Genomic DNA, 112,970 nt, shown 5'->3' with positions numbered 1-112,970 from the left:
CATCGAGAGCCGGCCACTGGAGTGGCAGCACGACGTCGTCGCCCGGCTCGCCGAGCGGCGGCCCGGGCGCTGGTGGGGGGAGTACCCGCTGCTGGAGCACCTTGTGCGCACGACCGGGTGTCCGGTGCCGACCTCGGACGCGTTCGTCCTGAGCTGGGTGCACGAGCGGTCGGCCAAACACTACGGCCCACCCGCCCACCTGACCGGCAGGACGCCCGGCGACAACCTGTGGGACCGGCTGTCCGGTGACTCCTTCGTCCCGCTGCTGGTGCCTCGGCTGTTCGAGATCGCCGACATCGGGACCAGCCTCGACCGCTCCTGGTACGTGACCGAGCCCGGCGGCGGGTGGCCGGTCTGCCTGGCGCGGCTGACCGAGCAGGGCGTCCTGGAGCGCGCCGAGATGCTCGACGGCTGCCTGGCCCGCCTGGTGCGTGGAGGCAGGGTGGGCGATCAGCGGGTCTTCCTGAAGGTGCTTCAGGCACTCGCGCCGTCCACGGACGAGAACGCGGCCCGCGTCAGGAGCTATCTCGCGCTGCTCGACGCCGTGTCCACCGTCGCGGTCCATGCCCAACAGGTGCTCGGCGAGCTGGACGACGCCGGGCTGCTGGCGGCCGACCTGCTCGTCGAAGCGTCCGGGACGGTGCTGTTCCGGACCGAGAAGAAACTGGTCCGCACCCAGTTGGTCCGGCTGGACAAGGCCGCCTGCCGTGACCCGGCGTTGGCCGGACAGGTGGTGTTGGCGGCCTCGGACGCCTTCGGGCACCCCGATCCCGAGGTGCAGGAGCACACGCTCAAGCTGATTGCCCGTCATCTGGCGGCGGCGGGCGAGGGGGTGCTGCCACGGCTGCGGGAGGCGGCCGAAGCGCTCCACCCGGCACACACGGCGTCGGCCGGTGAGCTGCTCGGAGCCCAGCTGCCCAGCGGCACGTACGAGGAACTGCTGCCGCCCGTACCGCAACCCGCGCCGGTCCCCGGACCGCTGGTCAGCCCGGCCGAAGTGGCCGAGGAGCTCAGCGCGATCCTCCTGGGCGACCCGGACGTGGTCGCCTTCGAACGGGCCCTGGACGGGCTGGTACGGCAGGCCCACCTGAACCGGCCGGCGCTCACCCAGGCGCTGCTGCCGGTACTCGCGGCCCACAACCACGCCCGACGCGACTGGGAGGACTGCACCGCCCGCGACCTGCTCCTTGTCGCCAGGGCGGCGGCCTCCGGGTACGCGCCGACCGGTGCCTTGCGCAGTCGCGACCACACCTCGCCGTTCGGCCACCAGCTCGCGGGCCGCCTGGAGGAGGCGGCTCGGCTGATCATCGCCCGCCGGACCCCGTACCTGCTGGCCACGCCGACCTCGGGCACGGGCGCACTGGACGCGGCCGTCCTGGTGGAGCGGCTGGCCGGGTACGAGGCGGTGGATGCCGAGGCCGGGGATGCCGATCTCTCGCAGGCGCTGCTCCGTGTCGTGCCGACCGACGACCCCGACGTCCTGGCTGCCGCTGAGCGCCTCACCTCCGCCGCCGGGCAGCGGACGGCACGCTGGATCAAGGCCGGTGGCCTGCCGGCCCGACTGTCCGGGCCCGGGTATCTCGGGACGGCAGCGGAGGCCGGACTCGCGCCGTGGGAGGTGATCCGGCGGCTGGACGCTGTGTCGCAGCAGGTCGAACAGTTCCTGGCCGTTCCCGACGAGCCTCTCGCGGCCGACTGCCGGTGGCTGCTTCAGCCGCAGGCCTCTGCTGCTCGGACGTACACGAGCCGCTCGCCCGAGTCGGCCGCCTGGCTCTCGGTGTTCCCCAACCACCGGGAGCTGCTGGCCGCGAAGATGCTGACCTGGTCCGGTGGTGTCGCCAACCCGGAGGTCAAGGGGTGCACGCGGCTGCTGCCGCACCTCGCCGAGGCGGCCGGACCCGCCGGGCCGGCCGTGCATCTCGCGGTCGGGTACGGGCTGGGTGCCCGGCTTCCCGAGGACCGGCTGGCCGCCGTGGACGGCCTGCTGGTGCTCGCGGCCCGGGGCGATCTGGACGGCACGCTGCTCGGGGGAATGCTGGCCGACATGGCGTCATGCGGGTTGGCCGAGCCCGCCCGGCTCGCCAAGTCCTTCCGCGTGGCAGCCGACACCGGGGCGTACGGGACGGTGTGGTCGGTGTTGGCGGGGGCCTTGCCCGGCCTGCTCTCGCGCACCTCGGCGCGGGGGCTCGGCGAGCTGCTGGGGGTGGCAGTGGACTGCGCGCAGCGCAGCGGAGCGCGGGGCGCGATCGCGAAGGTCTCGGAGGCCGCCGGGCGTGGCGGGGCGAATCAGGTGGTGAAGCAGGCGAAGGCGCTGCGGGAGGTGCTCGCGACGGATGACTGAGAGCCTGTCGGGTGGCTGATCATGCGTGACGCGTGGCGGTCGGGGTCTGCCCTCCGGGCATGGTGACGGCCCCGGAATGATCACGTGGTGTGTGCCGGTGTGACAACTCCGCGGCCGTCAGCGGCCCACCGCTGGTTCACCAGGTGGCGATGATCCGCCTGATGCTCGTCCGGCTCGCCGGGCGAGCATCGCGGTGGAGCCATGAATCCCACCGCAGGACCGCCCGAGCCGACACCGTCGAGGACCTCGTCGCAGCGTGATCAACCGGCCACCCGACAGGCTCTCGGGCGGGCCGTGGGGGAGCGGGCCTCCTGAAGGACCCCTGGCCGGCGCGGCCGGTAGGGTGGCGGGTGATCACGCCCGGTCAAGGCGGCCGGCGCACGGCCGCGCTGCCGTCGACCTTCCCGGCGCCGGGCGCCGACCAGGGGGGATGGGACCGGCATGGCGTTCAGGCTTGACCTGCTGGGCCTTGACGCGGACTCGGCGCGCGTCTACGAGTACCTGCTCCGGGAGCCGGCCGCCGACGGCGCCGAGCTCGCCCGGCAGTTGGGCTGGGCCCCGGACCGGGTCCACGCGGCGCTGGGTGAGCTGGCGTCGGTGGAGCTGGTGCGGCCGTCCTGGCAGCAGCCGGGGGCGGTGCGCGCGATCGAGCCGGAGGTGGGCCTGGCGGCGCTGCTCGCCCGGCAGGAGGCGGAGCTGCGCCGGCGGCAGGAGGCCGTCGAAGCGGGTCGGATGATGGTGCGGCGCCTGGTCGAGGAGCACGCCGAGTACCGCCGGTCCCAGCAGGAGGCGCCGGTCGAGGTGCTGACCGGCATCGACGCGATCCGGCTGCGGATCCAGTCCCTGGTGGCCGACTGCACCAGCGAGCTGGTGGCGCTGGTCCCCGGCGGCGGCCAGCAGGCCGCGAACATGGCGGCGAGCCGGCACACCGACCAGTCGCTGATGGAGCGGGGGGTCGCGATGCGCTCGGTCTACCTGGAGAGCGTCTCCAACCACGCCCCGACGGTCGAGTACACCCGCTGGCTCACGAGCCTCGGGGCGCAGGTCCGCACCGCGGCGACGCTGCCGGCGCGGATGGCGATCTACGACCGCCGGGTCGCCCTGGTGCCGCTGGATCCGGAGTCCGCGGGGCAGGGCGCGATGGTGATCCGCAGCCCCGGTGCGGTGCGGATCCTCCGCACGCTCTTCGAGTACGTCTGGGCCGGGGCCGTGCCGTTCGGAGAGGCGTCCGAACCCGGCGAGCACGGCCTGACCGCCCAGGAGCGGGCCCTGCTGACCCTGCTCGCCCGGGGCCACGCCGATGAGGTGGTGGCCCGCAGGCTGGGCGTCTCGGTGCGCACCGCCCGTCGGATCACCGCGAACCTGATGGCCCGACTGGACGCGGGCAGCCGGTTCCAGGCGGGCGCCAAGGCGGTGCTTCGCGGGTGGCTCGACCCCGACGACCTCGTCTGAGCCCTTGCCAGGGCGGATCAGGCGGTGAGGACGGCCGCCGGTCGGCTCCCCGCCGAGCCGGCGGCTCCTGCCGCGAGAGGCTCTGCGCAGGGGTGCAGGCGGGCGTAGTAGGCGAAGGGCGGGCCGATCAGCTTGCCGACTCGCAGGTCGGAGTCGCTCGCGTGGCCGATCAGGCGGGCCGGCCGGATCTGGTGGCGGTCGAAGAACTCGCCGACCACCAGGCGCCCGGTCGGCTTCAGCACCCGGCGCAGCTCGCGCAGGGTGGCGCTCGGGTCCGGGATCTCGCCCAGGGCGGTGACCAGGTAGGCGGCGTCGAAGGAGGCGTCCTCGAAGGGCAGTTTGTGGGCATCGGCCAGGGTGGGGCGGATGTTGGCGATGCCCCGCTCGGCGGCCCGGCGCATCACGTGGTCGAGCATCGACTGCTGGATGTCGACGATGTCCAGCCGCCCGTGGTCGCCGAGTTGGGGAGCCACGTGCAGGGACTGCAGGCCGGTGCCGGGGCCGATCTCCAGGATCCGCTCCCCGGGGCGGGGGGTCAGCAGTCCGTCCAGCCGGCGCAGTGTCAGGAAGGGCAGCGGCAGGTCCAGCAGCCAGCGCTGGGCGTAGGGGTAGGGCGCGGTGTCGAGGGCCCACCAGGCGGTGACGGCCGCCGCTGCCGCCGTGCCGGCCACAGCCCGCCGGACGGACTTGCGGTGCAGCGCTGAGGCGGCGGACGAGAGAGCGGTCATGATGTCGTTTCTCCAGGGTGCGAGTGGACGGTAGGTCGGGTGGGCGGGCGGACGGGTGGTGCGGGAGGGCCGGGGGCGGCGCGGGCGGCGGCGAAGAGCAGGCAGAGGGCCGCGAGCGAGAGCCGGCCGCCGTCGGCCAGCAATGGGAGGCCCGGAGCGGGCCCGGCGGCTGCGGTGGAGCGGCCGAACCAGAGGCCGGCGGCCACCAGGGTGGCGTGGGTTATCGCGAGCGGCCGGGCCCGGTCGTCGCGCCGGCAGGCCAGGAGGCAGGCGGCGGCCAGGGTGGCCAGACCCGCCAAGTCCAGGCCGAGCCAGGCCGCTCGCCAGTGCGGGGCCGTGACGGTGCCGGGCAGACTGAGCCCGAGGTAGAGCAGCCAGGGGAGCATCGCGGCCGAGGCCAGGACGAGGACACGGGGCGCCCAGCGGACGGACAGCGCGGACACGGCGGACCGCGCGGACGGTGCGGTGGCCCGGAGCGTGGACCAGGACATCGGCAACTCCTCTCGCGATCGCGGTGATTGGCGCGTGATCAACGATGCCTCAGCGCTCGCCCGGAATCCTCAGCTCTGGTACCCCTCTTCAAGGTGGTGCTAGGTCTACCTCCGGTGGTACCTCTGTTACCCGCCCGCCGCCGGCGGCCCCGGCCTCGCCGTGCGGCGACGTGCGCGCCGACCCGTGCGCCGACCCGTGCGCCGACCCGTGTGCCGAGGTGTGCGCCGAGGGGTGCGCCGAAACGTGCCGGGCGGCGAGCAGCAGGCAGAGCAGGGCGCCGGAGAGCTCGAAGAAGGCGTCCAGCACGGCCTGTTGGAACTCCAGCCCGGTGGGGGAGGTGCAGAGGTCGAACCAGGCGTCGACCAGTAGCAGGGTGCCGGTGACCACACCGACCGGCATGGTCCGCCGGTCGTCGCGGCGGTGGTACCACCCGGTGGCCGCCAGCCCGGTCGCCAGCACGCAGTCGAAGCCGAGCCAGGTCCTGGTCCAGTGGTGCGCGGTGGCGGTGGCGGTCGTGGGCAGCGCGGCGCTCAGCCGCAGCGTCCACGGGAGCGCCGCCGCCACCGCCAGTACCAGCGCGGCGAGCACCGCCGCCACGGCGATCGCGCGGCGGCCACCTCGTACCGGCATGCGGCGTCGGGCGCGGATCGGTGCGAGTGCCACGCCCACCTCCGCGGGCTCGGCGGGCCGCTCCGGGGCCCGGGCAGGCTGCGGCCGGGGAGGACGGAGCGGACCGGCCCTGCAGCGGGCCGGTCCCGGCGCAGCGGGACACCACTCACCCTGGGCGGAGGCCCTCTATATCCTCTATACCGCCGTCCACAACCGGGCCGCCGGGCCGCCAAGTCGCCGCCCCGCCGTCACGACCGCGCGGGCCGCGCTCGACACCGCGTCAGTACCCGAGCGCGGCGCTCCCGTCGCCGATCTGGACGCTGATCAGCCCGGCCGCGCCCGGGTCGGCCAGGCCCGCGGGGACGCGCAGCGCCTGGGAGCCCGAGGCGCTGTCCGCCAGTTGGTAGCGGCTGCCCGGCGGGAGGGCGACGTCGAGCCGGCCGTCGCCGACCGAGGCCGACAGCCGGCTCGGCGGCGTGCTGAACGCGAGGGCGAGCAGGCCCGATCCGGTCCGCACGGTCACCGCGCCCGCCCCGAGCTCGGTGGCCCGCAGCCTGCCGGAGTCGGTGCTCGCCTCCAGGGCGCCGCCGCTGTCCGCCACCGTGATCGACCCGGAGCCGGTGCTCAGCCGCAGCGCGCCCGCCAGCCCGGCCAGGTCGATCGACCCCGAGGCGGTGGACGCCTGCACCGAGGCCCGCGCGGGCAGCTCGATCTCCAGGGTGACCCGGGAGGCCAGGCTGTCGAGGTCGGGCCCGGGTTGGCCGACCGTGACGGCCAGGGTGTCGCCGTCCCAGCCCGAGGTCACCGCGGGCTCGCGCAGCGACCACTGCCGGGTGGCGCGCAGGTGGACCTGGTCGTCCGGACCAGGCCGCAGCACCAGCTGGGCCCGGGGCGCGTCCAGCCGCAGCGCGTCGACACGGTGGTGCAGGGTGACGTCGTCGGTGCGGCTGCTCGCGGCCAGCCAGGACCAGCCGTAGAGGGCGCCCGGCGGCACCAGCAGCACGGCCGTCAGCGCGGCGGTGGCCACCCAGGCCCGGCGCGGCCAGGGCCGGTCCTGGGCGGCCGTCACGCCGGGACCCCCAGGAAGCGCAGCACGGCCAGGACCCGGCGATGGTCGCCGTCGGCGACCGAGAGGTCGAGCTTGCTGAAGATGTTGTTGATGTGCTTGGCGACCGCGCTCTCGCCCACCACCATGGCCTCGCCGATGCCCGCGTTGGAGCGGCCCTCGGCCATCAGCGCCAGCACCTGGCGCTCGCGCGGGGTCAGCTGCTCCATCGGGTCGCTCTGCCGCCTGACCAGCAGCTGGGCCACCACCTCGGGATCGAGCGCGGTGCCGCCGTTCGCCACCCGGTGCAGCGCCTCGATGAACTCGGCCACGTCCGCGACCCGGTCCTTCAGCAGGTAGCCCACCCCGCGGGTGTTGCCGGAGAGCAGCTTGGCGGCGTGCCGCTCCTCGACGTACTGCGAGAGCAGCAGCACCGCCGTGCCCGGGTGGTGCTGCCGGATGGCCAGGGCGGCGCGCATGCCCTCGTCGGTGTGCGAGGGCGGCATCCGCACGTCGGTGACCACCAGGTCGCAGGGCTCCGCGGCGACCAGCGCGAGCAACTGCTCGGCGTCGCCGACGTCGCCGACGACCTCGAAGCCGGCGGCCTGCAGCAGCTGGACCAGTCCGGCCCGCAGCAGGACCGAGTCCTCGGCGATCACAGCTCGCACGGCAACTCCACGGTGATGGTGGTCGGGCCCCCGACGGGGCTGCTGATGCTGAGGGTGCCGTCCACCGAGGCGACCCGCTGGGTCAGCCCGGTCAGGCCGGTGCCGCGGGCCGCGTCGGCGCCGCCGACGCCGTCGTCTATCACGGTCACCCGCAGGGTGTCCGCCTCCCGGGCCAGGTGGATGTCGGCCTGCGAGGCCCGGGCGTGCTTGGCGATGTTGGCCAGCGCCTCGGAGACCACGAAGTACGCGACCGCCTCGACCGCGGGCACCGCCCGGCCCTGGGCCGTGACGTGCAGCCGCACCGGGAACGGCGCGCGGGCGGCGATGCCGGAGAGCGCCGCGTCCAGGCCCTGCTCGTCCAGCACCGCCGGGTGCAGGCCGCGGACCAGGTCGCGCAGTTCGGTCAGCGCCTCCTTGGCCTCGGCGTGCACCTCGGTGAGCAGTTGCCGCACCTCGGGGGTCAGGTCGGAGCGGGTGGCGCGGGCGATGCCCAGCTTCATGGCGAGCGCGACCAGCCGCTGCTGGGCGCCGTCGTGCAGGTCGCGCTCGATCCGGCGGCGCTCCGTGTCGGCCGCCGCCAGCAGCGCGACGCGACTCACCGCGAGGTGGTCCACCCGGCGCTGCAACTCCTCGGTGCGGCCGGGGCCGAGCAGGGCGCGGGCGGCCGCGACGTCCGCCCGGGTGACGGCACCGGCCAGCGCCGGGGCCGCGAAGAGCAGCAGCGCGCCCAGCAACCAGGCGGCGGCGACCGCGATCGGCCGGGTGCTCGGGCTCAGCGGGCTGCTCGCCGGCAGCGCCCAGGCGACGCAGGGCAGCGCCAGCAGCAGCGCGCCGCCGGTCCAGGCGGCCAGTGTGAGCAGCGCGCCGGCCGCGAGGAACGGCCCGACCAGCACGTGGTAGGCCGCCTGCCGCCAGAGCACGTCGGAGCGCAGCGCCTCGGCCAGCGGACGGCGCGGCGGCGCGGGCAGCCGGATGTCCAGCAGCGCCGCCAGCCGACTGCTCTGCAGCCGGGTGAGCAGCAGGAAGCAGTTGGTGAGCAGCAGCGCGTAGAGGGCGCCGAAGACCACTGTCAGGATCAGCATCGCGGTCAGGCTGACCGCGAGCGGGACCAGCACCAGGCCCAGCAGCAGCGGCGCCAGGGGCGCGAAGGTGCCCGCCGCGTGCACCGGCAGGCCCGCGACGACGAAGACGGTGTGCCGCCGGGCGGCGGCCGACCAGGGCCGATCCCGCACGGCCCGGCGCACGCGCTGCGGTGCGGACAGGGCTGCGGACATGACGGACAGTCTAGGGGTTCACCCTGAAGGGTGTATCTGGCACCACCCTCAAGAGGGATGACGGGGCTACTGCTTCGGCGTCGCCGTCCCGGCAGGCTTGAACCGTGCCCGAACGACGGGCACGGTGAGGAGCCAGGTCCCATGTCCCACGTCGCGCTGAGCGGACGACAGATCACGTTCGACCCGGCCGACGCCGGCGTCGGATCCCGACCGGCCGAGGCCGCTGCCCCGGCCGCTGCCCTGGCCGCAGCCGCGTCGGCCGGCGCGTCGGCCGGCGCGGTGCGGCCCCTGGTGCCGCGCCGGGTGGCCACCGTCCTCACCGTGCTGGGGGTGGCGATGATCCCCTGGCTCTTCTTCCTGCACACCGGGCTGCCGGCCACCGACCAGGCCGCGCACTGGGCCTGGACCTGGACCGGCCTGGATTCGCTGGAGGCGGCCGGCCTGTTCGCCACCGGCCTGCTGCTGCGCCGGGGTGACCCGCGCGCCTGCCTGGCGGCCGCGGCCACCGCGACGCTGCTGCTGGTCGACGCCTGGTTCGACACCATGACGGCCGCGCCCGGCAGCGACCTGGCCTCCTCGATCCTGATGGCCGTCTTCGCCGAGCTGCCGCTGGCGGCACTCTGCGCGACGCTGGCGGTCCGCGGCTTCCCGCGCGCCGAGCGGAGGTGACGGAGCCACAAGCGCCGAGTGGAGCGACGGAACCACCCGCCGCAGCGGCTGCCCCGGCAGGGTGATGCCGCGGGTGGCGGGTGGCAGGAGGCGGGTGGCAGGTGGCAGGAGGCTGTCCGGGCAAGATCCTGTCAGCCGACGGCCGTGAATCGGAGCCCGCCGCTCGGCAGAATTATGATCACCGGGTCGGACGGCGGGCCGCCCGCCGCGAACCAGTCTCCGCTGCCCCCACCGCCCCCACCGCCTCCACCACGCGCACCGCCACGCCGTTCGTAGCGGTGCGCACGGCCAGAACACCCGCACCGGCGCGGCCCGGTGGCCGCGGCGCCCACCCGTGACAGGAGAAACCATGGAATTCCAGCTGCTCGGCCCGGTCCAGGTCCTGCGGGGCGACCAGCCCGTGCCGCTCTCCGGGACGAAGATCCGCACGGCGCTGGCCGTTCTGCTGCTGCGGCGCGGCACCCTGGTCTCCGACGAGCGGCTGAGCACCGCGCTCTGGGGCTGGGATCCACCGGCGACCAGGAGCGCGCAGCTCTACACCTACGTCTCCCGGCTGCGTCAGCGACTGGGCCCTGAGGTGGAGTTGGTGCGCCACGCCCAGGGGTACCTGCTACGCACCGGCGCCGCGCGCCTGGACCTGGAGGAGTTCGAGCGCGCGGCCGGTCTGGGCCGCGAAGCGCTGGAGCAGCACCGCTACTACGACGCCTCGGCGCACCTGCGGGCCGCCCTGGCGCTCTGGCGGGGGCCGGCGCTCGCCCAGGTGACCGACGTGCTCGCGGACGCCGAGCGGGCCGCGCTGGAGGAAGCCCGGATGGTGGTGACCGAGGACCGGATCGAGGCCGAGCTGGCCCTGGACCGGCACCGCGCGCTGGTGCCGGAGCTGACCGGCCTGCTCGCCGAACATCCGCTGCGGGAGCGGCTGCGGGCGCAGTTGATGACGGCGCTGCACCGCTGCGAGCGGCGGGCCGACGCGCTGGCCGTCTACCAGGTGGGGCGCCGGGTGCTCGCGGCGGACCTCGGGATCGACCCGGGGCCGGCGCTCGTCGGGGTCCACCAGTCCATCCTGCGCGGCACGTTGACCGGTACCTCGGCCAGCACCCCGGCAGACCCGTCGGCCGGGCGGCGCACCGCCTCGACGGTCACCAGGAGAGCCGGGGCGGCCGGGGCCGTCACGGCCCGCACGGCCGCCACGGGTTCTTCGGCCACTGCCGCTTCGGCAGCCCCCGCGCCGCGCGCCGCTCCGACGACCCCCGCCGCCCCGGCCCCCGCCGCCGCTTCGACGCTCCCCGCCGCGCGCGATGACGCAGCGCGCCCGGTGCCCGCGATGCTGCCGCCGGCGCCGGGTGGCTTCGCGGCCCGGCGCGCCGAGTCGGCCCTGGTCCGCCGACTGCTGCTGCCCGCTGCCCCCGGCGGGCGGCCCGGCGCGGTGCTGCTCACCGGGATGCCGGGGATCGGCAAGAGCGCGCTGGCCGTGCGGGTCGCGCACGCCTGCCGGGACGCCTTCCCGGACGGCCAGCTCTACGCCGACCTGCGCCGCGCCGACGGTTCGCCGAAGAGCCCGTGGGAGGTGCTGCGCCTCTTCCTGCGCGCCCTCGGCGTGCCGGTCGCCGCCGCCGAGGACTTGGACGAGCTGGTCGCCCGCTACCGCACCCACACCGCGGGCAAGCGCCTGCTGCTGGTGCTCGACCGGGTCGCCGACGACCGGCAGCTCGGTCCGCTGCTGCCGGGCGATCCGGGGGTCGGTGTGCTGATCACCACCCGCGCCCGGCTGGCCGGTGCGCCTTCCGGCCGGACCGTGCCGCTGCCGCTGCTCGGCGACGAGGAGGCCCTGGAGCTGCTGACGGCGACCGCCGGCGCCGAGCGGCTGGGGGAGGATCCGGCCGCGACCCGGGCGATCATCGCGGCCTGCGCCGGCCTGCCGCTGGCGCTGCGGATCGCCGGCCTGCGGCTGGCCACCAGGCCGCACTGGTCCAGTGGCCAGTTGGCCCGCCGGCTGGCCGCCCCCGGCGCCCGAGTGGCGGAGCTCGCCTTCGGCGAACTGGCCGTCGACCAGCGGCTGCTGAGCCCGCTGCGGGACCTGGGCCCGGGGGCCAGGGCGGCGCTGCCCCGGCTGGCGGCGATCAGCGCGCCGTGGTTCCCGGCCGAGGTGGCGGCTGCCGCGCTCGGCGCCGCCGAGGGGGCGACCGAGGACGTGCTGGACGAGCTGGTCGGGGCCCGGCTGCTGGAGGTGCACCGGTCCGGTCCGGCCGGCGGCGCCCGGTACGGCTTCCACGAGCTGGTCCGACTGCTGGCCCACGAGCTGCGGGATCCCGTCGGAGCGGCAGATTGGGTCGCGCGCGCGGCATGATGGCAGGTCAGATCCGTTAAGGGGCAGGCGAATCCCGGAAGTGTTGGGCCGGCGCCGCGGATCGGGGGACGGCCTGGAGGTACTTGCGTTCCTCTCTCATCATGAGAGAGAGTGTCACAATGGATCAGCCTGTCAGTGCCGGCGGCAAGGCGAGCACCAGCGCGCGTGGCAGCTCGGGCGGCGATGCGAGCCATGGCGTGAGCCACAGCGTGAGTCAGGGTGTGAGCCAGGGTGTGAGCCAGGGTGTGAGCGACGAGGTGAGCGGGCCGGATCTGCGCGCCCGGCGCCGGCGCCGGGCCCGGCTGGAGATCCAGCGTGCCGCGCTGCGCCTCTTCGCCGAGCGCGGCTACGAGGAGGTGACGGTCCCGCAGATCGCCGCGGCTGCGGAGATCTCGGCCAGCACCTTCTTCCGGCACTTCCCCAGCAAGGAGGACGTCGTCCTGCACAGCGAGGACGACGTCCTCGTGGTGCGCGGCATCGCGGCGCAGCCCGCGGAGCTGCCCGCGGTGGAGGCGATCCGCCGCGGCTACCGCGAGGCCTGCCTGCTGGTCGAGGACAGTGCCCTGCTCTACCAGCGCAGCCTGCTGATCCGCCGGGTGCCGGCGCTGCGGGCCAAGACCTGGGAGCGCTACCGGCGGATCATCGACGCGCTCACCCCGGTCGTGGCGCAGCGCCTGGGGGCCGCGGCCGGGGAGCTCGGCGTCTGCGCCCTGACGGCCGGCTGTGTGGCCGCCGCCGGGGCGGCCACCGACCGCTGGGTGGACACAGGCGGTGCCGAGCGGCTGGCCGACCTGGTCGACGAGGCCTTCGGCTTCGTCCAGTCCTCCTGGCGGAGCTGAGCGCTGAGTGCTCCCCGTCCCGATTCCTGTCCCGATTCCCGTCCTGACTCCCGTTCCTGTCCTGACTCCCGACCTGTTCCCCTGCCCCGTTTCCCTCGGGCCTCCCTGTTTCCCCGTTTCCCTGATCGAGAAGAAGGCGGTCGTACCGTGACACTGGCCCAGCGTGTTGAAATGGCAACGCCCTCCGGCATCGGCGGCCTGGGCGACCAGGTGTACAACCGCCTGCTCGCCGACCGGATCATCTTCCTCGGCGAGGCCGTGGACGACGACATCGCCAACCGGATCACCGCCCAGCTCCTGCTGCTCGCGGCCGAGCCGGCCAAGGACATCTACCTGTACATCAACTCCCCGGGCGGCTCGATCACGGCCGGCATGGCGATCTACGACACCATGCAGTACGTCAAGAACGACGTGGTCACCATCGCGATGGGCATGGCCGCCTCGATGGGCCAGTTCCTGCTCACCGCCGGGACCCCGGGCAAGCGCTTCGCCCTGCCCAACGCCGAGATCCTGATGCACCAGCCCTCGGCCGGACTCGGCGGCTCGGCCACCGACATCCGGATCCAGGCCGAGCAACTGCTGCGCACCAAGAAGCGGATGGCCGAGCTGATCGCGCAGCACAGCGGTCGGACGGTCGAGCAGATCACCGCGGACTCCGACCGCGACCGCTGGTTCACCGCCGAGCAGGCCAAGGAGTACGGCCTGATCGACGACATCATGCACAGCGCCGCGGACGTCCCGGGCGGTGGCGGCACCGGCGCCTGAGCGCCGTACCCCCGGGAAGTCCGGCCGCGGCCGGCCCTGCGAGCGGGGCCGCAGGACACGGCGTCGCCGCCACCACCCGTCCGTGGGTGGTGGCGGCGACGCCGTGTCGGGTGAACCGCCCCGGGGTTCCGGCCGCTCGCCGGCGGGCCCCTCAACCGCCGTACCTTCAGCTGCCGAACCTTCAGCTGTCGAACCCTCAGCCGCTGCGACGGGCCATCGGGAGGCGGGAGCGGGTGGTGACCGCCGCGAGCAGTCCGGCGACCAGCGGGAGCACCAGGACGAGCAGGGCCAGCTGGGCCCACGGGGTGACGATCGGCGAGTGCGCACCGCTCAGCGCCAGGTCCCGCGCCCGGCGCAGCGCGACGGCGGGCACGTAGCCGCAGAGTGTCCCGAGTCCGGCGCCGAGCGCGGCGATGATGCCGCACTGCAGGCCCGAGAGCACCCGGCGGGTGCGCGGCGGGGCGCCGACCGCGGCCAGGGTCGCCTGGTCGGGCCGGGAGTCGGCGGCGGCCAGCCCGGTGGCGATGCCGGCGGCGCCGAGCACCACCAGCGCGGCGAAGCCGCTGAGCGCGAGCGTGGTCAGGTCGCTCTTGGCCTGGTAGCCGCGCTCGACCTCCAGGTCGGCGAAGGAGTTGAACCGGGCGACGGCGGCCGCGGCCTGCTGCTGGAGCTTGGCGGACGGCGGGGCGGCGGGCAGCCAGACCGAGGCGCTGATGTCGCTGGCCAGACCTAGCTGCTGGGCGGTAGCGGGGCTGATGATGCCGATGCCGTAGTGGGCGGCGACCGGGTTGTCGATCAGCACGGCGGGCACGCTGACGTCCTTGTCACCGGGCTGGGACTGCTGCCCCGGTTGGACCGGGCCGCCGCCGCCGGCGCCCTGCGCGTGGAGGGTGGCCTTGCCGTCCTTGAGGTAGCCCGGGTCGAAGACCACCGCCTGGCCGGCCGCCAACGCCGCCTCGGTGGCCGGGTCGTGCAGGCCGAACATGTTGTGCAGCACGGTGGTGTCGCCGACCAGCACCGGCGCGGACCGCCCGTAGCCGTACGTCTGGACGAAGTTGACGGTGCTGCGGCAGTTGGCGCAGAAGTGGTAGGAGGCCACGTAGACGTCGGCCCGCGGGCCCAGGTCGGGCAGTGAGCCGGTGACCGCGCCCTGCAGCTGAGCCAGCGAGTCGGGGCCGGTGACCGTCAGGGTGACCGCGCCCGCGGGCGCCGCGGCGCGGTACTCGCTCCGCGCCTCGGCGTCGCTGCTGGCGGTGTAGACGCTGATCGCGACGACGCCGGCCACGGCGGCCATCACGGCGGCGATCGCGGGGGCGGTGCGCCCGCGCTGGCGGGCGGCGTCGCGCAGGGTCAGGCGCGGCGGGAGCGGCAGGTGGCGGGAGAGCCGGCCCAGCAGCCCGACCAGCAGCGGGGTGCAGGCGAGCAGGCCCAGCTCCGCGGTGATCGAGCCGCCGAGCACGGCGAGCGTCTGCGCGCTGTAGCCGCCGACCACGGGGGTGCTGGTCGGACCGCCGGTGCCCGCGCCGACCAGGGCGACCGTGGCGCCGGTGGCCGCCAGCACCACCCCCAGCGCGGCGAGCCGCTTGCTCGGTGCCTTCGCGGTGACCCGGCCGCGGAGCGCGGCGACCACGTCCTGGCGGCTCGCCTGGACGGCGGGCAGCACGGCGGCGAGCAGCGCGGTGAGGAGGCCGACGGCGGCGATGGCCAGCAGGTCGAGCGGGCGCACGCCGAAGTGCCCGAACCGGCTGCCCGCCGCCGACTCGATCCACGGGCGCAGCGCGGCGACCAGGCCGGTGCCGACCAGGACCCCGCCGAGCGCGCCGGTCAACCCGAGCACCAGGCCGCCGCCGAGCACCACCGCGCCCACCTGGGCACGGGCGCCGCCACCGGCGGCGAGCAGTCCGAGCTGGCGGCGCGAGCGGCGGGCGCCGACCGCGAAGGCGGGGCCGGCCAGCAGCACGGTCTCCAGCAGCGCCATCCCGGCGACGGTGGCCGCGATCACCGTGCCCGTGCCCGCGCCGGTGCCGGTCGCCAGTATCACCTTCTGCGTGCGGTAGTAGGGGACCAGCGAGCGCGCGGGCGGGTCCAGCGCCACCGAGCGGGCGGTGACGGTGTATCCGTAGCGGTTGAACTCCTGGACCTTGGCCCAGTCGAGTCGCGCTCCGGCGGGCAGCCGCACCAGCCAGCTCGGCGGATCGGTCGCCGCCGCGTCCGTGCCGGCGTTCGCGTCCGTGCCGGTGCTCGTGCCCGTGCCGGCGTTCGTGCCCGCGACCGGCTGCGGCCCGGCGTCCTGCACCGCCGTGAGCGGGGTGATCAGCTCGCCGGGGCGGCTGATCAGGGTCACCTTCGACAGGTCGCCCGGGTACTCCACGACGGCGGTCAGCGTGAAGGGGCGCCCCTCCAGGCCCTTGACCGTGGTGGTGTCGCCGAGGGCGAGCCCGGACTGGTCGAGGAACGCCCGGGTGACGGCCACCTGGTACGGGGCGTTCGGAGCGTGGCCGTCGACCACGTTGATCTTCCCCCGCCAGAGCGGGTCGCCCAGATCGGCCTCGGCGGTCGAGGTGAGCAGCAGGCCCGCCTTCGAACTCGCGCTCGCCACCGGGCCGGGCCGGGCCGAGGCCAGCAGGCTGCCGGGCGGCAGCAGGCCGGTGACCAGCGTGGTCGGGTCGGTGGCGGCGGCCTTGGCCTGCTCGGGGGTGGGTTGCTGCCCCGTGGGGGTGGGCAGGACGGTGGTGCCGTCGTCGGAGTTCGGCGCCTGCGCGACGGTACGGCCCGGCGAGAGCGCGCCGACCAGCGCGTCGGCGGTGCCCAGCGAGCGCTCGATCCGCTCCTGCGGGGTGAGTTGGGCACTGCGGTAGGCGACGTCGGCCCCGGCCACACCGAGCACGGGCAGTGCCACCATGGCCACGATCAGGGCGCTGCGGCCCTTGGCCCGCAGCGCGTCGCGGCGCGCGATCCGCAGCGCCACGCGCCAGGAGGAGAGCTTCACCGGGCCTCCCCGATACGGGAGTTGATGCCGGCGGCGATGGCCGCCAGTGCTTCGGCGCTGCGTCGCCCGGTCTCGTCGACCAGACGGCCGTCGCGCAGGAAGACCACGCGGTCGGCCCAGGCGGCGTGGCGGGCCTCGTGGGTGACCATCATGGCGGCCGCGCCCGCGTCGCACCGGGCCCGCAGCACCGCCAGCACCGCCTCGCCCGTGGTGGAGTCCAGTGCCCCGGTGGGCTCGTCGGCCAGCACCAGCCGGCGATCGCCGATCAGGGCCCGCGCTATCGCCACCCGCTGCTGCTGACCACCCGACATGCCGTCCGGGAACCGGTCCGCCAACTCCCCGACCCCCATCTCCTCCAGTGCCGCCAGCGCCTCGCGCCGCGCGGTGCGGGTCGACACCCCGTCCAACTCCCTTGGCAGCATGATGTTCTCCGCCGCGGTCAGGGCCGGGATCAGGTTGTAGTCCTGGAACACGTACCCGACCGCCCGCCGCCGCACCTGCGCCAACTGCCGCCGCGACAGCTCACCCAGCGAGCGCCCCTCCACCATCACCCGGCCATCGGTGGGGCTGTCCAGCCCGCCGGCCAGCGTGAGCAGCGTCGACTTGCCCGAGCCGGAGGGGCCCATCACCGCCACGAACTCCCCCGGATGGACCCGCAGATCCACCCCCTGCAGTGCCCGCACCTCGGCGGCGCCCTGGCCGTGCACCCGAGTGGCGCCGTCCAGGTGCAGCACGGCTTCCGTCACCTCGGCGGCGGTCGCGCCGGCCGGCCCGGTCAGTCCAGTCGGCCCGGTCAGTCCAGTCGGTCCGGTCGGTCCGGCTGAACCTGATGACCTGGTTGATCCGCTTGATTCGGAGTACGACAAAGTTCCCCCTCGCTCAGGGCGCGACGCCGCTTCAGGCATCTGCATACCTGGTATGTATACCCGGTATGCAGGCCCCGCTCAAGCGGCCGCCGACCGCCCTGGCGTCGGGCGGCGGTCGCTCGATGGCCGGGCCGCCGTCGCGAGGGGTGGTTCGAGGTGTTCCGAGATTGGCTGAAACTCGTCCCAACTGCCTTGGTCCGCCGCCTTGTTACGGGCGAGTAGCGAGCCCATCCTGAAGTCCGCTTGGCATGGCCGGTGCAACAGCACTCTCGGCGCTGCCCCCGCTCACCGCGCCCCCGTGCTCGCTGCGCCTCCCGCCATACGCCTCCCGTCCGGCTGCCCGCGCGACCACTGCGGCCGGCCCGCTCCCTTCGATGCCCCAGGAGAACCCTCATGAGAAACACGTCCGTGCTCTCGCGCGCCGCTGCCGCGCTCGTCGGCGGCCTGGCCGCCGTCGCCCTGCTCGCCCCCGCCGCCTCGGCGGCCGACACCCCGGTCGACTTCGCCTGCCAGGCGACGCCGCCGATCGGCTCCGCGCAGACCTTCGACCTGGCCGCCGGGGTCAACGCCACCGCGCCCGCGAACGTGGCGGCCGGCAGCCAGTTCACCATCACCCTCGCGCCGGACGCGCTCACCGTGCCCACCACGGTGAGCGGCAACACCATCCGCTCGATCAGCAACATCAAGCTCACCGTCCCGGTGCCCGCCGGCGCCACCCTGGTCGGCGAGTCGCTGGCCGGCGGGGCGGGCCTGCCCGCCGGCAGCACGAGCGTCGCGGTGAGCGGCGGCAACCTGGTGCTGACGGTCAACGGCTCGGTGGCCGGCGGCAAGTCCTTCACGCTGCCCGCGCTCACCCTGACCCTGAAGGCGGGCGCCGCCGGCACCACCGTCCAGACCTCGCTGGCCGGCACCGGCTACAGCAACCCCGGCCTGACCTTCACGGCCACCGTCCCGGTCGCCTTCTTCACCGTCAACGTGCCCACCGCCTGCTACCCGTCCACGGCGCAGGTGCTCAGCTCGACAACGGTGAGTTGAGCACGGCGGGCTGGGCGCGGCGGTTGAGTACGGCGGTTGAGTACGGCGGTTGAGCACGGCGGTTGAGCACGGCGGTTGAGTACGGCTACTCAGGTCCTCGTGCCCGGCGCACGGCAGGATGGCTGCCACCACACCGGCACCAGGCCCCAAGGACCGCCATGCTCAGCCGCCTCGCCACCACCCTCGTGCCGTTCTTCGGCCCCCTCACCATCAGCACGGTGCCGGGCGCCGGACCCGCCCCCGGCAGCATCATCGCGGCCAACCACACCTCCCTCGCCGACCCGGCCATCGTGCTGGCCGCCCTGCACCGCCTCGGCGCCCGCCCGGTGGTGCTGGCCACCGCGGGCCTGTGGCGGATACCCGGCCTCGGCGGCGCCCTCACCCGCGAGGGGCACATCCCCGTCCACCGCGGCACCGAGCGCGCCGCCGAGGCATTGGAGGGCGCCGCCGCCGCGCTCGCCGCCGGGCGCTGCGTGCTCATCTACGGCGAGGGGGGCCTGCCGCGCCGCCGCGACTCCGGCGAGACGGCCCCCGGCACCTTCCGCAGCGGGCTGGCCCGCCTCGCCCTCGCCACCGGCGCCCCCGTGGTCCCGCTCGGCCAGGCCGGCGCCCGCCGCCTCAGCTCGGGCGGCACGGCCAAGCAACTCGCCGGCGTGGTCACCGCCCCGCTGCGCCGCCCCGGCTACCACGTGCACCTGGGCGCCCCGGTGCGGCTGACCGGCTCGGTCCCCGACGGCGGGGCGGAGCTGCGCGCGGCGGTCACCGGCGCCTGGCGCGAGGCGGCGGAGCGGGCGGGCGCTGTCGCTGCCGCGGGGTGAGTTCGCTCCCTCGCGGGCCGGTCAGGTGGCCCTGCCGAAGAGGGGGCCGGATCCGTCCCCGTCTGGTGGTCCGCCCAACTCCTTGTGGGCGCGGCGGAGGTGGAGCAGGTGCGGGCCGTCCGGCAGGATGAACGTCAGGCTGACCGCGTTGTCGCGCTCCAGGCGCTCGGTCATGTACTCCAGGGATCGGGGTCTGGCGAGGTTCAGCTCGAACGCGCGGTAGTTGGCGTTGTCCAGGGGGAGCAGCCTCATGGCCGCCCAGGTGGCGGCGAGCGCGTCGCTCAGTCTTGCGAACCAGGCCGGCGGCGTCACCCCGGTCAGCTCCACCATGACGGGACCGATCGTGTTCTCGGGTGCCATGGTCACTTCACCGCCGGGTCGGGGGCGCACGCGCACCACACACGCTTGCCGATGCCCTCGCGCGGGCCCCAACCCCACTCCTGGGACAGCGTGTCGACCAGCCGGAGGCCGCGCCCCGACTCGCCCTCGGCCGTGACGCGCAGCTGGGGCGGGACGGTGGAGGCGTCCTCGACGGTGATCCAGAGCAGGTCCTCGTCCGCCTCGAAGCCGATCCAGATCAACTGGCCGCGCCGGGTGCCGTGGACGAGGGCGTTGGTGACCAGCTCGCTGAGCAGGAGTTCACCGGTCTCGGCGAACCGCTCACCGCCTCGCACGGTGGGCAGGAAGGCCCGCAGGAGGCGTCGGGCGCGAGCGGGGGCCTGCGGGCTGCGCATGAGCCAGCAGTGGTCCTGGTTGGTGGGGGATGGTCGGCCGAGCGTTTCAGGCATGGCAAAGCTCCGTTGCGGCATGGCTGATGGGGGTGCGGCGGACGCCGGTGGGTGCGTCCTGCCGGCGGCCGTCGCTGGGCATGGAGATGCCCGGATGACGAACCGTCAAGATCACGGTGTGTCGTATCTCTCACTACTGGCTGTAGCATGCTCCTGGACGCGAGCATTGTGCAACTGACTCTTTGGAACTTGATCCATGATCTTTTTCCGTTGGTAGCCTTGCTCAGCAACCCGATATGAGGGGAGGTTTGATGCCAGGGGCACATCCCACGGTTCGGCGCCGCCGTCTTGCCGCGATGCTGGTCAAGTTCCGCGAGGAGGCCGGCAAGTCCGAGGCGGAGGCGGCTGAACGCATCGGGTGTCATCGGACGAAGATCAATCGGATCGAGAACGCCCGACTCGGCATCTCGCTCGGTGAACTGCGCGATCTCCTGACGTTCTACGGTCAGGAGGACCCGGCCCAGGTCGACGAGATGGTGTCGTTGGCCCGCAGGGGCAGAGAGCCTGGCTGGGTGCGGCGGGCGAGCATCGCGAGGCCTTCGTACGCCGACTTCATCGACTATGAGGAGACGGCCAACTACATCCGGTCCTACGAGACATCGCTGGTCGCGGGGTTGCTCCAGACGCCCGACTATGCCCGGGAGGTGATCCAGGCAGCGCCGTCAACTCTGGGGCCGGACGCAGTAGAAGCGATGGTCACGGCTCGTATGGAGCGGCAAGAAGTACTGAAGCGGGCCGATCCTCCTCGCCTGTGCGTGATCGAGGGCGAAGCGGCCCTCCGGCTTCAGGTCGGTGGACCTTCCGTGATGCGCAGGCAGCTCGATCACCTGGAGATGATGGCCCATCACCCCAGTGTCGAGCTGCAAGTTGTCCCTGACCGGGCCGGTGCGCACGCTGGGCTTTTCGGGGCCTTCGTGATGTTTGCCTTCCCCAACCCTGCCTTCTCCGACGTCGTGTGTGTGGAGCATCGAACGGGGACTCTCTATATGGAGACCCCTGAAGAGACCGCGGAATATACGCTGATCTTCGATTCGCTCCGTACCATCGCGTTGAGTCCGGCGGACAGCCTGGACCTGATCGCGCGGATACGGCAAGAGCTGTAGTAGTCAGCGGGCAGAGAGAGGTGTCGACGGGATGTACGCCCCGGAACTTGAGAACGCGGCCTGGCGCAAGAGCAGTTACAGCGGGCAGGGTGGTAACTGCATCGAGGTCGCCGACGGATACCTCGGCAGCCTGCCGGTCCGGGACAGCAAGGACCCGCAGGGGCCCGCACTGGTCTTCGGGGCTGACGCGTGGCGGGCGTTCGTTGCCGGTCTGCGGGCGGGGACCCTTCCCTCTGGCTCCTGAACTCCCATGAACCTCGACAGCCCCCTTCGCTCAGATCGCGACGGGGGCTGTCGTGTCGGCCCTTGCCAAGTCAGGTGCGCAGGGCGGGCCTGATGCCCGGCCCGGGACCGGCCGCCAGGCCGCAAGCCCGGTCCGGCAGCACCCTCAGGATGTCGATGGTGCTGGAGGCGTCGCTGACCATCGACTTGGACGGCGATTCCTCGGCGTTCGTCTTCACCGCGCTTGACAGATGAGGCGCCGTCGGGCGGGGGTTCGGCGGTGGTTCGACCCGCCATCGGAGGCTCGCCGCACGCCGCTTCCGCTTCCGCAGGCCCGCCAACCAGCGGGTCCGGTTTCAGGCCTCGCTCGCCATCAGGCCGCTGCGGTAGGCGATGGCGACGGCCTGGGCGCGGTCGCGGGCGGCGGTCTTGGCCAGGACGCGCTTCATGTGGGTCTTCACGGTGGACTCGGCGACGATCAGCAGGGCGGCGATCTCCGCGTTCGAGCAGCCCTCGGCGGCCAGCACCAGCACCTCGCGTTCGCGTGCGGTCAGTTGGGCCAGGGGCGGGGCGGACGAGGTGGCCCGGCCGGCCGGCGGGCGGTGCGGGTCGCGGCCGATGACCTGGGCGACCAGGTCGCGGGTGACGGCCGGGTCGAGTACCGCTTCGCCGGCGGCCAGAGTCAGGACCGCGTCGATCAGGCGCTCGGGGGAGGCGCGTTTGAGCAGGAACCCGGCGGCCCCGGCGCGCAGTGCGCCCCAGACGTAGTCGTCGTGGTGGAAGGTGGTCAGCACCAGGACCTGCGCGGTCAGGCCGTCCGCCACGATCCGGCGGGTGGCCTCGACGCCGTCGATGCCCGGCATCCGGACGTCCATCAGGACCACGTCGGGCGCCAGTTCGCGGCAGAGCTGGACGGCGCGCAGGCCGTCGGCGGCCTGCCCGACGACCTCGATGCCCGGCTCGCTGCCCAGCACCAGGGACACCCCGGCGCGCAGCAGGGCGTCGTCGTCGGCGACCAGGACCCGGACCGTCACGGGACCGGGAGGACGGCGTGCAGCCGGAAGCCGCCCCCGCCTTCACCTCCCTGTTCACCTCCCTCGCGCTCCCGGGGCGGCAGAGCGCCGTGCGCGACGCTGCCGCCGAACATCGCGACCCGCTCCGCGATGCCCAGCAGCCCGCGTCCGGGCGCGTAGCCGTCGGGAGCACCTGAGCCGTCGTCGCGGACCTCGATGTCGAGCGCCTCGCCCGCCCGGCGGACGGTGACCTCGGCGGTGTCGGCGTGCCCGTGCTTCACGGTGTTGGTCAACGCCTCCTGGATGATCCGGTAGGCCGAGCGGTCGATGCTGCGCGGCAGTTGGAGGGCGGCGGGGTCGATCCGGGCGGTGACCCGGATCCCGGCCTGCGCCAGCCGTCCGGTCAGCCGTGCCAGGTCGGCGAGGCCGGGCTGCGGCGCCGGCTCGTCGTGCGGATCCGGCTCGTCCGGAGCCCCTGACCCGCTCGGAGTCCCTGACCCGCTCGGAGTCCCTGACCCGATCGGTGCCGCTGGGCCGCCCCGGCGGAGCAGGCCGAGCACCCGGTCCAGCTCGTCCAGCGCCTCCCGTCCGGTGTGCTCCAGGCCCGACAGCAGTTCCCGGCTCTGTGCCGGTTCGCGCTCCAGCAGGCGGCGGGCGGCCCCGGCCTGCACGAGCATCACGTTGAGGGTGTGGCCGACCAGGTCGTGCAGCTCCCGGGCGATCCGGGCCCGCTCCTCGGCGGCGACCCGCTGGTGCAGCAGGCGGCGCACGGCGGCCCGCTCCTGCTGGCGCCGCGCGGTGTCGTAGCCCAGCGCCCAGGCCAGCAGCCAGACGAAGAGCACCCCGGCGGGGACCACCGGGTAGGTGTGGGCGGCGCCGGCGAAGTACGCGGCCATGCCGGGCAGTACGATCACCGGCCCCCACCGGGCCCGCCCCCGGCTGCCGTGCAGCCCGAGCGAGTAGAGGCCGACCAGGTTGGCGTACGGCGACACCGGGCCGGGCAGGACGAACAGCGCCTCCACCGAGAGCGCGGCGGACCCGGCCAGGTAGCCGGCCAGCGGCGCGGCGCGGCGCAGCGCGAGCGAGCCGGCGATGACCGCGCTCAGCACCAGGGCCACCGGCAGCCGTGCGCCGAGCCGCTGGGCCGCGCCCACCCGCTCCAGCACCATGGCCAGCAGGAAGGTGGCGGCCAACGCCGCGTCGAAGAACGGGACCCGCCCCGCGACGGACCCGCCGCGGAGCTGGTCCCGATCCCGGAACGCGGCCAGGATCGGGGTGAGGATCGGGATCGGGGTCGGCAGCCTCATCGCAGCTCCGGGGGAGTCGATGCCACCATCGCGCGGCGCCCGCCTCGGAGCGTAGTGCGGCCGGGGCGCGCCGCACATCGCCCCACGGGGGTACGACAGCGCCGCTCCCGCGAGGGTATGGGGACGCGGCTGCCCCCGTGGGAGGAGACGCACCGACCCCGTGCGGTGGACGCGGCGTGCCGGGCCGGCTCCGTACCGTCCTGGCCATGAACTCGACTGCCGACAAGGCGATCTGGCGTCACGTCCACTCCGGGGCAGGCCGCTGATGGCGTCCTCCCGCCCGCGCCGGGCCGGCTGGGTCGCCGTGACCGTGCCGGCCACCCTGACCTCCCTGGTCGCCGCCCGCTACTTCAGCCTCGACCCCGCCACCTTCCTGGCCCAGCAGCGGGCCGTCTACGTCGCCCACCTCGTCCCGCTCCTCTTCCACGTGGGCGGCGGCATCCTGGCCCTGACCCTGGGTCCGTGGCAGTTCTCGCGCCGCCTGCGCGCCGGCCGCCCCGCCGTGCACCGCGTCCTCGGCCGCCTCTACCTGCTGGGCGCGGCCGCCGCCGGGATCGGCGGCCTGCTGATGGCACCCACCGCGCTGGCCGCACCGGCGGCCCCGCTCGGCTTCGCCGTGCTCGCCGTCCTGCTGCTGGCCACCTCCACGGCGGCGACCGTCACCATCCGGCGGCGCGAGATCGTCCGCCACCGGATCTGGATGACCAGGTCGTACGCCCTGATCTTCAGCGCCGTCACCTTCCGTCTGCTGCTCGTGCTGCTCCCGGCCCTGGGCATGTCCTTCAACACGGCCTACGGCAGCGGTGCGTGGGCGGCCTGGGTGATCGACCTGTTGGTGGCCGAGCGCCTGACGGCGGGCCTGCGGGGGAGGCGGGCCGGCGGGGGCCGGGGCCGCCGGGGCGGTGAGCGGCGCGGTCGGCGGGGCGATCAGCAGGACACCCGCGTTCCGCAGCAACTGGGCTGAGCGGGACCAGAAGCACGTTGCGCCACCCGGTCGGTGCCATCGACCGGGCGCGTTCGTGCAGTTCACGGGCGTCGCGGTTGTTCTGGTGGGGCCGGAGGCGGCCAGCATCGGCCGGATCCGGCCATCCGCCCGGCCGGACTGGACCTGCGGATGGTCGTCAGGCGCCCCCGCACGTCAAGCGCCTGGCCGCCGACGCGCTCGCCTGGGCCCGGCACCTCGTGTGAGCCGGCTGGCCGACTGAGGCGGGCCGCGTCGGGGTAGGGCTGCGGGCAGGTCGTCGGGTTACGGAGAGGGGTTCCGCGTGTCGCTGCCGCTGACGGGTGTCACCGTGGTCGCGTTGGAGCAGGCGGTGGCCGCGCCGCTGGCCACCCGGCACCTGGCGGACCTCGGGGCCAGGGTGGTCAAGGTCGAGCGGCCGGACGGCGGTGACTTCGCCCGGGAGTACGACCGCAGCGTGGGTGGGCTGGCCAGCCACTTCGTCTGGCTGAACCGGGGCAAGGAGTCCATCACGCTCGACCTGAAGACGCCCGGCGGACGGGCGGTGCTCGCCGACCTGGTGGCGAGTGCCGACGTCTTCGTGCAGAACCTGTCGCCCGGGGCCGCCGCCCGCCTGGGCTTCGGCGCGCGGGAGTTGCGCGAGCGGCAGCCGGGGCTGGTCACGGTGGACCTGTCCGGCTACGGCTCCGGCGGGCCCTACCAGGACAAGCGGGCCTACGACATGCTGATCCAGTGCGAGACCGGGCTCGCCTCGGTGACCGGGTCGCCGGAGCGGCCGGCCAAGACCGGGGTGCCCACCTCGGACATCGCGGCCGGGATGTACGCGCTGACGGGCACGCTGGCCGCACTCGTCGGCCGCGCGGCCACGGGCCTGGGCAGCGCGGTCGAGATCTCGATGTTCGAGGCGACCGCCGAGTGGCTGGGCCACCAGCTGCACCACACCCAGGGGACCGGGGTCCAGCCCGAGCGGGCCGGCCTCTCGCACCCGGGTATCGCACCCTACGACGCCTACCCGACCGCTGACGGGCACGAACTGCTGATCGGCATCCAGAACGACCGCGAGTGGGCCCGGTTCGCCGACGGGTTCCTGGGCCGGCCCGAGCTGGCGGACGACCCGCAGTGGGCGACCAACGTCGCCAGGGTGCGCCGCCGCCGGCTGGTGGACGCGCTGGTGGCCGGGCGGACCGCGACCATGACGGCGGCCGAGGCGGTCAAGCGGCTCGACGAACTGGCCATCGCCTCCGCCCGGTTGAACGATGTCACCGACCTGCTGCGCCACCCGCAGCTGGCCGCCCGGGACCGCTGGCGCCCGGTGGCCACGCCGGTCGGCGAAGTGCGCGGGCTGCTGCCGCCGTTCGGTTTCGCCGGGGTCGAGCTGCCGATGGGCCCGGTGCCGGCCCTCGGCGAGCAGACCGAGCCGGTGCTGCGCTCGCTGGGCTACCCGCCCGAGCGGATCGCCGCGCTGCGGGCGGCGGGTGCGCTGGGCGGGAGGGGCGCACCGGCTGCCTGAACCGGGGAGTCGGCCCGCTGCTCCGCCGGGGCAGCGGGCCGACAGCTGATGACGCGTCAGAACGTCGGTGTGGTACCGCCGGTCAGCTGTTGTTCAGGCGCTCCGCCTGGTACGGCGCGCAGGCCGAGGAGGACAGGCCGTTGGCCGAGATCCAGTAGCCCGCCGGGAGCGGGGAGTCGGCGCAGACGGTGATGCCGTTGTAGGGCAGGTTCAGCCGGCCGCCCAGGTACTGGCCGCAGGAGCCGCTCTGGAAGTTCGCGGTGATCACGTAGCCGGCCGGCACCACGGAGTTGCCGCAGAAGCTGATCCCGTCGGAGGCGACGTTGAGCCGGTCGCCCTGGTAGATCCCGCAGGAGGCGCTCGTGTAGTTGGCGGTGACCACGTAGTTGCCCGGGTAGGCCGAATTGCCGCAGGCCGCTATCCCGTTGTAGGCCGTGGTGATCGTCTCGCCGTACCACTGGCCGCAGTTGTTGTTGGGGCCCTCGGCGGTGATCACGTAGCTGCTGGGGATGGAGGGGTTGGAGTTGCCGCAGATGGTCAGGCCGTTGGTGACGGTGTTGATCCGCCCGCCCTGGTAGGAACCGCAGTTGTTGGTGGTGTAGTTCGAGGTGATCGCGTAGCCGGTCGGCACCGGCGAGTTGTCGCAGATCGCGAGCCCGTTGGACGGGAGCTGGATGGTCTCGGTCAGGTAGCCGCCGGTACAGCTGTTGGTGAGCGACTCCGAGGTGATCACGTAGCCGGACGGCACCGGCAGGTTGCCGCAGATGGTGGCGGCCTGGGCGGCGCCGGCGAAGAGGACGACGCCACCGGCCACCAGGGTGAGGGCCGAGAACAGGCGGACCAGCCAGTGCGCTACGGACTTCATGGGTCCCTCGCTTTCGATCGGGGGTGCAGGACCGACGAGAGACGCTAGTGGGAGCGCGCGGTGTGCCGCCGCCACCCGTTCAGGGGGCTTGAGCGCGGGTTTGAGGGCGGGTCAGCGGTCAGGTCCGTGCGTCAACCCGTGCCCCGGCTCGGCCCCGGCCCGTGCCCCCGTCCGTGCCCCCGTCCGTGCCCCGGCTCGTGCTCCAGCCCGTCCTCGCGGACCCGGTGGGCCAGGTCGGTCTTGGTGTAGGTGGGGCGGCCAGCTCGCTGGTACTTGGCCTTGACCCGGTCGAGGTAGTCCTTGGCGGTGTTCGGCGTGATGCCCGCGCGCCGGGCCGCGGACTTGAGGGTGAGCCCGGAGGCGTAGTCGAGCAGCACCTGCAGCTCGCGGGGCGAGAGCCGGGGGCGGTCGGGGCGGTCGTCGTGCGCGCAGGCGAAGGCCAGCTCGGGGGAGTGGGCGGCGCCCCGCAGCGCGATCCCCTCGATCGCGGCCACCAGGGTCGGCAGGTCGTTGTCCTTGGTCAGGTAGCCGTCGGCGCCGGCCGCGAGCGCGGCCAGGATCCGGGCGCGGTCCGGCACGGTGCTGATCACCAGCACCCGGCTGCCGGTCGCGCACAGCCGGTGGATGTTCGCGGCCGGGGTCGAGTCGTCCCTGAGCACCAGGTCGAGCAGCACCACGGCGGTCGGCCGGTCCCAGCGGGCGAGCAACTCGTCCACCGTCGCGGCGACGGCGGCCACCCGCAGCCCGGGCACGTCCCTGAGCCAGCTGCGCATGCCGTCCAGCAGCATCCGGTCGTCGTCCACCACCGCGACCGTGATCACCCCGGCCACCGCAGCTCGACCCGGACGCCCTCGCCGGGCGCGCTGTCCACCGCCGCCCGCCCGCCCACCTCGCGCAGCCGCGCGTGCACCGAGCCGCGCAGCCCCAGGCCCGGGACGACGCATGTGGGGTCGAAGCCGCTGCCCCGGTCCACCACGGTGACCAGGACCCCTTGGGCCTGCCCGCCGGCGGTCAGGTAGGCGTGCCCGGTGCCGGCGTGCCGGTGCACGTTGTTCAGCGCCTCGGTGACCGCGTCGGCCAGCGCCGCGGCGGCATCGGCGGGCAGGGCGGGTAAGTGGTGGTACTGGGTGGTGACCCGCAGGCCCAGGCTCTCGGCCGAGCCGACCGCCTCCTCCAGGGCCGCGCCGAGCAGGCGGGCCGACCGCGGCTCCTCGGTGCCGCGCTGGACCAGCCGCCGCAGGTAGGCGGCCTCCCGGGCGCAGCGCTCGCGCACCGGGGCGGCGTTGGCGTCCACCCCGCCGCGGGCGATCGCGGTGAGGGTGGCCAGCACGGTGTCGTGCAGCGCCCGGTGGTGGTCGAGCCGCTCGGCGTACCGGGCCCGCTCGGCCTCGGCGGCCAGCGCCCGCTCGTTGGCGTGGTCCAGCAGTCGGCCCTGGCGCCGCAGGTACCACGAGAGGACGGCGGCCAGCGCCGCCGAGCAGAGCAGCGCGTTGAGGTCGCCACCGAAGACCGCGGCCCCGGCCCCCGCGCTCTGCTGCCAGGCGAGGTGAGCGGCCGTCAGCAGCAGCACGGCGAACGGCACCCGCGGTCCCTCCAGGCCCACCGCCGCCGTCGCGGCGGCCGAACCGCCCAGCAGCAGCACCCAGGTGACCGCGCCCGGCTGCCCGGCGGCGCCCCACGCGGAGGCCGCGAACGGCAGCAGGCAGCCGCTGACCAGCAGGTCCGCCCAGACCAGCCGTCCGCTGTAGCACCCCTCGCGAACGGCCCGGCCGTGCAGCGCGAGGCTGCTCGCCAGCGCCACCCCGAGCACCGCCCAGGCCGCCAGGTCGCCCCGCTGGTGCTGGGCGAGCACCAGGAGGCCGCCCAGCAGGTGGCTGGCGCGGTAGAGCGTGGTCGCCAGGACCATGAACGACCTGGCCCGCTGGAGGCCCGATCCCAGGGGTGGGTCCGATCCCGGCGCCGGGTCCGGTACCAGGAGAGAAGGCCGTCGTTCCACGCCCCTACAGTACGGCCGCGGTAATTCGGTTGCGCCTGGTTCGGCAGCCGATACGATCGTCTGGTTCCTGCGGGGCCCCTCGGTGCCCGCGAGTGTGAGTCGTGCGTGTGAGCCGTGCGTGTGCGTGAGGAGGTGCGTTCTCGATGACTGCCGCTGTGAAGCGGCGCGCTCTCGTTGGCGCGCCCTACGCCTTCTCCCTCCCACTGCCCACCGGCTGACGATCCGTGCGCTGACGCACCCCTCCGGTGGGCCCACTCCGCAGGAGACCATCGCAGTGCGCGACCGCTACGCCGAAACCGAATCGTTCAGCCGGATCCGTGCCAAGGGTGCCAAGGGCACCGGCCGAAGCCGCCGTGACGAGGACGCCGTCGAGATCTACGACCCCTATTTCGAGGCCTACTTCAACCCTTCGCCCGGCCTCGACGCCGAGAGCTCCGAAACCCGCGACGGGGCCGTCCACGACGAAGCCGTCCACGACGCCGACGGGCTTGCCACCGACGGGCCTGCCACCGACGGGCCGCCCGAGGGCGACCGCTGGTCCACCTGGGACCGGTCGACCCCCACCGAGAAGGGCCCCGAGCCCCGCCCCGACTGGGTGGTGACCGAACTGGCCGCCGTCGACACCGAGTTCGGCATCGTCAAGACCGGCAAGGAGGCCGACGTCTTCCTGCTGGAGCGCGCCGTGCCGGGCACCGGCCGCCGCACCCTGATGGCGGCCAAGCGCTACCGCGACGGCCAGCACCGGATGTTCCACCGCGACTCCGGCTACCTGGAGGGCCGCGGCCACAAGGAGTCGCGGGTCAGCCGGGCGATGGCCAAACGCACCGACTTCGGCAAGCAGGCCATCGCCGGGCAGTGGGCGGCCGCCGAGTTCACCGCGCTCTGCCGGCTCTGGTCGGCGGGCGTGGCCGTGCCCTACCCCGTGCAGATCCTGGGCACCGAGATCCTGATGGAGTTCATCGGCGACGCCTCCGGCACGGCCGCCCCGCGCCTGGCCCAACTGCGCGCCGAGGAGAGCGACCTGGAGGACCTCTGGGCCCAACTCGGCGCCAGCCTCTCGGTGCTCGCGCGGGGCGGCTACGCGCACGGGGACCTGTCCGCCTACAACATCCTGGTGCACCAGGGCCGCTTGGTGGTCATCGACGTGCCGCAGATCGTCGACGTCATCGCCAACCCGCGCGGCCGCTCCTTCCTGGAGCGCGATGTCCGCAACGTCGGCGCCTGGTTCACCGCCCGGGGCCTGCCCGAGCAGCGGGTCGAGGAGCTGGCCCGGGAGCTGGCCTTCGAAGCCCGACTGGACTGACGCGAGGTCAGATCCATTGTCCGCGAACGGGGGTGGGAGCCTGGCTCCCACCCCCGCCGCGCGCCGGGCCGCCGGCTACCGCGCCTGCTCGCCGACGGTGCGCACCGTGCCCGCCGCGACGGTGCGGCCGCCCTCGCGGACGGCGAAGCCGAGGCCGGGCTCCAGCGGGACGGGCTGGCCGAGGGTGACCGTCACGTCGACGCTCTCGCCCGGCAGCGCGGGGCCGTGCCCGCCCAGGTCCAGGTCGCCCACGACGTCGCCGGTGCGCAGGTAGAACTGCGGGCGGTAGCCGCTGGTGATCGCGGTGCGGCGGCCGCCCTCGGCGGTGGCGAGCAGGTGGAGCCGGGCGGTGAAGCGGGTGTGGGTGGCCGCGCTGCCCGGGGCCGCGACCACCTGGCCACGGCGGACCTGGCCGCGCTGCACCCCGCGCAGCAGCAGCGCCACGTTGTCGCCCGCTTCGGCGGACTCCATGGTGCGGCCGAAGGTCTCCACGCCGGTGACCACCGCCTCCAGGTCGCCGTCGTAGCCGAGCACCGCCACCCGCTCGCCGAGACCGACCCGGCCGCGCTCGACCGCGCCGGTCACCACCGTGCCGCGCCCGGTGATGGTGAGCACGTTCTCGATCGGCAGCAGGAACGGCGCGTCGGTGTACCGCTCCGGGACGGGCACCGCGGCGTCGACGGCGTCGAGCAGCTCCAGGAGCGCGGCCGACCAGTGCGGGTCGCCCGCCAGCGCGCGCAGCCCGGAGACCCGCACCACAGGGAGCGCGGCGCCGTCGTAGCCGTGGGCGGTGAGCAGCTCGCGGACCTCCAGCTCGACCAGTTCGAGCAGCTCGGGGTCGCCGGCGTCGGCCTTGTTCAGCGCGACCACCACGTGCTCCACGCCGATCTGCCGCGCGAGCAGCACGTGCTCGGTGGTCTGCGGCATCACCCCGTCCAGCGCCGAGACCACCAGGATCGCGCCGTCCAGCTGGGCGGCGCCGGTGATCATGTTCTTCACGAAGTCGGCGTGCCCGGGCATGTCGACGTGCGCGTAGTGCCGGGTGGCCGTCTCGTACTCGACGTGGGCGATGTTGATGGTGATCCCGCGGGCGGCCTCCTCCGGCGCCCGGTCGATCCGGTCGAAGGGCACGAAGGTGCCGCCGTCGCGCTCGGCGAGGACCTTGGTGATGGCGGCGGTCAGGGTGGTCTTGCCGTGGTCGACGTGACCCATGGTGCCGATGTTCAGGTGCGGCTTGCTGCGCACGAAGGCCTGCTTGGCCATGACGGGATTCTCCTGGGAGTCGTCAGCGTGTGACGGGACCTCTGCGACGGGCCGACCTTCCCCGTCCGAGGTCCCGGGACTTCCCGGGGAAGGTCAGCTTCGGGCGCCGCCGAATGCGCTGGGGGCGCTGAACGCGCTCAGTGCGACGGATGCGCCGTCGAATGCGGCTGCGACTGCCAGGGCAGCAGCCATCGCGCCCGCGACTGCGGGGAGTTCGGCGATGGCGTACTGGGACATGCGGACCATCCTGCGCGCCCACCGCCACCGCCCGCCACCGGTTTTCCGGCGGCGGGCGGTGGCGGTGGGCGGCGGGAGACGGTCAGCGGGCGGTCAGGAGGTGGTCAGGAGGTGAGACTCCAGGACTGCCCCGGGGCGTTGCCGTTGGGGGCGTTGGTCACCACGGTGGCGCCGGCGGCGGTGCCCGAGGTGTCCAGGGCCAGGCCGGTGCCGACGTTGGTGATGCTCAGCGCGCCGGTCGCGGTGTTCTGCAGCACCCGCCACTCCTGCCAGGGGTTGCCGGGCGAGTAGTTGAGCAGGTAGGCGCTGCCACCGGCGGAGGTGCCGGCGGCGAGCACGGTGTGGTTCTGGGTGCCGGTGGCGCAGTTGTCGCTGATCTGCGTGGTGCCGTCGGGGTTGGTGGTGAAGGTCCACTGCTCGGAGGTGTGGGTGGACGACCAGGTGTTGATGTCCGCGTTGCCGCCGACGTTGGCGCTGCAGGTGCCGGCCACCTCCAGGACCTGACCGCCGGTGCCGCCGGCGCTGATCGCGTGGTACCTGCCGTCCCCGACGACGGCGGCCGGGATGGTGGTGGGCAGCGGGGTGAGCACGTAGAGCGCGGAGGCGTGCGGGGCCAGCGTGGTGCCCAGGGCGCCGGTGCCGGTGACGTTGCCGCCGGCACCGGTCCACACCTCCTTGGACGAGTAGCCGGGGCCGGTCAGGCCGAGGGCGCCGAGGGTGGTGGAGATGCTCTGGCTGTAGGTCGGGTCCTGGTTGACCAGCAGGACGGCGGTGCTGCCGTTGGCCAGCTGGCGCTTGAGCACGACGGGCGCGGTCGGGGAGTTCGGCGCGCTGCCGACCAGGGTGGCCGGCTTGGCCAGGCTGTCCTGGTCGATCGCGATCATGCCGGGGTTCTTCAGGATGGCCAGCGAGTTGGCGTTGATCCCGGTCGACCAGTTGACCCCGTTGTAGCTGTGCTGGGACTGGGCGGCCGTGCGCAGGTCGGCGCCGGAGATCAGCGGGGCGGCCATCATGGAGAGGATCGACATCTCGGTGCGCGACTCGTCGTCGGTGAACGACCTGGAGCCGATGTTGCTGTCGGTGACGCCGTAGACGCCGTAGGGGTCGTTCCAGCCGGTGAACAGCATGTCCATGTCGTTCCAGCTACCGGGCCGGACGTTGTTCGGGTACTGGAGCGCGGTCTGCAGCGCCCCGTTGTAGAGCACGCCGCTCAGCTCGCTGTCGCGGTCGCCGCCGATCCGGCAGAGGTTGGCCACCTGGCCGCACCAGACGGCGGTGGGGGCGTCGCCGGGCGAGTCGTACTGCGGGGTCCCGGCGGCCTGGATCACCGGGTCGGTGCGGGCCGGGTCGTTGGCGTTGAGCAGGTACGGGACGCCGGAGTGGACGGGCTGCGCGGAGACGCTGAGGGTGACCTTCGGGCGGCCCTGGGCGGCGGAGGCCGAGTCCAGGTCCTGCTGGAAGGTCTGCACCCGGGCGTACATGGACTCGGTGAGCTCCTTGCCCTCGCCCTGGGTCCAGTAGTTGTGGCCGTCCGGGCCGATGATCTGCGGGCCGTAGGGGCAGTCGTCGTACTTCACGTAGTCGACGCCCCAGGAGACGAAGTCGCTCGCGTCGGTGCTCTCGTGGCCCAGGCTGCCGGGGTGGCCCTGGCAGGTGGTGTAGGTGTCGGTGGCGTAGAGGCCGAACTTCATGCCCTTGCTGTGCGCGTACCAGGCCAGGTACTGGATGCCGTTCAGCGTCTGGCCGTTCACCACCTGGGACGGGAAGTTCTGCGGGTCGGGGACCAGGTGGCCGGAGGTCGGGTCGTTGCCCGTGCCGTCGGTGCCGAGGACCGGGTTGCCGTTGCCGTCGTAGAGCTGCAGCGCGCCGTAGGAGTTCTCGACCAGGTCGGTGCTCTGACCCGTGCGGTGCCGCAGCGACCAGCCGTCGTCGATGGTGACGGTGTTGTAGCCGGCGGCCACCAGGCCGTTGGCCGACATGTAGTCGATGGTCTGCTGCACCTCCTGCTCGTTGACGCTGGTGCTCAGGCTGTTCCAGGAGTTCCAGCCCATCGGCGGCGTGAGGGCGGTCCCGTTGCCGAGAGCGGCGGCCGGCGGCGCCGTGGTGACGGCGAGGGCCCCGAGGCCGGGGGTGGCGAGGGCCAGGGTGAGCAGCATGCTGGCGGTGCGGCCGGTGGTGCGTCTGGTGGTGCGGGGAAGTCTTGCGCGCATGGTGCGGCTCCGGTGGGGGAGTGGGGGCGACGAACAGAAAGCAACAGGGCGCGCGGTGGTGGCCGGGGTGTGACCCACCGCGACGGCAGCGGTACTGAGCTGGGGGTGGCAGCGCTGCCGTTGCGGTGGAGTGTAATTGCACATGCGACATGCCAACAGGGCTTGTGCGTGAGTTTGTTGATTGGTGATCGATTGTGTGCGGTGTGTTGCCGCCTGTCAGCAGGCGTCGCTGAGTCGGCGTCGCCCAGTCGGAGTCGCTCAGTCGGCGTCGCTGAGCAGGGGGAGCAGCAGGGCCGCCGACCAGCTGAAGTTGCGGGAGTTCAGACCCGCGCCGGTGAGTGGGTCGTAGTTCTCCCGGATCGGCTGGTCACCCGTCAGGCCCTGGGCGGTGCTCAGCAGGCGCTCCGTCAGGGCGCTCGCGTCGGCGCCGTACCCGTAGCGCCGCAGGCCGGTGAGCGCGAAGTAGGCCTGGTCCAGCCAGACCGAGCCGCGCCAGTAGCCGGTGGGGTCGAAGAACGGTGAACTCTTCGCCACGCTGGGGAAGGGCGTCGGGGTGCCGAAGCCGTTCGGGTCGGTCAGCGCCGCCCGCACCGCCGCCGCCTGCGCGGGGGAGGCGACGCCGGTCCACAGCGGGGTGATCCCCTCGGCGCCGCGGCCCCGGTCCACCAGGCGGGTGCCGCTGCCCAGCGCCGTGTCGTAGAACCAGCCGGTCGCCGGGTCGTACATCCGCTCCCGCACCCGCGCCGCCAGCGCGGCCGAGGAGGCGCTCCACCCGGCCGCGTCGGCCGGGTGGCCGAGCCGGGCCGCGATCAGCGCCAGGTAGTGGCGGTCGGCGGCCAGGTAGGAGTTGAGGTCCACCGACTCCTGGTTCAGGGAGTAGCCGGTCAGCGTCCCGGCGGCGTCGTGGTTCGCCACCGGGGCGGTGCCGAGCGCGGCGTCGAAGCGGGGCGCGTCGTCCATGCCGCTCTCCCAGGCGGCCGCCTGCCGGATGTCCTCGGTCGTCGCGTTGCCCGGGTCGACGGTGGCGCCGTACTCCGCCACCCCGTCGCCGTCGTGGTCCCGGTCGCGCGCCCACCACTGCTGGTAGGCCGTCAGCTCCGGGTAGAGCTCGGCCAGGAACGCGGTGTCGCCGGTGGCCTGGAAGACCTGCCAGACCGCCCAGGCGGCCAGCGGCGGCTTCGAGTTGCGCTGGTTCCAGTTGCCGCCGCCGTGCGCCGGGTCGGTGTAGAAGACGCAGTCCGGGATCATCCCGGCGTCGTTCGGGTAGGCCGGATCGCCCGGCCGCACCTGGTAGTCGAACATCGCGCGGATCTGCGACTCGGCCAGCCCCGGGTCGAAGACCACCGTGCCGACCGCCTGCTTCCAGGTGTCCCAGGCCCAGGCGCCGCCCGCGAACCACTTGTTGGAGATCGACGGGGTGATGGTGGCGTGCCGCAGCGCGCCCGCCGGGCTGCGCCAGTTGGTGGTCAGCGTCTCCACCGCCTTGACCGCCAGGCGGCGCCGGTCGGCGGGCACCCGCGCGGTGGCCGCCGCGAGGTAGCCGCGCCACCGTGCGTCGACGGCGTCGGCGGCCGCCGCGACGGTCGCGGGGCGCGCCAGCAGGTGCCGGGCGGCGGCCTGCTCCTGGGCCCGCTCGGCGAGCGTGAAGGTGTACGACTCGGTCCAGGAGAGCTGCTGCCGGGCGCCGGGCGCCAGGTCGAGCGGCGCGCTCTGCTCGGTGCGGTAGGAGTCGCCGCTGACCGTGGTGCTGACCGGGCGGTCGTGGGTGACCTCGAAGCGCTCGGTGCCGTCGCTCAGGTAGTCGTAGGTCTGCTGCACCCGGGCGAAGTCCACCGCGACCCCGGTGCCGGTGGCGACCAGTCCGGGCGCGTCGCGCATCGGCTCCTCGGCGGGGCGCAGCAGGGCGCCGGTCCAGCCGACGCCGAGGGTGCGGGGCCCGGGGCCCTGGTTCTCCACCGAGGCCCGCACCAGGGCGGTGCGGTCGTCGGTGAAGCGCAGCTCCAGGGTCAGGCGCAGGCCCTGGCCGAGGTCGTAGCGCTCCAGCAGGCGCCCTGGCAGCGAGCTGAGCACCGGTGCGCCGCCGCCCGCGAGGTCCAGCGGCCGGCCCTGCTCGCTGAGCTGGATCCGGGTGAAGGAGGTGCTCAGCCACCAGGGGTACTCGTGCGCCAGGTAGAGCGGCCCGGTGAAGCCGCCGTAGCTCGCGGTGTCGCCCGGCGCGGGCAGCGCGTAGGCGTGCCAGGCGCCCTGGTCGGCGAAGACGGTGATCGGGTTGTCGTCGGTGTCGCCGCTGCCGTCGCCCGGCAGCGCGGCGGCGGGGGTGCCGTGCAGGTCGAGCACGTCGGCGTAGGCGGCGGGGTCGCGGTCCGGTGCGGGGGTGCCGGTGGCGCCGGCGGCTCCGGTGGCGTCGGCCGGTGGGGTGGCGGCGCCGAGCACGGCGGCCAGCAGGACGGCGGTGGTGGCGAGGCGCAGTAATCGCTTCATCGGGCCTTCCTCGGGTGGGTGTTCCTCAGGTGGTGCCCTGCGGATGGAGCAGTACCGCGGCGCCGAGCGGCTCCAGCGTCAGCCGGTCGCCGGCCAGTTGGTCGCCCGTCGGCTGGTCGCCGGCCAGTTGGTCGCCCGTCGGCTGGTCGCCGGCCAGGTGGTCGCCCGTCGGCTGGTCGCCCACCGGCCGGTCGCCCGCCGGCCCGCCGAGCAGGTCCCGGGCGCCGCGCCAGCGGGCCGGCAGCGCCACCTCGGCCGCGCGGTGGCCGTGGTTCAGCAGGAAGAGGTGGTCGGCACCGTCCGGTGAGGTCCGCACGGTGGCCTCCACCCCCTCGGGCACGGGCAGCGCCGGGGTGACGCCCGCGGCCGCGAGCACCCGGTCGAGCACCGCGCCGGTGTCCGGGCCCAGGTGGCAGCCCAGGTACCAGGCGTTGCCGTGCCGGGTCACGGCCGGTCGGCCGGCCAGCGGGCCGGCGCCGTACCGGGCGAGCGGGACGGCCCCGGCGCATTCCAGCCACTCGCTCCACAGCGTCGCGGTGAGCGGGGGCGCGGCGTCCTGCGGCGCGTCCGGGCCGGCCGGCAGTGCCGGTGCGTCCGTGCCGTCCAGCAGCACCGGCACGCCCGTGCCGTCCGCCAGCGGCCAGAACTCGTCCACCGCCAGCCCCAGCAGTTCGCGCAGCGGACCCGGCGCGCCGCCCGGGTGCACCTGGTCGTGCTCGTCCACCACCCCGCTGAACGCCCCGCAGGCCAACTGGCCGCCGCCCGCCGCGAAGGCGGCCAGCCGGTGGGCGTCGGCGGTGCGCAGCAGGTAGAGGTTGGGTGCCAGCACCGCCCGGTAGCCGCCGAGTTCGGCTTCGGGGCGGACGAAGTCCACGGCCACCCCGCGCCGGTGCAGCGCCGCGTACCAGGGCAGCAGCAGCTCGGGCCAGCGCATCCGGGCCGAGGGGTGCTCGTCCAGCTCCAGCGCCCACCAGGACTCCCAGTCCAGCACGATCGCCGTCTCGGCCCGGGTGCGCCCGCCCGCCACCGAGCCCAGCCGGGCCAACTCGGCGCCGAACCGCACGGTCTCGCGCCAGCCGCGCGAATCGGTGCCCCGGTGCGGCAACATCGCGCTGTGGAACTTCTCGGCCCCGGCGCGGGAGGCCCGCCACTGGAAGGAGAGCACCCCGTCCGAGCCGTGTGCCACCGCCTGCAGCGCCCAGAGCCGCCGCTGGGCGGGCGTCTTGGGCACGTTGACGGGCCGCCAGCTGACGGCCGAGGGTGCCTGCTCCAGCAGCAGCCAGGGCGCGCCGCCCTTGAGCGAGCGCATCAGGTCGTAGTTGAGCGCCGCCCGCACCGGGGCCCGCGGGTCGGCCGGGTCCGGATACGCGTCGTCCGAGACCAGGTCCTCGTGCTCGGCCCAGCGCCAGAGGTCCAGCGGCTTGGACATCGACATGAAGTTGGTGGTGACCGGCACCCCGGGGGAGAGCTCGGCCAGCACGGCCCGCTCGGCGCGGTGGCAGGCCAGCAGCGCGTCCGAGCAGAACCGGCGCCAGTCCAGCTGCTGGGTCGGGTTGATGGGTCCCGGGGCCCGGCGCGGCGGCTCGACCTCGTCCAGCTCGCGGTAGCGCTGGGACCAGAAGGCGGTGCCCCAGGCCTGGTTGAGCCGCTCGACGGATCCGTAGCGCTCGGTCAGCCAGCGGCGGAAGTCGGCCGCCGACCCGGCGCAGAAGCACTCGGTCACGTGGTCGCCGTACTCGTTGTGCACGTGCCAGAGCGCCAGCGCCGGGTGGTCGGCGTACCGCTGGGCCAGCGCCCTGGTCAGCCGGACGGCCGCCGCGCGGTAGACCGGCGAGGAGGGGCAGTAGTGCTGCCGGGAGCCGAACTCCAGCCGCACCCCGTCGGCGGTGACCGGTAGCAGCTCGGGATGGGCGCGGACCAGCCAGGCGGGCGGCGAGGCGGTCGCGGTGGCCAGGTCGACGGCCACGCCGTGCGCGTGCAGCAGGTCGAGCAGCCGGTCCAGCCAGCCGAACTCCCATGTCTCGGGGCCCGGTTGCAGCTCGGCCCAGGCGAAGACGCCGACCGTGACCAGGTTGACCCCGGCCTGCCGCATCAGCGCGGCGTCCTCGGCCCAGACCGGCTCGGGCCACTGTTCGGGGTTGTAGTCGCCCCCGTGCAGCAGCCCCGGCACCCGGGTCAGGCGGCGCGCGACGGGCGCGGCAGGAGCGGTGGGAACGGGGCGCGCGGTCAAGCCTGCCTCCCGGGAGGGGGGTTACCGGATTCCGTACACAGCACACAGAATCAAACGGAACCGCACCCCACTCGTCAAGGGCACCGCGGGACCCGCGCACCGCGAACGGCGGCCCCGCCCGGACCAGGTCCGGGCGGGGCCGCCGTTCACCTCCTGGCTGACGGAGCGTCAGACCTTCAGCCCGTTGCGGGTGATGTACCAGAAGTGGAAGCCGAACAGGGCGCCCAGCACCACCAGCCACTGCAGCGAGTTGACCAGCGGCACCGCGTTGATCGGCAGGGTGTAGGCGAAGGTCACCCGGATCGCGGCGTCCAGCAGGAAGCCGCCGCCCCAGACCGCGGTGAGCAGCCGGATCTGGTGCCGGAAGACCGGCTCGGTGTTCCAGCGGTCGAGCCACTGCTGCGCGCCGGCCTCGCCGATCTTCGCGGCGACGATGGAGCGGGCGGCGGTCAGCATGAACGGGCGCTGGGTGGCCAGGGTGCCGAGCACCCAGAGGCCGATCACCCCGAAGAGGCCGCTGTCGCGCACCAGCAGCACCCGGGGGCTCCCGGTGAGCAGTGACATCAGCGCGCCGACCGCCATCAGTAGCAGGGTGAAGACCGGCATCGCCTCCAGGCGGCGGCTCTTCACCATGCCCTGGACCACCCAGGGCGCCAGCAGCAGACCGCTGATCAGCAGCGCCGCCCACTGGCTCAGGCCCACGCCCACCAGCACGTAGTAGCCACCCAGCGGGATGGCCAGCTCGAAGACCAGCGACATGATCAGCTTCTTGCGGCCGGCGGCGGTGCGGCGCTTGACCTCCGCCGGGTCGATCGCCGGCACGGCCGTCGGGTCGGTGGCCGGCGCGGTGGCCGACGTGCCGCTCGGATCCGCGGTTGTCGCGCTCGCCGTCTGAGCCGGGTGCTCCACGAGGTTCCCCATGACGGTCTTTCCCCTCACTGAGTGTTCTGCCTGATCTGCTGTGGCTGGTCGGTTGCCGCGCTCGGCCGTCACGGCTCCCGGCGGGTGGCGCGCTCGAAGAGGTCGGCCAACTGGCGGGCCAGCGGAGCCACATCGAGATGGGGCTCCGAGTGCCAGCGCATGACCACGGCGTCGATCGCGCCGCGCAGCGCCGTGACCATCACCCAGGTGTCGAACTCGCCGAACTCGCCGAGCGCCTGACCCTCCTCCAGCCGCTTCTGCTGGATCTCCATCATCGAGCGTGCCGAGTCGCGGTACCCCAGCAGGGATGGGTCGCTCCCCTGCAGGTTGGGCACCACCTCCAGGAGCGCGGCGAGGTGCTTGGGGTAGACCGAGAGCAGTTCGATAGTGGACTCGATGTACGCCCGGAGTCGACCCCTATTTCCCTCGGCCGCCTCGATCCGGGGCAGCATGTACTCCTCGGAGACCCGCCACACCTCGGTGGCGACCGCGCGCATCAGGTCGTCCTTGCCGGCGAAGTGGTACGAGATCATCCCGGTGCTGCTGAGCCCCGCCTGCTTCGCGATCTTGGCGAAGGAGGTCCTGGCGTAGCCGACCTCGGCAAGCACCTCGATCGCGCCCTGCACGATCTGGGTGCGCCGCGCCGACTCGGTGAACGTGCGCCCCATCTTCCCGCTCCTCGCCGTCTTGCTCGCTTGAGCTGTTCATTGCTCACCCGAGCTACTTCTTGCTTGCCTGAGCAAGAAGCTACGCCCTTTTGCTCAGGCGAGCAACCCCAGGGCGACCCCTGTTCCGGACCGCCGCACCCCCTAGGGGCGAGAGTTGGCCGACCACTCATCGGCCGACGACTCATCGGCCGACCACTCATCGGCCGACGACTCATCGGCCGAACACAGCTGCCCCGTCCGGCCCCCTCCCCGGTCAGCTCGCGAGGTCGGTCAGCTCGTGGGGTCGGCCAAGGCGGTGCGGGCGGCGCTGGTGAGGGCGGCGATGCCGGTGCGCAGGGTGAGGGGGAGGTGGGGGCGGAACTCGGGGGAGTGGTTGGCGGGGAGGGCGGCCAGCTTCTCGGCCGCGCCGGCGCCGGGGGCGGCGGCCCACTGGGCGGGGCCGACCATGCCGAGCATCCAGTAGGCGGTGCGGATGCCGGGGACGCCGTGCAGCGGGCGGCCGGCCTCGCCGAGCAGGGGGAAGTCCTCGGTGGCCGGGGAGGGGGGCCAGTCGGCGACCCGGGCCGGGCCGAAGGCCCGCTGGTGGGCTGCGCGGACCCGGGCGGTCAGTTCGGGGTCGGGCAGGTTCACCCCGGAGCGGGCGAGCTCCTCGACCTCGGGTTCGCGCGGGCAGCCGGATACCAGCGCCTCGCCCCTGGCGACCCGCAGCACGGCGGCGGTGACCCGCTCCAGGGCCGGCTCGGAGAAGGCGCGCACGGTGACGGTCAGGGTGGCCCGGTCCGGGATCACGTTGCTCGGGCCGCCCGCCTCCAGCGAGCCGACGGTCACCACCACCTGCTCGGCCGGGGCGCTCTCCTGGGCGACCGCCCCCGGCAGCCGCAGCACCACGGCGGCCGCCGCCTGGATGGGGTCCACCGCCAGGTGGGGGGCCGCCGCGTGGCCGCCGCGCCCGTGCAGCACCAGGCGCAGGGTCCGGCTGCCCGCCGTCACCGGGCCGCGCCCGTGGGCCACCAGGCCGGCCGGCAGCGGGGCCGTGTGCTGGGCGAGCACCACCGAGGGCGGCTCGAAGCGCTCGTAGAGGCCGTCGGCCAGCATCGCCCGCGCGCCGCTCAGGGTCTCCTCCGCGGGCTGGCCGACCACCAGCACGGTGCCGCGCCAGGCCGCCGCCGACCCGGCCAGCTCCGCCGCCGCGCCGACGGCGCAGGCCAGGTGCAGGTCGTGCCCGCAGGCGTGGGCCACCGGGACGGTCCGCCCGTCGGCGGCCACCGCCGTCACCTCGCTCGCGTACGGCAGACCGGTGCGCTCGGGGACGGGCAGCGCGTCCAGCTCCGCGCGCAGCAGCACCACCGGGCCGGGGCCGTTGCGCAGCACGCCGACCACGCCGTGGCCGCCGATGCCGCAGGTGACCTGGTACCCGGCCGTGGCCAGCCGCTCGGCGAAGCGCGCGGCGGTGCGCCGCTCGGCGCCGGACAGCTCGGGGTTGCGGTGCAGGTCGAGGTAGAACTCGGCGACCCGGGCGAGCGCTTCGCTGGTCGTGGTCATTCCGGGCTCCCGCCGGTCGTGGTGGTCGTGGTGGTCGGTGAGGTGGACGGCGTGGTGATCGGTTGACGCGTGGTGGTCAGTGAGGTGTCAGTGGACCGCACCGGGAGGTGCCAGCGGTCCGCCGTACAACTGGTGGTGCGGCCCCTCCGGTGGCCGTGGCGCCGCCCGCATCCACGAAGGAGTCCCCATGGCCGACAACTCCCTTGCCTCGCTCGCCGAGGAGATCCTGAACCTCGAGTCGGAGACCTTCGAGATCAGCGACTACTCGGACACCAGCGAGGTCATGCTGGGCTCCTCGACCAGTTGCTCCAGCACCAGCACCTGTTCCAGCACCACGAGCACCACCAGCTGCACCGCCTGATCCACCGCACCGCCTGATCCACCCGCAGCACCTGATCGACCGCTGCACCGGTGCACCGCTGCACCACCGCACCGCCGCACCACCTGAACCGGCGCGGCCGGCCGCGTCACTGGCCGGGTGACCGGCCGAGCCGCTGCCCGGTCCCGCCCCGTCCCCGCTCACTACGGGAACGGGTGCGGGACCAAACGCAGTTCGGCCTCGGTCAGGTCGGTGGCCCGCAGCCCGCCGCGGCGCGGCGCGGTGCGCAGCCGGGGCAGCAGCAGCGCGCGCTGGCGCGACCAGCCGAAGTCGATCGGCAGCAGGCCGGGCACCAGGGTGCAGACCGTGCGCAGGCCCAGGGCGGCCTGCTCCGGGGTGGTCTGGTCGACGGCGATCACGTCGAAGCCGGCCCGGACCAACTCGTCGCGGCAGAAGAGCAGATCGTCCAGCAGGTCGCCGGAGTCGGGCCGCTCCTTGAGCCAGCCCCGGTAGGCCCCCGCCGCCTCGCGCCGCTCGGCCGGCTCCAGGTAGCCGCGCGCGTGCTCGGCCATCCGGGGCAGGCCGAAGAGCGCGGCGTGGTCCGGCAGCCGTCGCACCAGCTCGAAGTCATCGGCCATGGCGGCCAGTTCGGCTGGGCGGGCGCTCACCTGGCCGGGCAGGTGCGGCAGGTAGGTGAGGATCTCGGCGACCGCCGAGGCGAGGGTGGCCTGCGGGTCGAAGCCGGCCGAGGCGGCGAAGGCCAGCGTGCCGGGCCCGCCGTCCTCGCGCACCGCGAGCGCGGTGACCACCGGGACGGCCAGGTCCACCCGGTTGTCGAAGGCGCGCACCCGGTAGCCGCGCAGCGCGGCCCGGTCCACCATCGCGCGCAGCGCCGGGTCGGCGCCGGCATCCAACTCCAGCTCGGGCAGCGCCAGATCGCCGTACCAGCCGAGCAGGAAGGCGTCCCGCTCGATCAGTTCGAGCAGGCCGAAGAGGATCGCCTCCTCCAGGCAGCTGCCGATCGCGCAGCCGTTGGAGCACTCGAAGACGAAGTTGTCGGCGGCCACCCCGGCGCTGTAGTAGCAGAGTCGGGCCGGGACCAGGATCGGACGCTCGTCGCGCAGCGACCAGCCGCGCACCCAGGGGATCGGGCGGTCGGGGTCGAAGGGGCGCAGCAGCGGGTCGTCCCGGTAGGTCCGCTCGGCGTACAGGCCGCAGTCGCGCGGGTCCAGCGCGCCGCCCGCCAGGTTGCGGAAGGAGTCGGTGAGCGGCGGCGCGGTGCGGCGGCGGTGGGTGCCCGCATAGCGCTCCAGGCCCTCCAGGAAGGCCAGCGAGCGGCTGGTGGCGGTCGCGTCGGCCTGTCCGCTCCAGGTCACGTCGGTCAGCCCGGCGTAGCCGCGCATGAAGACGCTGCCGGCCACCGGGGCGGTGGTGGGCGAGGTGACGTCGGCCCAGGTGCCCGCGCCCAGCACGCCGCAGACCGGGTTGGCCAGCGCGTCGGCGGGCAGCGGGTAGCCGCCCACCGGGCGCAGCCGGTAGCTGGCCGGGGCCGGCTTGGGCCGCGAGCGCAGCGGCAGCACCGGGCCCTCGCCGGCCTGCGGCGCGCCCCGGGCCGCGCACCATGGGCAGAGCGGCTCGGCGAGCAGTGGCACGGTCCGCACCCGCAGCGTCTCCAGGTCGAGCCGGCCGACCAGGCGCGCTCCGGCGGCCTCGTTCGGGTCATCGGCGTTCCGGACGGCGGGTGTTGACCGCTCCAGCACCGCCTGGTGCAGCGCCCAGAGCGCGTCCACCGTGTGCTCGGTCAGCACCGGCCAGCCGGGTCCGACCGGGGTGACGGCCTGCCCGGTCTCCAGCGCCTCCCGCTCGGTGCGGCTGCGCAGCCGCTGCCAGCGCATCGCCAGGCAGACCCCGCAGGGCCCGCCGGAGCCGTCCGGCCCGTTCAGGCCGTTCAACCCATCTGGACCGCCCGTACCGCCCGTACCGCCCGTACCGCCCGTACCGCCCGTTCCGCCCGTTCCGCGCGGCCCGCCCACGCCGCCCCAGGGCCCCACCAGCACCGCCTGCGCGCTCAGGTGCACGGTGGCCCGGGCCCGCCGGTCGGCCGCTTCGGCGGGCTCGGGCCGCAGCAGGTCGGCGGCGCCGAGCACGACCACCTCGGGGGCCGGCCGCCCGGCCGCGGCGGCCCGCTCGGCGAGCCGCCGCGCCAGGCCGTTCCGGGCCGCCGCCAGGAACTCCGCTGACTCGACCAGCGGCTGACGATCCGTCATGACTTCTTGCTCCAACGGAAGAAGCGGCCGGCCAGCAGGGCGAAGAGCAGCGCGAAGCCGGCCAGCGCCGCGCAGTCCAGCGCGGGGACGCCGAGACCGCCGCGCCCGCCCAGCGCGTCGGTGACCCCCTCGTCGAAGTAGCGCAGCGGCAGCACCCGGGAGAGCGAGCGCAGCCAGCCCGGCATCAGGTCGATCGGATAGAACGCGCCGGACAGGAAGGCCATCGGCACCATCACGCAGTTGGCCACGGCCGCCACGGCCTCGGGCGTGTCGGCCAGCGTGCCGACCACCAGCCCGAGCGCGGCGAAGGCGGTGACGCCCAGCACCAGCACCGGCAGTGCCAGCGGCCAGCGGTCGTCGATCCGCAGCCCGAAGGCGGCCAGCGCGACGGCGGTGAAGAGCAGCGCCTGGATCAGGCCGGTGCCGAGTGCCACCAGGTAGCGGGCGCCGAGCACCGTGCGCAGCGGGGTCGGGGTGCGCCAGATCAGGCGCAGCAGGTCGTCGCGCCGCCAGTGCATCAGGGTGAAGGCGACCCCGAAGAGGGCCGCGTTGCCGATCCCCCAGGAGAGCACCCCGGGCGCGATGTAGTTGATGTACGACAGGCCCCCGCTGACCGACTGGCCTTGGAAGATCAGCCCGAAGACGACCAGGAAGACCAGCGGGAAGGCGAAGGTGAAGATCACCGAGGTGCGGTCCCGGACGTAGGCGAGGTAGCTGGCCCTGGTGACGGCGGCGTAGGCGTTCACAGGCGGTGCTCCGATCCGGTCAGCGCCAGGTAGGCGTCCTCCAGGGTGGCGGTGCGGGTCTGCACCTCGGCCAGGTCGACCAGTTCGCCGAGCGCGATGAGCACCCGGCTCGCGGCCCTGGTCCAGAGGACCAGTTCGCCGCCCTCGACCTCGACCCGCTCGACCTCGGGCAGCGCCTTCGCCCGTGCGGGTGGCAGCCGGTACGCGGGCAGCGAGAGCCGGGTGGGTCCGGCCAGTGACCTGATCAGGTTGCCGGGGCTGTCCACGGCCAGGATCGAGCCGCGCGCGATGATCGCCACCCTGTCGCAGAGCGTCTGCGCCTCCTCCAGGTGGTGGGTGGTGCAGACGATGGTGCGGCCCGCACCGCGCAGCGCGGCGAGCGCCGCCCAGAGCGAGCGCCGGGCGGCGGGGTCGAGTGCGGCGGTCGGCTCGTCCAGGAAGATCAGCTCCGGGTCGTGGACCAGCGCGGTGGCCAGCGCCAGTCGTTGGCGCTGACCGCCGGAGAGGTCGCTGACCCGGCTGCGGGCCTTCTCCCCCAGCTCCACCAGGTCCAGCGCGCGCCGCGCGGCGCCGCCGTCCAGCCGGTAGAGCGCGGCCACGGTCTCCAGGTGCTCCAGCGCGGTCAGCCGGGTGAAGAAGGCGGAGGCCTGGGTCTGGATGCCGAGTCGGCTCAGCAGGCCGGTGTTCCGCGGCCAGGGCTGCTCGCCGAGCACCGCCACCTGCCCGGCGTCCGGTCGGCGCAGGCCCTCGATGATCTCCACCAGCGTGGTCTTCCCGGCGCCGTTGGGGCCGAGGATGCCGAAGAACTCGCCTCGTCCCACGGTGAGGGAGACCCCGTCGAGCGCCTGGGTCTGCCCGTACCGCTTGCTGACGCCGGTGAGCGCCACCGCGGGGCCGGGCGGGGTCGTCGCTGTGCTCATCTGCTCCGTGCTCTCTGTCGCTGACATCAGGTCACCTGCCGGTCGCGCAGGCCGCGTAGCAGCAGGCCGGCCGCCCAGAGTCCCAGCGCCAGCCCGGCGGCCAGCAGCGGGGCCCAGCCCGCCACCGGCGCCCAGCCGGCCGGCAGCAGGCGCCGCCCGAGCGGTCCGAGCGCCGCCAGGGCCGCCGCCGCGAGGGCCGCGCAGAGCAGCGCGTAGCCGCCGTAGACCAGCCGTAGCTGGGTGGGGTATGCGCCCAGGGCCGCTCGCTCCGGACCCGCGCCGCGCCGCAGGGCCGCGCGGGCCGTCACGCCGGCGAAGCGGCGGCTCTCGCTGGCCAGCCGCAGGCAGTCCACGGCGTGGCCCAGCGCCTGGTAGCCGTCCAGCGGCGGCAGCGGCAGCAGGTTGGCCAGCGCCAGCGCGGTGCCGAGCAGCAGCAGGCCGCCGAGGAAGGGACGGGCCTGGGCGTGCGGTGGCAGCAGGGCCCAGGCCGGGTACCAGGGCAGCAGGAAGACCAGGTTGGCCAGCGCGCCGGCGCCGGCGGTGGCCAGCTGCGCGCGCCGCCGGGCGAAGAACTGCACGTCCGCCACCTCGCAGTACAGGTAGCTCACCGGCAGCCGCCAGCGCAGCCCGATCTCGGTGATCCGCCCGCCGTGGGCGCGTCCGACCAGGCCGTGCGCCAGCTCGTGCAGCGCCAGGCCCAGCCAGAGCAGGGTGCCGACGGCGAGCAGCGCGACCGGCTGGTGGAACAGTTGCCCGGTCTCGCGCAGCAACTCGCCCAGGTGCCGGGCGATTTCGGTCAGCAGGGCGGCGACCAGGACGAACAGCGGGAGGAGGAAGCGGCGGTGGCGGGCGAAGCCGGTGGCCGCGTGCAGCCGGTCGAGCAGCGCGGGCGCGTCGGCGACCAGCTTCACCCGGCCGCTCAGCACGGTGGAGCGGGGTGGCTCGGTCGGCGGTTCGGGCGCCGGGGCCGGGGCGTCGGTGAGCAGGCCGCGCCCGTACAGCAGCCCGAGCAGCTGCTGCCACTGCGCCTCGCCGAGCCGGGCCCGGAACCGCTGGGCGTAGCCCTCGCCCAACTCGGCCAGCGAGCGGGTGCCGTCCAGCCGGCTGATCAGGAAGTGCTCCTTGACCCCGATCTCCAGCCGCTTGCCGCTGACCGGGTCGCGCAGCAGGTGGACCACCGCCGGGCCGCGCCGCAGCGGGCGGCTGATCAGGATCTCCGGGCGCAGCCGGGGCCGCAGCTCCAGGAGTTGACGGACCGTCATGGTGCCACCGCGCCGGCCGGTTCGCGCAGCGCGCGGGCCAGCACGTAGGAGAGGTAGGCCTCGTCGCGCACGGTCACCGAGAGCCGGTTGTTGGTCATGTGCGCGTAGGGGGAGAGCAGCATCGGCAGTGCCTGCGCCGCCTCGGTGACCGGCAGGTCGCGCTCGCCGTCCCAGGAGCGGAAGACCAGCTCGCCGCGCTCGGCCAGCCCCACGGCCCGCGCGCGCAGCTCCAGGCAGTGCTCGGCCCAGCCGCGCAGCAGGGTGGGCAGTTGCGCGAGCTCCCCGGCGCCGACGGCCGCCCGGACGGCGCGGAACCGCCCGGCCAGTGTCTCGCCGGTGCTGCCGTAGGCCCGGTCGTAGCCCTGCTGGGCGGTGAAGTTGGTGCCGGCGAAGGCCCCGTTCCAGAAGGCGTGGTAGCGGTCCAGGAAGGTCAGCAGCTGCTCCTGGTCGGCGAGGAAGCAGGCCGACATGGTCATCATCAGCTGCGCGGCCAGGCCCAGCACCACCGTGCGAAGGTGCAGGTTCATGCTGCGGGTGGCCTCGATCACCAGGTCGCTGGAGCGCTGGAAGTGCCATTCGGCGAGCGCCACCCCGGCCGGGCCGCCGTACTTGCCGTACTCGGGTTCGTAGGGCTCGATGCTGAAGGTGTTGTTGGGGCGCAGCCGCATCCGCCCGTCCGGGCCCAGCAGCCGGGCCCGGTCCTCCTCGCGGTACTCCAACTCGAAGAGGGTCTCGTAGAGTTCGGCGAAGAAGCTGTCCTTCACCTGGTAGAGGGCGGGGCGGCGGCGCAGGAAGGCCGCGATCGCCGCCTCGGCGTGCTCGCGGACCGGCGCGGCGGCGGCCGCCGTGGCCGGGCGCAGCCGCAGCCGCAGGTGCGGGCCCTCCAGCCAGTAGTTGAGGAAGAAGTACCCGGCGAGCAGGCCCTGCCCGGTCAGCTCGGCGACCAGCGGGCGCACGCACTGGAGCAGCAGCGGGCGCGGACTGGCGGCGTAGAAGACGTGGAAGGCCTGCCAGTCGCCGGGGGTGGCCTGGGGGGTGGCTCGGGAGGCGGCCCGGGAGGCGGCCCGGGGATCGGCCTGGGGATCGGCCTGCGGGGCGGTCGGGTGGTCAGCCACGGCTCGGCTCTCCTTCCGGGGTGCTGCGGGGCGCGGGGGCGGTCCGGGGTGCGGGGTGCGGGGGCGGCAGGATCTCCAGGGCGAGTTCGGCGACGTGCCGGCCCTCGGCGGAGCGCACGTGCAGGTCGTCGTCGCCGGGCAGCATCTCCTCCAGCACCAGCCGGCCCGGGCCGCCGCCGAGCAGGCCGTCCAGCGCGAGCAGGGAGAGCGGGCTGGCGAAGTCGACGTACTGCGGCTTCGTCGTGCCGAGTTGCCCGCCGCTGTCACTCTCCGGACGGAGTCGGGCGAAGAGCTGGGTGGGCAGCCGGTGGCGGCGGCGCCAGCGCTGCCAGTCCAGGAAGCGATCGGCCTCGCGCTGTCCGGGCCGGGGGCGGGGCAGAGCCTCGGCGGTGACGGTCCAGCTGCGCCGGTGCAGCACCAGCCGGCCGTAGCGGACCCGGGGGCGGTGGGTGACCCCTTCGGTGGCCGGCCCGGTGGGCACCCCGCGCCACAGCTCCGGGGTGACCCGGGAGGTGGGCGAGAAGAGCAGCAGGCTGCGCGGCGTCTGCGGCAGCACCATCGGGACCAGGTAGCCCAGGTAGACCGGGACCACCTCGCGGTCCAGCCGCCGCGAGCGCAGCAGCAGCCGGTCGGCGACCTCGTCGTGCTCGACCACGAGGTCCTCCAGGTGCAGCCGGGCGGCCGCGGGGGCGGTGCTGGTCTCGCCCGGGCAGACCAGCTCGTAGTCGGTCAGCCGGGCGTGCAGGTTGAGGTTGGTGGTGGCCGCCCCCGCGGTGACCTCGGCGAAGACCGCGCCCGCCGGCTGGGCGGCGCGCAGCCCCTCGCGCAGGGCGGCGGGCAGGTCGGTGGGCGGACCGGCGGGCGGTTCGGTGGGCGGTTCGGTGGGCGGTCCGGCGGACGATGCGGCGAGTGGTCCGGTGGGTGGTTCGGCGAGTGCTCCGGTAGGCGCTTCGGTGGGCTGCGCGAAGCAGTGGGTGAAGCGGGTGAACGGGAAGGCCAGGCCGCCGTAGGAGTGGTTGAGCACCACCAGCGGCTCGCGGCCCGGCCCTCCGGCGGCGAGTTGGACGAAGTGGCTGTGCGGCGCGAACGCCTGCCCGAGCGGCGCGAGTTCGGCGGCCACGGCGGCCAGGTCGGCGGCCGTCAGCAGCAACTCGGCGCGCTCCTCGGCGTGCTCCTCGGCGCCTTCCTCCGCGCCTTCGTCGGCGTGCTCCTCGGCGTGCTCCTCCCAGTGACCGCGCATCCGGCGGGCCAGTTCGGCGCGGGCCCGGTCCAGTGCGGTGAGTTCGGGCAGGCCCAGCCAGTTCTCCTCGGGCGGGTAGCCGCCGTGCTCGGCCCGGGCCGGCGCCAGCGCGGTGAACTGCAGGTACTGGTCGAAGATGTCCTCGTGGAAGTCGTGCACCAGCTGCAGCAGATCCGTGCAGCGGCCACCGCGGCCGTAGCGGGCCAGGAAGAAGCCCTTGAGGGTGAGGCGCTGGGCCAGGCCCAGGTCGAAGAGCGGCAGGATCGGCGCGAGTTCGGCCAGCGGCCGGGCGGCGAGCGCGGCCCATCGGGCCCCGTCGGCGCCCGTCTCGCCCGCCGCCACGTCCTCGTAGAGCAGCGTCTGCGGCACAGGGCCCGCCGTGGCGTCGAGCGACTGCTGAAGCTCCGTCAACTCGCCTCGCAGCTCGGCCAGCAAGGTTCGGCGGGTCGGCGCGTCGGCCGCGGGATAGCGGTCGATGACGGCGGCCGGCCCGGCGAGCCGCTCGGCGGTCGCGGTGGCCCACGGGCGGTCCAGCGCGCGCAGCGCGGCCTGGAACGCGCGCACGGGGTCGGCGGCGTGCACATCGGTGGCCAGCGCGGGCAGTTGCAGCATGCCGACCTCCAGCAGCGCGCGCAGGTAGCGCTCGGCGTCCGCCGTGCTGCCACCGGCCTCGGCGTGCAGCAGGTCGGCGAGTTCGCCGTAGCGGATCAGTGCCCGCCCGCCGAAGAGCTCGATCAGCTGCTCCAGCACGCCGCTCAGCCGCAGGAAGAAGAGCCGGTCCCGTGCGGCGTCGAAGCTCACCGGCGTGGCGCCGTCGGCGGCGGTGACCGAGCGCTGCACGTAGCGGACCCGGTCGTCGGTCAGCTCCCAGCCGGAGGCCAGCGTCAGCGGTAGGTCGCGGCGGCGCACCGGGTCGGCGGCGATCAGCTCGGCCAGCCGGGCCAGCGCCACCACGTTGAGCCGCGGGTGGCTGCTCCGCGCGGCGCCGAGCAGCAGCTCACCGGGTGGCAGCTCACCGGGTGGCAGCTCACCGGACGGCAGCTCACCGGACGGCAGCTCACCGGACGGCAGCTCACCGGACGGCAGTTCACCGGACGGCAGTTCGGCGGGGTGCCCGGTCCGTTGGTCGGTCGGCGCGGCGGTGAAGTGGCCGAGTGCCACCGGGGTGAAGGTGCTGAACGGGCTGGTCTTGCAAGCGGTCCGGTACAGGTAGGAGAGGAGTGAGCGCTCCAGCTTGCGGGCGCGCTTGTCCAGCGGCGCGGCCGGATCGCTGGGCCGGTTGCCGCTGGGTCGGTTGCCGTTGGGTCGGTCGCCGTTGGGTCGGCCGCCGTTGGGTCGGTCGTCGCCGAGCCGGTCGGCCAGCGCGGGGGAGGCGAGCAGCAGGCCCAGGCGCAGCTCGTCCCGCTCCGCGAGCTTCTGCAACGCGGCTCGGGTGGCGGCGAGTTCAGCGGTGAGGGTGGGCTCGCCGCGGGCGTCGAGCCGGGCCAGCCGCTGCCGGGCGTCCAGCCACTCGGTCAGCAGCGCCCCGGTCGCGGAGTCGAGCCCGGCCGCCAGGGCCCGCGCCGCCGCCACGTCCGTGGGCAACCGGTTGTTGAACACCTGCCGCCGCAGCGCCAGCAGTTCGCGCCGCCGCGCGGCGTCGTCGATGGTCCGCACCCGCGCCGAGAGCGGTTCGCTGAGCCGGGCGCCGAGTTCGGCCAGTCGCTCCTCCTCGGTCAGCAGCCGCTCGGCCCAGTCGAAGGCCTGCGGCGCCCGCAGGCCGTGCACCGCGTCGACGGGCAGGCCGCCGACCCGCAGCATGAAGTACCGTCCGAGCCCGTGGTCGAGGGCCCTCTCGCTGGTCAAGGCTGCTCCTCGCACGTCAGGCGATCCGGTGGTCGAAGTCGGCCGGTCGGCGCTGCTCCTGGCCGACCATCATGATCAGCATCGGCACTTCGCCGCTGCCGGTCAGGGCCAGGTGCTCGGCGTAGGAGACGCAGTCGAAGCCGAGCGCCACGCCGCAGGCCAGCCCGGCCGCGGCGGTGGCGGTGTAGCAAGCCTGCGAGACCGCGCCGACGGTGGCGTTGACCAGGCGCAGGCCGCGGTCGCCGACCGCGTCCAGCACGGCGGCGATTGGCGCCGCGACCATCACCACCGCGCCGGCCTGCTCCAGGTTGTAGTTCGCCAGGAAGTAGTTGGCCTGCAGGAAAGCGCCCGGCGCGCCCGCGTGCAGCCGGGTGAGCGAACCGTCGTCGGGGTGGTAGCGGTAGGCGCCCGGCGGCACGTCCGCGACCTGGTTGGCGAAGACGTAGAGCCTGGCGGGCGCCGTGCTCCGGGGGCTCCGGGGGTCCTCGATGTCCTCGGGGCTCTGGGGGCTCTGGGGGTCCTGGGGACGCTCGGCGTCGGTGCCCAGCCGGGCGGCCGTGGCGGCGGCCGCCAGGGTGGTGGCCAACTGCTCGGCGGTCAGGCCCGGCGCGGTGGTGAAGCGGCCGAAGCTGCTGCGTCTGGCCCGCAGCGCTGTGCGTACGTCGGCGGTCAGCGGGCGCGGCGCGGGCAGCCGCAGTCGCTCGCCCTCGCCGGGGGCGTCCTCGCCCCGGAAGCTCCCGCCCCCGGCCGCGACGGCGCCGAGCGCGGCGTCCAGCACCCCGGGGGCCGGGCGCTCGGTCGCGCCCGCCAGGGTGGCGGCGTGCACCCGCTGGACCGTCTCGAAGCCGAACACCCGGCGCGAGCGCTCCTGCTCGGTCGCCCGCACCCGTACGTCCGGCAGGTCCGTCCTCGCGCCCGGCGCCACGTCCAGCCCCGCGTCCGGCCTGCGCGCGGGCCCGGCGCCGTCCTGCCGCCCGCCGTCCTGCCAGCGCAGCGGGACCACCGCGAAGACACCCTCCTGCTCGGGCACCATGCCGAGCAGCCGGGTCAGCCGCTCCTCGTCGAACCAGAGCGCGGCGCCGATCCGCAGGCCGTGCGCGCCGGCCCAGATCCGCCAGGTCTCCAGCAGGGCACCCAGGTCCATCGCGACCACGTGGTACGCGAAGCTGTTGTACTTGAAGGCGTTCTGCCAGAACTTGACCCCGAGCACCAGGAACTGGTCGGTCGGCGGCCCGAACCCGCCCAGCGCCGCCGTGACGTGCGCGGACACGTCGCCGGTCAGCAGCCGCTCCATCGCGTGCTGCCCGCTCGCGTAGTGGTAGACGCCCGGGGTCAGCGGGCCGCTCGGGCCGCAGACCCAGTGCACGCCGAGCGGATAGAGGCCGCCGCCCGAGGCCGTGCCGCGCGAGTAGTTGGCGTGGGTGGCCAGCGGCAGCGAGCCCAGGTCGGAGTTGGCCTGCACGGCCAGCCGCCGACCGGTCAGGCCGTAGGAGTCGCGCAGCATCCCGCCGAGCAGCTCCAGGGTGAACCCGCCGTCCCCGAACGGGCCGTGCAGCCCGCGCTGCACGGTGGCGGCCGGGCCGACCACGCCGTCCGGCAGCGGGAACCGCTCGGCGCCGGGGAAGTACTTGCCCTTCCTGGGCCGGTCGGCCCAGTCGGGCACGAAGTCGGCGGGCTCCATCGGGACCCGGCCGCGCCGCATCACCGCGGCCGCGTACTCGTGGGCGTAGCCCATGGGGGCTCCTCTCTCAGGCGCACGGAATCGAGGGTCCTGACGGTCCGTCAAGCAAGCTTGTCCCAGCACCCCGTATGGCATCGGGTGCTCAGGGGAACGGGTGCGGGGCCGGGTTGAGGTCCTCGTCCCGCAGGTCGTGCCCGCGCAGCCCGGCCTCGCGCGGCGCGGTGCGCAGCCGGGGCATGGTCAGCGCCCGCTGCCGCCGCCGGCCGAAGTCGATCGGCAGCAGGCCGGGCACCAGCACGCTCACCGTGTGGAGCCCCAGGGCGCGCTGCTCGGGCATCGTCTGGTCGACCACCACGACGTCGAAGCCGCGTGCGGCCACCGCCTCGACGCAGTGCCGCAGATCCTCCCGTAGGTCGGGGCCCGGCCGGATCGCTCCCGGGCCCGCTCCCGAGCCGGCTGCCGAGCGGGCTCCCGAGCGGGCTCCCGGCGCACCGGCCGACCGCGCGGCCGGTGCGGTGATCGGCCCCCCGGCCGACCCTCCGTCCGGCGCGCGCAGCAGGAAGTCGGCGTACCGGGCCATCTCCGGCAGCCCGTAGAGCAGCGGGTGGTCGTGCAGCACCCGGACCTGGTCGAAGTCGGCGGCCATCGCGCGCAGCCGCCGCTCCTCGCGGGCCGTGCGGCGGCGCAGGTTGACCGCGTCGGTGGCGATCTCGCACAGCCCGGCGGCCAGCGCCGCCTCCGGGTCCAGGCTCGCGCCCGCGCCGAAGCAGAGCCGGCCCAGGCCGCCGTCGATCCGCTCGGCGACGGCGGTCACCACCGGGATCGGGAAGCTGATCCGGGTGTCGAAGAACCGGGCCCGGTAGCCGTGGAGCTCCAGCCGGTCCACCATGGCCCGGGTCTGCGGCCGGGTGCTGCTGCGGACGTCCAGCTCGGGCAGTGCGAGCTGCCCGTACCAGGCGAGCAGGAAGGCGTCGCGCTCGATCACCTCCATCAGTCCGAAGTAGATCGCCTCCTCCAGGCAGCCGCCGGAGGCGCAGCCGTTGGAGCTCTCCTGGACGAAGCGGTTCGCCACCCCGCCCGGCGCGTGGTAGTAGCTGAGGATCTCCGGGACCAGCAGCGGCCGTTCGTCGCGCAGCGACCAGCCCCAGACCCACGGGATCGGGCGGTCCGGCTCGAACGGCCGGATGCCGGGCTGAAGTCGGTGGAACTCCGCGTCGTAGAGGCCGCACTCGCGCGGATCGACCGCCTGCCCGGCCAGCTCCGCGAAGGCGGCCCGCACCGTGGTGCGGCGCCCGCGCGGACGCATGCCGGCGTACCGCTCCAGCCCCTCCAGCAGGCCGACTTCGGTGCTGCCGCGGTAGTCGGCGCTGTGCCCGCCCCAGAACGCCTCGCGCAGGTAGCTGCCGGAGCGCAGGGTGAAGCAGCCGACGGTGGAGGAGGTGGAGCCGGAGACCAGGTCGGGCACCACCGAGGGGCCGAGCATTCCGGTGACCGGGTTGACCAGGGCGGGCAGCGAGAGGCCGTACTCCTGGACCGGACGCCGGCGGAAGTCGTCCAGGGCCCGCTTGGGGCGGGCGCGCAGGGTGAGCCGGGCGGCCTCGGCGCTGTCGTCGGTGCGCGGGTCGCAGTGCGGGCACTGCGCGTCGGGTAGCAGCGGGAAGCCGCTGACCCGCAGCGTCTCCAGGTCCAGCAGGTGCACCCGGCCGCTGCTGCCGCTCTGCTGACGATCCGTCAGAAGTGTCGCCAGCGCCGCGAGCGCGTCGGCGACGAACGGCACGGCCCAGGGCGGCTCGCCCACCGCCCGGGTCTCGCCCGTCGCCCGGGTCTCGCCCGCCGCCCGGGTTCCGCCCGCCGGCGTGTCGGCCGCGCTGTTCGCCTCCTCACTCCCGCCGCCGCCGAGTTCGAGCGCCTCGCGCAGCGGGCCGGAGCGCACCGCCTGCCAGCGCCGGGCCAGGCAGCGCGGGCAGGGGGTGCGGGTGCCGTCGGGCCCCCCGGTGTCGCCCGGGCCGAGGATCGCGTGGTGGCCGTAGAGGAGGACCGGGGCCGGATCGGCCGGGGGCTCGGTGACCGCCAGCTCGTCACGCACGCCCAGCAGTTCGGGCGGCACCGGTAGCCGCTCGGCCAGCCGGGCCCGGGTCGCCGCCCAGAGCCCGGTGGCCACGGCGCCCGCCGGGCCGGGGCGCTCGATCAGCTCAGTGCTCACCCGTGATCCCGTCCAGCAGTAGGGCCTTGACCACCTGGAGCCGCCCGGACCGCAGGTCGGCGGCGCCCGCCGGGGCGAGCAGTACGTCCCGGCCCGCCGCCCGCAGCCGGGCCAGCACCTCGGACCAGGAGCGCCGAGCGGTCAGCTCGTCGGCCGGCTCGTCGGCGGTGCCGCCGCCGGGCACCAGCACCGCCGGGTCCAGGCCCGCCAGCAGGGTGTCACCCGCGTCGCCCTGCTGCCCCGGGCCCAGGTCGCGGCCGAGTTGGACCAGCCCGAGCAGGTCGCGGGCCGCCGCCAGCACCGCGTCCCGCAGGCTCGGGCCGCTGCCCAGCGCCCACCGGGTGCCGCCGTCGCGGGCGAGCACCACCGGCAGCGGCTCCTCGGGGCCGCCCAGCCGCAGCAACTCCAGGTCCACGCCCAGGTTCTTGGCCGCGCGGACCAGGAAGGTGAGTTCGACGTCGGACAGCAGCAGGTCGAGCGGCACCACGGCGGGCTCGGCCGCGCCGCGTAGCGCCCTGCGCAGCGCGTCGTAGCCGAGGGCGGAGCAGAGCGCCCGCGCGCTCGCCTCGGCGAGGGTGCCGCCCGCGCCGCCGCCAGCGCCGGTGGCCTCGAAGCCGCGGTCCTGGTTGTGCGGGCCGAACGGGCGCAGCGCGGCGGCCGGTACCAGGTGCGTGCGGCCGGTCAGCAGCGAGCGGGCCGGTCCCCAGGCGGTCACCCGGCCGATCGGCAGGCCGCTGGCGGTGCTCAGCGCCGCCGGGTCCACCGCGACCAGGTCGGCCGTAGCCGGGTCGACGGTCGTCGCCCCGCGCAGCGCTGCCGGGCCCGTCGTCGCCCCGCCCGTCGCTGCCTGGCCGGTCGCTGCCTCGCCCGTCGCCGCCAGGCCGGCCGGTTCGACGACGAGTCCGGCCGGCGGGATCACCTGCTCGGCGTAGAGCTCGGCCGCCCTGCGCAGTGCGCGCAGCCGGGCCCCGGCGACGTGGTGCACGTCGAAGGCGGTGATCCGGCGGCGCAGGCCGGGGCGCAGGTTCAGCGTCACGGTGCCGGCCTTGAGCGGCGTCTGGTGCCAGGCGTCGTCGGCGTACTCGCTGAAGAGGCCGGCCCGCGGCTGCACCAGCACCGCCCGGGCTTCGAGTTCGGCCAGCGCGGCCTGGGCCGCCGCCTCCTCGGCCGCGCCGTCGGCGGGTTGCGGGCGCGGGGCGCTCGCGGCGTCCAGCTCGGCGGTGGTGGGCGCGACCGGCTCGGGGTCCTCGGCCAGCGCCGCGCAGCGCGGGCAGCGCGGGTGCGGCAGCAGCGGCTCGCAGACGACGTCCAGCGAGTCCAGGTCCTGCACGATCAGCTTGCCGTCGGTCTCGGCGGGCAGCGCGCCGGTGGCGAGCCGGAACACCTCGTAGCCGAGCAGGTTGCCGAGCATCGCGGCCAGTGGCCGGCCCGGCTGCCGGCCGGTGTACTCCAGCGGAGCGAGCGGCGCCACCCGGCTCCACAGCTCGGCCGCCTCGCCGGGCTCGCCGTTGGCGCCCAGCCGCAGCGCGGCGCAGACCCAGCAGCCGGCCCGGCCGGCGGTCAGCAACGGGCCCAGCACGGCGCGGTCGCCGATGGTCCAGGCGGGCAGCAGCCTTCTGCCCTCGGGCAGTTCCGCCGCCAGCAGCTCCAGCACCTGTGCGGCTCCGCTGGTGACCACCACCACGTCGGCGTCCGCCAGTTGGGCCCAGCCGGCCACCGGCGGGAGCTGATGTATCGTCACTGGACATCCGTCGTTGCCCAGTTCGGCCGCCTCGGCGGTGACCTCCGGGAAGTCCCGGCGCAGGGAGAGCTCGGCGCACCCGTTGCGGACCAGGCTCAGCGCGCACCAGCGGGCCAGCTCGTCCTCGCCCAGCACCGCGACCCGGGTGCCCCGGTAGCGGGCGAAGCGGGCCGCCGCGTCGTCCACGTAGTGGTCGACGTAGTCGACCTGGGCGGCGAACCGGGCGGCCACCTCGGGGGAGAGCGGCGCCGGGTTCTGCGGCGCGGGTCCGGCGTCGCGGGCGAAGCCGCGGCCGTAGAGGGCGCCGACCAGTTCGGTCACCATGCTGCGCTGGTTCTCGCCCAGGCCCGCGCAGATGTCCGCGAGGCGGTTCGTGCCGTCCAGGTGCGGGACGATCAGCGCGGCGAAGCGGTAGGCGTTCTTCGTGGTGAGGCTGAAGCCGCCGTGCGCGTTGTGGAAGAGCACCCCGGTCGGTGTCCGGGTGTACAGCACGTCGCGGCGGATCCGCGGACGCGTCTGGGCGATCTCCTCGTACAGGGCCATGTCCCTCACACCTCTTTGCTGCGCAGCGGGGCGGCCGGAAGCCGCGGGGGTCCGGGGTGGTCAGGGTGGGCGGCGGGCACCCGGTCCGGCGGGGCCGGTTCGTCCGCCACGTCGCGGGCGGGGGCGCGGGCGGGCACGCGGGCCGGTGCCGTCGCCCAACTCCCCTCCGCGGCCTGGGTGAAGGAGCGGAGCAGTTCGTGCACCCGGTACTGTCCGCGCGGGCCCTCGCGCAGCAGGCCGGCCTGCACCAGGCCGGCCAGCACCAGCTCGCCGGTGGCCGGGGCACCCGGCTCGGGCAGCGCGGGCGGCCCGCCCGCGGCCCCGCGCACCTCGGCGGGGCCGGCCGCGCCCAGGACCCGCTGTCCACCCGGGCCTCCCTGCGCGCCCGCGGCCCCCGGCCCGCCCGTGCCCCCGTCCGCGCCCGGCCCGGCGGCGGCGCTCCCCACCGACTCGCCCCGCAGCACGGCCAGTTCGAGCCTGCGCAGGGCCGGGCCCGGGTCGACGCCGAGCTCCTCCAACAGGTGGTCGCGGACCCGCCGGTACTCGGCGAGCGCGTCGGCCCGGCGCCCGGTCCGGTAGAGCGCCTCGATCAACTGCTCCCAGAACCGCTCGTGCACCGGGTGCGAGCGGGCCGCCGACCAGAGCTCGGCGAGCACCTCGCGACATCGGCCCAGTGCGAGTTCGATGTCGTAGACCCGCTCGGCGGTGCGCAGCCACTCCTCGGTGAGCCGGGGCACCTCCTCGCGGTGCACGGCGTCGGAGGGCACGTTGCCGAGCACCGGCAGCTGCCACAGCGCCAGCGCCCGCCGCAGCAGCACCAGTCGCTCGGCGAGATCGGCGGTCGGCTCGGCCCGCTCCAACAGCGCGCGGAACTCCAGCAGGTCCAGGGTGCCCGCGTCGGCGACCATCCGGTAACCGCCGGGCAGCGCCTCGATGGTGCGCCCGGCGATGCCGTACCGGGCGAAGAGCCGGCGCAGCCGTAGCACGCAGGAGTGCAGCGCGGCCTTCGCGGTGGCGGGGATCTCCTCGCCCCAGATCGCGCGCTGCAGCCACTCCACCGAGACCACCGTGTTCGGACGCACCAGCAGCGCGGCCAGCAGGGTGGCCGGTTTGGAAGGTTGCAGCACCGCGGTCTCGTGCCGATCGGCGATGGCGAGCAGCCCGAGGACGGTGAACCGGGCAGCCTCATCGCCTGGTCCGGCCCCCTCGGTCCCGCCCATGGCTCACTCCCTGGTGCGCTCGCGACTGTTGACTGGACATCGTCCAGTTCTGCCAGTCCGTGAAGGTACTTGCTGCAAATTGAGCAAGTCAACGGATCTGACGTCTCTCTGATTCATCATCACCAGGCGTTCAGTTCCACCGTGGCGAGTGGACGGGCGGTGTCGAGAGCCTTGCCACCGGATCCTGGGAAGTTCACTCTGCTGACAGGCCATGGACAACTGCCCCACGCTGGTTGTGCCTAGGCTCTGTCCCCGCACCGCCTCCGTGAGCCGGACCATCAGGTCCGGCTCGTGCCGCCCCGGAATTCCTGGAGTCCCCCATGCGTTCGAGGTCGCGTCTCGCCGCGCTGTGCGCCGCCGCCCTGACGACCGCCGTGTCGTTCACCGCCGCCCTCTCCTCGGGCAGCTCGGCCGTCGCCGCACCCGCCGCGGCACACGCCGTCCCCACTCCCGCGCACGTGGTGGTCGTGATGGAGGAGAACCACTCCTTCGACGACATCATCGGCGACACCGCCGACGCGCCCTACATCAACTCGCTGGCCGGTCAGGGTGCCCTGCTGACCTCCTCGTTCGGTGTCACCCACCCCAGCGAGCCGAACTACATGGCGCTCTTCGGCGGCAGCACCTTCGGCCTGACCGGCGACACCTGCCCGGTCAGCGAGGGCACCAAGGCCAACCTCGGCTCCGAACTGCTGGCGGCCGGCGACACCTTCAAGGGCTACTCCGAGGGCCTGCCCTCGGTCGGCTCCACCAAGTGCACCTCGGGATCCTACGCCCGCAAGCACTCGCCGTGGGTCAACTACAGCAACATCCCCACCGCCGACCAGCAGCCCTTCTCGGCCTTCCCGACCAACTACAGCTCGCTGCCCACCCTGTCGTTCGTGATCCCGAACCTCAACGACGACATGCACGACGGCAGCATCGCGCAGGGCGACACCTGGCTGAAGAACAACCTGGCCGGCTACGCGACCTGGGCCGCGGCGAACAACAGCGTCCTGATCGTCACCTGGGACGAGGACGACTACACCGAGAGCAACCAGGTACCGACCATCGTCGTCGGCGCCCACGTCACCCCGGGCCAGTACAGCGAGACGATCAACCACTACAACCTGCTCGCCACCCTCGAGCAGATGTACGGGCTGACCAAGGTCGGCAGCAGCAGCACCGCGACGCCGATCACCGACATCTGGAACTGACGCACCAGCAGCACCAGGCGCCGCCGGCACGACCGGCACGACCGGCACGACCAGCACCGCCCGGTACGACCAGCGGCACCAGGCGCCGTCGGCCTCCGCTCCCCCCGCGTGGGGGCGGCGGCCGGCGGCCCGACCGAAGGAGCGTCCCTCCCCATGCCCGCGCCGAACCCGTTCCCCGGTGCCGTACCCAGTGCCGTCGCCGGTGCCGTCCGCCGGCGTCCGCTGCGCAGCGCGCTGATCGGCCTGCTGGTGCTCGCCGGCGCGGGCCTGCTCGGCTCCGCCCCGGCCGGCAGCGACTCGGCCGGCCGCGCCCCGGCCGCGCCCGGCGGCACGCTGCGGATCTCCACGACCAGCTGCGGCACACCGCCCGCCGAACTACCCGCCGGCCCGCTCTCGTTCGCCGTCACCAACACCACCACGGTCTACGCGGCCGTCTACCTGACCTCGGCCGACGCGAGCCTGGCCTATGCGGAGATCACCTGGCTGGGCCCGGGCAAGACGCTGCCGCTGGCCACCACGGTGACCGGCGGCCAGTACGCGATCCGCTGCGTCTTCTCCAGCGGCCCGGTGGTCGCCACCGGCACGATCCAGGTCGACGGCACCGCGAGCGGCGCGGTGGCCGGCGTGCTGCCGATGAACGACAAGGAGCTGACCGACCCGGTCAACGCCTACCGCGCCTACGTCGAGGCGGCCCTGCCGGGCCTGCTCGCCGACACCCGCACCCTGGACGCCGACCTCGCCAGGGGCGACCTGGCGGCGGCCCGCACCGACTGGCTCACCGCGCACCTGGACTACGAGCGGCTGGGCGCCGCCTACAACTCCTTCGGCGACTTCGACGACTCGATGAACAGCACGGCCGACGGCCTGCCGCAGGGCGTCGACACCCCGGACTGGACCGGCTTCTTCGCGCTGGAGTACGGCCTGTGGCACGGCTGGAGCACGGATCGGCTGCACTCGCTGGGCGACCAACTGGTCAGTGACGCGAGCGGGTTGATCGACGACTTCCCCAGCGAGGACACCGACCCCGGCGACCTGCCGCTGCGCGCCCACGAGATCCTGGAGAACGCGCTCCAGTTCCAGCTGAACGGCATCGCCGACTACGGCAGCGGCACCACGTTGGCCACCCTGGGGGCCAACATCCAGGGCACCGAGGAGGTGCTCAGCGTGCTCGCCCCGGTGATCCAGCCGCGTGACGCGGCGCTGCTGGCCCAGCTCGACCAGGCGCTGCCCGCGCTGGCCGCCGAGGTGGCGGCCGCCAAGTCCGCCGACGGCTCCTGGACCCCGGCCGCGAAGCTCGATCCGAGCCGCCGCCGGCACCTCGACGGCGACGTCGGCGCGCTGCTGGAGCAACTGGCCGTCCTGCCCAACCTGCTGACCCCGAGGAACCACGCATGACCAGGCCGGACCCCACCGACCCCGCTCTCGCCCCCGTCGCTGCCGCCCCCGTTGACGCGGCCCTCGGCGACGGGGCCCCTGCCGCCCCGGGGAAGTGCCCCGTGGCACCGCCCACCGGGCTGCGTCGCCGGGCTTTCCTGCGCGGCGCCGGGCTGACCACCGCGCTCGGCGCGGGCGCGCTGGCCGGAGCCTTCGCGGCGGGAGCCGACGCCACCACGGCGCCCGACCCCTCCGGGCGGACCATCCCGTTCCACGGCCCGCACCAGGCCGGCATCACCACCCCGCCGCAGGCCGCGGCGAGCTTCGTCTCGTTCACCGTGATCGCGCCCGACCGGGCCGGACTGCGGCAGCTGTTGGGCGTGCTGACCGACCGGATCGGCGCGCTGACCGCGGGCGGCCCGGTGCCCGCCACCGACCTCGCCTCGCCGCCCACCGACAGCGCCACCCTCGGCCCCGTGTTGCCCTCGGACGGCCTCACCGTGACCGTGGGCGTGGGCGCCTCGCTCTTCGACGGCCGCTTCGGCCTGGCCGGCCGCAAGCCCGCGCGGCTGGTCGAGATGCCCGCCTTCCCCGACGACGACCTGGTGGGCTCCAAGGAGCTGCACGGCGACCTCTCGCTGCAGATCTGCGCCGACTCCCGGGACACCGTGATGCACGCGCTGCGCGACATCACGCGGCACACCCGCGGTCTGATGCAGGCGAGTTGGAAGGTGGACGGGTTCCACGCCGCGCCCCGCCCCAGCGGCACCCCGCGCAACCAGCTCGGCTTCAAGGACGGCATCGCCAACCCCGACACCGGCGATGCCAAGGTCACCGACGCGGTGCTGTGGACCCACGGCGGCGCGAACGGCGAGCCGGCCTGGGTGGAGGGCGGCTCCTACCAGGTGATCCGGATCATCCGGATGCTGGTCGAGTTCTGGGACCGGGTCTCGCTGCACGAGCAGGAGACGATGATCGGCCGCCGCCGCGACTCGGGCGCGCCGTTGGATGGCACCGTCGAGTCCGACCTGCCGAACTACCAGGCCGACCCGCAGGGCCTGATCGTCCCGATGACCGCGCACATCCGGTTGGCCAATCCGCGCACCGCCGACACCGCCGACCAGCTGATCCTGCGCCGCGGCTACAACTACGAGCGCGGCCTCGACCTGGACGGGAACCTGGATGTCGGGCTGGTCTTCTGCTGCTACCAGCAGGACGTGAACCGGCAGTTCACCGCCGTCCAGCAGCGCCTGGCCGGGGAGCCGCTGGTCGACTACATCTCCCCGACCGGCGGCGGCTACTTCTTCGCGCTGCCCGGCGTGAAGGGACCAGGCGACCGGTTCGGCTCGGCGCTGCTGGCCTGACCAGCAGCGTTGAATATCCGACAGGCACACGTTCTGTCACCTGCGCGAGTGATTGACCAGCGCCGACCGCTTCTGTGATCTTGGATCCATGAGGAAGGTCGGCGAGCCGGACGGCGTCGTGGTGGAGGCGGACGGGCTCCGCGTGGTGCGGGGCGGCCGGACGGTCCTGGTGGACGTGGGATTCTCCGTGCCGGCCTGCTCGGTGACGGGGCTGCTGGGGCCCAGCGGGTGCGGGAAGTCGACGCTGCTGAGGTCGGTGGTCGGCATCCAGGCCGGCCTCGGCGGGCGTCTGGAGGTGCTGGGTCTGCCGGCGGGATCCGCCGCTCTGCGGGGCAGGATCGGATACGCCTCCCAGGCCCCGTCCGTCTATCCGGACGTCAGTGTCCGGTCGAACCTGCGGTACTTCGCGACGGCCCTGGGCGTGCCGCGGGCTCGGCGGACGATGGAGGTCGACCGGGTCATCGCGGCCGTGGATCTGGTCGCGTGTCAGCGCCGGCTGGTGCGCCGGCTGTCCGGCGGCCAGCGTGCCCGGGTGTCGCTGGCGGTGGCGCTGCTCGGCTCGCCGCCCCTGCTGGTGCTGGACGAGCCGACGGTCGGGCTCGACCCGGTGCTGCGACGGGAGATGTGGGAGCTGTTCGCCTCCTTCGCGGCACAGGGCGTGACCATGCTGGTCTCCAGCCACGTGATGGACGAGGCGGATCGCTGCGATCGGCTGCTGCTTCTGCGGGAGGGCCGTGTCCTGGCGCACGGCCCACGGGATGAACTGCTGGCACGCACCGGCACCGATCGGGCGGAGAGCGCCTTCCTCGCCCTGGTCGAGCAACGTTGCCCCGCACCACTCCTCGCCGCGCGCGATCGGTAGGTGCCCGGGGGTGGCTGCTACGGAGATCCAGGTGAAGGCCGCGTCGAGCTCGCGGGCCGATTCCTGGCGCGACCGGTGTCGGTTTGACGAGAGAGGGAGCGTTACCGAGGTGGCACAGCCTTCCGCACGTGTGAGGGTCATCCGTGATGGGCCGATGGTCTTCGAGGTCGAGGTCCGGACCAGCCGGTCGCCGCGCATCGCTCCCGTCCTGGCGATCCGGGCGCCGGCCGAGAGCCTCAGGGCCACGCGGCCCCAGGCCGAGGCGATCCTGCCGTGGGCCGACCTGGTGGGTGTGACGATCGGCGGAGTCACGACTCCCGGCGTGCTGCCGCAGGGGTGCGGCCTGGAGGACCTCGCGGACGGCCTCGGGAGGGTCCTGGACGAGCTCGGCCTGCCCCGGGTGAACGTCTGCGGCAGCTCCTTCGCCGGAGACCTGGCCTACCGCTTCGCCGTACGCCACCCCGACCGGTTGGAGCGGGTCGTACTCACGGGTCCGGCCGGTCGGGCCCGTGACCACCTGCCACCCGGGGTGGGTCCGAGCGAGATGGCGACCCGCCTGCTGCGGTCCGGCCGCTCCGCGGCGGCCGACTTCATCTCCTCGGCGCTGCTGTGCCTGGATCCCGCGCTGCCCGTGCTCGGACGTGCGGTGCTGCGGCGGGCGTTGCTCGAAAGCATGCACCGTTGCGACGATGCTGAGCTCAGCAGGTGGCTGCGGTGCCTGGAACTCCAGTACACGGTGTCGCCGCTGGTCGGTGAGGGGCCCTCGGTACCGCTGTTGGCCGTGACCGGCGAACACGACGTCCCCGCCCCTCCGGCGGAGTGCCGCGCCCTTGCCGCACGTTGCCCCGGCGGGGTGTTCGCCACGATCAAGGAGAGCGACCACTTCGTCTTCCTCACCCGTTCGCGCGAGCACCTCGATCTGACACGCCGTTTCCTCCTGGACGAACCTCTCGACCACCTGCCCTACCTCGCCGAGCTCGAACGCCCCTACCGCCCGGTCCCGGCCGGTTCGGCGGTCACCGACTGATCAGCGCGGAACCGGCCTGGAGGAGCGTGCACTTCGCCCCCGATCGCCCCCGATCGCGTCCTGATCGCTCACCGGGTGCGTCGGCGCAGGGTGGCCGCACCGCCGAGGAGGACCGTGAGGGCAGAGCACCACAGGGTCGCGATGTCGTGGATGAACACCGTGCTGATCTCCCGGTGCAGGCGCACCTGGGTGGCGCCGTCCACGGCGTACGACAGCGGGAGGAAGTGTGAGGCCTGCTCCAGCGCGGCCGGCAGGCGGTCGCGCGGCACCAGGACGCCGCTGAGCATGAACTGCGGCAGGAGCAGCCCCGGCATGAACTGCAGGGCCTGGAACTCGCTGCCCGCGAAGGCGCTGACGAACAGTCCGAGTGAGAGGCCGAGGATGGCGGCGCTCATGGCGGTGAGCAGCAGCAGCCACCAAGGGCCGGCGATGTCGAGGCCGAGGACCCGCAAGGCCAGGGTGGTGATGACGGAGCCCTGGACCGCGGCCACGGTGGCGAACCCGAGGGTGTAGCCGGCGATCAGATCGGTCTTTCCCAGAGGCATCGCCAACAGGCGCTCCAAGGTGCCCGAGGAGCGCTCACGCTGGATCACGATGGAGGACACCAGGAACATGCTCACGCAGGGGAACACCCCGGTCAGCGATCCACCCACGGCCTGGAACGCCGCCGGCGTCGACCGGTAGACCTCCTTGAGCAAGGCCAGCAGCCCGCACGGCACGGTCAGGATCAGCAGCACGGTCCGCAGGTCGTGCCGGAGTTGATCGAGCACACGGTGGGCGGTGGCCAGGGTTCGCGGCAGCGATGACCGGATCCACCTCATGACCGGATCCGCCTCGCGTTCCCCGCCGCTCGGCCCGCGCCGGAAGTGAGCGACGGACTCCCCTGCCATCTGACCTCCACCGTGAGATACCGCACGGGGCTCCCTGAGCTGTCCCGCCCTGTCCGTCGTTCCGCTTCGGAGCGGACAACGAGGCAGCTGGCCCGCGGACACGCTCCGGACTGCCGCGTGTCGTCTGCTCTCCCCGGCCGTTAGAAGGCACATGACCTGCACCGAGGCAGCACCAACCCCAGCAATCGGACACCGTCCGGTCGGAGAAGGACAGATGACTTCAGCACCCACGGAGCCGGCCCTCAGCCGGGCAAGCCTGATCGGGATCCTCGAAGGAATCACCATGATCTCCGCGGCGGAGATCGACGACACCGTCACCTTCGAGTCCTTGGATCTGGACTCCCTCACCCTGGCGGAATTGCTGGTCGCCGTCGAGGACGAGACCGGCCGGCAGATCGACTTCGGCCTGGACTTCACTCCGGCCACCACCATCGGTGAGGCCCACCACACCCTGAACTCCGCGCTCGCCACGGTGCGGCCCTCGGCCGGCTAGCCCATGGAGAGCGCGCTTTTCTCGCCCGCCCCCGCCCCCGCCGGTCGCGCTCCCGCGGCGACAGCCGGCACCGGGCCGGTGGACCTGCTCGCCGCCCAACTGCCTTTCGACCTCGCCGGTGCGGCCTTCCGCAGCGATCCCTACCCCTTCTTCGAGCGGTTGCGAAGCGAAGCCGGACCCGTCCACCGCACGGCCTCCGGAGCCCTGGTCGTCCTGGGGCATCGCGAATGCGCCGCCGCCCTGCGCAACCCCTCGCTCGGGCACGGTGCCGGCTCGGCACGGCAGACCACCGGCTACGGGATGCCGGCGCGCTCCTTCCTGCGTACGGACCCACCCCACCACACAGACATCAGGCGCCTCGTCAGCGGCGCCTTCACCCCGCAGGCCGGCCTACCGCTGCGACCGCTGATCACCCAGCACCTGCACGCGCTGCTCGACTCGGCCTACCGGCGTGAGCGAGTGGACGTCGTCACCGACATCGCCCAACCACTGGCCATGGGGGTCATCAGTCACCTGCTGGGCATCCCCGCCGACGAGCAGGACAGGTTCCAACAGTGCTCGGGCACGGTCATCGACGGAATGGACCCCGCCAGCCTGGTCGATGAGCGGCAGCGGCGCCAGGCCGCACAGGCCCGCATCACCCTGGTGCAACACCTGCGCCTGCACCTGCGCCGAACCGAGGAAGCCGGCCCCGGGGCCGCGTCCAGCGTGCTGGCCAGGCTGGCCGCCCCCGTGTCGCCGGACACCGGCCCCCTTCCCATCACCGAAGCGATCGCCACGGCGGCCCAGTTGTTGGCCGCTGGATACGAGACCACCGTCGCACTGATCAGCAACGGACTGCACGCGCTCCTGACGCACCCCCGCCAGCTCGGCCACCTCACCGCCACGGGCCCCGACGAGCAGGCCATGCAACAGGCCGTGGAGGAACTCCTGCGCTACGAGCCGCCGGTGCAGCTGACCCTCCGCGTCGCTCTGGCCCCCACCACCGTGGGCGGGCAACACGTACCCGAAGGCACCGTCACCCTCCTGGCGCTCGGCGCGGCCAACCGCGACCCCGACGTCTATGACCGCCCCCACGACCTGGACGTCACCCGGGACACCCAGCACCTCTCCTTCGGCCTGGGACCGCACTTCTGCCTGGGCGCACCACTCGCTCGCCTGGAGGCCCGACTCGCGCTGGACGCCCTGCTCCGCTGCCGGCCCATCCTGGTGGAGGAGGAGGTCAGTTACGTCAAGTCGGTCTTCACCCGCAGCGTGCAACATCTCCGCGTGCGCTTGACCGGCCCGCCGTCCCCGTAGGCTGCGCCCCGCTCGCCCGCTCGCCCGGCCGGGGCGTCAGCCGGTCTGCACCCGATGGGTGGAGACCCGCAGGTCGGCGCGGCGGATCTCCAGCACCTGGCGGTAGGGGAGCACCGACCAGCCGGCCTGTTCCGGCTGCGGACCGATGCCGCTGGAGGCGACCACCGCCCGCTCGGCGTCCGCCTGGTAGCGCAGTCGGAAGAAGTCGGGGCCGCGGCGGCGGCTCACCTCGGAGTCCGGGTCCTCGTCGGCGTAGGCGTAGAGCGCCTGCGGGGTGAGCAGCAGGCAGTTGAGGCTGGCGAAGCCGGCGTGCGCGCGGATGTCGGCGGCGGCCCGGGCCAGCGCGTCGACGGGGTCCTCGGTGCGCAGCCGGGCCAGCACCCGCAGGAAGTAGCGCTCGGAGTCGGTGTCGCCCCGCGCGGCGGCCAGCAGTTCCGGGCCGATCAGCGCGTCGACGGCGTCGACCGGGGTGAACCAGCCGTTGTGGGCGAAGGCGATCGCCCCGGCGCTGAACGGGTGGGTGTTGCGCGGCTCGGTGGGCAGCCCGGGACTGGCCATCCGGATGTGCAGCAGCGCGGCATCGGTGACCGTCTCGGCCAGCGCCTTCGGGAACGCCTCGCTGGCGTGCGCGGCCAACACCTCCTTGGCCACGGCCAGTTCGCCGTCGGTGCGCCAGGCGGCGATGCCCCAGCCGTCGCGGTGCTCCCGGGAGAGTCCGGTGAACGGCTCGACCAGGTCGGCGAGCGAGTCGGCCAGGCGGATCGGGGCAGGGGTGACCACGCCGAGCAGGCGGCACATGCCGGTTCCTTTCAGCTGCGCTGCGGGGAGGAGGAGGTGGGAATTCGCGGGAAGGTGCGCGAAGTCGCCGGAAGATGGATCGGCGGTTCTAGCCGTCGGACCGGCGGCGGTCGAGCAGGGCGGCCAGCCGGGACAGCCCGGCGTTGATCAGCACGTAGCAGGTGGCGCCGATCAAGTAGCTGGAGAGCACGGTGTGGTAGTACTCGCCCAGCACCTGGGTCTGGTGCAGCAGTTCGACGTAGCTGACCACGTAGCCCAGCGAGGAGTCCTTGAGCAGCCGCACCAACTGGCTGACCAGTGCGGGCAGCAGCTTGCGCGCGGCCTGTGGCACCACCACGAAGCGCATCGCCTGCCAGTACGTCATGCCCAGGCTGTAGGCGGCCTCGGCCTGCCCGCGCGGCTGGGCCAGCACCCCGGCCCGGAAGATCTCCGCGACCACCGGCACGTTGCTCAGCACGATCGGCAGCACCAGCTGCCAGAAGACCGGGAAGGTCACCCCGGCCCTGGGCAGCGCGAAGAGGAAGACGTAGAGCAGCAGGAGCAGCGGCACCGCCCGGAACAGCTCCACGTAGCCGCGGGCCAGCGCGCGCGGCAGGCGGGCCCGGCCGAGCCGCAGCAGCGCGATCGGCACGGCCAGAGGGAAGGCGATCGCCGCCGCGACAACCGTCACCAGCAGCGTCCTGCCGATGGCGTCCAGCAGGAAGCGGATGATCGGCCACTGCCCGTACATCGACCACTGGTCGGCGTCGAGCTGCCCGTGTGCGGCGAACTGACGGATCATCAGAGCCAGCAGTCCGGCGACCACGATCAGGGTGGCCCCGGTGGCGATCCTGATCCGGCGCCGGGCCCTGGGGCCGGGCTCGTCGAACAGCAGGCGGTCCTGCTCGCTCATCGGCGCACCGCCACCCTCTTCTCGATCTGACCGGCGACCAGCCCGGAGGTGAGCGTGATCAGCACGTACACCACCGTGGTGGCGGCGAACGTGGTCAGCGGCTGGTCGTACTTGAGCGTGGTGAACTCGGCCTGCCCGGTCATCTCCGCGACCCCGACCGCGGCGGCCAGCGAGGTGCTCAGCGCCAGGCCGATGAAGACGCCCGCCAGTGGCTGCACCATCGAGCGCAGCGCCTGCGGCAGGATCACGTGGCGGATGTTCTGACCGGCCGTCAGGCCGAGCGCGCGGGCCGCCTCGGCCTGGCCGACCGGCACCGTGCGGATGCCCGCGCGCAGCACCTCGCAGACGAACGCCGCCCAGTACAGCGCCATGGTCAGGGTGACGGTGGCGAAGAGCGAGAAGAGCAGGCCCACGTCCGGCAGGCCGAAGACGAAGAGCACCAGCAGCACCAGCAGCGGGATGTTGCGGAACACCGTGACGTAGGCGGTGCCCAGCGCGCGCAACGGCGGCACCGGGCTGATCCGGCAGACGGCCAGCAGCACGCCCAGCACCAGCGCGCCGGCGAAGGCCAGCCCGGTCATGGCGAGGGTGAGCAGCAGGCCGTGCCCGAGCGGCCCGAGCGTGTGCTCCAGACCGCCCGGCAGGGCGAGTTGCCTCGGCACGGTGCTCAACTTCCCTGCACGGAGCCGATCACCGGCGGGGTCGGCGCGCTGCCGCTGAGCACGCTGCCGATCGTCGCCTGCCACAGCTTGGCCCACTCGCCGTCGGCCTGGATCTGCTTCAACCAGTCGTTCACGAAGGCCTTCATCTCCGGCGAGGCCAGCGGCACTCCGATCCCGTACGGCTCGCTGGTGAACGGCTGGCCGACCACCTTGACCTTCGGGTCGCGGTACTGGTCGCCGAGCAGCAGCGCCTGGTCAAGCACGTAGGCGTCGGCGCGGCCCTGCTCTACCGCCTGCTGGCACTCGGCGTTGGTCTGGAAGAGGATCACCTTCGCGGTGGGCGCGTACTGCTTCAGGTCGTTGGCCGCTGTCGAACTCGACTCGGTGCAGACCGTCTTGCCCGCCAGGTCGTCGACCTTGGTGATGCTGGTGTTGTCCTTGGCCACCAGGATCGCGTCGCCGGAGGAGTAGTAGGGGCCGGCGAACGCGACCTTCTGCGCCCGGGCCGGGGTGATCGTGTAGGTCGCGAAGACGGTGTCGACGGTGCCGTTCTGCAGCAGCGTCTCGCGGGTGTCCGCGGTGACCAGCACCAGGTTCTCGCCGGCCTTGCCGGTGATGTACTTGGCGAGCAACTGGGCGAGCCCGGCGTCGAAGCCGGTGAGCTTGCCGCTGACCGGGTCCTTGAGCGAGAAGAGCGCCGAGGTGTCGGTGCCGCCGACGTTCAGCGTGCCGCGGGCCTTGATCTTCGCCATCAGGCTCCCGTCCGGGATGGCCGAGGCGGGGGCCACCGGGCCGGCGTCGAGCACCTGCTGGAAGGTCGGCGCGGCCGCGCCGCCGCTGCTCTTGGGCGTCGGCAGCGTGGCCGAACTGCCGCACGCGGTCAGGGAGATGGCGCAGGCCGCGGCGAGCGCGGCACCGGTCAGGGAGAGGCGTGACCTCACGTGCACGGACGGGATCCCTTCATCAGGGGCGGAGGAGGCGAAAGCTGCGCAGGCAGCGGAGGTGACGGCGGCGCGGCTGGGACAGCGGCGCGCGGCAGGGGGCAAAGGGGGGCGGCAGAGGGCAGAGGGGAGAGGTCAGCGGGGAGTGGGGAGCGGGGAGCGGGGAGTGGGCGGGATCAGTGGTGCAGGATCTTGGACAGGAAGTCGCGGGCCCGCTCGGTGCGCGGCGCCTCGAAGAACTCCTCGGGCGTGCCGGTCTCCAGGATCCGGCCCTGGTCCAGGAAGACGACTCGGTCGGCGGCCCGGCGGGCGAAGCCCATCTCGTGGGTCACCACGAGCATGGTCATCCCCTCGGCGGCCAGCTCGACCATCACGTCGAGCACCTCTTTGATCATCTCCGGGTCGAGCGCCGAGGTCGGCTCGTCGAAGAGCAGCAGCCGCGGACCCATGGCCAGCGCCCGGGCGATCGCCACCCGCTGCTGCTGGCCGCCGGAGAGCTGGGCCGGGTAGGCACCGGCCTTGTCGGCGAGCCCGACCCGTTCGAGCAGCTCGCGCGCCCTGGCCTCGGCCTGCGGCCGTGCCACCCCGGCCACCCGGACCGGCGCGAGCGTGAGGTTCTCCAGCACGCTCAGGTGCCCGAACAGGTTGAAGGACTGGAAGACCATCCCCACCTGGGCGCGCAGCCTGGCCAGTTCGCGTCCCTCGGCGGGTAGCGGCACGCCGTCCACGCTGATCGTCCCGGAGTCGATCGTCTCCAGCCGGTTGACGCACCGGCAGAGAGTCGACTTGCCCGATCCGGAGGCGCCGAGCAGCACCACGACCTCACCGCTGTGCACATCCAGGTCGATGTCGCGCAGCACCCGCTGCTCGCCGAAGGACTTGTTGACCTTCTCCAGGCGGACCAGGGCAGACCTGTCGGCTTGGCTCATCGCGGACTGTCACCCCCTTGGCGCTCGCTGTGGTCCGGCCAGCATGGCGGCGGTGAAACTCATATGTCCAGTAGGGGTTTTAGAGTAAAGCAATAAACATCCTTTATCCTTGATCAGTGTTCGATGTGCGTCAACTGCAAGTGCTCGCCGAAGTCGCCCGTACCGGCACCTACACGGCTGCCGCCGACGCGCTCGGCTACAGTCAGCCCGCCGTCAGCTACCAGATGCGGACGCTGGAGCGGACCGTCGGCGCCGCCCTGGTGACCAGGAGCGGGCGCGGCGTGCGGCTCACCCAGGTCGGACTGGCCCTGGCCCGGCACGCCGAGACGGTGCTCGCCGCACTGCGCACCGCCCAGGACGAGGTCGGCGCGCTCACCGCCGGGGGCGGCGGCCAGGTCCGGCTGGCCGCTATGCAGAGCGGCTGCGTGGCGCTGGTGCCGGCCGCGCTGGGCGCGTTGCGGCGCAGCCACCCCGAGCTGGAGGTGGTCGTCACCCAGACCGAGTGCCCCGACTCGCACCGGCTGGTGCTGGCAGGCGAGGTGGAGCTGGCCATGATGTGCGACCACGAACTCGACCGGACCGACGGGCCGGGCCTGCTGCCCGACCCTCGGCTGCTGCGACTGCCGCTGCTCACCGACCGGCGCTGCGTGCTGCTGCCCGCGGACCACCCGCTGGCCGCCGCGCCCACCGTGGCGCTGGGCGAACTCGCGGGCGAGCGCTGGGTGCTGGAGAGCGGCCGGGAGCGGTTCCTGGCCGCCTGCCAGGAAGCCGGCTTCGTCCCGAAGGTCGCCGCCACCTCCGACGACCAGCTGACCATCCACTGCCTGGTGGCCAACCGGATCGGCGTGGCGATCATGAACGAACTGGGCGTCGGCGCCCACACCGACCCCCGGGTGGTGGCCCGCCCGCTGCGGGGCTGGCCGACCCGCCGGATCTTCGCCCTGCTCTGGCCCGACATGGTCCGGGTCGCCCCGGTGGCCGCGCTGCTCGACGCGCTGCGCGCGAGCGCCGACGCCCACGGTGGCACGCCGGGCTTGATCCGGACCGGGGTCTGAGACGGGCGTCTGGGTCCGGCGTCTGGGTCCGGCGTCTGGGACTGGTGTGTGAGACAAGCGTGTGGAACCAGCGTCTGGGCCCGGCGTCTGAGACCGGCGTCTTGGTCCGGTGTCTGAGACCGGCGTCTTGGTCCGGTGTCTTGGTCTGGCGTCTGGCTCTCGTGTCTGGGTCCGGCGTCTGAGACCACGGGCAAGCGGGAGCCGTCCGTCCTGCTTAGGCTGGTGGTGTCCGACCGGCCTGGCAGGACAGGTGGTGGGTGAGGTGATCCACGGGGTCCACCTGGAGTCGCACTGGCGCAGGGAGGCGCTGCGGACCAATCTGTGGCTGGTGCCGACCCTCGAAGTCCTGCTCGCCCTCGGGCTCTTCTTCGGCACCTGGTCGCTGGACCGCGCCGCCTACCGCGGCGCGATCACCCTGCCGTCCTGGGTGATCAGCGGCACCGCCGACGCGGCCCGGCAGATTCTGGCGTCGATCGCGGCGGCGCTGATCACCGTCGTCGGCGTGGTCTTCTCGATCATGATCGTGACGCTGACGCTGGCCTCCACCCAGTTCGGGCCGCGGATGCTGCGCACCTTCATCCGGGACCGCACCACGCAGTTGACCCTGGGCACCTTCGTGGGGACCTTCGTCTTCGCGATGCTCGCGCTGATCTCGATCGGCCCGGCCTCGCACGGCGACTTCGTCCCGCACCTGTCGATCACCGTCTGCATGGTGCTGGTCCTGGTGGACCTCGCGGTGCTGATCCACTTCATCCACCACATCGCCACCTCGATCCAGCTGCCGCGCGTGATCGCCTCGATCGCCGCCGACCTCTCGGCCGCCATCGAGGCCGGCGCGGGGGAGCCGGAGTGGGAGGGCGGGACCGAGCGCGGCCCCTCGGCCGAGGAGCTGACCGACCGGCTCGACACCGCGGGTGCCGCTGTCCCCGCGCCGGCCAGCGGCTACCTGCAGTTCGTCCGGCACCGCACGCTGGTGCGGATCGCCACCGAGCTGGACGCGGTGATCCGGCTCGACCACCGCCCGGGCCACTTCCTGGTCCAGGGACACCAACTGGCCACCGTCTGGCCGCCCGAGGCCGCCGACGCGGCGGCCCGCAGCTTCGCCCGGGCCCACCTCACCGGCTCCTCCCGCACCCTCACCCAGGACATCGCCTTCGCCGTCGACCAGTTGGTGGAGATCGCGATCCGAGCCCTGTCCACCGCGGTCAACGACACCTTCACCGCGCTGACCTGCATCGACTGGCTGGGTGAGGGGCTGTGCCGGATCGCCGCCGACTGGCACCCCAACCCCGTGCACCGCGATGCAGAGGGCCGGATCCGGCTGATCGCCGCGCCGGTGAGCTACGAGCGGCTGGTGCAGCGCGCCTTCGAGAAGATCCGCCAGGCGGCGCACGGGATGCCCGCGGTGCTGATCCGCCAACTCGACGCGCTCGCCGAGATCATGGTCGGGACCACCGGCGAGGAGCAGTGCGCCGTGCTGCTCGACCAGGCGGCGATGATCGACCGGTTGAGCGCCGAGACCGTGACCGAGGCGGCCGACCGCGAGGACGTGCACCGCCGCTACCTGGCCGTGCTCGCGGCCCACGCGAGCCGGGCCGAACGCTGAGCGGGCCGAGTGCTGAGCGGGCCGGGCCGTCAGGAGTTCCTGGCGGTCAGGAGTTCCGGGCGGTCCGCCAGCTCCGGCCGGTCAGGAGCTCCGGTCGATGGTGAGCAGTCGGACCGGATTGGTCCGCAGCATCTCTTCGAGCCGCGCTTCATCCACGCCGCGCTCGGCGAGCAGCCCGGTGAAGACAGCCGGCAGGTAGCGGTACCCCCACCGGCCGTGCGTCGCGGGGTTCGCCCACGCCTGGCCGCCGGTCAGGTCCATCGAGAGCAGCACCTGCCCGGCGTGGCCCTCGGCCACCAGACGGGCCAGTCGGTCCGCCCGGGTGAGGTCGGAGTGCCGCAGCGCCCGCTTCGGGTACTCGCCGTCCGGTGCGGTGTCCGGGGGTCGCGGCGTGCGCAGGTCCCAGAACTGCTTGCCGATCGAGTCGAAGGCGATGTTCACCCCGGTGTCCAGCACCCGCCGGACGTGGTCGAGGTCCGGGTGGTTGTCCAGGTGCCCGATCACCACCCGCTCACGGGGCACGCCCTCCTGGTCGAGGATCGCGATCTGCTCCAGGGCCATGGTGCCGTGCGTCGTGTGGGTGCTCACGGCCAGTCCGGTCGCGTGGTGCGCCCGCGCGGCCGCCCGCAACCCCCGCTCCTCGTGCGCGGTCACCTCGCCGAGCCCGGTCGGCTGCTCCCCGAGGATGCCCGCCCGGACCCGGCCCTCGCCCTCCCCGGCACCCTCCCCGGCCTCGTCCCAGCGCCCCGCGCCGATGCCCTCCGTCGCGTCCGCGACGAAGCGCCGGGTGAGCTCCGCGACCCCGGCGGCCCGCACCCACGCCGGGCTGAAGTCCGCCCGGTAGGTCGCCGTCCCGGCGATGACGTGCAGCCCGCTGCGCCGCGCGATCTCGCGCAGCAGTACGGTGTTGGCCCCGTCCGCGTCCCGTCCGGCGTCCCCGTACGGGCTGAGGTCGACCACCGTGTCGATGCCGTACGCCGTGAGGCCGCGCAGCGCCGCCACCGCCGTGTCCACCGGATCCTGCCCGAGCCCGGGGCCGGGCGTCAGGCAGAGCAGGTGCTCGTGCGAGAGCACCCGGCCGAGCCGCTCGGGTTCGACCGGCCCGAGGACGGTCTGCACATGTGGCACGGTGGGCTCCTCTGTCGCGTTTCGGCCGGGTGGCGCTCCGGCCGATTCTCGGACCCGGACACTTCGGTAGCGGCCGAACCGAACTGAACCCAATCCCAACCCCAACCCGAACCGGCCGAACCGCCCCACGCCCCGGAGCATCTCTGCTTGGATGGTCGCTTCGGACACGAAGTGGGAGGGGTCGGCCATGGGGGACCAGGCGTCGCGGGTCGCGGAGCGCGCGCTGTCGTACGGAAGCGTCGCGGAGGTCTACGACCAGGCGCGGCCCGGGTATCCGCCGGAGCTGTTCGCGCACCTGGCCGAGCGGGTGCCCGGTCGGCGGGTGCTGGAGGTCGGGGCCGGGACGGGCAAGGCCACCCTCGGCCTGCTCGCCCAGGGCTTCAGTGTCACCTGCGTCGAGCCGGTGGCCGAGATGGCGGCGGTCCTGGCGCGACGCACCGAGGGCGAGCCGGGTGCGCGGATCCACCTCGGCACCTTCGAGTCCTTCGCGGCACCCGCCGGGCCCGGCGCCTTCGACGCGCTGCTCAGCGCGCAGGCCTGGCACTGGACCGACCCCGCCACCCGGCTGGACCGGGCGGCCGCGCTGCTGCGGCCCGGCGGCTTCCTCGGGCTCTTCTGGAACAGCGGCGCGCTCCGGGAGCAGCGGGCCTTCGCGGCCCTTGAGGCGCTCTACGACGACTTCGGCCTCGTCGGCGACGACCGCCCGGGCGAGCCGATCGGCAGCACCGAGGCGGTCGCGGCGGTCCAGGACCCGAACACCTGGCCCGCCGACGAGATCGCCGCGCACCCGGCCTTCGACTACCTCGGGACCAGCCTCTTCCCGTGGCACCAGGAGTTCACGGCGGCCGGGTTCGCCGATTTCCTGTCGAGCACCTCGCCCTACCAGGTGCTCGAACCGGCCTTCCGCGAGCGCCTGCTCGCCGAGGTCACGGCGATGGTCCGCGAGCGCTTCGCGGACCGGATCACCCTCGACTGGTCGACCCAGAGCTACGACGCCCGCCGGGCCGCCTGAAGGCCCAGGCCCTGAGGCCGACCCACGGTCCGGTTTACGCCCGGCCGACACCTCGACAGCCCGACAGCCCGACAGCCCGACAGCCCGTCCGGCCGTCCGGCCGTCCGTCGGAGGCTCGCGCCTACCGGCTGCCGAGCCGCTGCCGGAACCCCAGCACCATCGCGTCGAGGCCGGCGGCGAACCACTCCTCGTAGAACCCGGCCGAGGCCACCGGGCCGCCCTGTTCGGCGCCGGGTGGCGTGCCGACCTGGGCCAGCGCGTGGCCCAGCACGAAGACGCCGACCGACTGGACGGCCGTCAGCGCCTGCTCCACCGTGATCCCGGCGGCGTCGAAGCGGGCGAGCACCTCGGCGACCATCGCCTGCCCGACCTCCGCGTCCACCGGGTAGGTGGCCAGCAGGACCACGGCGTGCGGATGGGCGAGCAGCGTGCGCCGGTAGGCGTGGGCGAGCCGGTGCAGCGCCTCGGGCCACTGTGCGCCCGGATCGACCTCGACCTCGGTCGAGGCGGCGAGCCGGTTGACGACGGCGGCCAGCACCGCGTCGCGGTTGGGCAGGTGCCGGTAGAGCGACATCGCCCTGACGTCGAGTTCCGCGCCGAGGCGGCGCATGGTCAGCGCCTCCAGCCCCTCGGCGTCGATCAGGGCCACCGCCGCGCCGACGATCGCGTCGTGGCTGAGCACGGCCGGCCGCCCCGGCTTGTTGGCGGGCGGCGGGCCCGGGGGCGTCGACGGGGCAGGCGGAGTGCTGGTCATGAGCTCAGCATGACGGCCGCGGTGCTCGCGCACATCGCCAGGGTCAGCAGGCCGACCACCATGTGCTGCACGTCGGGGACCACCTGGTGCCCCTCGGTCGGCAGGATCTTCAGCGTGCGGGCGTAGTCGCGCCGGTAGAGGTCGCGCTGGGCCTGGCTGCTGCGGCCCAGGTACGGCAGCCACCAGCTGATGGTGTGGCCGATGAGGATCAGGCCGCAGAGCGCCGCGGCCGTGATCAGCGACCAGCCCCGGTCCAGCGCCACCCCGCCGGCGATCAGCAGCGGGAACGGGTAGTTGACGGCGGCGGCGATGAACCGCGGGCGCAGGTTGCCGGGTGCCAGGTCGTTCAGCGGGAACATCGGCAGCCATTCGGTGACGATCAGCCAGGCCAGCCAGAGCAGGGGGAGGGTGACGGCGACGGCGTGCACGAGCGGCTCCTTCGGGAGTTTGTTGACGCCGTAAGCTTACGCCGTACATTAATTCCCGCGCAAGGCTTCGCGGCAGGCCCGGTGTGGGGCGTGGGGGGCGTTTGGGCGGGGCGCTCGGGATGCTCGGGATGCTCGTGCTCCGGGTAGCTTCGGCGTGCCACGGGGCCCGATCGACCGCTCACCGCAGAGGATGGCGTCGGGGGCCGGACGGGCGCGGGCCGAGGGGCGCGGGTCGAGAGGAGCCTCCTGATGGGCTGGTGCGAGCTGCCGGCGGTCGTGCTGCGCCACGGCCCGTTGGTGGCCGGCGGCGCCGCGCTGGCCGTCACGCCGGGGGCGGTCTGGGGCCTGGGGATGCTGCTGGAGCGGCGGCGGCCCCGGTTGCGGGAGGAGTACCTGGCGATCTCGCTGGGCGACCCGCTACTCGCGCTCGCGGTCGGCCTGGGGGTTCGGCAACTGCACGGGGCGGCGCCGGCCGGCCCGGCCGCCCCGCCCTGCGCGCTCGCCTTCGCCGCCGGCTGCCTGGGCTTCGGACTGCTGCAGTGGCGCGCGGAGCTGCGCGCCGGGTACTTCAGCCGCGCACAGGCGCTCGCCCCCACCAAGATCTGGCACCAACTGGTCGTCTATCCCGCGCTCGGCGGCTGGCTCTGGAGCGCGGTGCTCGGCGGGCTGCGTGCGGCGGTCGGCGGCACGGCGAGCGGCGCGGCACCGGGCCTGGCCGACCGCGCCGGCCAGGTGCTGCCGGTGCTCTGCGTGCTCGGCTGGGCCGCCACCCACGGCTACGACCGTCGGCACCCCAAGCTGGGCCACCCGCCCTACGACTGGCGGCGGCTGCGCCCGCACCGCCGCCCCTGGGCCGCCACCTCCACCACGCTGCGCGCCTACCGGGACGCCCGGCCGTGCCCGGCCGCCGGGGTGCGGCTGCCGTCGGAACCCCAGCCCCAGCCCCAGTCCGACGCGCTCTCCTGAGCCCTCGCCGACCTGTGGCGTCCTGGGGTGGGGAGGTTGATCCGGCCAGTCATCATGTCGCTCTGTCTCCAATCCGAGGGCATGCCGGAATGATTGCCATGGGTCGTGGCGGCCGCCATTGATTCAGGCATGCCTGAATCAATGAGCCGGGCACGCCATGCCGGCACGCCATGCCGGCACGCCATGCCGGCACGCCATGCCGGCACGCCATGCCGATGCGCCCTGTCGGGGCGCCAACCCTGCACCGGTGCCGCCCGCCGTCACCCCGTTGCCACACCGCCGTCAAGGTCCCGTGAAGGACGGCGGACTCCGCGTAGCCCGCGCGTCAAAACGGTGCGCGGACGACGCGTCGCGGGGCTCCACTGGAGGCGGGCCGCGCTCTTCGGCGGGCCCGCGCCGCGCGTGGAAGGAAGCGTCCGCCATGACCGATACCCAGGTCGTCACCCAGGTCGTCACCCCGTTCGCCACTCCGGTCGACACCCGCCCGCCGCTCCCTGGCCGCCCCACCGCGGCCCACCGCCCGGGCCCCGGGGCCGACCGGCGGCCGCAGCCGCTGGGCAGCCCCTGGCCCGCCTCCGCCCGGGTGCGCGCCGACGGTGAGGTGCTGATCAGCGGCGTCGGCCTGGAGGAGGCGGCCGACCGCTTCGGCACCCCGCTCTACGTGCTCGACGAGGCGGAGGTCCGGGCCCGCGCCCGCGCCTACCGCGCGGCCCTGCCGCACGCCGAGATCCTCTACGCGGCCAAGGCCTTCCTGTGCAGCGCGATGGCCGACTGGGTCGCCGAAGAGGGCCTGGGACTGGACGTCTGCTCGGCGGGCGAACTGCGCCTGGCCACCGCCGCCGGCTTCCCGCCGCACCGGATCCTGCTGCACGGCAACGCGAAGTCGCCCGAGGAGCTGCGGCTGGCCCGGCGGCTGCGGGTGGACCGGATCGTCATCGACGGCCTGGCCGAGATCCCCCGGCTGGCCGCGCTGGCGATCGCCAACGTGCCGCAGCGGGTGCTGATCCGGGTGCTGCCCGGCGTCGCCGCCGGTCATCACAGCGCGGTGCGCACCGGGGTCGACGGGCAGAAGTTCGGCTTCGGCATCGCGGGCGGCGACGCCGCCGAGGCGATCAGCCGCACGCTGGCCCAGAGCAGCCTGCGACTGGTCGGCCTGCACTGCCACCTGGGCTCCCAGATCACCGACGTCGAACCGTACTTGGCGGCGCTCGACCGCTTGGTGGAGCTGCTCGCCGAGGTCCGCGACCGGCACGGCGTCGAGCTGCCGGAGCTGGACCTCGGCGGCGGCCACGGCGTCCGCTACCTGTCGCAGGACCGTGAGCTGGACCTGGTCGAGTTCGCCGCCGCCGTCAGCGAGCGCCTCGCCACCCGGTGCGTCGAGCGGGGCCTGACCGTGCCGCGCCTGACCGTCGAGCCGGGGCGGGCGATCGCCGCCCCGGCGGGGGTGGCCCTCTACCGGGTGCTGTCGGTCAAGCACACCGCCGGCGGCCGCACCTTCGTCGCCGTCGACGGCGGCATGAGCGACAACCCGCGCCCCGCGCTCTACGGTTCGGCGTACGAGGTCCGGCTGGTGGGCCGGAGCTCGGCGGCCCCGACCGCCGTGGTGGACGTCGTCGGGCGCCACTGCGAGGCCGGCGACGTGCTGGTCCACGACGCCGCCCTGCCCGCCGACCTGCGCCCGGGCGACCTGCTGGCCCTGCCGGCCGCCGGGGCCTACCAGCTCTCGATGGCCTCCGGCTACAACCTGGTCGGCCGCCCCGCCGTGGTCGCGGTACGTGACGGCCGCGCCCGGCTGCTGATCCGCCGCGAGACCGTCGAGGACTTCCGCGCCCGCGAGGTCGGCCGCTGAGCTCCTTCCTCATCCTCCGGCCCGTGGTCGGCCTGGGCCGACCCACCGCACCTGCCGGCTCCACCACGACGGCGAACTCCCGCTACCGGGGTCGTTAACCGGATGCGGGGTGGTGGGCCGTCAGCTAGGAGCGTGGGTCAGTAACGAGCAAGCAGCCCCGCAGGTGCTGATCGATGGATCGGTCGCGACCGTCCCGGTCGGCGCCTGTGAGACCTTGGCGGGGCCGTCCTGTCGGTCGGGTGTCCGGTGGTGGGAGCCGTGGCGGGGCCGAGAGGCTCGGCTGGTCAGCCGGCCAGGGCGGCGAGCCCGGTGGTTCCGGCGTGTCGGAAGATCTTGCGGAGGTTGTGGCAGGCGGCCAGCAGCCGCCACTCGCTGCGGGCGCCGTCCTCGCCCCGCAGGAGGAGCTGGCGGCCGTTCTGGCAGGTCATGATCTGGCCGAAGACGGGTTCGACGATGGCCTTGCGGCGACGGTAGGCGGCCTTGCCGGGTTTGGTCCGCAGCTTGCGGGCCATGCGCTCCTTCAGGGTGGCGCTCGCCGGAATCCGTCCGCGTGGTGCGGGCGGGACCTGCTCGTCGTGGGCGAGGCGGCCAGTAGTCATGAAAGTGTCGGTGCCGCAAGCCAGTTGGCGATCCCGCGCGGCCTCAAGGTTGGTCTCGGAGCAGTAGCCGGCGTCGACGAGTGCCTGCTTGGGATGGGCTCCGGTGTTGTGAGCGGACTGATCGAGCATCGTGGTGTAGTTCAGCACGTCGGAGGCGTTGCAGGTCACGTCAGCGGCGGTGATGACCTGATGGGTCTCGTCGACGACGGCCTGGGCGTTGTAGGCCTGGACGAAGGCGCCGTCGCCGTTCTTCATGATCCGCGAATCGGGATCGGTGAAGTTGGCCTGGGCCTTCGGCTTCGGCCGGGCCTTGACGGCGGCCTTCTGCCCGGCGTCGGTGACGGCCTGCTCATCGCGGGTGCCCGCGCGTTCCTGGCGGCGGCGTTCCTTGTCCTCGGCGTGGGCGCGGGCCTTGGCGGCGGCCTCGGCCTCGATCTGCGCGCGGGCGGCCTGCAGACTGGCCAGGCGCTTCTCGCGTCGGTCCAGCTCGGCGGGCAGGTCGGTGTCCTTGCCGTCGACACCGAACCTGGCGTCCTCGGCGGTGTCGGCGGCCTCCGCATCGGCCAGCACGGCCTGGGCCGTGGCCTCCAGCTGGGCGATCTCGGCCTCGACACGTTCTTCCTTGTCGACCAGGCGGCCGTAGCTCATCGCCTTGTGCTTGGATGCGTTCGCTTCGAGCTTGGTGCCGTCCAGGGCGACGCGTCCCATCCTGACCATGCCCAGCCTCTGGGCCAGGTGCAGGGACTGGGTGAACAGGCCAGCCAGCGCCTTCAGGTGGCGGCGGCGGAACCGGGCGATGGAGCGGTAGTCCGGGGCCTGGTCGGCAGCCAGGAACCGGAACGCGATGTCCTCGACGCACTTGCGCTCGACGGCTCGGGAGGAGCGGACGCCGGTGGTGTAGCCGTAGATCAGCAAGCGGACCATCAGGCGCGGGTCGTAGGGAGGGAACCCTCGTTTCTCGGTGTAGTCCGCCAGGATCGGTGACAGGTCGAGAACGTCATCGACCAGGTCGGCGACGAAGCGGGCCAGGTGCTCCTCGGGCAGCCAGTCGTCCAGTGACGGCGGTAGCAGCAGGACCTGGTGCGGGTCGAACGCCCGAAACCGCTTGTCAACGGCCGCCGGACGAGACTGCGGCTGCTTCCGCTCCACCAGCTCGACCTCGAACAGGCCGTCCCCACCACTATGCATACCGAGATCATTCCGCATGAAAGATCACGAATCCGGTGAGTCCGTCGGTCAGGGCCGGCTACCGGCCGAATAACGGCTGGGCGCGTGGCAAACGGGCGGGCATCATGGTCAGATGCCCGAGCTGATCGATCCGACCACCAGACTCCGGACGTCGTTCCTGGCAGCGGTGACCGAGTTCCGCGCAGATCGCGACTACCCGGTTCCGTGGTTCGTCACCAACGTCGACTCGCAGGCCCTGACCGACGCCACGGCGTTCACCGCGTACGTCGCGCGTGTGCTGAGCGAGCGGGACGAAGCAGCCGTGCGGGCGGACGGGTTCGTGGCGATGACGACATTGTGGTGGGCCGAGGACGGGCAGATGCTGGGCAGACTGGCGATCCGTCACCGGCTCACTCCGGCGCTGGAGAGAGTCGGTGGCCACATCGGCTACGACGTGCGGCCCAGCGCCCGACGCCAGGGACACGCGACCGCGATGCTCGCCGCGGCGCTGCCGATCGCCGGTTCGCTGGGCATCGCTCAGGCGCTACTGATGTGCGACGAGGCGAACACCGCGTCCCAGCGCGTGATCGAAGCCAACGGAGGCCGGTTCATCGACATGGTCGGTCACAAGCGCCGCTACTGGGTACCGACATCCTGATGCGGCGACATGCCGGGACAGCACGGATTGCGCGTTACTGACCCACGCTCCTAGCCTCCGGCCCATGACCTGGCTGCCCTCCGACTTCGTCCACCCCGGCCGCGTCGCGCTCCCCGGCGGCCACCACCTACGTCCCATCAGCGGTGCTGACACCGAGCTCGACTACCCGGCCGTGATGGGGTCGCGGGAGCGCCTGTGGTCCATCTACGGCGAGGCCTGGGGCTGGCCGCCGGCCACTATGACGTTCGAGCAGGACCTGGAGGATCTGGTGCGGCACGAGGTCGAGATCGCGGCCCACTAGTCCTTCAACTACGCGGTGTTCGACGACGCGGGCACGGCCCTGCTCGGCTGTGTCTACATCGACCCTCCGGAGAAGGTCGGCGCCGACGCCGAGATCTCCTGGTGGGTGGTGGACGACCAGGTCGGCACCGACCTCCAGCACGCGCTCGACGCGCTCGTCCCGCAGTGGATAGCCGAGGACTGGCCTTTCGAACGGCCGCGTTACGTCGGACGCGACCTCTCCTGGCAGGACTGGCTGGCACTCCCGGATCTCGCCTGACAACCCGGCGCCGGTCGGCTGCCGGCTGACTCTCTCGAAGGAAGCCGACCGTCCGCCTGGCGACCCGCCCCCTCACCGAGGACCTCCGGCGGCCCTGGCCACCCGGCTCCAAGAACCGCACACCCGCACCCCCTGACGACATCGGAAAGACCGTCGGACGCGACCTCACCAGTGACTCGACACCGAGATCGGAAGGGTTGAATCCCAAGCAGAGGCCTCGTCCGCTGCTCCGCCCCGCGCGGGCCGCACCGACCTGTCCGGTCAGCGCGGCCCGCGCAGGCCGTCCAGCAGGAGGGCGGTGAGGGTGTCGATGATCTCCTCGTCCCACAGGTCGGCCTCGCCGTGTCGGCATCGGCGCACAGCTCTCACACCGTCGGCTGCTCGGCCGGCGCCGGCGCCGGCATCGGGGTCGGGGCCGGGGCCGGGTTCGGGGTCGACTCCGCTGCCCGCGTGGGGTGCTGGAGCCGCTCGCCCTCGATGTCGAGGTCGGGGAGCAGTCGGGCCAGCGGGCGCGGCAGCCACCAGGCCGCGCGGCCGGTGAGGGCGAGGACGGCCGGCACGAAGGTCATCCGGATCACGAAGGCGTCCAGCAGCACGCCCATCGCCAGCGCGAAGGCGATCTGCTTGAGCATCTGGCTGTCGCTGGCGAGGAAGGAGGCGAACACCGCGATCATGATCAGTGCGGCGGCGGTGACCACCCGGGCGCTGTGCCGGCCCCCGCTGAGCACGGCGTCCAGCGGCTGCTCGCCGTGCACGAAGGCCTCGCGCTGGCGGGAGACGAGGAAGACCTCGTAGTCCATGGCCAGCCCGAACAGCACGGCCAGCAGGATGATCGGCAGGAAGCTGCTCACCGGCCCGGCCCGGTCGACGCCGATCAGCTGGGACAGGTGCCCGTGCTGGAAGACGCTGACCACGGTGCCCAGCGTCGCGGCGACCGAGAGCAGGAAACCCGCGGCGGCCTTGACCGGCACCACCAGCGAGCGGAAGACCAGCAACAGCAGGAGCAGCGACAGGCCCACCACCACGGCGGCGAACGGGATCATCGCGGCGTTCAGCTTCGCCGACACGTCGATCCCCACCGCCGTGCTGCCGGTGACGCCGATCGTCGCGCCGGTCTGCTGGTGCAGCGCGTCCGCCTCGCCCCGGATCGCGCCGACCAGGTTCTTGGTCGCCTGGTCGCTGGGCGCGCTGGCGGGGACGACCTGGAGCAGCGTGGTGTGCGTCGCGGGGTTGGCCACCGGCTTGCCCACGGCCGCCACGTCCGGCAGCGCGCGCACGGTGGCGGCGATCTTCTCGGCGGCCGCGGTCGGATCGGCGCTGTGCGAGGTGTCGGCGAGCACCAGGAGCGGGCCGTTGAAGCCGGGCCCGAACTCCTTGCTCACCTGGTCGTAGGCGAGCCGCTGCGAGGAGCCGGCGGCGGCGGTGCCGTTGTCCGGCAGCGCCAGCCGCAGCCCGTGCGCGGGCCAGGCCAGCGCGCCGACCGCGACCAGCACCGCGAGCAGGGTGAGCAGCGGGCGGCGGGTGACCAGCCGGAACCAGCGCTCACCGGCGTTCGCCGCCGGACCGCGCCGCGCGGCGGCGGCCGTGCCGGTCGCCGCGGCGGACCCGCCGGCGCCGGCCAGTTCGCGGCGGAGCGCCCGGGAGCCCGGCTTCGGCCGCAGGCGCGCACCGGCGAACCCGAGCAGCGCGGGCAGCAGCGTGGTCGCCACCAGCACCGCCACCAGCACCGCGGCGGCGGCGCTCAGGCCCATCACGGTCAGGTAGGGGATCCCGACCACGGAGAGGCCGGCCATCGCGATCACCACCGTCAGGCCGGCGAACACCACGGCGCTGCCGGCCGTGCCGACGGCGAGCGCGGCCGACTCCTCGGGCTCGGTGCCCTGGGCGAGGGTGGCCCGGTGGCGGCTGACGATGAAGAGCGCGTAGTCGATGCCGACCGCCAGGCCGATCATCAGGGCCAGGCTCTGCGCGGTGGACGAGATGGCCGTCACGCCGGTGAACGCCAGCACGCCCGCGATCGCGGTGACCACCCCGGCGATCGCGCCGAGCAGCGGCAGGCCCGCGGGCAGCAGCGAGCCGAAGGTGAGCGCGAGGATGACGACCGCGATCCCGATCCCGATCAGGTCGCTGCCACCGGACTTCGAGGGGCCGGAGCCGAACGCGGCGCCGCCGACCTGCACGTCGAGGCCCGGCTGCTGCTGACCGGCGCTGTCGACCGCGGTCTTCAGCGCGTCCAGCGAGCCGGGCTTCAGCGCGCTCTGCACCACCTCGTACTGCACCTGCGCGACGGCGGTGCTGCCGTCACGCGAGACGGTCTGCGCGGCGACCGGATCGATCACCTTCGCCACCTGCGGCGCGGTGGCGGCCGAGGCCAGCGCTGCGCGCATCGCGGTCAGCTCGGCGGGGTCGGTCACCCGGCTGCCGGGCGGGGCCGTGAAGACGACCTGGGCGCTGGTGCCGGAGGAGGTGGGGAAGTCGGTCTTCATCCGGTCCAGCGCCTGCTGCGACTCGGAACCCGGGATCGAGAAGGTGTCGTCCAGCTTGCCGGGGCCGCCGAAGGCGAGCATGCAGCCGACCACGGCGGCGATCACCGCGAGCCAGAGCGCCAGGACGCGCCGTCGGTGCCGGAAGGCGAAGCGCCCCAGGCGGTGGAGGAGGGTGGGCATGGCGGACTCCGAGTCTGACGATCCTGCGCCGAAGAAACTGGCAGTTCTGCCACGTTAGCAAATGTGGCAGAACTGCCAGTTTCATGGGGGTGCCACGGAGGTCGGTCGGGAGATCGCCCGCGAGCTGGGATGATCAGGGGGTGAACGAGGCAGGACCGGGCCGCCGGGAACAGAACAAGCGGCGCACGCACCACGCTCTGGAGGAGGCGGCGACCCGCCTCTTCCGCGAGCAGGGCTACGAGGCGACCACGGTGCGGGACATCGCCCAGGCGGCGGGCGTGGGGGAGCGCACCTTCTTCCGCTACTTCCCGTCCAAGGAGAGCCTGATCGTGCAGCAGGTGCGGGACATCATCCCGCTGCTGGCGGAGGAGATCAGCGCCCGGCCGGCCGCCGAGCCCCCGCTCGCCGCGCTGCGGGAGGCCGTGCTGGAGCTGTCCCGCCGCTACGACACGGTGCCCGCGATCCTGCTGGTCGGACCGCAGCCGCTGACGCCGCACCCGACCAGCCGCGGCGACCGGTTCCTGCTCTTCGACCTGGAGGAGGCGGTCGCCGCGGCCTTCCTCGCCCGCCTGGCCCCTGCCGTGGACGGCGGAGCAGACGGCGGGCCGGACGGCGGGCCGGACAGTGCGCCTGAGGCGGCCGCCGTGCTGCGCGCCGCCGTGCTGTCGCGCGCGGGTGTGGGGGTGCTGCGGGCCATCCGCCTCACCTACAACCGCATGTCGCTCGCCCAGCGCGAGTCGTTGGACCTGGCCGCCTTCGCCTGCCAGGCCTTCGCGGAGCTGGAGTAGCGGGTTGCGGGTCCGGGCCGGGTCCGGGCCGGGTCCGCACGGCAGCCGAGATCGTTGTGTGCGAAGGAACCGCCTGACGTTATGCTCTGTGGCGATCTTCTGACGGGGCGTAGGAACAAGGTGCACAACATTGGGCGACAACATAGGCACGGGCTTCAGCGTCCATCCGGACAACCTGGGCTCGGCGGGGGACCAGCTGACCACCGCGGGCGACGACGTGGCGAGTACCCGCGACACGCTGGGCCGGCTGGACATGTCCGATGCGGACACCTTCGGGGAGTACGGCGCACCGGAGGCGGCCAAGGCCTTCTGGTCCGCCTGGCAGGATGAGCTCGGGGTCAACACGGACGCCCTGCACGACCTCGGCAACCGGGTCCGGACGACCGCGGGCAACTACAGCACCAGTGACCAGCAGATTTCCCAGCACCTCCAGGGGCGGTAACCGATGCCCGATCACGATCTCCATCCGCTGGGCAGCGACGCGGGCACCTACCGCGAGCAGGTCGAGCGGCTCAAGCACACCATCGACGACTCGCACGGGATGTGGGGCGCCGGAGACCTGAAGTACGCCGTGCACGACGCCCTGCAGTTGACCGGCCCCAAGGGCGATCCGGGGAAGCTGGACGCGCTGGCGGCCGCCTACGGCACGGCGAGCGGTCAGTTGGACCAGACCCAGCAGGAGGTCCAGCGGACCGCCTCCCAGCGGCTGCCCGACGCCTGGACCGGTCAGGTCGGCGAGAAGGCCGTCGAGGTGGTCACCGCCTCCTCCGACGATCTGACGCATTGCCGCGACGTGCTGGGCAGCGGCCGCGACCAGATCTCCGCGCTGGCCGGGGCCCTGCGACAGGCACAGGTCCAGCACGGGCAGGGCGCCGGCCCGCTGCAGGAGGCGCTCAAACTGCTGCACGACATCACCATCGCCGGCGCGCCCGACCCGGTGAACTGGGACGACGGCAAGATGCACACGGCGCACGCCAAGGCCAAGGACGGCATCGCCTCGATCTTCGGCGCCGCCGTGGCGGCCGAGACCGCCGGCCACACGGCGGCCCGCGAACTGAACGCGCTGGCCGACAAGGCGCTGGCCGGCCGCTTCAAGAACAAGGGGCTCGGCGCGGTCGACAAGCTGGTCATCGCCGACGCCTCGGTGGCCGGCGACGCGCAGCTGGGCACGATCCTCACCGCCAACGACGCCACCCGGGCCGGCCAGTTCATGGACAAGATGAGCGACGCCGACCGGGCCCGGTTCGACCAGCTGCTGGCCGGCAGCAAGTCCCCCGAGGAGCGCGCCTACCTGATGAAGGCGCTGGCCGCGGGGCACAGCTACGACGAGATCAAGGCCTTCGACGACCAGATCCACGACCACGGCGACGATCCCAGCTGGCTCGCCGAGCGGATCTCCCCGGTCCAGCTCGACTCCACCTCCGGCGGGCAGGCGGACACCGGCTACCAGGGCGTGGAGTGGAGCCAGGGCCAGCACCCGACCTGCGTGGCCTCCTCGACGGTCACCGCCCGGGCGATGGTCGACCCGCTGTACGCGCTGCAGCTGACCACCGGTGGCCACCCCGGGGACCCGAAGTTCGACAACGGCGAGGCCGCGCAGCAGCGCTGGCTGAGCGAGTCGAACCGGGTCTACGACGAGCGCGGCTGGTGGCATTCCTGGTCGGACGGCATGACCACCGGTGAGTCGAAGGACGTGGCCAACGGCGAGATCGCGGCGCACACCGGCGCGAGCTACCAGACCAAGGACCTCGGCAGCGCGGACGCGCGCCGCGACAGCCTGGGCCAGATCGAGCAGTCGGTGGACGAGGGCAAGCCGGTGCCGCTCGGGGTCAAGGAGAACACCTGGCTGATGCCCGACGGCCACCAGATGATGATCATCGGTCACCGCGGCGACCAGCTGGAGATCTACAACCCCTGGGGCTTCACCGCCTGGGTCAGTGAGAACGACTTCGTCAACAACAACCTGGGCAGTCTCACGCAGAACGAGCTGCCCAACGTCAACTACGTCCAGCTCCCCAAGTGAGGCCGTCGTGAACACCCCGCAGCCCCAGCAGCCCAGGACCGACAGCCAGTTGGCCGCGCTCGACGTCGGGATCATGCTGCGCTTCGGCCTGCCGGCCGAGGGCGCGCACCGCTCCGCGCTCTTCGCGGACGGGGCGGTGGCCGCCGCGATCGCCGCGGACGGGCTCGGCGTGCTGCCGCGCGCCCTGACCTTCCTCGGCGAGGTGGTCAGGGCGGGCGGCACCCGCTACGCGGCCGCGCTGCCCGAGCCGCTGCCGGGCGGAGCCGCCGCGGCGCTCGCCCGTGGCTGGCTGGAGGCGGCCGCCATGGTCGTCACCGACCCGTCGGGCGACCTGCTGGCCGCGCGCTGGCTGGAGGCGGTCGCCGCCGTGCTCGCGCTGCGGATCACCCACCGCGAGGCCGCCTCGTGACGCGCCGTCGGGTCCTGACCGCGCTGGCCCTCGCGCTGGTCCTGGTGGTCGGCGGGGCGGCCCTGACGGTCCACCTGCTCACCGAGGGCGACCTCGACCACGGCAAGGTCTTCACCGGCGCCTCCGGGGAGCTCACCGTCGAGCCCGGCCAGCTCTTCTCGATCGAGGTCGACGCGAACCGCGTCGAGGGTGACTCCTGGGACCTCGGAGCCCCGGCCGCAGGCCCGGCCGCGACCGCAGCCCCGACCCCGGCCGCGACCCCGGCCGCAGCCCCGACCGCGGCCGCGACCCCGGCGGTCGTGCTGGCCACCGGCCAGGAGTACGTCAGGAACCTCGGCATCACGAGCTTCGCCGGCCTCACCGGCTCGTTCGGGGCGGGTGGCCGCTACTACTTCGTCTTCCGGGCCCGGAGCGCGGGCCGCACCACGATCGCGCTGCACAACACCTACCGCGGCGGCATGGTGCCCACCACCGGCCTGGCGCCCGACGAACTGGACCGCAGCTTCACCGTCACGGTGCGCTGATCTCAGCCGCCGGCGCGGGGGCCGCTGCCGCCGCGCCGCTCGGCACGGTCAGCGCCGTCAGCAGCGGGGCCAGGAAGCGGCGTTCGAGCTGTCCGGGCGGCAGCTGGTCGGGCTCCACGTAGCTCTGCGCCAGGCCGCCTTCGCGGATCGCGATGAGCAGCCGGGCCAGTTCGTCGGCGTCCACGGTGAGGGTGCGGCCGGCGCGGGCGAGCTGCTCGGTCAGGCCGCGGGCGAGTTCGGCGCGCAGCCGGGCGTCGTGCTGGGCGAGTACCCAGGCGGCCTGCCGGTCGCGGATGGCGTGCAGGGTGAACTCGGTGGTGACGAGGTACCAGTCCCGCTCGGCCGGCTCGATGTCGGAGAGCAGTTCCACCAGGCCCGGCAGGGTGAGTTCCGCGGCGTCGATCGAGTCGACCAGGGCGCCGATCCGGCTGATCACCCGCTCGCTGTGCGCGTCGAAGAGGGCGAGGAAGAGCTCCTCCTTGCTGCTGAAGTTCGAGTAGAAGGCGCCGCGGGTGTAGCCGGCCCGCTCGCAGATCTGCTCGATCGGGGTCGCGTGGAAGCCGTTCTCCGCGAAGGCCGCCAGCGCCGCGTCCAGCAGCGCGGCGCGGGTGCGGGGGCGGCGCTTGGTCTCACCCTTGGGCATCGGGCCACGCTCCTTCGCGGGGGGCGTCTTCACGGACGCATCGGATCCATTGGCGTATCGGATACAGAACTGTATCGTCTGCTTGTCCGCACCGCTGCCGACGACCTCTGGAGCGCGTCATGAGTACGCCCGTGAGTACGCCCGTGAGCACCCCGCCGCCCGCCGAGTTGCCTGCTGAGTTGCCCGCCGAGTTGTCCGCCGAGCTGTCCGGCGCGGTCGGCCCGCTGCCGGCGGGGGTCAGCCTGCCGATGCCGCCCAGCTTCGACACCGTCGAGGCCGAGCGCCAGTACCGCAAGGAGCAACTGGCCGCCGGGTTGCGGCTGTTCGGCCGGTTCGGCTTCTCCGAAGGGGTGGCGGGGCACATCACCGTGCGCGACCCGGAGGACCCCCGGTGGTTCTGGGTCAACCCGTTCGGAATGAGCTTCACCCAGATCAAGGCCTCCGACCTGATCCTGGTCGACCACGACGGCACCCTGCTGCACGGCAGCCGGCCGGTGAACCGGGCGGCCTTCGTCATCCACTCCCAGGTCCACGCCGCCCGCCCGGACGCGGTGGCCGCCGCGCACTCGCACTCGCTGCACGGCAAGGCGTTCGCCAGCCTCGGCATCCCGCTGGACCCGATCACCCAGGACGCCTGCGCGTTCTTCGAGGACCACGGGCTCTACAGCGACTACCGGGGCGTGGTCAACGAGGCCGAGGAGGGGCGGCGGATCGCGGCCGCGCTCGGTGACTTCAAGGCGGTCATCCTGCAGAACCACGGCCTGCTGACGGTGGGCCACTCGGTGGCCGAAGCGGTCTGGTGGTTCATCACCATGGAACGCTCCTGCCAGGCCCAGCTGCTGGCGATGGCGGCCGGCAAGCCCACCCTGATCGACCGGGAGACCGCGCTGCTCACCAGGGGCCAGCTGGGCTCGCACCTGGCCGGCTGGTTCCAGGCTCGTCCGCTGTGGGACCAGATCACCGCCTCGGACCCCGACCTCTTCGACTGAGACTGAGGAGCCCGCGGTGCCCACCGACCCTGCTGCGCCCACCGGTTCACCACTTCCCTCGCCCTCGCCACTTCCCTCGCCTTTGCCCTCGCCTCTGCCCGCACCCGTGCCCGCACCCGTGCCCGCGCGGCTGCGGATCGCGGTGCTCGGCGCCGGCAGCATCGGCTGCCACCTGGGCGGGATGCTCGCCGAGGCCGCCGAGGTCACGCTGATCGGCCGCCCCGAGGCGATGGCCGCCGTCGAGCGCGAGGGGCTCACCCTCACCGGCCCGGGCGATGCCGCCCGGCGGGGGATCCGCACCGTGCGGACGGCCACCGACGCGGCCGCGGCGGCGGGGGCCGACTACGTGCTGGTGACCGTCAAGTCGGCCGACACCGCGGGCGCCGCCCGGCAGTTGGCCGCCCACCTGGACCCGGCGGCGGTCGTGGTCAGCTTCCAGAACGGCCTGCACAACCCACGGGTACTGGCCGAGGGGCTGCCCGGCCACCGGGTGCTGGCCGGGATGGTCCCGTACAACGTGGTGCGCGCCGGCACCGCCGCCTTCCACCAGGGCACGGCGGGGCGGCTGATGCTGGCCGACACCCCGCACAGCGCTCCGCTCGCGGCGGCGGCCCGGGCCGCGGGGCTGCCGCTGGTGCTGCGGCAGGACATGCCGGCCGTGCAGGCGGCCAAGCTGCTGATGAACCTCAACAACGCGGTGAACGCGCTCTCCGGGCTGCCGCTGCGCGAGCAACTGGGCCGCCGCGCCTACCGGGCCTGCCTGGCGCGTTGCCAGCGGGAGGCGCTCGCCGCGTTCCGGGCCGAGGGGATCACGCCCGCCCGGCTGGGCCCGGTGCCGCCCGCGCTGACACCCTGGGTGCTCGGGCTGCCCGACGCGCTCTTCCAGCGGCTCGCGGGGGCGAGCCTGCGGATCGACGCGCGGGCGCGCTCCTCGATGTGGGAGGACCTGCGGCGCGGCCGTCCCACCGAGATCGACAGCCTGCAGGGGGAGGTCACCGCGCTGGCGGCCCGCCACGACCTGCCCGCTGTGGCCAACGCCCGGCTGGTGGCGCTGGTCCGCGAGGCCGAGGCGGCCGGTCCCGGGGCGGCGCGCCCCTGGCCCGGCGCCGACCTGCTCGCCCAACTGGGCTGAGCCGCCGTACGGGCTCGCGCGGACGCGGTTGAGTGAGACGGTGGTGCGAGACATCTGTGCGAGACGTTCGTGTGAGACGGCCGAGCAGGCGCGGCCGACCACCCCGCCGGGTGGCCGGCCGCGTCCTTGATCACAGATCCGTTCGTACGCCTCTACCTGACGGAACGTCAGCCCAGTGCGGCGATCGCCGGCACGAACTTCGACACGTCCACCGTGCCCCAACCCGTCGCCAGGTCGTAGCCCTTGGTGACCGGCCAGCCGGTGACGCCGTTGTAGGTGTTGGAGCCGCCCACCACGTCGTTGAGGCCGGTCCCCTTGGCGCCGGCCTGCTGCAGCGCGCCGAGCGCGTAAAGGCCGTAGTTCAGGTTGCCGAGCCGGTGCCCGGCGACCTGGTCGGCCAGCGCCACCACACCGGAGAAGACCGGGCTGGCCACGCTGGTGCCGCCCCACAGCTCCCAGCCGTTGTCGTTCGGGCCGAAGCTGTTGTAGGTCCAGACACCGGTGTTGGGGTCGCCCACCATGCTGATGTCCGGCACGCCACGGGAGTTGCCCACCGTGCCCTGCACACCGAGCTGGAAGACCGGCCGGGTGAAGACCTTGGACTTGCCGCCGCCCGAGGCCCCGCCGTCGGTCGCCGGGGAGTCCCAGACGGTGTCCGGGCTCTGCCGGTTGCCGCTGTCGTCCAGGTGCACCGAGGTGCCGCCGACGCCGGTCACCAGCGGGTCGGAGGGCGGCCAGGAGGTGACCGGGTACGGGTAGAGGGTCGAGCCGTCCAGCTCCGAGTCGGTCACGCCGCTGTCGCCGGAGGAGGCCAGCACGGTGACGCCGTGCGCGGCCGCGTCCTTGTAGGCGTAGCGGAGGTTGAGCAGGCTGGAGTAGTCGCCCTGGTCGAAGCCGGGGAAGGTGTTCTCGGTGGCGCCGAAGCTCTGCGTGATGACGTCGCCGACGCCCTGCTTGATCAGCGCGTCCTCGGCGGCCATCATCTCCGGGAACCCGGTGGTGCCCTCGGTCTCCGAGACGCCGGTCTCGACCAGCACGATCTTCGCGCCGGGCGCCATCGCGTGCGCCATGTCGACGTCGATGGTGGTCTCCTCGGCCCACCCGGTCATGTCGTCGTTGGTCGGGTCGAAGGGCGGCACGGTGCCCCACTTGTCCACCTGGACGGTGGTGCTGGGGATGCCGTACTGGGCGCTGTAGACGTCCAGGTCGTGCTGGATGGTCGGCGACCCGTAGGAGTCGACGATCACGATGGTGCGCCCGGCGCCGTTGATGCCCTTGTCGAAGAGCGGGTGCTCGTTGTAGCCCTGCTCCAGCTGGGTCGCGCCGTAGCACAGGGCCTGGAACTGTGCCTGGCACTGGCTGGGGGTGAGCGGGCTGGCGAACTGGCCGGAGAGCATCCGGTGGCCTATCGCGGCCGGTACCGGCTTGGCCGGCGCGGCGGACGCGGCGGCGAAGGCGGCGGTGGCCGGTGCGGCGCCGGTGAGGGCGGTCGCGGCGAACAGGGCGAGGGTGCCGATGGCCGATGCGGTGGCACGGCTGAGGGTGGAACGTCGCATGGGTGTCCCTGTGGGTGGTAGGTCGGTCCCGTCGACGACGGTTGGGCGCTATCGCACTCCTGTCCGGGTGGGTCTGTCCGCTGCTTGTGAGGTCCATGGGGAAACCTTTGTCATGTCTGTACCTATGTCAGCTCCGTTGCCCGGTCCGCCGCTTGTCCCTGGTCCGGGTCCAGGTGCGCCGAGCGGCGGCGGCCTGTGCGAGGGTGGAGGGTCCGAGCCGCCCGGCCCCACCTGACAGGAGCACCACCCCGTGACCGACACCAGCGACCCCACCGCACAGCTCCAGCGGCGGCTGGCCGGCTACGAGCGGCGCTTCGCCGACCTCTTCGCGGCGTACTTCGACAACCTGCGCGGCACCCTCGACGCCCCCGCGCACAGTCGCTTCACCCCCGAGTGCCTCGACCTGCTGCGCGACCTGTCGCTGCGCGGCGGCAAGCGCCTGCGGGTGGCGCTGCTGCACGAGGCGGCCCGCCTGGTCAGCACCGACGAGGACCTGCCGGGCCTGGACGACGCCGCGCTGAGCATCGAACTCCTGCAGACCCACGGCCTGGTCCACGACGACATCATCGACAACAGCCCCACCCGCCGCGGCGCCCCCTCGACCTACTACGCCTACCGCGCCAGGTTCCCCGACCACCCGCAGGCCGCGCTGGGCCTGGCCGTGCTGGCCGGCGACCTCGCCGCCTTCCTCTCGCTGCGGGTGCTGCTGGAGTCCACCGCCCCGCTGCCGCTGCGCCAGGCCATGCTGGAGGTGCAGACCCGGGCGGCCACCGCCACCTTCGTCGGCCAGATCATCGACCTGGAACGGGACTTCACCGCCCTCCCGGACGAGGAGCAACTGCACGCCGTGGCCGACTACAAGAGCGCCCGCTACTCGGTGCTCGCCCCACTGCAGCTGGGCCTGCTGGCGGCCGGCGAGCAGCCGCACCGCTTCGACGCCGAACTGCGCCGGTACGCGCGGCTGGTCGGCGTCTACGAGCAGATGCGCGACGACTACCTCGACCTGTTCGGCAACGACGCCCAGGCCCTGGGCAAGCCCATCGGCGGCGACCTGCGCGAGGGCCGGCGCAGCTACGCCGTCAGCGCGATCCTCGCCGCGGCCACCGAGGCCGAACGGGCCGTGGTGGAGGCTGCCCTCGGCGACCGGGACTGCCCGCCGTACACCGTGGCCGCGGTGCGGGAGATCGGCCACCGCCACGGCGTCGACCAGCACCTGCGCGCCGAGATGCGCCGCTACGCCCAACTCGCCTCGGCCGAGGCGGCCGGCTGGCGCCCGCGCTGGCGCGAGGAGGCGGTCACCTTCTTCGAGCAGCTGCCGCTGTGGAGCCTGGCGCGGACGCTGTGACGCCGCCGTTGCGATGTACTACCCCTTCACGGCCGCCGGGCGGCCAGCAGACCCGCCGACGCGCTGAGCAGCGCTCCCAGAGCGCAGGCGGCCGGCCAGCCGCCGTGGGTGAGCAGCAGGGCGCCGGCCGCCGAGCCGGCCGTGCCGGCGGTGAAGTAGCCGGTCATGTAGAGGGTGTTGAGGCGGGCCCGGGCCTCGGGGTGGCCGCTCAGCGCGCTGCTCTGGTTGGCCAGGTTGCTGACCCGGGCGCCGGAGTCCAGCAGCAGGGCCGCACCGAGCAGGACCGGGGTGGCGGCGCCGGCCGAGCCGGCCGCGAGCAGCGCCAGGGTCATCGCCGCCGCCGCGCCCATGGTCAGCGCCCGGCCCCGGCCCTGGTCCAGCCGGCGGCCGACGAGCAGCACGGTGGCGGTGCCCGCGATCCCGACCAGTCCGAGCAGCCCGGCGGCCGCCGGGCTCCAGCGGTGCGGGGCGCCGGTGACATAGAGGGTGACGGCGGTCCAGAAGAGGTTGAACGCCGCGAAGCCGAGGGCCGCGATCGTGACGGCCCGGCGCAGCGCCCGGTCCTGGCGCCAGAGCGGACCGAGTGAGCCGATCAACTTCCGGTAGGGCAGGGCGGTCCGCGCCGCCGGTTCGGGCAGGCCGCGCAGCGCCAGGTGCAGCAGCACGGTCAGCAGCGCCGAGATGACGTAGACGGCCCGCCAGCCGAGCGGCCCGGCGACCGCGCCGGAGAGCACCCGGGCGCCGACGATGCCGCCGAACAGGCCCGCCGTGATCCGGGCGGTGACCCGCCCGGTCGCGGCGGGGGCGGAGAGCGTCACGGCGGCCGGCAGCAGGATCTGGGCGAGCACACTGGCGGCGCCGAGCACGACCGAGGCGGCGGCGAAGACCGGGTAGCCGGGTGCGGCGGCCAGCACCACGAGCGCGGCGGTCCGGACGGCGTTGAGCCGGCCGCCCAGTCGCCGCACGCCCACCCGGTCGGCGGCGGGGACGATCAGCAGCAGTCCCAGCGCGTACCCGACCATCGTGAGGGTGGGCAGCAGGCCGGCCGCCGCCGGGCTCACCGCGAAGTCGGCGGCGAGCGGGCGCAGCAGCGGCTGCAGGTAGTAGACGTTGGCGACGCTGACCCCGGCCGCCACTGCCATCAGGGTCAGTTGACGGGACGTCAGGACAGTGTCCGGGGTGGCGGCGTGGAGCGAGGAGTGGCCGGGGGAGTGGGCCGGGGCGTGGGTCGGGGAGTGGGTGGCGGTGCCGGCGGCGGTACGGGCCTGCGTGGTCATGGAACCAGGTTGGTACCGTTCCATTGATAAATCAAAGACACAGTTCTTATTCCATCGATAAGCCAGAGCGAGGTCATGGCATGGAGCTGCGGACCCTGGAGTACTTCGTCGCGGTCGCCGAGGAGGCCTCGTTCACCCGGGCGGCCGCCCGCTTCCACCTCGCGCAGCCGGCGATCAGCCAGCAGATCCGCTCGCTGGAGCGGGAGTTGGGTGAGCCGCTGTTCGAGCGCAGCTCGCGCCGGGTCCGGTTGAACCCGGCGGGCGAGGCGCTGCTGCCCTACGCCCGGCGGATGTTGGCCGACGCCTCGGCGGTGCGGGCGGAGTTCGCCGCGCGGTCGGGGCTGCTGACCGGCACCCTGGCACTGGGTGCGGTGGACGGCGTGGAGCACACCGAACTGCCTTCCGTGCTGGGCGCGTTCCACCGTCATCACCCGGGCGTCGGGGTGCGGCTGATCGGCGGTACCAGTGCGGAGCTGATCGGCCGGGTCCGTCAGGGCACCCTCGACGCGGCCGTGGTGGCGCTGCCCCGGGAGCCGCTGGAGCCCGCGCTCCGGGCCGAGGTGCTGCTCCGCGACGAGGTGGTCGCCGTCCGTCCGGCCGCCGAGGTGCCGGCGGGGCATGCGGAACTGCCGCTGACCGAGCTCGACGGGGTGCCGCTGATCACCTATGCCCCGGACAGCGGGCTGCGGCCGCACCTGGAGAGCGCCTTCCGTGCGGCCGGGGCCGAGTTCCGGCCGTTGACCGAGACCAACGACGTGGCGCTGCAGGCCGCCCTGGTGCTGGCGGGCATCGGCACCGCGCTCTCGGCCGGGACGGACCGGGCGCTCAGGGACGACGACCGTCTCGTGCTGCTGCCACTGCGCCCCCGGGTCCACTACGCCAAGGCCCTGGTCTGGCGCACCGACCCGGCGCCGGTCGCGCCGCTGCGCGCGCTGCTCGCGCTCCGCGGTCAAGAAGTGACACTGCGCTGACAGGAGTTGCTCCCGCGGTCGCGGGCGCCACCGGGGGTGGGCGCTGCGGTCAAGAATTGGTAATGATTATCAGCTCGACTGTCCGCTGGCTGGATGTGAAAACCATTTCTAACTAGGCTCTGCCGTGTCCAGTGAGAACCGGATCCCGTGACCGGGATCCGCAGGCCAGGGGAGAGTCGCTCCATGCACAACGCCAGGTCCGGCGTCGGTCACGGTCACCGCCGCATCACCACCACGGCCCTCGGCGTGCTCGCCGTCGCCGTGCTCGCCGGCACCAGCGCGTGCTCGACGGCCTCCCGGGCCGCCACCTCGGCGGCCGACGGCTCCCGTCCGATCCGGGTGGTGGCCGCGGAGAACTTCTGGGGCAGCATCGCCACCCAGCTCGGCGGCAGCCATGTCAAGGTGCAGAGCCTGATCACCAACCCGAACACCGACCCGCACTCCTACGAGCCCACCACGGCCGACGGCCGAGCCGTGGAGTCGGCGGACTACGTGGTCACCAACGGCATCGGCTACGACACCTGGTCGGACAAGCTGCTCGCCGCCACCCCGGAGCCGCACCGCACCGTGCTGAAGGTCGGCACGCTGCTGGGCAAGAAGGAGGGCGACAACCCGCACCAGTGGTACTCGGCGGACAGCGTGCACCAGGTGGTCGACCGGATCACCGCCGACTACCAGAAGCTCGACCCCGCCGACGCGGCCTACTTCGACGCCCAGCGGCAGAGCTTCCTGACCCAGGCGCTGGGCCCGTACGACCAGTTGGAGAGCGGGATCAAGGCGACCTACGCCGGCACCCCGATCGGCGCCTCGGAGTCCATCGTGACGCCGCTGGCGGAGTCCCTGGGCCTGAAGCTGCTGACGCCGGAGAGCTTCCTGGACGCGATGAGCGAGGGCAACGACCCGACCGCCGCCGACAAGGCGACGATCGACCGGCAGATCGCCACCAGGCAGATCAAGGTCTACGTCTTCAACACGCAGAACTCCGACCCCGATGTGATGGCCCAGGTGAACGCGGCCAAGGCGCAGGGCATACCCGTCGCCCAGGTCACCGAGACCCTGGCGCCGGCCGGTGACACGTTCCAGGACTGGCAGGTCCAGGAGTTGCAGGGCATCGAGAACGCGCTGAAGCAGGTGGTGGGCGCATGAGCATCCAGCCTGCGGAGACGACCGGCACGACCGGGACGACCGGGACGACCGGGACGACCGGGACGACCGGTACCACCGGCACCACTGGCGCCCTCCCGCTGCCCGGTCAGCAGCAACGGCGGCTGCCCGCCGCCGACCCGGCTGCCGCCGAGGCCACCGCGGAGGTCACCGCGGAGGCCACCGCCCCGGTCACCGCCGAGCCGGTGCTGACGCTGCGCGGCGCGGCCGTGCGGGTGGGCGGGCGCACCCTCTGGTCGGGGGTCGACCTGACCGTCGGGGCAGGGGAGTTCACGGCGGTACTGGGCCCCAACGGGGTCGGCAAGTCGACATTGGTGAAGGTGCTGCTCGGGGTGCTCCCGGTGGCGGCCGGCCAGGTCACCGTGCTCGGCGGCCCGCCCGGTGCCCGGCGCGGCGCGCGCCGCTCGACGGTCGAGGGCGGCGGCGTCGGCTACCTGCCGCAGCGCCGCAACTTCGACGCCGGTGTGCGGATCCGCGGGATCGACGTGGTGCGCCTGGGGCTGGACGGGGACCAGTGGGGGGTCCCCGTCCCGTTCCTGGGCGGTGCCAAGCGGCGCGCGGCCCGGGAGCGGGTGGCCGAGGTGATCGAGTTGGTCGGCGCCGCCGGCTACGCGCACCGGCCGATCGGCCAGTGCTCGGGCGGTGAACAGCAGCGGCTGCTGATCGCGCAGGCCCTGGTGCGCCGGCCCTCGGTGCTGCTGCTCGACGAGCCGCTGGACAGCCTGGACCTGCCCAACCAGAGCGCGATCGCCGCGCTGCTCGGCCGGATCTGCCACCAGGAGGGGGTGTCGGTGGTGATGGTCGCGCACGACGTGAACCCGATCCTGCACCACCTCGACCGGGTGGTCTACCTCGCCCAGGGCGGCGCGATGGCCGGCCCGCCGGCCGAGGTGATCACCTCCGAGACGCTGACCCGCCTGTACGGCACGCCGGTCGAGGTGCTGCGCACCAGCAGCGGACGCCTGGTGGTGGTCGGCCAGCCCGAGGCCCAGGCCCGGCACACCGACCGGCATGCCGACCGGCACACCGACCGGCATGCTGATCAGGGCGCTGATCAGCAGGGCGGGGGTGACGACCGTGTCGCTCGCAGCTGACGTGACGTCACCCGCCTTCTCCTGGAACCTGGTCGCGGACTTCCAGGACATGTGGTCCTACGCCTTCATGGTCAACGCCTTCCGGGCCGGCCTGGTCGTCTCGCTGGTCTGCGCGGTGGTCGGCTGGTTCATGGTGCTGCGCCGCCAGACCTTCGCCGGGCACACCCTCTCGGTGGCCGCCTTCCCGGGGGCCTCGCTGGCGGTGCTCGCCGGATTCAGCACCTCGCTCGGCTACTTCGGCTTCTGCGTGGCGGCCGCGCTGGTGATCGCCGCGCTCGGCCGCCGGGGCCAGGGCGACGGCGCGGAGGAGTCCGCCGTCACGGGGACCGTCCAAGCCTTCGCGCTGGCCTGCGGGTTCCTCTTCATCAGCCTCTACAAGGGCCTGCTGGACGGGCCGACCGCGCTGCTCTTCGGCAGCTTCCTGGGCATCACCACCGGCCAGGTGACGGTACTGGCCATCGTCGCCGCCGTGGTGCTCGCCCTGCTCGCGGTGATCGGCCGCCCGCTGCTCTTCGCCTCGGTCGACCCGCAGGTGGCGGCCGGGCGCGGAGTGCCGGTCCGGGCGCTCGCCACCGTCTTCCTGGTGCTGCTGGGCGCGGCCACCGCCGAGGCCAGCCAGATCACCGGCACGCTGCTGGTCTTCGCGCTGATGGTGATCCCCGCGGCCACCGCCGCGCAGCTGACCGCCCGCCCGGGGCTCAGCCTGCTGCTCGCGGTGCTGCTCGGCCTGGGCGCCTGCTGGGCGGGCCTGGTCGCCGCGTACTACCAGCCCTATCCGCTGGGCTTCTTCGTGACCGGTTTCGCCTTCGCCGGCTACGTGCTGGCGCAGCTGCTGCGCCTGGCGCGCGAGGCACTGGGCCGGTCGCGGACCCCGCTGCTGATCGGGGCCGCGGCATGAGTACGGTGCTCTCCCAGGCCTTCTTCCAGCACGCCCTGCTGGCCGGTACCTTCATCGCGCTGGCCTGCGGCCTGGTCGGCTACTTCCTGGTGCTGCGGGCCCAGCTGTTCACCGGGGACGCGCTCAGCCACGTCGCGTTCACCGGCGCGATGGCGGCCCTGGCGGGCGGCTACGACCTGCGCCTGGGCCTGTTCGCCGCGACCATCGGCGTGGGCCTGCTGCTCGGCGGCCTCGGCCGGCGCGGGCGGCCCGACGACGTGGTGATCGGCAGCGTCTTCGCCTGGATCCTGGGCCTCGGCGCGTTCTTCCTCACCGTCTACACCACTTCGCGCAGCGGCTCGGGCCAGGGCGGCGCCGGCACCAGCGTGCTCTTCGGCTCGATCTTCGGACTGGACGGCTCGCAGACCACGCTGGCGGTCGTCATCGCCGGCGCGATCTGCCTGCTGGTCCTGCTGATCGGCCGTCCGCTGCTCTTCGCCACGCTCGACGAGGCCGTCGCGGCGGCGCGCGGGGTGCCGGTGCGGCTGCTCGGCTTCGGCTTCCTGGTGCTGGTCGGCGGCTGCGCGGCGGAGGCCACCCAGGCGGTCGGCTCGCTGCTGCTGCTCGGCCTGCTGGCGGCGCCCGCCGGTGCGGCGATCCGGCTGACGGACCGTCCGTTCCGCGCGCTGGCGCTCTCCGCGGGCCTGGCGGTCGCCGAGATGTGGGGCGGCCTGCTGCTCAGCGCGCGGTTCCAGCAGCTGCCGCCGAGCTTCGCCATCATGGCCACGGCCACCGCGGTGTACGCGGCGACCTTCCTGGTCCGGCCCGGGAGCGGCAGCGGGCGGCTGGCGACGGCATGACGGTGGTGTGATGACGATGTGACGGCGCGCCGGCGCGCTGGCGGGTTGCGGGGCCGGCGGGTGCGGGGCGGGCGGGTTGCGGGGCGGGCGTGCGGGCGGGTGCGGGTGGAGGGCGGCGTGCTGGTGGCCGCCCTCCACCGTCGTATTGGCCCGATCGGGGGAGGCCGATATCAAGGTGGCGTCAAGGAGGGGGCCCCGCGCGTAGTCCGCGCGTCAAGGCCGGGTGCGACAGCGCTGTGATGGGGCTGCACTGGAGCTGCGCACGGAACCGCCGCCGCTGCCGCCCCCGGAAGGAAGCGAACCACCATGAGCACCACGCAGGTCACCGACCCACTCCGGCTCCGCCCGGCCGACCCCGCCGACCGTCCGCCGTCCGTACCGTTGGCCGCGGGGCTGCTCACGCACCGCGGGACGCGGCCCTCGCCGGCCGCCGAGCGGGCCGCTGAGTGGGCCACCGAGTGGGCCACCGAGCCGATCGCTGAACCGGCCGCCACTTCGGCCGCCGCTCCGGCCGCCGCTCCGGCCGCCACGCGCGGCGCCGAGCGGGCCGCCCTGGCAGCCGAGCGGGCCGCCCTGGCGGCCGAACGGGACCGTACGGCCCCCGCGCACTGCCGCTTCGCGATGCAGTACCTCGACTGAGACCGTCGGAGGCACCAGTGACCACCGCATCCCGCATCCCGCAGGACCTCGCCGTCCGCCACGTCCCGGTCCGCTCCACCGGCGCCGTCCAGCTGCTGCGCCTGTTCCGGCAGCGCGACGGGAGCCGCTGCGCCGTCGCCTTCAGCTCGTCCGGTGCCCTGCACGCCCTTCTCGGCGCGGACCAGGCCTCGGCCGAGCTGACCGAGCAGGCCCTGCGCGAGCTGATCGAGCCGCTCGGTGTGCGCATCCTGCTGCTGGACCCCAGGCTGGTCGCCCCACCGGCTCCGCTCCCGTCCGCAGTGGCTCCCGCTTCCCCCGCCCCGCTGGCGCTCGACCCCTCGGTGACCGCTCCTCGGTGAGTGCCCCTGGCGCTGCTCCTCGGTGACAGCTTCGCGCTGACAGCTCCGCGCTGACAGCTCCGCAGTGACAGCTCCGTGCTGACAGCTCCGCGGTGAGCGGTGCGTCCCGGGAAGATCTGAGACTTGACTCTCACAATATCTGAGAGGAGACTCTCAGACATGACTCGTGGCAACCATCTCGGTGATGTCGAGCTCACCGACCCCCAGGCCATGCGCGCCCTCGCCCATCCGGTGCGGCTGGCCATCCTCGAACACCTCCGGCGCCAAGGCCCCTCCACGGCGACCGAGTTGGCCCCCGACGTCGGGGCGACCCCGTCGGTCACCAGTTGGCACCTGCGGCACTTGGCCGGCTTCGGGCTGGTCCGGGACGCGGAGCCCGGGCCCGACCGCAGGGCGCGGCGCTGGGAGGCGGTCGGCCGCGGCTTCCGGTTCGACACGGGGGGTGACGGCGAGGGCGGGGAGGCGGCGAGGGCCCTGGCCCAGCAGATGTTCCTGCGCTACGGCGACCTGCCGCAGCGCTGGATCACCGAGGTCGCACCCGGCCTCACGCCCGAGTGGCGCGGGCTCGGCGGACTGGCCAACACCCGGCTCACCGTCTCCGCCGACGAACTCGCCGAGATCGAGGACGCGATCGAGCGCATCCTCGCGCCGTATGCGACCAGGGAGCCGGCGGAGCGGCCGGCCGACAGCCGCGGGGTGCGGCTGATGCGTTATGTGCTGCCGGAGGCCGCTGAGGTCACCGCTGCCATCGATGCCACCGCTGCCACCGCTGCCACCGCTGCCACCGAGCAGCAGGGGGAGCAGGCATGACCGCCATCGAGTCCGCGTCCGAGGCTGCACCCGCACCCGCACCCGCACCCGCACCCGCACCCGCTGCCGCTGCCGCCGCCGACGCCGCCAAGGCCTTACCGCCCGCCCCCGCTTCGCTCTGGCGCGATCAACGCTTCCGGCGCTTCTGGGCCGGCCAGTCCGTCTCGCAACTCGGCGACAGAGTCTCTGAGTTGGCGATCCCACTGATAGCCGTCGGCGCGCTGCGAGCCTCCGCCGCCCAGGTCTCGCTGCTGACCGCGCTGATCACGGCCCCGAACCTGCTGGCCGTCTTCTCCGGCGCCTGGGTGGACCAGCAGCGCCGCAAGCGCCGGCTGATGGTCCTCGCCGACCTGAGCCGGGCCCTGGTGCTCGCCACGCTCCCGCTCGCCTATCTGCTCGGCGCGGTGACGCTCACTCAGCTCTACGTCGTCGCCGTGCTGGTGGGCGCCGCGGCGGTGCTCTTCAACAGCGCCTACTCGCCCTTCTTCGCCCACCTGGTGCCGCGCTCCTCCTACCTGGAGGCCAACAGCAAACTCAGTGTCAGCAGGTCGGGCTCCTACGTGGTCGGACCGGCCATCGGCGGCGCGCTGATCCAGGCGCTGACCGCGCCGGTGGCCGTGCTGGTCGACGCGCTCTCGTTCCTGGCCTCCGCGCTGCTGGTCGGCCGGATCCCGCTCGACGAACCGCCGGTGGCCACGGCCCCGGGCGAGGAGCTGTCGATGCTCGGCCGGGCCCGGCAGGGGCTGGCCTTCGTGGTCCGGCACCCGGTGCTGCGGGCCAGTCTGGGCTGCTGCAGCACCGTCAACTTCTTCGGCTTCGTGGCCAACGCGCTGCTGGTGCTCTTCGCCAGCCGCACTCTCGGTCTCGGTGCGGGCACCATCGGCCTGGCCTTCGGGATCGGCGCGACTGGCGGCCTGCTCGGCGCGGTGCTCGCCCCCCGGCTGGCCCGGCGGATCGGTCTTGGCAGCACCATCGCCCTGGGGGCGGTGCTCTTCCCGGCGCCGTGGGCCATCACCGCCCTGGCCCACGGCCCGCTCTGGGGCAAGGTCGGCGCGCTCGCCGCGACGGAGTTCCTCAGCGGCATCGGGGTGATGTTCCTGGACGTGAACCTCAACTCCCTTCAGGCCAGCGTCATCCCGGACGGCCTGCGCAGCCGGGTGTCCGGCGCGTTCAGCACTGTCAACTACGGCATCCGGCCCGTCGGCGCCCTGGTCGGCGGCCTGCTCGGCAGCACGATCGGCCTGCGACCGACCCTGCTGCTGGCCGCGGTGGGCGGCAGCCTCGGGGTCTGCTGGCTGCTCGTCTCGCCGATCCCGCGGATCCGCTCGCTGGACTCGGTGGTGGTGCCGGGCGAGGGCGCTGGGGGCGAGGGCACCAGGCGCGAGACGGCCGCGTGAGCTGCGCGGCCGGGCTCAGTGGCCGACCGCCGCCAACGCCTGGGTGACCAGGGGGATATCGGCCGTGGGGATCAGGATCACGTGCCGCTCCCCGCCCGCCACCAGGTCGAGGCGGGTCATCCGGGCCCACCCGGCCGGCTTCTCGGAGGGCTTCAGGCTCGCCGGCCCCTGGAGTTCGACGGTCTCCTTGGTGCGCCGGTTCTGCCAGCGGACCCCGTCCGTGCTCAGGTGCAAGTAGCCGCCTGCGGTGTGCGGGATGGTGCGGCCCTTGCCGATCGGCATCATCCTGACCGTGCCGAGGGTCGGGCTGGAGCAGAACACCTGGAGGGTGGTGCCCGCCGCCAGGTCGGCCAGGTCCCGCTCGGTGCTCAATCGGCGGATGCGAAGGGCGGAGAGCAGTACGTCGGTGAAGGTCCTTGTGCCGGCGGATCGGCGGGTCTGGGCGGTCATGGTCAACGATCTTCGCACGCGTGATCGAACGACTGTGGGCCGGGGTGGCCCGGTGTCGTACGGCTGTCCAAGACAGTCGTACAGCGGGGCTGGTTGGTACGGGTGTTCGAGACGGTCGTTCAAGACCAGTGTTCAGGACGTCCGTTCAAGACAGATGTGCAAGACGGGTGTGCAAGGCGGGCGTTCAAGACAGACGCTCAATACGGTGGTTCAAGACAAGCGTTCAAGACGGTCGTGTAAAGACGCCAGTCTGATGCGCTCGTTTGAGACAGCTGTTCAAGCGGGCCGCTCAGTACGCCCCGCCCCGGAAGAGCAGGCTCCTGTGGTTGCGTGGCCGGTCGGCGCGCTCGTGAGCGGCGTCCGAGCGGTTGGCCGGGGCGGAGCGGGCGGCCTGCGCGCGCAGGGCCGCCAGCCCGGCCAGGACCTGTGGGCGATGGCCGGCGCTGGTGAGCCAGCGCGGCAGCCGCGCGAACATCGCCAACGTGGGCCGCGCGCCGCCGCGTTCGCGCAGATCGGCGGCGACGTAGGCGGCCAGCGCGGCCACGTGCCGCTCGTTGTAGGCCCACAGCACCTGCCCGACGCACCGGGTCTGCAGCCAGAGCGGTCGCCGGAAGAAGGGGTCCTCGCTGCCGCCGGGTACCGCGCCCACCAGGCCGGTGCCCCGCGACCCCGGCGCCCACTCGTCCAGCGCGCCGCACCCGCCGCAGACCAGGCGCCTCGGCAGGAAGAGCAGTTCGCCGAAGTGGCGGGGCTCGGCCAGATCAGGCCTGGGCACCACGAGCGCCCGGCCGCCGCAGCGCGGGCAGACAGCCAGGATCCGGTCGGTGAACCGGACCAGCCAGACCCCGGTGTCGTAGTGGCGCCGTGGCCCGCCGGAACAGGCTGCCGCTGACTCCTCGCCCCCGGTCGCAGCTCCGCCCCCGGTCGCAGCTCCGCCCCTGCTCAAAGCTCTGCCCCTGCTCAAAGCTCCGCCTCCGGCAGCCGCCAGTCGAACGGGAACAGGTTCCGCTGCCAGTGCTCGTCGGCCGCGGCCAACTCCTCGGCGGCTCGCGGCGACCGCAGCAGGCAGCGGTGGCGCAGCAGGTCGAGCCGCTCGGCCCGGGTGAGCAGCAGGGCATAGGTGTCGAGCGGGTCGGGGAGGTCGAGCGAGCCGAGCGTGCCGTCGGCGGCGGCGTTGAGGTAGCGGGCGGTCGGGGTCTCGTAGTCCAGGCGCGGGCTGGTGCGCCACTGCGAGTTGCTGCCCCAGCCGTGCGAGAGGTCGACGGCGGGCCGGTAGCGCCGCAGGAAGGTCCAGTAGAGCGGGGAGCGGTCGGCCACCCCGCGCTCGGCGTGCTCGGCGCCCGCGCGGACCTTGACCCCGGCCCGGCTGAAGAGCAGCTGACCCAGCATCAGGCCGGGCCAGCGGACCTCGACCACCTCGATCGGCGCGGCCGGGTCCTCGGCCTGCTCGACCTTGGTGATCTCGTGCCGGAACGGGTCGAACAACACAGGGGCCCCGGCCGCGACATCTCCGGCCGGGACGTCCCCGGCCGTGACGTCCCCGACCACTGCGCCTCCGACCGTGACGTCCCCGACCACTGCGGCCGCGGCCTCCTCGAAGGGCGTCATGCCCAGCGCGCTGAAGAGGCGCACGTACTCGGCCGGGCTCAGGCCGGGCCCGCGCGCCCAGGGCTGGTCGGCGACGCCGTCGGGATCGGGCTGGAAGTCGAGCAGCAGCAGGTCGCTGACCCGCCCGAGTGCGTAGAGCTCGTGTTCGAGGACGCTGCTGTCCGCGTCGCGCCCCGGCCCCGTCCACCACGGCCGGCGGGTGGCGGCAGCCGCCAGCTCCGTCCGGTACGCCGTCCCGGTGCCGGCGAGCCACGGCGCGACCACCGCCCGCCAGGCGTCGCCGCCCTCGTACTCCCGCAGCGCGTGGTAGAGCGACCGCGCGTCCGTCCCGGCGCCGGTCGCGCTTATCCCGGCCTCGTCCGTCCAGGGCCCGGCCATACCGGCCGCGCCGGTCCCGTCCTCGTTCATGGCGGGAGCGTACGCGGGTCGCCCGCCGCCGTGCCGGGGGATTCCACCGCCGAGGAGAAGCCAAAGAAGACGTTGACATCTCCGGATCCCAAAGTACTCTTTGACATATGGAGATCAGCGATCCCAAGGCGATCCGGGCCCTGGCCCACCCGCTCCGCCTCGATCTGATGGAGCTGCTGGCCACGGGCGGCCCCGCGACGGCCGCGCGCTGCGGGCGGGTCCTCGGGGTCCCGCAGGCGAACTGCTCCTTCCACCTCCGCCAACTCGCCAAGTACGGGTTCGTGGAGGAGGCCGGCCCAGGGCGCGACCGGCGTGAGCGCCAGTGGCGGGTGCCCGAGGTGCCACCGACCGTGCGGGTCGGGGCGGGCGGTGACCGGGTGCTCAAGCGGCAGCTCGAACGGCTCGTGGTGGAGCGGGAGATGCAGGCGATCCTCGACCACGCGGCCCGCGAGGAGCGGCGCCCCGGCCCGCCCGATGGCGGGGGGAGCGGCGGCGGTGGGGCTGCGGGCGTCCCGGGCGCCGACGGGCCGCCCGCGGCGGCCCTGCTGGCCGCCGTGGCGGTGCTCTCCGCCGCCGAGGCCGCCGAGCTCGCCGACCAGTGGCAGGCGCTGCTCGCGCCCTACATCGCCAGGGCGGGCGCGGCGGCCGGGCGGCCGGGCCCCGGACAGCACCACGTGCGGTACTTCATGGCGGCGACTCCGCTGCCCGACCTCGAAGCGCGGGAGAACGAGCATGCGACCGACGACTGACGGCCCGATCGACTTCGTGACCGGGGCTCCCGGCGCCGGCTCCCTGGCGGTCGACTGGATCCACGGCACCGCGTCCCGGCGCGGTGGCGGCCCGCCGCTCCAGGTCCACCAGTACGATGAGCACACCGTCATCCTGCGGCAGAGCATGGCGGTCAACTACGAGGCCCCGTTCATCTTCCTGCTCTTCGGCAACGACCGGGCCCTGCTGCTGGACACCGGCGCGACGGCCGACGCCACCATCTTCCCGCTGCGCGCGACGGTCGACCGGCTGGTGGCCGAGTGGCTCGACCGCCACCCGGGCGAGCAGGGCGAACGCGGCGGGCACGGCGAGCACGGTGGGCGGCGCGAGCCGTACGGGCTGGTGGTCGCGCACACCCACGGGCACGGCGACCACGTGGCCGCCGACGGCCAGTTCGCCGACCGCCCCGCGACCACGGTGGTGCCGCGCGAGGCCGAGGCCGTCGGGTCGTTCTTCGGTTTCGAGCCCGACCGGCCGCTCGACACGGTCACCTTCGACCTGGGCGGCCGGGTGCTGGAGATCCTTCCCTCGCCGGGGCACCATCGGGCGGCGATCACCGTCTACGACCCCTGGAGCGGGATCCTGTTCACCGGTGACACGGTGCTGCCGGGCCGCCTCTACGTGGAGGACCACGCCGCCTTCCGCGCGACCGTGGAGCGGATGGTGGAGTTCGCCGGCACCCACCCGGTCACCCATGTGCTCGGCTGCCATGTCGAGATGAGCCGCCGGCCCGGCGGCGAGTACCCGATCGGTGCCACCTACCAGCCCGACGAGCGGGTGCCCGAAATGACCGTGGCGCAGCTGGTGGCGGTCCGTGACGCGACCGTGGCCGTGGCCGGGCGGCCCGGGGTGCACCGCTTCGACGACTTCGTCATCTACAACGAGCCGCGCAAGACCGACATGCGCAAGCTGGTGGCCCGCGGCCTGGCCCACCAGCTGGCGAGCCCGGTCCTGCGGCTGCTCCCGGGCACTCGGCGCCGAGGCTGACCGGGGAGGGACTGACCGGGGAGGGGCTGACAGGGGAGGGGCTGACAGGCGGGAGGAGCTGACCGGGGGAGGGGCTGGCAGGGGAAAGGCTGACCGGGCACGGTCGACCGAGGAGGGAGTGCCCCGGTCTGTTCTGTCAGACAGTCCGGGTGCGGATCGGTGGGTCAGGGGCGATCGGCCACGATAATTTCGAGCGGCACTTGGAGCACCAGGGCCAGGACCTTGGAAAGCGGGACCTGCGGGGGAGCGGCCGTCAGCCCTGCGAGGTCGGAGCGCCCTTGTGGGGCAGCTCGCCTTGGGAAAGCCCACTGTGGGGCAGCTCGCCGTGGGAAAGCCCGCCATGGGAAAGCTCGTCGTGGGACAGCTCGTCGTGGGAAAGCTCGTCGTGCGGGAGCCGCGGGATCAGGTCGAGCAGCGGCGCCACGTCGGGATCGAGCAGGTGGTAGCGGACGATCCGGCCGTCCTTGTCGGCGGCCACCGTGCCCGAGGCCCGCAGCAGGCGCAGGGTCTGGGAGACGGCGGTCTCGCTGATCCCGGTGGCCAGCGCGAGGTCGGAGACCGCGATCGGCCCGGCCCGGTGGATCGCCAGCAGCAGCGCCAGGCGGCCCGGTTCGGCGAGCAGGGCGAAGCGCGCGGCCCAGCCGCGCACGGCCGCGGGCTCGCCGATGCCGGCGATGGCCGCGCAGACCGTGTGCTCGTCGATGGCGCGCCGGTGCGCCCGATCCTCGGGAACCAGATGCATGGGACCCATCTTCATCCCCGGTGACAGCGGTGTCCAAAACCGGGACGCCGGAACACCTGCGCATCTGCGCAGGCTTGTGGACATCACCGCCCGGGCTCTACGGTGTTCCCGCCGTGGTGTTCGGGAAGACCGGTGCACTGTGCCTGCCACAGGAGTCCGGAGCGGCCCTCGCCACTGTGATCGGGGAATCCTCGTACCGCTCCCGCCCGCCAGGGCGGATGGTCACTGGATGCCGTCAGGCGTCCGGGAAGGCCGGGTACGGGGGTGTTGGACCCGTCAGCCAGGAGACCGGCCACGGCACCGCACGACGAACTCTGTCCACGAGGTGCTGGAGAGGCTGCCCCCGGATGACCCTGCCCGAAACCACGCCGACCGCCGAGGCCCTACCGGCCCGCGCCCCGTCCGCGTCTTCCCTGTCCCCGTCCCCGTCGCCATCCTCCTCGCCGTCCCCGTCGGCGCCCGTCCTCTCGCTGCGCTGGGAGCGCCGGGACTGGCTGCGCACCGGCGGCCTGATGTCCGTGATCATCGCCATGCACGTGGCGGCCTTCGGCATCCTGATCGCCCTGGTGACGCCGCACCACTACACCGTCGGCAGCCAGGCCTTCGGGCTCGGCCTCGGCATCACCGCCTACACCCTGGGCATGCGGCACGCCTTCGACGCCGACCACATCGCGGCCATCGACAACACCACCCGCAAGCTGATGGCCGACGGCAAGCGTCCGGTCTCGGTCGGCTTCTGGTTCGCGCTCGGCCACTCCACCATCGTGGTGGTGCTGGCCGGGCTGGTCGCCGCCGGCGCCCAGGTGGTCGGCACCCTGACCAACGACAACTCCGGTGCGCACAAGCTGCTCGGCGTGGTCAGCACCAGCGTCTCCGGCGGCTTCCTCTACCTGATCGCCGCGCTCAACCTGGTCTCGATGGCCGGCATCGCGCGGGTCTTCCGCGCGATGCGCGCGGGCAGCTTCGACGAGCACGAGCTGGAGCGGCACCTGGACAGCCGCGGCTTCATGAACCGCGTCCTGGGCAGGCTGACCAAGTCGATCACCCGCCCGGGGCAGATGTACCCGGTGGGGCTGCTCTTCGGGATCGGCTTCGACACCGCGACCGAGGTCTCGCTGATGGTGATGGCCGGCTCCGGCGCCGCCTCCGGCCTGCCCTGGTACGCGATCCTCTGCCTGCCGCTGCTCTTCGCGGCCGGGATGAGCCTGTTCGACACGCTCGACGGCACCTTCATGAACTTCGCGTACCACTGGGCGTTCTCCAACCCGGTCCGCAAGGTGTACTACAACCTCACCATCACCGGGCTGTCCATCGCCGTCGCCTTCCTGATCGGCACCATCGAGCTGGTCGGGGTGCTGCACGAGCAGCTCGACCTGACCGACCCGGTCAGCGGCTGGATCTCCGGCATCAACCTCAACAACGTGGGCTTCGTCATCGTGGGCCTGTTCGTGGTGGTCTGGGCGGCCGCGCTGGCGTACTGGCGGCTGGCGAAGGTGGAGCAGCGCTGGCCGAAGGACTGACGCCGCCTCGCACGCGGGTACGGCCGAGGGCCGGACGGGACTCCCGTCCGGCCCTCGGCCGTACCCGGGCCGCCGCGCCAGGCCCCGCCACGGCCGGAAGGACCAGCCAGGGAGTGAAACACCTAGGACAAGATCGAGCCTGCCTACCGTCTTCGCCGGCCGCCAGAGTTGCTCTCGGAAGCGAGCGGGCGAGCGTGCTGACGCCGCCGACTCCCTCGATCCGAGTCGTACTGATCCAGCTGTTCCACAGGAGATGAACCCATGGCTTCAACCACCCTGTCCGGCACCCGCGTCGTCGTGATCGGCGGCAGCTCCGGCATCGGTCGCGCGGTGGCCCGCCAGGCCGCCGAGGCCGGCGCGCGGGTCGTCGTCGGCTCGCGCTCCGCCGAGAAGCTCGCCGCGACGGCCGAGGAGATCGACGGCATCACCACCGGCGTCATCGACGTGACCGACGAGGAGAGCGTGCGCGCCTTCTTCGCCGATCTCGGCGCCATCGACCACCTGGTGATCTGCCCCGGCGACATGGCCACCGGCTCGGTCTACGACGTGTCGATCGAGGCGGTGCGCCGATCGCTGGACACGAAGATCATCAGCCCGCTGCTCTGCGTCCGGCACGCCGGCCGCTCGATCGCGCCCACCGGTTCGATCGTGCTGCTCGCCGGTGCCGGCGGCTACAAGGCCTACCCGGACCTGAGTGCCACCGCCGCCGCCAACACCGGCGTCGGGGGCCTGGGCCGCTCGCTGGCGGTGGAGCTGGCCCCGATCCGGGTCAACGTGGTGGTGGCCGGGCTGATCGACACCCCGCTCTGGGACTCCGTCCCGGCCGAGGCCAAGGCCGGCCTCTTCGCGCAGACCGCCGCCGCCACCCCGGTCGGCCGGATCGGACAGCCCGACGATGTCGCGGGGACAGTGCTGCACCTGCTGGAGAACACCTTCACCACGGGCGCGCTGAGCTTCGTGGATGGTGGCGGCACGCTCTGACCCGACTGGTCACGGCAGCCCTCGCGAGCCCGGGGCAGCCTTCGCGGCCCGGGGTGGTGTCAGGTCAGGGCCGGCGCCGCCCCGTCGACCCGGGCCGGCGCCGCCCCGTCCACCCGGGCCCGCGCCGCCCCGTCCACCAGGGCGCGGAACCGGTCGGCCAGTGACGCGTCCCCCAGCGGCTGGTAGGCGATCAGGGTGGCGTCGGCGTCGGCCAGCCGCAGCTTGACGTAGCCCAACTCGATCCGCCCCAGCACGGGGTGATCGAAGACGTGGGCGGACGGGCTGCCCGGCACCAGGTCCATCCGCTGCCACAGCACCCGGAACTCCGCGCTCTCCGCGAGCAGGCGGTCCACCAGCTCGGTGTACTCCGCCCGGGCCAGCTGGTCGGCCGCCTGGGCGCGGAAGAGCGCGACCACGTGCTCGGCGGCCTGCGGCCAGTCCGGATACAGGTCGCGGAAGGCCGGGTCGAAGGTGATCAGCAGGTTGTTGCGACGCTCCGGCGCCAGGGCGCCGAAGCCCGGCAGCAGCACGCGGTAGCCCTCGTTCCAGGCCAGCACGTCGAACCGGTGGTTGGTGATGCAGGCGGGCAGCGGGTCCAACCCCGCCAGGAAGCTCAGGTACTGGGCGGAGACCGCCTCCGGCCCGCACGGTCGGGGCCCGCTCGGCGGCACCTCGCCGGCCAGCCGGAACAGGTGCTGGGTCTCGACGCCGTCCAGCTTGAGCACCCGGGCCAGGCTGGTCAGCACCTCCCGGGAGACCTTGATCCGGCGGGCCTGCTCCAGCCAGGTGTACCAACTGACGCTGACTCCGGCCAGC

Annotated in this window: 100 protein-coding genes, 2 pseudogenes and 1 riboswitch (2 of these 103 running past the window's edge); of the genes and pseudogenes, 49 read left to right on the top strand and 53 right to left on the bottom strand. The window is 73.7% G+C overall.

The genetic code is table 11. The annotated features are described in order from the left end of the window. Positions 1-2,341: the 3' portion of a DUF6493 family protein gene (locus tag OG455_RS09630; RefSeq protein ID WP_266292105.1), read on the top strand. The gene continues 272 nt to the left of window position 1, outside the view; the window shows 2,341 of its 2,613 coding nt (coding positions 273-2,613); its start codon lies off the left edge, out of view; it ends in the stop codon at positions 2,339-2,341. Positions 2,342-2,782: 441 nt separating this feature from the next. Continuing rightward, on the top strand, positions 2,783-3,793 hold the full coding sequence (locus OG455_RS09625; protein ID WP_266292103.1) for a LuxR family transcriptional regulator: 1,011 nt from the start codon (positions 2,783-2,785) through the stop codon (positions 3,791-3,793). Positions 3,794-3,810: 17 nt separating this feature from the next. Here OG455_RS09625 and OG455_RS09620 read toward each other — a convergent pair whose 3' ends face one another. The 6 genes from OG455_RS09620 to OG455_RS09595 all read right to left on the bottom strand — a co-directional run bounded on the left by OG455_RS09620 (position 3,811) and on the right by OG455_RS09595 (position 8,609). Further along, positions 3,811-4,521: a class I SAM-dependent methyltransferase gene (locus OG455_RS09620; RefSeq protein ID WP_266292101.1), complete on the bottom strand. Its 711-nt coding sequence runs from the start codon at positions 4,519-4,521 to the stop codon at positions 3,811-3,813. Further along, positions 4,518-5,012, bottom strand: a complete 495-nt coding sequence (locus OG455_RS09615) for a hypothetical protein (protein ID WP_266292099.1) — start codon at positions 5,010-5,012, stop codon at positions 4,518-4,520. The genes OG455_RS09620 and OG455_RS09615 overlap by 4 nt, the downstream gene beginning before the upstream one ends. An 88-nt stretch (positions 5,013-5,100) precedes the next feature. Continuing rightward, positions 5,101-5,676, bottom strand: a complete 576-nt coding sequence (locus tag OG455_RS09610) for a hypothetical protein (protein ID WP_266292097.1) — start codon at positions 5,674-5,676, stop codon at positions 5,101-5,103. A 226-nt stretch (positions 5,677-5,902) separates the two neighbouring features. Continuing rightward, the gene (locus OG455_RS09605; protein ID WP_266292095.1) at positions 5,903-6,691 is read right to left on the bottom strand and encodes a DUF4097 family beta strand repeat-containing protein; all 789 of its coding nucleotides are present in this window, start codon (positions 6,689-6,691) and stop codon (positions 5,903-5,905) included. Continuing rightward, entirely contained in the window at positions 6,688-7,335 is a 648-nt protein-coding gene (locus OG455_RS09600; protein ID WP_266292093.1) for a response regulator transcription factor, read from the bottom strand. The genes OG455_RS09605 and OG455_RS09600 overlap by 4 nt, the downstream gene beginning before the upstream one ends. Next, a complete protein-coding gene (locus OG455_RS09595) occupies positions 7,323-8,609 on the bottom strand; it encodes a sensor histidine kinase (protein ID WP_266292091.1) in 1,287 nt (428 codons plus the stop codon). The genes OG455_RS09600 and OG455_RS09595 overlap by 13 nt, the downstream gene beginning before the upstream one ends. A 141-nt stretch (positions 8,610-8,750) precedes the next feature. On the opposite strand from OG455_RS09595, the gene OG455_RS09590 reads away from it, so the two are divergent. The 4 genes from OG455_RS09590 to OG455_RS09575 all read left to right on the top strand — a co-directional run bounded on the left by OG455_RS09590 (position 8,751) and on the right by OG455_RS09575 (position 13,229). Continuing rightward, complete coding sequence (locus OG455_RS09590) at positions 8,751-9,278, top strand: hypothetical protein (protein WP_266292089.1); 528 nt, start codon at positions 8,751-8,753, stop codon at positions 9,276-9,278. Between the two features lie 349 nt (positions 9,279-9,627). Continuing rightward, a complete protein-coding gene (locus OG455_RS09585) occupies positions 9,628-11,625 on the top strand; it encodes an AfsR/SARP family transcriptional regulator (RefSeq protein WP_266292087.1) in 1,998 nt (665 codons plus the stop codon). Positions 11,626-11,870: 245 nt separating this feature from the next. Next, positions 11,871-12,464 carry a TetR family transcriptional regulator gene (locus OG455_RS09580; protein WP_266292085.1) on the top strand — a complete coding sequence of 198 codons (594 nt, stop codon included), beginning with the start codon at positions 11,871-11,873 and terminating at the stop codon, positions 12,462-12,464. Positions 12,465-12,635: 171 nt separating this feature from the next. Further along, a complete protein-coding gene (locus tag OG455_RS09575) occupies positions 12,636-13,229 on the top strand; it encodes an ATP-dependent Clp protease proteolytic subunit (RefSeq protein ID WP_266292083.1) in 594 nt (197 codons plus the stop codon). A 196-nt stretch (positions 13,230-13,425) separates the two neighbouring features. Here OG455_RS09575 and OG455_RS09570 read toward each other — a convergent pair whose 3' ends face one another. Together OG455_RS09570 and OG455_RS09565 are read right to left on the bottom strand one after the other, a co-directional pair. Continuing rightward, a complete protein-coding gene (locus OG455_RS09570) occupies positions 13,426-16,218 on the bottom strand; it encodes an FtsX-like permease family protein (RefSeq protein WP_266292081.1) in 2,793 nt (930 codons plus the stop codon). Continuing rightward, entirely contained in the window at positions 16,215-16,964 is a 750-nt protein-coding gene (locus OG455_RS09565) for an ABC transporter ATP-binding protein (protein WP_266292079.1), read from the bottom strand. The genes OG455_RS09570 and OG455_RS09565 overlap by 4 nt, the downstream gene beginning before the upstream one ends. Positions 16,965-17,477: 513 nt before the next feature. Here OG455_RS09565 and OG455_RS09560 point away from each other — a divergent pair. Continuing rightward, a complete protein-coding gene (locus OG455_RS09560) occupies positions 17,478-18,119 on the top strand; it encodes a hypothetical protein (RefSeq protein ID WP_266292077.1) in 642 nt (213 codons plus the stop codon). Between the two features lie 158 nt (positions 18,120-18,277). Beyond that, on the top strand, positions 18,278-18,937 hold the full coding sequence (locus OG455_RS09555; RefSeq protein WP_266292075.1) for a 1-acyl-sn-glycerol-3-phosphate acyltransferase: 660 nt from the start codon (positions 18,278-18,280) through the stop codon (positions 18,935-18,937). 21 nt (positions 18,938-18,958) lie between these two features. Here the strand turns inward: OG455_RS09555 and OG455_RS09550 are convergent, their stop codons facing one another. Both OG455_RS09550 and OG455_RS09545 read right to left on the bottom strand, forming a co-directional pair. Further along, positions 18,959-19,297, bottom strand: coding sequence for a hypothetical protein (locus OG455_RS09550; RefSeq protein ID WP_266292073.1), 339 nt, complete (start codon positions 19,295-19,297; stop codon positions 18,959-18,961). 2 nt (positions 19,298-19,299) lie between these two features. Further along, positions 19,300-19,725: an ATP-binding protein gene (locus OG455_RS09545; RefSeq protein ID WP_266292071.1), complete on the bottom strand. Its 426-nt coding sequence runs from the start codon at positions 19,723-19,725 to the stop codon at positions 19,300-19,302. Between the two features lie 296 nt (positions 19,726-20,021). Here OG455_RS09545 and OG455_RS09540 point away from each other — a divergent pair, with 296 nt between their 5' ends. Beyond that, on the top strand, positions 20,022-20,828 hold the full coding sequence (locus tag OG455_RS09540; protein WP_266292070.1) for a helix-turn-helix transcriptional regulator: 807 nt from the start codon (positions 20,022-20,024) through the stop codon (positions 20,826-20,828). Positions 20,829-20,859: 31 nt separating this feature from the next. Further along, positions 20,860-21,072: a DUF397 domain-containing protein gene (locus OG455_RS09535; RefSeq protein ID WP_266292069.1), complete on the top strand. Its 213-nt coding sequence runs from the start codon at positions 20,860-20,862 to the stop codon at positions 21,070-21,072. Positions 21,073-21,142: 70 nt separating this feature from the next. Here OG455_RS09535 and OG455_RS09530 read toward each other — a convergent pair whose 3' ends face one another. The 3 genes from OG455_RS09530 to OG455_RS09520 all read right to left on the bottom strand — a co-directional run bounded on the left by OG455_RS09530 (position 21,143) and on the right by OG455_RS09520 (position 23,370). Beyond that, positions 21,143-21,289 carry a hypothetical protein gene (locus tag OG455_RS09530; protein ID WP_266292067.1) on the bottom strand — a complete coding sequence of 49 codons (147 nt, stop codon included), beginning with the start codon at positions 21,287-21,289 and terminating at the stop codon, positions 21,143-21,145. A gap of 117 nt (positions 21,290-21,406) precedes the next feature. Further along, positions 21,407-22,084: a response regulator transcription factor gene (locus OG455_RS09525; RefSeq protein WP_266292065.1), complete on the bottom strand. Its 678-nt coding sequence runs from the start codon at positions 22,082-22,084 to the stop codon at positions 21,407-21,409. Continuing rightward, positions 22,081-23,370, bottom strand: coding sequence for a sensor histidine kinase (locus OG455_RS09520; protein ID WP_266292063.1), 1,290 nt, complete (start codon positions 23,368-23,370; stop codon positions 22,081-22,083). The genes OG455_RS09525 and OG455_RS09520 overlap by 4 nt, the downstream gene beginning before the upstream one ends. Before the next feature lie 265 nt (positions 23,371-23,635). Between OG455_RS09520 and OG455_RS09515 the strand changes: the two genes are divergently transcribed. Together OG455_RS09515 and OG455_RS09510 are read left to right on the top strand one after the other, a co-directional pair. Beyond that, positions 23,636-24,334: a DUF2306 domain-containing protein gene (locus OG455_RS09515; RefSeq protein WP_266292062.1), complete on the top strand. Its 699-nt coding sequence runs from the start codon at positions 23,636-23,638 to the stop codon at positions 24,332-24,334. Positions 24,335-24,635: 301 nt separating this feature from the next. After that, positions 24,636-25,841 carry a CaiB/BaiF CoA-transferase family protein gene (locus OG455_RS09510; RefSeq protein WP_266292060.1) on the top strand — a complete coding sequence of 402 codons (1,206 nt, stop codon included), beginning with the start codon at positions 24,636-24,638 and terminating at the stop codon, positions 25,839-25,841. Between the two features lie 82 nt (positions 25,842-25,923). On the opposite strand, the gene OG455_RS09505 is transcribed toward OG455_RS09510, so the two are convergent. The 3 genes from OG455_RS09505 to OG455_RS09495 form a co-directional block, all read right to left on the bottom strand. Then, a complete protein-coding gene (locus OG455_RS09505; RefSeq protein WP_266292058.1) occupies positions 25,924-26,706 on the bottom strand; it encodes a hypothetical protein in 783 nt (260 codons plus the stop codon). 131 nt (positions 26,707-26,837) lie between these two features. Further along, on the bottom strand, positions 26,838-27,527 hold the full coding sequence (locus OG455_RS09500) for a response regulator transcription factor (RefSeq protein ID WP_266292056.1): 690 nt from the start codon (positions 27,525-27,527) through the stop codon (positions 26,838-26,840). Continuing rightward, complete coding sequence (locus OG455_RS09495) at positions 27,524-28,612, bottom strand: sensor histidine kinase (RefSeq protein WP_266292054.1); 1,089 nt, start codon at positions 28,610-28,612, stop codon at positions 27,524-27,526. The genes OG455_RS09500 and OG455_RS09495 overlap by 4 nt, the downstream gene beginning before the upstream one ends. A gap of 364 nt (positions 28,613-28,976) precedes the next feature. On the opposite strand from OG455_RS09495, the gene OG455_RS09490 reads away from it, so the two are divergent. Continuing rightward, positions 28,977-30,005, top strand: coding sequence for a serine protein kinase RIO (locus OG455_RS09490; RefSeq protein WP_266292052.1), 1,029 nt, complete (start codon positions 28,977-28,979; stop codon positions 30,003-30,005). Between the two features lie 75 nt (positions 30,006-30,080). Here OG455_RS09490 and tuf read toward each other — a convergent pair whose 3' ends face one another. The 8 genes from tuf to OG455_RS09450 form a co-directional block, all read right to left on the bottom strand. After that, positions 30,081-31,268 carry an elongation factor Tu gene (gene tuf / locus OG455_RS09485; protein WP_266292050.1) on the bottom strand — a complete coding sequence of 396 codons (1,188 nt, stop codon included), beginning with the start codon at positions 31,266-31,268 and terminating at the stop codon, positions 30,081-30,083. A 93-nt stretch (positions 31,269-31,361) separates the two neighbouring features. Further along, complete coding sequence (locus OG455_RS09480; RefSeq protein WP_266292048.1) at positions 31,362-31,505, bottom strand: hypothetical protein; 144 nt, start codon at positions 31,503-31,505, stop codon at positions 31,362-31,364. A 104-nt stretch (positions 31,506-31,609) separates the two neighbouring features. Beyond that, a complete protein-coding gene (locus tag OG455_RS09475; protein WP_266292046.1) occupies positions 31,610-33,715 on the bottom strand; it encodes an alpha-galactosidase in 2,106 nt (701 codons plus the stop codon). Positions 33,716-33,973: 258 nt separating this feature from the next. Beyond that, complete coding sequence (locus tag OG455_RS09470) at positions 33,974-36,196, bottom strand: trehalase family glycosidase (RefSeq protein WP_266292044.1); 2,223 nt, start codon at positions 36,194-36,196, stop codon at positions 33,974-33,976. Between the two features lie 25 nt (positions 36,197-36,221). Continuing rightward, complete coding sequence (locus OG455_RS09465) at positions 36,222-38,426, bottom strand: beta-galactosidase (protein ID WP_266292042.1); 2,205 nt, start codon at positions 38,424-38,426, stop codon at positions 36,222-36,224. Between the two features lie 168 nt (positions 38,427-38,594). Then, positions 38,595-39,347: a VC0807 family protein gene (locus tag OG455_RS09460; RefSeq protein ID WP_266292040.1), complete on the bottom strand. Its 753-nt coding sequence runs from the start codon at positions 39,345-39,347 to the stop codon at positions 38,595-38,597. A gap of 68 nt (positions 39,348-39,415) precedes the next feature. Continuing rightward, positions 39,416-40,015 carry a TetR/AcrR family transcriptional regulator gene (locus OG455_RS09455; RefSeq protein ID WP_266292038.1) on the bottom strand — a complete coding sequence of 200 codons (600 nt, stop codon included), beginning with the start codon at positions 40,013-40,015 and terminating at the stop codon, positions 39,416-39,418. A gap of 270 nt (positions 40,016-40,285) precedes the next feature. After that, positions 40,286-41,557, bottom strand: a complete 1,272-nt coding sequence (locus OG455_RS09450) for an amidohydrolase (protein WP_266292036.1) — start codon at positions 41,555-41,557, stop codon at positions 40,286-40,288. A 187-nt stretch (positions 41,558-41,744) separates the two neighbouring features. Here OG455_RS09450 and OG455_RS09445 point away from each other — a divergent pair, with 187 nt between their 5' ends. After that, positions 41,745-41,918 (top strand): thiazolylpeptide-type bacteriocin, encoded by a 174-nt coding sequence (locus OG455_RS09445; RefSeq protein WP_266292034.1) that lies wholly within the window; start codon positions 41,745-41,747, stop codon positions 41,916-41,918. Between the two features lie 161 nt (positions 41,919-42,079). On the opposite strand, the gene OG455_RS09440 is transcribed toward OG455_RS09445, so the two are convergent. The 10 genes and pseudogenes from OG455_RS09440 to OG455_RS09395 all read right to left on the bottom strand — a co-directional run. Next, positions 42,080-44,143, bottom strand: coding sequence for a TOMM precursor leader peptide-binding protein (locus OG455_RS09440; protein ID WP_266292032.1), 2,064 nt, complete (start codon positions 44,141-44,143; stop codon positions 42,080-42,082). Beyond that, positions 44,140-44,889 carry an ABC transporter permease gene (locus OG455_RS09435; RefSeq protein WP_266292030.1) on the bottom strand — a complete coding sequence of 250 codons (750 nt, stop codon included), beginning with the start codon at positions 44,887-44,889 and terminating at the stop codon, positions 44,140-44,142. Before OG455_RS09435 ends, OG455_RS09440 begins: the two co-directional genes overlap by 4 nt. Beyond that, complete coding sequence (locus OG455_RS09430; protein ID WP_266292028.1) at positions 44,886-45,809, bottom strand: ABC transporter ATP-binding protein; 924 nt, start codon at positions 45,807-45,809, stop codon at positions 44,886-44,888. The genes OG455_RS09435 and OG455_RS09430 overlap by 4 nt, the downstream gene beginning before the upstream one ends. A gap of 26 nt (positions 45,810-45,835) precedes the next feature. Then, a complete protein-coding gene (locus tag OG455_RS09425; RefSeq protein WP_266292026.1) occupies positions 45,836-47,071 on the bottom strand; it encodes a peptidase M50 in 1,236 nt (411 codons plus the stop codon). Continuing rightward, complete coding sequence (locus OG455_RS09420; RefSeq protein ID WP_266292024.1) at positions 47,068-48,186, bottom strand: lantibiotic dehydratase C-terminal domain-containing protein; 1,119 nt, start codon at positions 48,184-48,186, stop codon at positions 47,068-47,070. The genes OG455_RS09425 and OG455_RS09420 overlap by 4 nt, the downstream gene beginning before the upstream one ends. Next, positions 48,179-51,271 (bottom strand): lantibiotic dehydratase, encoded by a 3,093-nt coding sequence (locus tag OG455_RS09415; RefSeq protein WP_266292022.1) that lies wholly within the window; start codon positions 51,269-51,271, stop codon positions 48,179-48,181. Before OG455_RS09415 ends, OG455_RS09420 begins: the two co-directional genes overlap by 8 nt. A 16-nt stretch (positions 51,272-51,287) precedes the next feature. Next, the gene (locus tag OG455_RS09410; protein WP_266292020.1) at positions 51,288-53,006 is read right to left on the bottom strand and encodes a nitroreductase family protein; all 1,719 of its coding nucleotides are present in this window, start codon (positions 53,004-53,006) and stop codon (positions 51,288-51,290) included. 88 nt (positions 53,007-53,094) lie between these two features. Continuing rightward, a complete protein-coding gene (locus OG455_RS09405) occupies positions 53,095-55,155 on the bottom strand; it encodes a TOMM precursor leader peptide-binding protein (protein ID WP_266292018.1) in 2,061 nt (686 codons plus the stop codon). Beyond that, positions 55,145-57,439: a TOMM precursor leader peptide-binding protein gene (locus tag OG455_RS09400; RefSeq protein WP_266292016.1), complete on the bottom strand. Its 2,295-nt coding sequence runs from the start codon at positions 57,437-57,439 to the stop codon at positions 55,145-55,147. Before OG455_RS09400 ends, OG455_RS09405 begins: the two co-directional genes overlap by 11 nt. A gap of 443 nt (positions 57,440-57,882) precedes the next feature. After that, positions 57,883-58,659, bottom strand: a pseudogene (locus OG455_RS09395) (BTAD domain-containing putative transcriptional regulator); the annotation flags it as partial. 320 nt (positions 58,660-58,979) lie between these two features. On the opposite strand from OG455_RS09395, the gene OG455_RS09390 reads away from it, so the two are divergent. From OG455_RS09390 to OG455_RS09370, 5 genes are all read left to right on the top strand, one after another. After that, positions 58,980-59,855, top strand: a complete 876-nt coding sequence (locus OG455_RS09390) for an alkaline phosphatase family protein (RefSeq protein WP_266292014.1) — start codon at positions 58,980-58,982, stop codon at positions 59,853-59,855. Positions 59,856-60,008: 153 nt separating this feature from the next. Next, positions 60,009-61,250, top strand: a complete 1,242-nt coding sequence (locus OG455_RS09385; protein ID WP_266292012.1) for an EfeM/EfeO family lipoprotein — start codon at positions 60,009-60,011, stop codon at positions 61,248-61,250. Next, on the top strand, positions 61,247-62,593 hold the full coding sequence (gene efeB / locus OG455_RS09380; protein ID WP_266292010.1) for an iron uptake transporter deferrochelatase/peroxidase subunit: 1,347 nt from the start codon (positions 61,247-61,249) through the stop codon (positions 62,591-62,593). The genes OG455_RS09385 and efeB overlap by 4 nt, the downstream gene beginning before the upstream one ends. Before the next feature lie 88 nt (positions 62,594-62,681). Beyond that, positions 62,682-63,455, top strand: coding sequence for an ABC transporter ATP-binding protein (locus OG455_RS09375; protein ID WP_266292008.1), 774 nt, complete (start codon positions 62,682-62,684; stop codon positions 63,453-63,455). Positions 63,456-63,609: 154 nt separating this feature from the next. Continuing rightward, complete coding sequence (locus OG455_RS09370) at positions 63,610-64,482, top strand: alpha/beta fold hydrolase (protein WP_266292006.1); 873 nt, start codon at positions 63,610-63,612, stop codon at positions 64,480-64,482. 68 nt (positions 64,483-64,550) lie between these two features. Here OG455_RS09370 and OG455_RS09365 read toward each other — a convergent pair whose 3' ends face one another. Continuing rightward, positions 64,551-65,303, bottom strand: a complete 753-nt coding sequence (locus OG455_RS09365; RefSeq protein WP_266292004.1) for an ABC transporter permease — start codon at positions 65,301-65,303, stop codon at positions 64,551-64,553. Positions 65,304-65,586: 283 nt separating this feature from the next. On the opposite strand from OG455_RS09365, the gene OG455_RS09360 reads away from it, so the two are divergent. Together OG455_RS09360 and OG455_RS09355 are read left to right on the top strand one after the other, a co-directional pair. Continuing rightward, positions 65,587-65,865 (top strand): acyl carrier protein, encoded by a 279-nt coding sequence (locus tag OG455_RS09360; RefSeq protein WP_266292002.1) that lies wholly within the window; start codon positions 65,587-65,589, stop codon positions 65,863-65,865. Between the two features lie 3 nt (positions 65,866-65,868). Then, positions 65,869-67,164: a cytochrome P450 gene (locus OG455_RS09355; protein WP_266292000.1), complete on the top strand. Its 1,296-nt coding sequence runs from the start codon at positions 65,869-65,871 to the stop codon at positions 67,162-67,164. A gap of 36 nt (positions 67,165-67,200) precedes the next feature. Here the strand turns inward: OG455_RS09355 and OG455_RS09350 are convergent, their stop codons facing one another. The 5 genes from OG455_RS09350 to OG455_RS09330 all read right to left on the bottom strand — a co-directional run bounded on the left by OG455_RS09350 (position 67,201) and on the right by OG455_RS09330 (position 71,386). Continuing rightward, positions 67,201-67,962, bottom strand: a complete 762-nt coding sequence (locus tag OG455_RS09350; protein ID WP_266291998.1) for a class II glutamine amidotransferase — start codon at positions 67,960-67,962, stop codon at positions 67,201-67,203. Between the two features lie 88 nt (positions 67,963-68,050). Then, positions 68,051-68,854, bottom strand: a complete 804-nt coding sequence (locus tag OG455_RS09345) for an amino acid ABC transporter permease (RefSeq protein WP_266291996.1) — start codon at positions 68,852-68,854, stop codon at positions 68,051-68,053. Continuing rightward, on the bottom strand, positions 68,851-69,516 hold the full coding sequence (locus OG455_RS09340) for an amino acid ABC transporter permease (protein WP_266300710.1): 666 nt from the start codon (positions 69,514-69,516) through the stop codon (positions 68,851-68,853). Before OG455_RS09340 ends, OG455_RS09345 begins: the two co-directional genes overlap by 4 nt. A gap of 5 nt (positions 69,517-69,521) precedes the next feature. Continuing rightward, a complete protein-coding gene (locus OG455_RS09335; protein ID WP_266291995.1) occupies positions 69,522-70,463 on the bottom strand; it encodes a glutamate ABC transporter substrate-binding protein in 942 nt (313 codons plus the stop codon). Positions 70,464-70,633: 170 nt separating this feature from the next. Beyond that, positions 70,634-71,386 carry an amino acid ABC transporter ATP-binding protein gene (locus OG455_RS09330; protein ID WP_323185450.1) on the bottom strand — a complete coding sequence of 251 codons (753 nt, stop codon included), beginning with the start codon at positions 71,384-71,386 and terminating at the stop codon, positions 70,634-70,636. Between the two features lie 116 nt (positions 71,387-71,502). Between OG455_RS09330 and OG455_RS09325 the strand changes: the two genes are divergently transcribed. Together OG455_RS09325 and OG455_RS09320 are read left to right on the top strand one after the other, a co-directional pair. Further along, positions 71,503-72,441: a LysR family transcriptional regulator gene (locus tag OG455_RS09325; protein WP_266291993.1), complete on the top strand. Its 939-nt coding sequence runs from the start codon at positions 71,503-71,505 to the stop codon at positions 72,439-72,441. 253 nt (positions 72,442-72,694) lie between these two features. Continuing rightward, positions 72,695-74,047: a DUF2254 domain-containing protein gene (locus tag OG455_RS09320; RefSeq protein WP_266291992.1), complete on the top strand. Its 1,353-nt coding sequence runs from the start codon at positions 72,695-72,697 to the stop codon at positions 74,045-74,047. Between the two features lie 81 nt (positions 74,048-74,128). On the opposite strand, the gene OG455_RS09315 is transcribed toward OG455_RS09320, so the two are convergent. Beyond that, positions 74,129-75,175 (bottom strand): phosphotriesterase, encoded by a 1,047-nt coding sequence (locus OG455_RS09315; RefSeq protein ID WP_266291990.1) that lies wholly within the window; start codon positions 75,173-75,175, stop codon positions 74,129-74,131. A 187-nt stretch (positions 75,176-75,362) separates the two neighbouring features. Between OG455_RS09315 and OG455_RS09310 the strand changes: the two genes are divergently transcribed. Next, a complete protein-coding gene (locus OG455_RS09310) occupies positions 75,363-76,187 on the top strand; it encodes a class I SAM-dependent methyltransferase (protein WP_266291989.1) in 825 nt (274 codons plus the stop codon). Between the two features lie 121 nt (positions 76,188-76,308). Here the strand turns inward: OG455_RS09310 and OG455_RS09305 are convergent, their stop codons facing one another. Together OG455_RS09305 and OG455_RS09300 are read right to left on the bottom strand one after the other, a co-directional pair. Next, positions 76,309-76,941, bottom strand: coding sequence for a TetR/AcrR family transcriptional regulator C-terminal domain-containing protein (locus tag OG455_RS09305; RefSeq protein ID WP_266291988.1), 633 nt, complete (start codon positions 76,939-76,941; stop codon positions 76,309-76,311). Beyond that, positions 76,938-77,369, bottom strand: coding sequence for a hypothetical protein (locus tag OG455_RS09300; RefSeq protein ID WP_266291987.1), 432 nt, complete (start codon positions 77,367-77,369; stop codon positions 76,938-76,940). The genes OG455_RS09305 and OG455_RS09300 overlap by 4 nt, the downstream gene beginning before the upstream one ends. Before the next feature lie 249 nt (positions 77,370-77,618). On the opposite strand from OG455_RS09300, the gene OG455_RS09295 reads away from it, so the two are divergent. Continuing rightward, complete coding sequence (locus tag OG455_RS09295; protein ID WP_266291985.1) at positions 77,619-78,335, top strand: hypothetical protein; 717 nt, start codon at positions 77,619-77,621, stop codon at positions 78,333-78,335. 421 nt (positions 78,336-78,756) lie between these two features. Next, positions 78,757-80,184: a diaminopimelate decarboxylase gene (gene lysA / locus OG455_RS09290; protein WP_266291984.1), complete on the top strand. Its 1,428-nt coding sequence runs from the start codon at positions 78,757-78,759 to the stop codon at positions 80,182-80,184. A gap of 284 nt (positions 80,185-80,468) precedes the next feature. On the opposite strand, the gene OG455_RS09285 is transcribed toward lysA, so the two are convergent. After that, on the bottom strand, positions 80,469-81,950 hold the full coding sequence (locus OG455_RS09285) for an IS1182 family transposase (RefSeq protein ID WP_266300708.1): 1,482 nt from the start codon (positions 81,948-81,950) through the stop codon (positions 80,469-80,471). Positions 81,951-82,083: 133 nt separating this feature from the next. Between OG455_RS09285 and OG455_RS09280 the strand changes: the two genes are divergently transcribed. Both OG455_RS09280 and OG455_RS09275 read left to right on the top strand, forming a co-directional pair. Next, positions 82,084-82,608, top strand: coding sequence for a GNAT family N-acetyltransferase (locus OG455_RS09280; protein ID WP_266291983.1), 525 nt, complete (start codon positions 82,084-82,086; stop codon positions 82,606-82,608). 64 nt (positions 82,609-82,672) lie between these two features. Continuing rightward, positions 82,673-83,167 (top strand): annotated as a pseudogene (locus tag OG455_RS09275) (N-acetyltransferase). A gap of 365 nt (positions 83,168-83,532) precedes the next feature. On the opposite strand, the gene OG455_RS09270 reads toward OG455_RS09275, so the two are convergent. Further along, positions 83,533-85,833: an MMPL family transporter gene (locus OG455_RS09270; RefSeq protein ID WP_266291981.1), complete on the bottom strand. Its 2,301-nt coding sequence runs from the start codon at positions 85,831-85,833 to the stop codon at positions 83,533-83,535. A 140-nt stretch (positions 85,834-85,973) separates the two neighbouring features. On the opposite strand from OG455_RS09270, the gene OG455_RS09265 reads away from it, so the two are divergent. From OG455_RS09265 to OG455_RS09245, 5 genes are all read left to right on the top strand, one after another. Then, a complete protein-coding gene (locus OG455_RS09265; protein ID WP_266291980.1) occupies positions 85,974-86,621 on the top strand; it encodes a TetR family transcriptional regulator in 648 nt (215 codons plus the stop codon). Between the two features lie 130 nt (positions 86,622-86,751). After that, the gene (locus OG455_RS09260) at positions 86,752-87,063 is read left to right on the top strand and encodes a type VII secretion target (protein WP_266291979.1); all 312 of its coding nucleotides are present in this window, start codon (positions 86,752-86,754) and stop codon (positions 87,061-87,063) included. A gap of 3 nt (positions 87,064-87,066) precedes the next feature. After that, the gene (locus OG455_RS09255; protein ID WP_266291977.1) at positions 87,067-88,644 is read left to right on the top strand and encodes a WXG100 family type VII secretion target; all 1,578 of its coding nucleotides are present in this window, start codon (positions 87,067-87,069) and stop codon (positions 88,642-88,644) included. A 7-nt stretch (positions 88,645-88,651) separates the two neighbouring features. Then, positions 88,652-89,053, top strand: a complete 402-nt coding sequence (locus OG455_RS09250; RefSeq protein WP_266291976.1) for a hypothetical protein — start codon at positions 88,652-88,654, stop codon at positions 89,051-89,053. Then, the gene (locus tag OG455_RS09245; protein ID WP_266291975.1) at positions 89,050-89,577 is read left to right on the top strand and encodes a hypothetical protein; all 528 of its coding nucleotides are present in this window, start codon (positions 89,050-89,052) and stop codon (positions 89,575-89,577) included. The genes OG455_RS09250 and OG455_RS09245 overlap by 4 nt, the downstream gene beginning before the upstream one ends. On the opposite strand, the gene OG455_RS09240 is transcribed toward OG455_RS09245, so the two are convergent. Then, the gene (locus tag OG455_RS09240) at positions 89,564-90,220 is read right to left on the bottom strand and encodes a TetR/AcrR family transcriptional regulator (RefSeq protein ID WP_266291973.1); all 657 of its coding nucleotides are present in this window, start codon (positions 90,218-90,220) and stop codon (positions 89,564-89,566) included. The two genes, OG455_RS09245 and OG455_RS09240, sit on opposite strands and share 14 nt — an antisense overlap. 203 nt (positions 90,221-90,423) lie before the next feature. On the opposite strand from OG455_RS09240, the gene OG455_RS09235 reads away from it, so the two are divergent. Beyond that, positions 90,424-91,209: a class II aldolase/adducin family protein gene (locus tag OG455_RS09235; protein ID WP_266300707.1), complete on the top strand. Its 786-nt coding sequence runs from the start codon at positions 90,424-90,426 to the stop codon at positions 91,207-91,209. A 106-nt stretch (positions 91,210-91,315) separates the two neighbouring features. Beyond that, positions 91,316-92,341: a 2-dehydropantoate 2-reductase gene (locus OG455_RS09230; RefSeq protein WP_266291972.1), complete on the top strand. Its 1,026-nt coding sequence runs from the start codon at positions 91,316-91,318 to the stop codon at positions 92,339-92,341. 167 nt (positions 92,342-92,508) lie between these two features. Here OG455_RS09230 and OG455_RS09225 read toward each other — a convergent pair whose 3' ends face one another. After that, positions 92,509-93,897, bottom strand: a complete 1,389-nt coding sequence (locus tag OG455_RS09225; protein WP_266291970.1) for a S8 family serine peptidase — start codon at positions 93,895-93,897, stop codon at positions 92,509-92,511. Between the two features lie 250 nt (positions 93,898-94,147). On the opposite strand from OG455_RS09225, the gene OG455_RS09220 reads away from it, so the two are divergent. Further along, on the top strand, positions 94,148-95,242 hold the full coding sequence (locus OG455_RS09220; protein ID WP_266291968.1) for a polyprenyl synthetase family protein: 1,095 nt from the start codon (positions 94,148-94,150) through the stop codon (positions 95,240-95,242). A 26-nt stretch (positions 95,243-95,268) separates the two neighbouring features. Here OG455_RS09220 and OG455_RS09215 read toward each other — a convergent pair whose 3' ends face one another. After that, complete coding sequence (locus tag OG455_RS09215; RefSeq protein ID WP_266291966.1) at positions 95,269-96,519, bottom strand: MFS transporter; 1,251 nt, start codon at positions 96,517-96,519, stop codon at positions 95,269-95,271. A gap of 80 nt (positions 96,520-96,599) precedes the next feature. On the opposite strand from OG455_RS09215, the gene OG455_RS09210 reads away from it, so the two are divergent. The 9 genes from OG455_RS09210 to OG455_RS09170 all read left to right on the top strand — a co-directional run bounded on the left by OG455_RS09210 (position 96,600) and on the right by OG455_RS09170 (position 104,690). Next, on the top strand, positions 96,600-97,490 hold the full coding sequence (locus OG455_RS09210) for a LysR family transcriptional regulator (protein ID WP_266291964.1): 891 nt from the start codon (positions 96,600-96,602) through the stop codon (positions 97,488-97,490). Between the two features lie 183 nt (positions 97,491-97,673). Then, positions 97,674-98,636: a metal ABC transporter solute-binding protein, Zn/Mn family gene (locus tag OG455_RS09205; RefSeq protein ID WP_266291962.1), complete on the top strand. Its 963-nt coding sequence runs from the start codon at positions 97,674-97,676 to the stop codon at positions 98,634-98,636. Continuing rightward, positions 98,633-99,748 carry a metal ABC transporter ATP-binding protein gene (locus OG455_RS09200; RefSeq protein WP_266291960.1) on the top strand — a complete coding sequence of 372 codons (1,116 nt, stop codon included), beginning with the start codon at positions 98,633-98,635 and terminating at the stop codon, positions 99,746-99,748. The genes OG455_RS09205 and OG455_RS09200 overlap by 4 nt, the downstream gene beginning before the upstream one ends. Then, positions 99,732-100,646, top strand: a complete 915-nt coding sequence (locus tag OG455_RS09195) for a metal ABC transporter permease (protein WP_266291958.1) — start codon at positions 99,732-99,734, stop codon at positions 100,644-100,646. Before OG455_RS09200 ends, OG455_RS09195 begins: the two co-directional genes overlap by 17 nt. After that, positions 100,643-101,485 carry a metal ABC transporter permease gene (locus OG455_RS09190; RefSeq protein ID WP_266291956.1) on the top strand — a complete coding sequence of 281 codons (843 nt, stop codon included), beginning with the start codon at positions 100,643-100,645 and terminating at the stop codon, positions 101,483-101,485. The genes OG455_RS09195 and OG455_RS09190 overlap by 4 nt, the downstream gene beginning before the upstream one ends. A 306-nt stretch (positions 101,486-101,791) precedes the next feature. Next, entirely contained in the window at positions 101,792-102,124 is a 333-nt protein-coding gene (locus tag OG455_RS09185) for a hypothetical protein (protein WP_266291954.1), read from the top strand. 17 nt (positions 102,125-102,141) lie between these two features. Further along, entirely contained in the window at positions 102,142-102,483 is a 342-nt protein-coding gene (locus OG455_RS09180) for an SAV_915 family protein (protein ID WP_266291952.1), read from the top strand. A gap of 159 nt (positions 102,484-102,642) precedes the next feature. Continuing rightward, positions 102,643-103,293: a helix-turn-helix domain-containing protein gene (locus OG455_RS09175; protein ID WP_266291950.1), complete on the top strand. Its 651-nt coding sequence runs from the start codon at positions 102,643-102,645 to the stop codon at positions 103,291-103,293. After that, complete coding sequence (locus tag OG455_RS09170; protein ID WP_266291948.1) at positions 103,290-104,690, top strand: MFS transporter; 1,401 nt, start codon at positions 103,290-103,292, stop codon at positions 104,688-104,690. The genes OG455_RS09175 and OG455_RS09170 overlap by 4 nt, the downstream gene beginning before the upstream one ends. A 15-nt stretch (positions 104,691-104,705) precedes the next feature. Here OG455_RS09170 and OG455_RS09165 read toward each other — a convergent pair whose 3' ends face one another. From OG455_RS09165 to OG455_RS09155, 3 genes are all read right to left on the bottom strand, one after another. Further along, the gene (locus OG455_RS09165; RefSeq protein ID WP_266291947.1) at positions 104,706-105,140 is read right to left on the bottom strand and encodes a hypothetical protein; all 435 of its coding nucleotides are present in this window, start codon (positions 105,138-105,140) and stop codon (positions 104,706-104,708) included. 289 nt (positions 105,141-105,429) lie between these two features. Next, entirely contained in the window at positions 105,430-105,915 is a 486-nt protein-coding gene (locus OG455_RS09160; protein WP_266291945.1) for a hypothetical protein, read from the bottom strand. A gap of 185 nt (positions 105,916-106,100) precedes the next feature. Further along, on the bottom strand, positions 106,101-107,156 hold the full coding sequence (locus tag OG455_RS09155; RefSeq protein WP_266291943.1) for a hypothetical protein: 1,056 nt from the start codon (positions 107,154-107,156) through the stop codon (positions 106,101-106,103). Between the two features lie 107 nt (positions 107,157-107,263). On the opposite strand from OG455_RS09155, the gene OG455_RS09150 reads away from it, so the two are divergent. Together OG455_RS09150 and OG455_RS09145 are read left to right on the top strand one after the other, a co-directional pair. Beyond that, complete coding sequence (locus tag OG455_RS09150; protein WP_266291941.1) at positions 107,264-107,905, top strand: helix-turn-helix domain-containing protein; 642 nt, start codon at positions 107,264-107,266, stop codon at positions 107,903-107,905. Beyond that, a complete protein-coding gene (locus tag OG455_RS09145) occupies positions 107,889-108,911 on the top strand; it encodes an MBL fold metallo-hydrolase (protein ID WP_266291939.1) in 1,023 nt (340 codons plus the stop codon). Before OG455_RS09150 ends, OG455_RS09145 begins: the two co-directional genes overlap by 17 nt. A gap of 253 nt (positions 108,912-109,164) precedes the next feature. Here the strand turns inward: OG455_RS09145 and OG455_RS09140 are convergent, their stop codons facing one another. Then, on the bottom strand, positions 109,165-109,653 hold the full coding sequence (locus OG455_RS09140; RefSeq protein ID WP_323185448.1) for a metalloregulator ArsR/SmtB family transcription factor: 489 nt from the start codon (positions 109,651-109,653) through the stop codon (positions 109,165-109,167). A 97-nt stretch (positions 109,654-109,750) separates the two neighbouring features. Beyond that, a riboswitch (cobalamin riboswitch) is annotated at positions 109,751-109,965 on the top strand. 35 nt (positions 109,966-110,000) lie between these two features. On the opposite strand from OG455_RS09140, the gene OG455_RS09135 reads away from it, so the two are divergent. Together OG455_RS09135 and OG455_RS09130 are read left to right on the top strand one after the other, a co-directional pair. Beyond that, positions 110,001-111,173 carry a HoxN/HupN/NixA family nickel/cobalt transporter gene (locus tag OG455_RS09135; RefSeq protein WP_266291937.1) on the top strand — a complete coding sequence of 391 codons (1,173 nt, stop codon included), beginning with the start codon at positions 110,001-110,003 and terminating at the stop codon, positions 111,171-111,173. 261 nt (positions 111,174-111,434) lie between these two features. Beyond that, positions 111,435-112,154, top strand: a complete 720-nt coding sequence (locus tag OG455_RS09130) for an SDR family oxidoreductase (protein WP_266291935.1) — start codon at positions 111,435-111,437, stop codon at positions 112,152-112,154. Positions 112,155-112,213: 59 nt separating this feature from the next. On the opposite strand, the gene OG455_RS09125 is transcribed toward OG455_RS09130, so the two are convergent. Further along, positions 112,214-112,970, bottom strand: partial view of a helix-turn-helix transcriptional regulator gene (locus OG455_RS09125; protein WP_266291933.1) — the 3' portion only. The gene runs 140 nt beyond the window's last position; 757 of the gene's 897 nt are visible here — the last part of the coding sequence; its start codon lies off the right edge, out of view; it ends in the stop codon at positions 112,214-112,216.

Origin of the sequence: Kitasatospora sp. NBC_01287, assembly GCF_026340565.1 — a bacterium.
GTDB lineage: Bacteria > Actinomycetota > Actinomycetes > Streptomycetales > Streptomycetaceae > Kitasatospora.
The sequence above is the reverse complement of the archived record's forward strand: the minus strand, read 5'-3'. Positions and strand labels throughout refer to the sequence as shown.

Coding starts and splice junctions, on each gene's coding strand:
- OG455_RS09625 (WP_266292103.1), top strand. CDS start 2,783: ATGGCGTTCAGGCTTGACCTGCTGGGCCTTGACGCGGACTCGGCGCGC.
- OG455_RS09620 (WP_266292101.1), bottom strand. CDS start 4,521: ATGACCGCTCTCTCGTCCGCCGCCTCAGCGCTGCACCGCAAGTCCGTC.
- OG455_RS09615 (WP_266292099.1), bottom strand. CDS start 5,012: ATGTCCTGGTCCACGCTCCGGGCCACCGCACCGTCCGCGCGGTCCGCC.
- OG455_RS09595 (WP_266292091.1), bottom strand. CDS start 8,609: ATGTCCGCAGCCCTGTCCGCACCGCAGCGCGTGCGCCGGGCCGTGCGG.
- OG455_RS09590 (WP_266292089.1), top strand. CDS start 8,751: ATGTCCCACGTCGCGCTGAGCGGACGACAGATCACGTTCGACCCGGCC.
- OG455_RS09585 (WP_266292087.1), top strand. CDS start 9,628: ATGGAATTCCAGCTGCTCGGCCCGGTCCAGGTCCTGCGGGGCGACCAG.
- OG455_RS09575 (WP_266292083.1), top strand. CDS start 12,636: ATGGCAACGCCCTCCGGCATCGGCGGCCTGGGCGACCAGGTGTACAAC.
- OG455_RS09560 (WP_266292077.1), top strand. CDS start 17,478: ATGAGAAACACGTCCGTGCTCTCGCGCGCCGCTGCCGCGCTCGTCGGC.
- OG455_RS09555 (WP_266292075.1), top strand. CDS start 18,278: ATGCTCAGCCGCCTCGCCACCACCCTCGTGCCGTTCTTCGGCCCCCTC.
- OG455_RS09550 (WP_266292073.1), bottom strand. CDS start 19,297: ATGGCACCCGAGAACACGATCGGTCCCGTCATGGTGGAGCTGACCGGG.
- OG455_RS09545 (WP_266292071.1), bottom strand. CDS start 19,725: ATGCCTGAAACGCTCGGCCGACCATCCCCCACCAACCAGGACCACTGC.
- OG455_RS09540 (WP_266292070.1), top strand. CDS start 20,022: ATGCTGGTCAAGTTCCGCGAGGAGGCCGGCAAGTCCGAGGCGGAGGCG.
- OG455_RS09535 (WP_266292069.1), top strand. CDS start 20,860: ATGTACGCCCCGGAACTTGAGAACGCGGCCTGGCGCAAGAGCAGTTAC.
- OG455_RS09520 (WP_266292063.1), bottom strand. CDS start 23,370: ATGAGGCTGCCGACCCCGATCCCGATCCTCACCCCGATCCTGGCCGCG.
- OG455_RS09515 (WP_266292062.1), top strand. CDS start 23,636: ATGGCGTCCTCCCGCCCGCGCCGGGCCGGCTGGGTCGCCGTGACCGTG.
- OG455_RS09505 (WP_266292058.1), bottom strand. CDS start 26,706: ATGAAGTCCGTAGCGCACTGGCTGGTCCGCCTGTTCTCGGCCCTCACC.
- OG455_RS09495 (WP_266292054.1), bottom strand. CDS start 28,612: ATGGTCCTGGCGACCACGCTCTACCGCGCCAGCCACCTGCTGGGCGGC.
- tuf (WP_266292050.1), bottom strand. CDS start 31,268: ATGGCCAAGCAGGCCTTCGTGCGCAGCAAGCCGCACCTGAACATCGGC.
- OG455_RS09480 (WP_266292048.1), bottom strand. CDS start 31,505: ATGTCCCAGTACGCCATCGCCGAACTCCCCGCAGTCGCGGGCGCGATG.
- OG455_RS09475 (WP_266292046.1), bottom strand. CDS start 33,715: ATGCGCGCAAGACTTCCCCGCACCACCAGACGCACCACCGGCCGCACC.
- OG455_RS09470 (WP_266292044.1), bottom strand. CDS start 36,196: ATGAAGCGATTACTGCGCCTCGCCACCACCGCCGTCCTGCTGGCCGCC.
- OG455_RS09460 (WP_266292040.1), bottom strand. CDS start 39,347: ATGGGGAACCTCGTGGAGCACCCGGCTCAGACGGCGAGCGCGACAACC.
- OG455_RS09455 (WP_266292038.1), bottom strand. CDS start 40,015: ATGGGGCGCACGTTCACCGAGTCGGCGCGGCGCACCCAGATCGTGCAG.
- OG455_RS09450 (WP_266292036.1), bottom strand. CDS start 41,557: ATGACCACGACCAGCGAAGCGCTCGCCCGGGTCGCCGAGTTCTACCTC.
- OG455_RS09445 (WP_266292034.1), top strand. CDS start 41,745: ATGGCCGACAACTCCCTTGCCTCGCTCGCCGAGGAGATCCTGAACCTC.
- OG455_RS09440 (WP_266292032.1), bottom strand. CDS start 44,143: ATGACGGATCGTCAGCCGCTGGTCGAGTCAGCGGAGTTCCTGGCGGCG.
- OG455_RS09430 (WP_266292028.1), bottom strand. CDS start 45,809: ATGAGCACAGCGACGACCCCGCCCGGCCCCGCGGTGGCGCTCACCGGC.
- OG455_RS09425 (WP_266292026.1), bottom strand. CDS start 47,071: ATGACGGTCCGTCAACTCCTGGAGCTGCGGCCCCGGCTGCGCCCGGAG.
- OG455_RS09410 (WP_266292020.1), bottom strand. CDS start 53,006: ATGGGCTACGCCCACGAGTACGCGGCCGCGGTGATGCGGCGCGGCCGG.
- OG455_RS09400 (WP_266292016.1), bottom strand. CDS start 57,439: ATGGCCCTGTACGAGGAGATCGCCCAGACGCGTCCGCGGATCCGCCGC.
- OG455_RS09390 (WP_266292014.1), top strand. CDS start 58,980: ATGCGTTCGAGGTCGCGTCTCGCCGCGCTGTGCGCCGCCGCCCTGACG.
- OG455_RS09385 (WP_266292012.1), top strand. CDS start 60,009: ATGCCCGCGCCGAACCCGTTCCCCGGTGCCGTACCCAGTGCCGTCGCC.
- efeB (WP_266292010.1), top strand. CDS start 61,247: ATGACCAGGCCGGACCCCACCGACCCCGCTCTCGCCCCCGTCGCTGCC.
- OG455_RS09375 (WP_266292008.1), top strand. CDS start 62,682: ATGAGGAAGGTCGGCGAGCCGGACGGCGTCGTGGTGGAGGCGGACGGG.
- OG455_RS09370 (WP_266292006.1), top strand. CDS start 63,610: ATGGTCTTCGAGGTCGAGGTCCGGACCAGCCGGTCGCCGCGCATCGCT.
- OG455_RS09365 (WP_266292004.1), bottom strand. CDS start 65,303: ATGAGGTGGATCCGGTCATCGCTGCCGCGAACCCTGGCCACCGCCCAC.
- OG455_RS09360 (WP_266292002.1), top strand. CDS start 65,587: ATGACTTCAGCACCCACGGAGCCGGCCCTCAGCCGGGCAAGCCTGATC.
- OG455_RS09355 (WP_266292000.1), top strand. CDS start 65,869: ATGGAGAGCGCGCTTTTCTCGCCCGCCCCCGCCCCCGCCGGTCGCGCT.
- OG455_RS09350 (WP_266291998.1), bottom strand. CDS start 67,962: ATGTGCCGCCTGCTCGGCGTGGTCACCCCTGCCCCGATCCGCCTGGCC.
- OG455_RS09345 (WP_266291996.1), bottom strand. CDS start 68,854: ATGAGCGAGCAGGACCGCCTGCTGTTCGACGAGCCCGGCCCCAGGGCC.
- OG455_RS09330 (WP_323185450.1), bottom strand. CDS start 71,386: ATGAGCCAAGCCGACAGGTCTGCCCTGGTCCGCCTGGAGAAGGTCAAC.
- OG455_RS09310 (WP_266291989.1), top strand. CDS start 75,363: ATGGGGGACCAGGCGTCGCGGGTCGCGGAGCGCGCGCTGTCGTACGGA.
- OG455_RS09305 (WP_266291988.1), bottom strand. CDS start 76,941: ATGACCAGCACTCCGCCTGCCCCGTCGACGCCCCCGGGCCCGCCGCCC.
- OG455_RS09295 (WP_266291985.1), top strand. CDS start 77,619: ATGGGCTGGTGCGAGCTGCCGGCGGTCGTGCTGCGCCACGGCCCGTTG.
- lysA (WP_266291984.1), top strand. CDS start 78,757: ATGACCGATACCCAGGTCGTCACCCAGGTCGTCACCCCGTTCGCCACT.
- OG455_RS09280 (WP_266291983.1), top strand. CDS start 82,084: ATGCCCGAGCTGATCGATCCGACCACCAGACTCCGGACGTCGTTCCTG.
- OG455_RS09270 (WP_266291981.1), bottom strand. CDS start 85,833: ATGCCCACCCTCCTCCACCGCCTGGGGCGCTTCGCCTTCCGGCACCGA.
- OG455_RS09255 (WP_266291977.1), top strand. CDS start 87,067: ATGCCCGATCACGATCTCCATCCGCTGGGCAGCGACGCGGGCACCTAC.
- OG455_RS09240 (WP_266291973.1), bottom strand. CDS start 90,220: ATGCCCAAGGGTGAGACCAAGCGCCGCCCCCGCACCCGCGCCGCGCTG.
- OG455_RS09225 (WP_266291970.1), bottom strand. CDS start 93,897: ATGCGACGTTCCACCCTCAGCCGTGCCACCGCATCGGCCATCGGCACC.
- OG455_RS09215 (WP_266291966.1), bottom strand. CDS start 96,519: ATGACCACGCAGGCCCGTACCGCCGCCGGCACCGCCACCCACTCCCCG.
- OG455_RS09210 (WP_266291964.1), top strand. CDS start 96,600: ATGGAGCTGCGGACCCTGGAGTACTTCGTCGCGGTCGCCGAGGAGGCC.
- OG455_RS09205 (WP_266291962.1), top strand. CDS start 97,674: ATGCACAACGCCAGGTCCGGCGTCGGTCACGGTCACCGCCGCATCACC.
- OG455_RS09200 (WP_266291960.1), top strand. CDS start 98,633: ATGAGCATCCAGCCTGCGGAGACGACCGGCACGACCGGGACGACCGGG.
- OG455_RS09190 (WP_266291956.1), top strand. CDS start 100,643: ATGAGTACGGTGCTCTCCCAGGCCTTCTTCCAGCACGCCCTGCTGGCC.
- OG455_RS09185 (WP_266291954.1), top strand. CDS start 101,792: ATGAGCACCACGCAGGTCACCGACCCACTCCGGCTCCGCCCGGCCGAC.
- OG455_RS09175 (WP_266291950.1), top strand. CDS start 102,643: ATGACTCGTGGCAACCATCTCGGTGATGTCGAGCTCACCGACCCCCAG.
- OG455_RS09170 (WP_266291948.1), top strand. CDS start 103,290: ATGACCGCCATCGAGTCCGCGTCCGAGGCTGCACCCGCACCCGCACCC.
- OG455_RS09165 (WP_266291947.1), bottom strand. CDS start 105,140: ATGACCGCCCAGACCCGCCGATCCGCCGGCACAAGGACCTTCACCGAC.
- OG455_RS09155 (WP_266291943.1), bottom strand. CDS start 107,156: ATGAACGAGGACGGGACCGGCGCGGCCGGTATGGCCGGGCCCTGGACG.
- OG455_RS09150 (WP_266291941.1), top strand. CDS start 107,264: ATGGAGATCAGCGATCCCAAGGCGATCCGGGCCCTGGCCCACCCGCTC.
- OG455_RS09145 (WP_266291939.1), top strand. CDS start 107,889: ATGCGACCGACGACTGACGGCCCGATCGACTTCGTGACCGGGGCTCCC.
- OG455_RS09140 (WP_323185448.1), bottom strand. CDS start 109,653: ATGCATCTGGTTCCCGAGGATCGGGCGCACCGGCGCGCCATCGACGAG.
- OG455_RS09135 (WP_266291937.1), top strand. CDS start 110,001: ATGACCCTGCCCGAAACCACGCCGACCGCCGAGGCCCTACCGGCCCGC.
- OG455_RS09130 (WP_266291935.1), top strand. CDS start 111,435: ATGGCTTCAACCACCCTGTCCGGCACCCGCGTCGTCGTGATCGGCGGC.